Genomic DNA, 115,343 nt, shown 5'->3' with positions numbered 1-115,343 from the left:
CTGGCTGGAGTGCTGTTGTTATCACCTATCGGATGGTGGGGAACGTCTGTAGCGAAGGCAGCTTCGTCTATGGAACATTCTCCGTCGGTTTCGGACAAGGTGCTATCGGCAGGGAAGATCATTGGAGCGTATGGATTTGAGCAAGGAAACAGTGACGGCTGGAAGCCCCGGGGAGCTTATACCCAAATTGCATCCGTCACGGAAGCGGCCTATGGCGGTACGCACAGTCTGAAGGCAACCGCTCGTACGGCGGCTTGGAACGGAGCAGAGCTGGATGTGAAGCCGCTGCTGCTGCCGGATGTGGAGTATGAAATTAGCGGGTATGTGAAACTGGACGGCAATGCGGCAATTCCAAGCGTGATTAAGCTTACGATGGAGCAGCAGCCGACAGGGGGGACTACAGCATGGAAGACTGTAGCACAGACGGAAACAGCAGATACTTCGTGGATTAAACTTCATGGGAGATATACGTTTACCGGGGAGATGAATGCATTGAAGCTGTATGTGGAGAACTCGAATCCCGCTCAGGCCTACTATGTGGATGAGGTGGAAATTAGGCAGGTATCAGTAACACCAACGAATCCTACAAGTGGGATTGTATCTGGGTTTGAAGATGGCACAGCCCAAGGCTGGGTATCCCGCTTAGGAGCCGAGACCGTGCAGGTCTCGAATGCCGATGCACGGACCGGCTCATACAGTCTGCTGACAACAGGCAGACAAAAGGCATATGCCGGTCCCAAGCTGGACGTGACTGTCACGATGCAAAAGGGCAACCGTTATACGGTCAGCGCCTGGGTGAAGCTGGTGCCAGGTGAGCAGCCTGCCAAGGTGAGGCTCAGCGTACAACGTGATTACCAAGGTCAAAGTGCATATGAAACGGTTGTAGGCGATACGGCGATTACGACAGGAGGATGGATGCATTTGTCTGGCACGTATACGCTCGCACATGATACAGACACCGTTTCTATGTACCTGGAATCGCCAGAAGGGACGTCCTCCTTTTATATGGATGATTTCGAATTGTCCCTGGTGCCGCCGCTGGCGATTGAGAAGGACATACCTTCTTTGCATGGATTATATCAGGGACAGTTCAGCATCGGCACAGCGATTGAGGCTTTCCAGACCGAAGGGGCTTACGGAGAACTGGTACAGAAGCATTTTAACAGCGTCGTTGCAGGGAATGCGATGAAGCCTGTCTCCTTGCAACCATCCGAGGGGCAGTTCCATTGGGAGGAAGCAGACCAAATTGTTCAATTTGCAAAACAGCACGGATTGGAAATTCGTTTCCATACCTTAGTGTGGCATAACCAAACCGGGGACTGGATGTTTAAGGACAAAAATGGACAGCCGATGACACCGACTGCTGAGAATAAAAAGCTTTTGCTGGATCGCCTGGAGACGCATATTCGTGCTGTTGCCGCTCGTTATAAAAATGTTATTACCGATTGGGATGTGGTGAATGAGGTCATTGATCCTGATCAGCCAGACGGCATGCGCCGTAGCAAGTGGTATCAGATTACAGGAACCGATTATATTGAAAAAGCGTTCCGTGTCACGAGGGAAGTGGCGGGGCCAAACGCGCGGTTGTTCATTAACGATTACAATACCCATGAACCGAAGAAACGGGATTTTCTGTACAATCTGGTGCGTGATTTGCTTGCCAAAGGTGTACCGATTGATGGCGTAGGTCACCAATCGCATATCCGCCTGGAGTTCCCTACTATTGCCGAAATCGAGCAATCCATCGAAAAGTTTGCTTCACTCGGGCTGGATAATCAGATCACAGAGCTGGATATGGGCCTCTACTCGAATGATACGGATCGCTACGAAACGATTCCTGAAGCTCTACTGATCCGGCAGGCTCATCGTTATCAGGCGCTGTTCGATATGTTTACAAGACAGCAGAAACATCTCAGCAATGTGACCATTTGGGGAACAGATGATGGCAATACGTGGCTCAGTACATTCCCGATTGCCCGGGTGGATAAGCCGCTGCTGTTCGATGAACGGTTAAAGGCCAAATATGCATATTGGGCGCTGGTTGATCCATCCAAAGTGCCGCCGCTGCCAGTAGGGAGTATGAATAAATGATTTGAGACAGAGGAGTAGAAGACTAAGATTTTACTTCATTTAAACACAATAGGCAGGCTGTTCTTACATGCTCGGACATGTAGGGACAGCCTGCTTTGTTATCGTAAAGGAAAAAGCAGTTTTATTCTAAATTGGCGTGTTGACCATACATGGATTCGGAAGTCAGCTTGCGCAGCTTCATCGTTCTGAGTACCAACGCATCGCCATACAGCAGCAGGGTTTGTTCAAACAGTGAGCCCATGGGCTGAATGGTTTGGTAATTCTTGTTGGATGGGTCCTTGGGTGCGCCGGGCAGCTTAACGATGATATCGGCCAGTTTGCCGATGGTGGACTCGGGGGAGGTGGTAAGGAGCGCCAGTGAGGCCCCGAGTTTTTTCGCTTTGTCTGCCATGGAGGCTAGGCTTTTGGTTTCACCAGAGCCTGAACCGATAATCAGCAGATCACCCTCGCTTAAACCAGGGGTTACGGTTTCCCCAACGACGTAAGCTTGAATTCCCATATGCATCAGCCGCATGGCCAGCGAGCGAATCATGAACCCTGAGCGCCCCGCTCCTGCTACGAATACCTTATTCGCAGCAGCGATGGAGTGGATCAGCTGTTCCGATTCGGTATCGCTGATTAGCTGTGGAACGAATTGCAGCTCCTTGATTACCTCGGATAAATATTGAGAGGTCTCCATTGGGATTAACCTTGTTTAATGAGCTGCTGCATTTGCGAGGCTACAGCCTTTTTGTCGTCTTCGCCAGTGATACCGCCGCCTACGATAACCAGATCCGGTTGAGCTTTTACCACTTCAGCCAATGTACTCAGCTTGATGCCGCCAGCTACGGCTGTTTTGGAGTTTTTTACGACTTTTTTGACGGCTTGCAATGCTTCGAACGGACTTTGTCCTTCCGCTTGCAGATCGTAGCCTGTATGCACACAGATGTAGTCAACGCCTAAAGCATCAATTTCTTTCGCACGTTGCTCCAGGTTTTTAACACCGATCATGTCCACCAGGATTTTTTTGCCGCCTTGTTTCTTAGCTTCTTCTACAGCACCTTTGATCGTTGCATCTTCAGCTACAGCCAAAATCGTCACAATATCGGCACCAGCCTCGGAAGCTTTCAGCACTTCATATCCCCCTGCGTCCATAACTTTCAGGTCAGCCAGCACTTTTAGATTGGGAAATGCTTCTTTCATTGCTTTTACAGCGTGAAGTCCTTCATTGATGACAATCGGCGTACCGATTTCTACGATATCAATATACGATTCGACTTCTTTTACCAATGCAATACCTTGTGGGATATCTACCAAGTCTAAAGCCAATTGAAGTTCCATGTTATTAACTTCACTCCTTAAGTGAATTTGTATTTTGGTGAATAGGTACATGCTTTGTTGAGTCGTACTCTATACTTTGCTTTCGTGCACAGGTTTGATTGTAAGGCCCCGGTATTCGGTTGAAAAGTACGCACTAATTCGTAACGTAGTTACCCTGACGATACTATAGATCATAAAAACCACTCATAAGAGAGCCAATCTTTTGTCTTCTTTAGCATTAATTCAATAATGAAAATCCTCTATTCGTGACTCGTAAATATACATATCCATGTCAGATTGCAAAAATATGAATGTACCGATGATTAAATTGACTTCAAGTTAGGCTTTGACTATATTTGTAATATACTGGCATGTAAAAATGGGGCTAATAGCATAACTACCCTGAAGAATAGCCACAAGGCTAGGGGTGACCGTAATTTTCAGGATAGGGAGGCGGGGTTTAGTGGAAGAGGTCCTGAATCAAAGGGGAGCTATTTATTTGTTGTCGGACAGCCACGCGCTTGATAAAGCTTGCGAGTTATTTAGAATCAGCTACACGCATAATGATTGGGATGAAGCGAACAAGGTTGCGGATTATTTGCATTCGTTGGCTGAAAGCCTGTATCACACCCAACTGAGAAATGCTGCGGACGGCAAGTATGAGACATTGGACACCAAACACCCGCTGGTGTTTTATTATGCTTACAGTTATCTAGCGAAATCGATTTATTATCAGAATATAGGCCAGTATGAGGAAGCCAGAGATTATATTATGAAGTATAGCGAAATGGGCTGGTTTATGGGGCTGGATCAAAGCGGTCACGAAGAAGTAGAGAGATTCCGTTTTCTCGCCAAGGCCAATTTATATATGATTGATTTACTTTCGGGGAAGAAGGAACTTTTACCGGAATATGTTCAGTTTCTTCACAACAATGACGAGGAGCTACTACCAGGATTGGTTAGTATTACTGAAGCAGCTAACTTGAACAATTGGGATATTGATGAACTGCTGAACGAGTTTGCCGATGATATTGAGATATTTGAAGGTTATGAAGATAGAGCCAACCGCGTATATTATTTAAAACTGGTCAACCAATTAGCTATTTACTATTTGAAAAAGAAGCAGTATATCGTTGCCTTGAATTATATCCTTGTTTCTCTGCAATTCTCTATTGGTGTAGAAGCCGATGCCGATTTTAGAACACTGATTGCACTATTCGAGACTTACCGAGATTTGGCAACACCGTCCCAGCAAGAGCAATACCAAACCATTTTATTAAGGGGGCTTCATAATGAAAAAGGCATTAAGCTCGATAACTATGGTCTTAGCGTTTCTTAGTGTTGCTCTTCCGATAGGAAATACATTGGGAGATTTAGACTCCGTGCATCCTTCGAATCATGGTGTTTTTTCTTTTACTGCTTGATTTCAGACTTCGATCGTCATACCCAGTAGGGATTGTGTAAATAAGGGGAGCGCACTTTTTCGCCATTTGCGGATCAGTGCGCTCCCCTTTCTCATGCAAAGTAACGATGTTATTTATTTTACAATATAGGAAGTCAGGTTATCGGCCAGATGTTGCATCGTTTCGCTCGCCTTTTGCATACGCTCCATGACTTCGGTGAAAGAGCCTACCAGAGTCGCCTGCTCTTGAGAAGAAGAAACAATTTGCTCTATTTCCTGCTCCATCTGACGAATGGAGTTCTGTACATCCTTAAGGGCTCCCTCGATATCGACCGTCGCTTTTTTGGACTCTACGGACAGCTTGCGTACTTCTTGAGCAACGATACCGAAGCCTGCTCCTGCTTCTCCGACACGTGCGGCTTCGATCGCAGCATTCAATCCAAGCAGGTTGGTTTGATCGGAAATTTCCTTGATAAATACAGCAACCTGATTAATTTTACCCGAGTTTTGTACGGCAATTTGGGTGTTCTTCAAAATGTGTTCACTGGTAGCCTGTAACTCCTCCGAATGCGCTGTTACATGTTGCACCATCTCAATGAGCTGCTCGGTAATGGAGAGGTTTTCGGATACGATTTGATCCAGTTGATTTTTGTTGGTCAAATTATAGGAGGCGGCAAACGCTGCGATGACGTCCCCTTTATCGTCAAACACAGGAATACTGATCATATCAAGAGGATATCCCAGGACTTCAGCCGGAATGTGGGTCAAGCTGGCCTCATGTCCATTTTTAAGCATGGCAAAATTTTTGTAGTCCTCCAGCAGCTCCGAGCCTGTTTCAAAGCCGAGGTCCATACCCTCTGATTGGGTGTAAGCAAGAACGTGAGTGCGGTCGAAGAGAGCAAGGGTTACTTTCTCACGCATAACCTGTTGTATGTAGGGAATGGCTACAATTAATGCATCTATTGTATTCAAGTGGACTGCCTACCTTTCTTTACTAAATATATTTTTTATAGTCTTATATAATTGTCGGTCTGAAGACGGATAAAAGTTATAAAGGTATCGAAAATTTAAAGGGGATATGAGAGCTTCAATAAAAAAGGCATATCGTTTCCATTACGAAACGATATGCCTTCATATTTAATCTAAACGTGTCAGTGTGTGTAAAAGTGGTTCACTTGCCGCGTTGCTCGAACAATTGTGCGATTTCCACAATAACCTTGGTGGCAAGCACCATGTTGTCCACTGACACATACTCATACTTACCGTGATAGTTCTCCCCACCTGTGAAAATATTCGGTGTAGGCAGTCCCATGTAAGACAGCTGTGAACCGTCTGTGCCTCCACGAATCGGCTTGATAATGGGCTCAATATTCAGCTTTGTCATTGCTTCATGTGCGATATCGACGATATGTTTGACAGGCTCGATTTTCTCTTTCATGTTGTAATACTGATCTCTCAGCTCCAGCGTGATGCGGTTATCTCCATAGGCAGCCTGGAGCTCTTTTACGATATTTGTCAAATAAGCTTTCCGGTTTTCGAAGCTCTCGCGATCAAAATCGCGGATAATATAGTACAGTTTGGCTTGTTCTGCTGTGCCTGTAGACTCCAACAGATGATAGAAGCCATCATACCCGTCTGTATATTCCGGGGCTTCATTCGCAGGTAATCTACTGTGCAGTTCCATAGCGATTTTGGCAGCGTGGATCATTTTGTTTTTAGCCGTACCAGGATGTACATTCACACCATGAATGGTAATATGAGCAGCTGCGGCATTGAAGCTCTCATACTCCAGTTCTCCGAGCGGTCCACCGTCTACTGTATAAGCATATTCAGCACCAAAAGCGGCTACATCAAAGCGTTCAGGTCCTCTTCCAATCTCTTCGTCCGGTGTAAAAGCAACGCGAATTTTGCCATGTTGAATTTCTGGATGATCAATCAGATAGTGGATTGCTGTCATGATTTCTGCGATGCCAGCTTTGTTGTCTGCACCGAGCAGGGTGGTACCATCTGTTGTGATTAGGGTATGGCCTTTATATTGAGTCAATTCGGGAAACTCACGTGGAGAAAGTACTACACCCAGCGAGGCATTCAGCGTGATATCGCCTCCATCGTAATTCTCCGTCAACTGTGGCTTCACTCCTGCGCCGGTTAGCTCAGTAGCCGTATCAAGGTGTGCCAGAAAACCAATGACGGGCACTTCTTTATCCGTATTGGAGGGAAGGGTTGCCATTACATAACCATGACCATCAATGGTTACGTCTGTCATACCGATGGATTTCAGTTCGTCTACCAGGAGGTTGCCCAATGTGAGCTGTCCGGGTGTGGTGGGGCAAGTGTGGCTGCTTTCGTCGGATTGGGTATCCACCTGAACATATGTAGTCAGGCGGTCAATCAGTTCCTGTTTCATGTGGTTATCCTCCTTGGGTCTTTTTCATTATGGTACGTATTTTATCATGATTAGGCTTATAATATGAAAAAAATGGTTTAACCTTTCAAAATGACAGGTTGTCCGCAGATTAGGCAAAGGATCTGAGAGGGCAACTCCTTTTAATATATAGAGAGTACGTTAATCTAGAAGTCTTTTAAATTGTGTCTTATTACTGAGACACTTAACGTTACGTTGATAGATTGGGAGCATAGAATACATTATCAAACGCAAGGGAGGTGAAGACTATGGCGATTCTTTTACCTTCGCAATTCTACAATCTTGCTGCTGGTGTGGGTAAGTCCTTCTTTGAAAACCTGAGAGGCGGTAATAATGCTACGATTACTGTGAATAATACAGGTGCCAATCCGGTTGATCTTGTGGTTACCCGTGTCAATGCTCCTGTGATCACTTATGTAATCCCAGCGGGCAACAGCCTTACGTTAGAAGTTGCTTTGCTGCTGGTAGCTGCTCTTCAGGCGACTCCAGTTGGAGCAGTAACAGGTACTATCCAAATTGCTACCGCTGATTTTTAATCTGTAACGACTTGACCCTCTAACTCTAGCTTTGCCGAAAGGCAAGGTTAGAGTTTTTTTATTGTTTGAAATTTTCTGAAACTTTTTTCAGGTTGTGCCGATATATACATATGACATCGTAAATAACACATCGAAAAGGAGTACCCTGTATGAGCTTTAGCAATCCGGTTTTACGTGATGACATCTTTTTACGTGAAGATGAAAGAGAAGCTAGCGAACAACGTATGACCATCGGAGGAACGGTGAACAAAACGTTACTTCTGCTGGTCCTACTTATCGTTTCTAGCAGTATTACCTGGTATATGACCTACCAAGGAACCGTAGAGGTGCTATCGTTGCTGACGGCAGGCTTTATTGGGATGGCAGGCGTAGCACTTGCGATATCCTTTTTTCCAAAAACGGCTCCATTGCTTTCTCCTGTATATGCGATTCTGAGTGGCTTTGCTTTGGGTGGCGTTTCCGCTTTTATGGAGTATGAGTACCCTGGAATTGTAGTTAATGCCATTTTGCTGACTATGGGTATCTTGTTCTTGATGCTCTTTATGTATACACAACGAATCATCAAGGTGACACGTGGCTTTATCTCATTTGTTGTCCTATGTACGATGGCGATTTTTCTGGTGACATTGGTTGATTTTATTTTGAATTTTTTCGGTATGAATGTTCCGTATATCCATGAAACGGGCTGGGTGGGTATTGGCATTAGTTTATTTATCGTCATCATTGCCGCTTTGAATCTGCTCGTAGATTTTAATTTCATTGAGGAACAAGCTGATCAAGGTGCACCCAAATATATGGAATGGTATGGCGCTTTTGCATTGCTGGTAACGTTAGTGTGGCTATATGTACGAATATTGGATCTGTTAGCTAAGCTTAGCAATAGGGACTAAGGTCTGCGACTATTGCATATGGTTCAAGTAGGATGAGAAGAGAAGGGCGGCTGAATGTCGTCCTTTTTTGTATGAAAGAGGCGGTTTAAAAAATGCATTTTACGTTAAATACATAGAAGTTGGGTAAAACATAGAGGATAGATAGGTGAGGAGTGAGGTATATGTATCAAGTGGTGCTGGTGAGGCATGGAGAAAGCGTGTATAACCGACAAAACTTGTTCACAGGCTGGACGGATGTCGATCTGACTGAACAGGGAACTCATGAGGCCATCGAGGCAGGACGTATCCTCAAGGAGGCTGGGTATACGTTTGATTTGGCATTTGCTTCTGTGCTAAAACGTTCTATCCGCACGTTGTATCATATCTTGGATGAGCTGGATCATCTGTGGATACCCGTGCAGAAGTCATGGAAGCTGAATGAACGCCACTATGGTGCTCTTCAGGGGCTCAGCAAGCTGGATTCCGCCGTGCAATACGGCGAGGAGCAGGTTCATATTTGGCGACGTAGTTTGACGGTGCGACCACCCATGTTGGATGAGCAGGATGAACGGAGTCCACATCGGGAAGAGCGTTATCGCCATATTAAGCCGGAGGAGCTGCCGCTCGGGGAAAGCCTAGAAGACACTGTGCATCGGGTTGGTGAGTTTTGGAAGCAACGGATCGTGCCGTTGATTCTCAAAAAGGACCGGGTTATCATTTCCGCACACGGTAATACTTTACGAGCCTTGATCAAGTACATGGAGAATTTGGACGAAACTGCACTGCTGGATTTGAACATCCCGACAGGTATCCCACTGGTGTATGAGCTGGATGAGCATATCGATCCTATACGGCGCTTCTATCTTGGTGATCCGAGTCATGTAGAGGCAAAAAAACAGGCTGTGGCCAACCAAAGCAAGGTGACGGAGTGATTTTCCATATACAAAGAGGACAGGGCGCTTCCTTGCATCCTGTCCTCTTTGAGTTGATATACATCAAGCGTTCGCGGTATCCTCTGTTTCCAGGCTGTCTTCCTCGGTAGGAAGTGCCCATACAGATACACTGCCAGCACGAACGGGAAATACGCCGTAGCCATCCTGTTCGATCTTCACGGCATGATCGTGATGCCCAGTCAAATCGGTCCATTTTTCTCCTGCATGTTGTTTACCCACGAACATGCGCTTTTCCCCGTCATTTGCGTTGGTGATCACCACAGCACATCCAGAGCCGTGCAGCTCAGGAATGCCCTGACGAACCCATCCAATCGTATGGGGATCATCAAAATAATCTTTTTGCTCACCATAAGCTTTGTGGTACCGAGCATATAGGAGCGGGTCTAGCTCAGCTTGCTTGCCTTTCACAGGCGTTTGTCCCTGGATACCGTAGTAATCCCCGTAGAATACGCAGGGATAACCATCTTTGCGCAGTAGGATGAGTGCATAGGCACTGGGCTTAAACCAGTCCTCCACCCAGGATTCGAGCGCTTCATGCGGCTGGGAATCATGATTATCGACAAAAGTAACCGAGTTCAGGGGATGGGTATGAACCAGCGTATCCTCGAAAATGGTGCTTAAATCGAAATCCTTACCACCCAAGGAAGCGCTATGTAGTTTGTAGTGGAGGGATACGTCAAACAGGTCGATTTTATAATCGATGGTATCCAGAAACTTTTGACACGATTCCAGATCCGGTTTCCAAAACTCGCCTACCATATAAAAATCCTGCCCACGCTTTTTAATCATTTCTGTAGCAAACTCTCGTACAAATTCATGATTAATATGCTTGATTGCATCCAGACGGAATCCGTTGCATTGTAGAGTATCCACCAGCCACTTGCCCCAGCGGATCATTTCCTTACGCACATCCTGATGATTATAGTCAATATTGGCGAACATTAAATAATCATAATTGCCGAATTCATCATCTACATTATCGCTCCAGTTTTTATTTTTACCTAAAATACGATAGATTCCTGTCCGGTCCTGACTTGCATCGTAATCCGTTCCGTTAAAATGTTCGAAGTTCCATTGAAATGTGGAATACTTCCCTTGCCGGCCGGGGAATGTAAATTTAGTCCAGCCTTCGATATCAAAGGGCTCGGAAATGACCTCATTACGATTATCCGGGTTGACCTCGACGACCTTGAATACTTCGGTTTCATCTGCACCTGCCTTATGGTTCATGACCAGATCGACATAGACGGCTACGCCGTGGCGAACGCAGGATGCGACAGCTTCCAGCAGATCTTCCCTGGTTCCGTATTTGGTGCGTACTGCACCTTTTTGGTCAAATTCGCCCAGATCGTAAAGGTCATAGACGCCGTAACCCGTATCCTCAGGAGATTGGCCTTTGGTGACAGGTGGAATCCATATCGCGTCAATTCCTTTGGCTTTTAGTTCCGGTGCCAGGCGGGCAAGCTTTTTCCAGTGAGAACCGTCAGCTGCGACATTCCACTCGAAAAATTGCATCATCGTATGGTTCCTTTTCATGTGCGTCCCTCCTTCATATATAACAAGTTACCCACCAAGTGAGGGGGGCTAAACGTCTGATGGTCAATATGATGTTGATGAAGAACATGGATCGCTATATAACGTATGCTAAATCATTAAAATTTGTTATACCTTGAGTGATGACAACGACTCAATGGCTAGAAAAGGAAACGTGAAAACGGTAAAATGAATCTAACTTAGCTATAGTTCGGATTTCGGGCAAACCATAAGCTCGAACAAGAAAGGGAAGGAGGGATGAACGTGACAGATCCGCAGCAGAATAAGGATGAAGCGAGAGAACCGCTGATGAAAAAATGTACGTATTGTCAGGAGATCAAACCATTAACAGACTTTCAGCGCAGAACCGGTCGCCGGGCGGGGCCTTTTTCCCGGCGTGGTCCTTGTCGTTCCTGTCGGGGGTTAGCCCCGCAAGAACGGGCGGTTGCGTCCGCTCCTTCCCATGAGGAAATGAAGCCCTTGGCTGCTCCTGTGGAGCGGCATAGCTCCGAAGCAGATACGACTGCGTACGGTCTGGAAGCGTCCGCGCAGCCTCCTAATGATTCTCAACGCCCCCGTAGGAAGCCCGTCACGGACAAAGCGCGTGAGCGCCATCGGCAACGGGTTCGTCATTTGCTTAGCAGGCTGAAGCCTGCGGATACCCGTGCGTTGCGGCTTAATCGCAATGGCATGATTCGACTAAGAGGCAAAACCGACCAAGGGAGACGCTGGCATCAGGAGATTGAGCTTGATTTGGCGATGACTCTGGTCAGAGAACGCATGGCGGTGATTGTAAATCCGTACACGGTCCGCAGACTTTATAGCAACAAGGAATTCCGCCAATATGTGCTTAAACGTGACCGTTATACGTGCTTTTTTTGCGGTGGCTATGGCGACACGATTGATCATTTACTTCCACGGGCTAAAGGTGGACACACCACGCCAGTAAATTGCGTATGCGCCTGCAACGAGTGCAATCAAGTTAAAGCAGCCCGTGATGTAGAGGAATTTATCGAGTCTGGCGTGCCACTGCCGATTCCGGATGATTTTGAACCTTCTGGTGCTTCCGATGCTTCTGAGGACACCTTACGCACCTAGGACGATTTGCTGGGGAAGCGGCTACATTCCCTTAATACAGTTCTACTTCAAAGCCAGATTCCTTCCAGGCTGTTGTTCCGCCTTCAATAAAGGCCACATTGGTAAAGCCCATCTGTTGCAGTATATAAGCTGCCAATGCAGCTTGTCCGCCTGCCCCACAGGTGGTGATAATTGGGCGGTTGCGGTCACGTAAGCGTTCATCACGCAAATCTTGTGGAACGTCCAGGTCAGCGCGGATGGGTAGCATGCCCAGTGAAATATTGGCGCTACCGCGAATTAGGCCGCAAGCACCTGCATCATGAGAATCCTGTACGTCGATAACGAATGTATCTGGATTGGATTCAATTCGCTGACGTGCCTCCTGTGAAGTAATGCCCTGAACGTGCTGCCTCGCTTCTTGAACCATGTCTGCAAATGTTTTAGCCATCGTTTAACCCTCCGTAGGAATATGTTTTGTATTGGTTTTCATATTAATAAACAGAAACTCACCCTCTCTATTACCCATCTCTAGTATAAAATGCCCCTTTTTTTAAGGTAAACTTAGACAAAAATCGTGCTTATTCTAATTTTTATCTAAAATAACAATAAAAAATTTGCAGAAATTTGTGCAAATTTAAAATTTCTTCGACGATTGGGTTGTGAAAGGTGTAATATAGAGGTATAGGGTTCCGTTTCGGCCTGTTGTAGTCACGAGGGAGCGCTTCGTGAGATATTCCGCAGCAGTAACAACAACAGAATAACGTCCAAGCAATATACAATTGGCATCTGCGATCATCAGTCTTGCCCTTTAGGGTATAGGCCGGTTTAAGCTGTGCTTCTTGCATGTTTAAGGGCGAATTCATTGAACGTTTTATTGCTAGAGTTTATGATGCAGGTTACGAGAAAGGAATGGACTTCTATTTTCACAGTAAAGGAGGACGTTCACGCATGTCTGAAAACCAACAAGAGGTGGCCGTAACACAAGAAGCTACCAAAGAGTCTCGGGATGTATTGGACCAATTGATGAAACCGGAGGTTCAGCAATCGCTGACCGTACTGGTAGAGAATCTGCCAAAGTTGACTGAGATGGTTACTTTGATGACCGATGCTTATGATGTAGCCCGCAGTCTGGCAACTGACCCTGTCTTTATCGGAGATATGAAAAACTCCATGGGAGAGTTTGTGAAGCCTGTTACAGATTCGGCTAAAGGATTGGCTTCTGCTGCAATTGAAGCAAATGATCGTGTACAAACTACGGACGGCAGTGTAGGTCTGTTTGGCCTGCTCAAAATGCTTAAAGATCCTAATGTACAAAAAACGCTGCGTTTCAGCCAGGCTTTCCTGGATATTCTGAATGAGCGCCAACGCGAAAGCAAATAATTACCTGATCGAGAACGGAGGATGGACATGTCGAAGCAAATTTTGATCTTGGGCGGCGGATACGGCGGATTGCTGGCCGCTCTTACAGCACGCCAGCATATGGACGCTAGCCAAGCAACCATTACAGTGGTAAACCGCTTTGCGTCGCACCAAATTATTACGGAACTGCACCGTTTGGCCGCAGGTACGATTGCCGAAAAAGCTGTGGCGCTTCCTTTGGAAAAACTGCTGCGTAACAAAGATATTATCCTGAAAGTGGATACTGTTTCCGAAATCAAACCGGACGATAAGAAAGTAACTCTGGCCAGTGGTGCTACGTTGAGCTATGACGCTCTCGTTATTTCCCTGGGCAGTGAAACGGCATACTTCGGTATTCCGGGGCTGCAAGAGCATAGCTTCACACTGAAATCAGTGGCAGAAGCTAATCGCATCCGTGCACATGTGGAAGCTCGTCTGGATGCTTACAAGCAATCCGGTAACAAAGCGGACGCTACCATTGTTATCGGTGGCGGCGGTCTGACTGGCGTTGAGCTGGTGGGCGAATATGCTGACAAACTGCCTGCAGTTTGCCGTGAAAAAGGCATCAACTACGAAGATATCAACTTGTATTGCGTAGAAGCTGGACCATCTATTTTGGCAGGCTTCCCTCAACCATTGGTTGATCGTGCAGTAACAAGCCTTGAAAAACGTGGCGTTCAAATCGTAGCGGGTGTTCCGATTACAGAAATGAAAGCTGACGAAGTTCTCTTGAAAGACGGACGTTCGATCAAAACGAACACACTGATCTGGACAGGCGGCGTACAAGGTAATGCACTGGTTGGCGCATCTGGTATTGAAGTAAACCGCGGTCGCGCAACTGTGAATGGCGCACTGCAATCGACTTCCCACGAAGACATCTTCCTCGCTGGCGACAGCGCAGTAGTGTTCCCAGGTGAAGGCGAGCGTCCATACCCTCCAACTGCACAGTTGGCTTGGCAAATGGGTGAATTAGTTGGTTACAACATCTTCGCTTATTTCAACGGAGCGAAAATGGAACGCTTTACGCCAGTGTTCTCCGGTACACTGGGCAGCTTGGGAAGAACAGACGCGATCGGTACTGTAGGCGCGAATGGCACCCAACTGAAAGGCGCTGTAGCTACTTTGATGAAAGAAGGCAGTAACATCCGTTACCTGTCCCATATCAAAGGACTTTTTGCACTGGCCTACTAATATTTATAAGGTTTATTAAAAGAGAGCGCTGTTCAGCGCTCTCTTTTTTTCATTCTTCGACACTAGCTATGCTTACGCATTTCACAAATAGTCTTAATTCACTTCATCTGGGCTAACTCTTCCACCTGTGCAGGAGGGAGCGCGCCTTCAAATATATTCAGCTCGTCTATAGATCCTTTGAACGCAGGGTCCCACCAATTGACCCCTAGGCTGAATGTTCCAGATTTAGAGGTAAAGACATCCGGGAACTTTGAGCCGGTAAATTGAATTTTGCCATTCACATACACCTCTAATACCCCACGATCTACAGTGAAGGCCAGATGTGTCCATTCATTGGCTTTGATCTTCAGGCCCGTACTGCCAGTATACCAAGTTGAGCTGCCGGACCAGACCATAGTGTTATCCTTCTCGGGTCCTCTGGGCAGAAGGCTAACCCAGTGGTTGCTATCCATAGCTCCAAAAAAAGTTGGTGTATGGACAGTCAATTCGCTGGGCTTCACCCACAGTGACACAGAATAGGCTGAGCTGGATATGAGTCCTTCAGGCAGAGCAATACCTGACTGTCCATCAAGGACTACAGCTTGGCCCCTTACGCCTTCAGCGTAGGATACACTTCCTCCCTGACGATCGATCCGGTCACCAATAACCTTACCATTGGCAAAAGCATCATTCTGATCCTTTAGGTTATTTTCAAATGGGTATGAAGCGGTCAATGTTGCCTTCTCATAAGGAGCTACCGTAATGTTAAAAGTTTTATCCCGACTGCTGTCTCCTTTGGTGATGGAAGCCGTCAAAGTAGCGGATACAGCCTTTTCACCGATCCCGGGGCGCTTGACTTCACCAGTATCAGAAATGACGTTTGGGTTTGAAGTTTTCCAGGTAATCGCGGATTGGCGACTGCCTTCCTTCGGAAGCGTCAGATTAGCCGTCACCCGGCTCGTATCGCCAAGATCTAATTCACGATACACACTGTCAACGACTGTCGTATCCGGCATATCAGGGAACTTACTGCCCCAGGCCATTTCGCCTTTATTCGATAGAACTGTAAACGCCAAAATATATTGATTCGTTACCTGGTCCCATTGTCTCAGGAGTACTCCATCAAACACAGTGCCATCCAGTGTTAGTTGGATATTCGCATCCCCCGACTTGTGCCATGTTCCTTGCACATCGCCTTTAATAGTGTGATCTGCTTTCAGCTGAATGAACTGCGTATTTTTGATCGTCGCCGAAGAATCACTGCCATGGTTAATATATTGATAATCGCCAATGAATTGTTTCTCATCCAGCTTTGTAAGCGTCTCGCCACCGTAACGGTAAGGAGCTACCACAGGCCAGTCATCCTGATTCATGAACATTTGATGTACACGCAGCTCGTGAGTCTCCCCCTGCTGAGGGAATCGGGTATGAAAGACAACAAACATTTGTCCGGTAGCAGGATCGGTGTACACCGAGTTATGCCCAGGAGATACATAGCCGTAGCCCACACCTGTACCTGGATCGCCTATTTGGCTATCGAACAAGAAGTTACCCATTAATTTGTTGCCATAGGCTGTATTTTTGGTGTTTGCTGGCAGAACAGCATTCTGCCCTTTGGCATCCTTATAAGGTCCTGTCGGACTCTTGGAACGGAATAATCTCATGTTATATCCACCGTCAGCTGCAAGTCCGCCATAGGTTACATACAGATAGTAGTAACCCGTTTTTGAGTTGTATTCAATATACGGACCTTCCCCGGACTCACCGTATCCACCTGCAATCTTGGTGCCAAAATAACGATCAATCAACCGGCCATCCTCCGTCGTTCCATCTTGGCCTGGATAGATTGGTTTGCCAGTTGCTTTATCCAGCTCCAGCAAAAAAATGCCTCCAGACCATGACCCATACGTCATCCATAAGCGCCCGTCTGTATCATAAAAGACTGCTGCATCGATTGCATTCGGGAACACCCGATTCGCATAAGAACCGTCGGCGTTAAACCATCCTGATCTGGGACCCTTCAGCTTGCCTTCATTAATGAGTTGTGGAATCGGTGTATTTGTCCACTTTTTATCCACTTTGCTATTTTTATCGAATGCAGTCTCCTTTGTAAAACCAGTATTCACAATGGTATCCACATATTGATAGGGTCCCTCAATGTTGGGGGCAACGGCAATGCCGATCGCGGAGCGTATATAGGTGGAGGAGGCACTATAATAAATCATGTAGGCCCCTTTTGTGCCATCCTTATTGACATAATGCTCATTCCAAAATACATCGGGTGCCCATACTGAGAATCCTCCTTTGCTGTCCGCATCATTCTCACCCGCCCAAGCGAAAGATCCGGCCAGATTCTTCGATAAATCCCCGTAAAGGGTATTCCCAGGCGTAGTGTAACCGTTTGCAAAAGAAGTCCAATTTGTGAGATCTTTTGACTTCGCTGCGGCGATATGCGACCCAAACACATAATAAGTGTCACCGTCTTTGACAATCGAAGGATCGTGAACCGATACATTAGAGAAGGTCGGCACATCCTGCTTCTTGTTTTGGTTCGGCTCCGCTGCTGCGGCGTCCAGTGTACCTAATGGTACGGCTGCAATTGCCAATAATAAAGTCATTGTTAATGCAATGCTCGACCTGGCTCTACGTTTAAGCAATCTTCTCATCGTATATATTTACCCCTTTCTAAAGTGGAATACAGTGATATATTCTGCTTTCATCGCTAAAATACCTTTATATTTATAAATATAATTAATGTATTTATGAATTACATAGCTGTAGGGAAGACGATATAATCTATAATTAGGTATATATTATAAATTATGGTTGACGGTTTGCATTTGTGGAGGTACGTTATATATGAATAAAACAGTTATGTTTGTTGTGAGCTGTTTATGAAAAAGGAGGGTATTATGAAAATCAGGTTGCTCGTATGCCTTGTGTTTTTATTTAGCGTTGCTACTGTACACTCGAATTCGACATCAGCCCAAGCTCAGACCCCTATACACCTGAAGGTAAATGATCATTACATTTTATACACCTATCCTGCCTCACCTTTTGTGGATGCGAAGGGCAGACTGCTTATACCGCTCCAAGCGGCTGAAGATATACTGGGAGGCAAAGTAACTTATAATGCAGCGAACAAAACGGCTTCTGTTGATTTGCTAGGCCGTAATGTAACGACTACGATCGGTTCACCCGAAATATCGGTTAACGGTGAGCCGTTGACAATGGACACAGTCCCCATCATGAAAAGCAACGCGATGTTTTTACCAGTTTCCATTTTGTTGAAAGATACAGATGCGCAGATGGAGTGGGATTCGAAGCGCGGTTTATTGAAGCTAAGACATGATAGCTTTACGGAAAGTCCAATTCTTATGAGGTTCAAGGGACAAGACTTGGCCCAAGTCATTGATGCAAATGCATTTGATCTTACTTCCTTTGACTGGGATCAAAAGCAGGGCGTATTGAATATTCATGCTACGTATAAGAGTGACTTATCGCCCGTTTTCAAGAAAATTGACTTCAATCCTATGATTGTGTATAGCAAAGGGACCTATAGTGTAGATCCTTATTCTAAACCCGGTTCATTTCACAAAGTCAAAATAACCAGCGCAGGTCATTTGGTTTATACAAAAAATATCGGTACAACTAATGCGGATAGTGATTATATAAAATACATTACTTCTGTAGGCAGGCTGATTCAATAATTGGATATAGGATGTTTGTACATCATCAAAAAAGCGACAAAGGCTATAAAGCCTTTATCGCTTTTTTTGAAGCATGAGTCTTAGAAGGAAATAATTTGGCTGCTGTTGCCCTTATTGCGAATGTACCCCTCGACTCTGTCAATGTTCTCTCTATTTTTTAGCTGATCGATTACGCCGTCAGTTAGGTTGCTTCTTTGATTACTGGTGAGTTTGTTGTTCCAATCATCAGAATTTACATACACATCAACGGTTGCTTTACTGCTGTCGCCTCTTACAGTGAAATCAAAACCAACACCGGCGTAGTTACCGTATCTGTCACTCAAAGAACGTTGGATACTGCTAGTATCCAGAGAAGAAGCTACCTTTTTAATCGTTACATCGCCTCTGCTATTGGTTGAAAAGGTTGCCAATTTATCCCTATTACTGGAGTTCTTCACTGTGCCGTCAATATCGGCATCTTTGTACTCTTTCAATATGTCCTTAACGATGTCCTCCAGGTAGCTTTCCTTTCTGCTGTCGGACAGGTCATCCCATCTAGACTTGGTCATTTCGATGGTCACGTCAATATCGCTTTTGTTACCATCCAGCGTGATATCCGAGTTCGTGTTGTAGGAATCACTGTAATCCTTGTTCAATTGCTTTTGAAGATCTTTCAAGGTGCTTGAGCTATTTTTGCTCGCATCATCTTTCAGCGTCTGATTGTCTTTTTGCAACTGAGCAATGGTAGCGTCTTTCGTCGTGTTCGCTGCTTTGGCTGTGTTCAGTTCTTGAGTCAGCGTCGTAATCTGGTTGTTCAGTGCTGTAACCGTAGACTGATCAATAGGAACGCCGTTATCAGCAATGACTACGCGTTTGTTTGTGCCATCCCATGTTACTTTTTTATCCAAAGCTGTACCTGCCAGCTTCAGCGGGATATACGTCACGCCATCCAGCAGAAATGGTTCTGTTTTAGCATCTGAGGCAACCTCGGTTCCGTTATAGATAATTTTAATATTGTTATATACTGCTTGGATCGGCTTAGTTACTTGTGCAGCATATGTAGATTGGCTGAACAGAGCCCCGGAGATGGCCAAGGCCGACACGGCAGTGATGATGACAGGTTTCTTCATGGACTTTAATGATTTCATTCGTTGGTCTACCCCTTTATTTAAGAATTATAGCTTGATACATAGACTAGAGTAACATTAATACATACAAAATCCAACAGGTTGGAAGGGTTGTTATTGGTTGTGCTTATATTAGTTAGACGCAAAAGCGACTGTAAAAGTTGCCCTGTTTGCGTAAATATTTTTCCAAAAGTAACCGAACAAAATAAAACAAGTCCGCTGTACAAGACAGCAAGACTTGTTTGGAGTACAGTACGTTAGGGTATCAAAAGTTGGACTATTTGTGATCCTTCAGTTTGCCTGCTGTTTCCTGAAGGTGACCTTTGGCTTTATCCAATTTACCCTCAGCTTGAAGGGACTTATTATCCGTGGCGTTCCCGATTTGGTCCTTGATTTCACCTTTAGCTTTATTTACATTACCTTTGATTTTATCGCTAATTCCGTTATCCTTCATGGTATAGCCCTCCTCATATAATCAAACTTTCATTCAGCATGCTGTAGTTAGTCATTACCCGAGCGAGGGTAATACGAAACGTGAGGCTGTAGTTCACAGACAGGGGCATAATGTTGGGGACGGGGTCAACTAGATCGTGAAATAAGGGGTGAGCGTATGCTCAAAATTTTATTGTTTATTCTCGTTATTCAACTTATTTATGTATCGGCCTACACACTGCGCATGATTTTGACGCTGAAAGGACAGAAGTACATTGCTGCACTCATCAGCACCGTGGAAGTTACAGTTTATGTGTTGGGCTTGAATGTCGTGCTTAAGTATCTGGATCAAGTGGCAAGTCTTGCGGTATACGCTATAGGCTACGCAGTGGGGATTCTTATTGGAGCGTGGATTGAGGAAAAAATAGCGCTCGGTTATGTCACCGTGAAGGTGATCAGCAATGAGATCAATGGAGGAATTGCCAATGCGCTGCGAGACAAGGGGTATGGCGTTACAGCCTGGCTGGGCAGTGGACGTGATGGAGAACGCCTCGTAATGGAGATTTTGGCCAAGCGTAAAAACCAGAATAAGCTGTATCAGTCTATCCTGGAGCTGGATCCCAAGGCTTTTGTCATTACGGTGGAGCCAAAGCAATTTCATGGTGGTTTCTGGACCAAGGCTATCCGCAAATAAGAATTTTGGTAAAATACGCATATTTTCCGTAGATTGGAGCATATTAATACCCGCACAGGACGGAATTAACAGTATGCCGACAGGGGGATGTTCCCCTATAACAACCAAGGGGGGATATAGATGTACAGACGCCAGGCCCCGGAAATCATTCCAGAGGAAAATACGGCTATTTGGTCGTGTACCAACGAGGGTTGCAACGGATGGATGAGAACGGATTTTACCTTTTTGAGCGAGCCGGCTTGTCCACTTTGCCAAGCCACGATGGGACAGGAAATGCGAATGCTGCCGATTCTCAATCGGACGGGCAATTCCTTTGTCGCCCAGCGCTCTTAATTGAGGGGTAAGCCCATGATTACGCTACAAAGTTTATAAACGTCAAAGGCCGCTCCAGCGACATGCTGAGCGGCTTTTGGTTGTGGAATATTCACGGATCATGACCTCTCAAGGGGCTGCACGGAATCACGATATACAATGTGACCCTGTACGAGGACTCGACCAAAACGACTGTCGGGATGGCTTATTTTTTTCATTATTGAATCCACCGCCGTACGTGCCATTTGCTCAATGTCTACTCCGACCGTGGTCAGTTGCGGAACAATAAGCGTGGCGTATACATCGTTATCAAAGCCGACCACAGAGCAGTCCTCGGGTACGCGGTATCCCAGACCAATCAGCTGGTGCACCAGATTGTGAGCGACCTGATCGCAGTTGCATACAAAGGCGGTCGGTAGTGGCTGAGGCAGATCCATTTCAACATAGGACCCTTCGTCGTCCCGGTCGCTGAGTACCCACTCGTTACGGAGGGGCAACCTGTGCTCCAGCAAGGATTTATAGTAGCCGAGGAAACGGTCCTGAATACTGCTGGTGGAATAGATATTTCCCACATAAGCAATATCCCGGTGTCCCTGGGCGATCAAATAATTGGTTAGCTCGTAGGCTCCGTAAAAATTATCCGTCACCACAGAGTCGATATCGGCATGCTCATCATAAAAGTCGAGAAACATTTTAGGTTGGTCCATGGTTTGTACCAGCTCAATATATGGCTTGCTCACTTGGCCCAGAAGAATGAAGCCGTCCACCTTACGGTCGTAATAGATACGTGGCAGATTAAGCTGCTCCTCGTCCTCGCGATGAAGGATGTGAAGGATACCGTAGTAGCCGTATGGCTCCAGTGCCCGTGAAATTTGCTGGTAAATATGCAAATAAAACGATTGGCCAGGACCGGTAAAACGTTCAGGGATGACAACACCAATGTTATAGGTGAGTCCCTCCTTCATGGACTTGGCAACGGTATTGAAACGATAACCCATTTCGACCGCGAGCGTTTTAATACGTTCTTTTAGCTCCTCGCTAACCCCATCCTTGTCATTGAGCGCCTTCGACACGGTCACGCTGCTTATTCCCAGCTTATCTGCAATATCCCGCATCGTTACGTTGCTCTTCATTCCTGTTCCGCCTTCCAGTTTTAAAAAGATAAGCATTTTGCCTACATCCAGATAACGGTTGCAAAATGCTGGGGTGAATATGAATAGCTTATCCGCTTGTAGAAATTCAATTAGCTTAGCGGTGCAGCTGCTCTGTACAGCTACAAGGATTGGCAGCATAGCTGCCCATAGAACAACGATTAGCCTGCGGGTAACAGTTGTTCTATGGATAGTATACATGGTTCCGCAAGCATGATAAAGCTTACGGCTTAGATCCGCTGGGAAGGACGGTTGCTTGCTTGCAATATCGCTTCATTGCGATGGATCAGTTCACGGCGGACAGCGGCGCTGCCGAGAGAACGCAATGGATCGGACGGTGTATTGAAAGTATAGTCCTCCAGACGGGCAATCGTGGTCGTCGCCACGTGGATACGGGTATCACTGGACGCATAGTATATGAAGACTTCATCCCGTTCATTAACGACTGCTCCATTGCAGAAAATAACATTCGAAACATCACCCACGCGTTCCTCATCATAAGGAGCCAGAAAATGCCCACCGGGCTTGGCGATGACGCGCGTAGGGTCTTCCAGACTGGTGGCAAAGGTATACAGCACATATCGCAGCCCGGCGGCTGTATTGCGTACCCCGTGAGCGATATGAATCCAGCCTCGACTCGTTTTGATCGGAGCAGGACCTTGGCCGTTCTTAACTTCGTATACCGTATGATAGTAGCGCTCGTCAATGACTGTCTCATGTTCAATCACGGGCTGTGTAATATCTTTGCAGAGACCGAACGCGATGCCTCCGCCTGATCCGGTCGAAATAAACCCATCTTGGGGACGAGTATAGAAGGCATATTGGCCGTCCACAAATTCGGGGTGCAGGACAACGTTACGTTGCTGCGGGGACTGGGTAGTGATGTTGGGGAGCCGGGTCCATGTGCGGAGATCACGAGTGCGGACCAGTCCAGCCTGAGCGACAGCGCTGGAGGTATCGTGGGATGGCGCGTCAGGGTCCTTTTTCTCCGAGCAATAAATACCGTAAATCCAGCCGTCCTCATGCTTCACCAGCCGCATATCATACATATTGGTTTCTTCTGGGTCGATATCATCCCATACTAAGGGAGCGTCAACGAATCGAAACTGATCAATGCCGTTATCGCTCTCTGCTAAGGCAAAAAACGACTTTCGGTCCAATCCCTCGGTGCGCGAAACAAGAATGTATTTTCCTTCATGATAGATCGCTCCAGGATTCAGTGCTGCATTGACGCCCAGTCGTTCCATGAAAAAGGGATTGGTTTGTGCATCCAGATCAAACCGCCAGTGAATGGGAACATGATGGCGTGTGAGCACCGGATAGAGGTAGCGTTCATAGATACCATTGTAAAAGGAGGTTTTAACCTCATTGGGGCGCGTAATCAGTTCTTCTTGCTGCGCTAGCAGCTCATCGTATTTGTTATGAATCATTGTTTATCCATCCTTTCCAGCATTTCAATGCAAAATCGGCTGTTATGATATGGGCACTTCCAAGGGCCTGCAATCTCTCTCGCGTCAGGCTTACCGTCCGCTTGAACCGACCAGAACCATTCGCCTCCGGTGCGCGGATCGATGATATACTGCCGGGTATAGGTCCATAGATTTCGCACAATTTTCAAAAATCGTTCATCCTGTGTCCGCTGAAACGCATTGTAAAAACCAACCATTGCCTCGGCCTGTACCCACCAGATACGTGAAGTGTCTACCCGCTCTCCCTCCCGCTCGTTGATGAGCGATCCGTCTGGCTGAACAGCCCGCTCAGCTACCGCGCTGGCAATATCCACCACCATATTCACATACTCGGATGGATGATAACCCAGCACATTCATGGCGTCCTCCATCAACCAGCTGGCTTCGATATCGTGACCATATGAGGTCAAATCAAGCAGAGAGTGCCATTCGCGGTCGAAGAATACTCCCAACCGCCGGGCGGAAGCATCGTAAACACGCTGGTATAAAATGTCCAGCACGTTCTTCAGTGCGTCCCGAACCTCTTCGTTTGGGTAGGCGCGCAGCAATTGGGTATACGCTTCCAAAACATGAATATGCGTATTCATGGTAATATGCGCGGTAACTCCATTTTCGCTGAGTAGCTCATTAGGCTGCTCGTTCCACGATCGATCATATTGTTCTCCGTATGCTTGGAGAGCAGGATCATACCCTTTTTGCTCCACGAGGTGAAACAGTTTCATTGCCAGTGGCAATGCATTTGGGTCACCCGTAGCTCGTGCATATTCTGCCAACGCATAGATGGCAAATGCCTGCGCATATACGTGCTTGCACGTATCCACAGGTTGCCCGGTGTAGTCCACCATCCAGTACATTCCTCCATGTAATGGGTCAAGCAGGTGATCTCGCAGGAATATGAAAGCATGTCGTGCCGCATCTGCATAGGCACGTTCCCCTGTTACACGGGCTGCTGCTGAGAAAGACCAGAGTAACCGCGCAGTGGCGATGCCACCTTTGTCCGCTTGTTTATGGATGTGCAGATCCGCGTCTACCTCGCCATAAAATCCGCCATGCGCTTCATCTTTCAAGCCTAGCCAGAATGGGAGTATATGTTCCTTCCATTCCTGTCTAATTTCGTGTACTAGTGTTTCCAAGAGACAAAGCCTCCTTCGGAAAATGAATTATTAGCTTATCGTTAACCTTACAAAAGGTATCTTATCTATGTATTTATAAACTGTCAACTATACTTAATTTGTGTTTCTGCATAACATTCGGGTGTTGTTATTACAAAAAAATATTGTAATTGACACGGTAAGCGCTAACATAATAAAATGATTTTGTTAGTTTAACGATAACCTTATTAAAAACAACAGGAGGGGTCGTCTCATGAAGTTGTCCAAGGTTTTAATGTCATTACTATCCGTGCTTTTGTTAGCGGGACTGTTTACTGGCTGTACCTCAAAGAAGGATGCGCCAGCTACCAGCTCTGATCCGAAGGGACCGGAAGGGGAAATTACGGTGATCACACAGCGGACAGATATTGTGGATACCGTATTTCAGGATTACGCCAAGGAATTTAACAAAATTTATCCGAACGTGAAGGTCAATTTTCAGGCATTGGCCGATTATGATGGTCAAATTAAAATTCGGATGGGGACTCGGGATTACGGAGATGTTTTGCTAATTCCTGGAAGCATTCCAATTGAAGAGCTACCCAATTTTTTCGAGCCTCTAGGTACTTATGAAGAGATGAAAAACAAGTATACCGGCATTGAAGAACGTACAGTGGATGGTAACAGCTATGGTATTCCGATTGCGATGGTTTACTCGGGTGTGATTTATAACAAAAAGGTGTTCAAGGAAGCAGGAATCACACAAATTCCTAAAACACCGGATCAATTCCTGAAAGCGTTACAGAAAATTAAGGACAAAACCAAGGCAGTGCCGCTGTTTACGAACTATGCCTCTGGTTGGGCACTGACTCAGTGGGAGTCTAGCCTGGCAACAGTAGCGGGTACGAAGGAATACGTGAATGTCACACAACCGAATTCAGATGACAATTTCACGAAGGGTCAGCCTCACTATGAGCTGTACAAAGTCCTGTACGATGCGGCTAAAAATGGCCTGATTGAAAAAGATCCAACGACTACCGATTGGGAGACTTCCAAGGCGGATCTTGCGCAAGGCAAAATCGGTACGATGGTGCTTGGCTCTTGGGCGATTGATCAGATCAAAAGCGTAGCTTCTAACAAGGATGATATCGGTTTTATGCCTTTCCCGACGAATGCCTCCAAGGTACTTGTACCGCTAGCAGGTGACTTTAACCTCGCTATTAACGTAAACAGTGAAAATAAAGAGGCGGCCCGTGCCTGGGTGGACTGGTTTACCGAAAAATCCAACTATGCCGTAGAGCAGGCAGGCAGCATTAGTCCGCTGAAGGGTGCCGAAATGCCTGCCATTTTGAAGCAGTATGAGAATGAGGGAGTTGTTTTTGAAGCGCTCACTCCGTCACCGAAGGGGCAGGAAGGAATTGTCGATAAAATCGACAAAATGGGAGAAATCGGCTTGTGGCAACCTGATTTCAAGAAACGAATTATTGAGGCAGCGGTGGGTAACCGCCCGGAATCGTATGACACCATTATGAAGGATCTGAACGATGCATGGGTGAAGGCGCGTGCTGAAGTGGCAGCCAAGGAAGCAAAATAGCCATCTGAACTGACCATAAGTAGAGATTGAAGTGGCAGTTGATGGACGGATAGCCAGGAGGTGCAGCATGTTTAAATTTTCGAATCTCAGCTACTCCAAACAAAGATTAGCGATTATTGTTGCCTTTTCATTTATTCCGCTGGCGCTGCTGGTCACTTTTGCGTACTTGCCGGTGATCAATATGTTTAAATACAGCTTTTCGGACTGGAATGGTTATAGTAAGCGTCTGGAATATGTGGGCTTTGAAAACTATATCAAAATCTTTACCGACCCCGAGTATTTCTCGGTGTTTAAGGTCAGTTTGTATTACTTTGTAGCTACGTTTGTACAGATGGGTTTGGCCCTTTATTTTGCAACCATTCTCAGCTTTCAGACCTGGTTTAAAAATTTCTTTAAAGGCATTTTGTTCTTTCCCTCCCTGATGAACGGGGTGGCGATTGGTTTTATTTTTCTATTCTTTTTTAAGCCAGACGGTACCCTTGATACACTGCTTCAGGCAATGGGATTGGGTTCGTATGTCAAGCTGTGGCTGGGCAACCCGGAGATTATTAATATTTCGCTGGCTGGTACGTCGATCTGGAGATACATGGGCTTTAACTTTATTGTGTTTCTAGGTGCGATTTCTTCCATATCCAGTGATCTGTACGAAGCAGCCGATATCGACGGAGCCAACCGCTGGCATCAGTTCCGCTCTATCATTTTGCCGACTATTAAGCGAATTTTGCAGCTGAATCTGATCTTGGCAATTAGTGGCGCGATCAGTGCATTCGATATTCCTTACATTATGACTGGTGGCTCCAACGGCAGTAAGACGTTCGTCATTCAGACGATTGATGTGGCATTTAAATACAGCAAGGTTGGTTTAGCCTCAGCGATGGCGGTTGTTCTGCTACTGATCGTAGTTGCTGTTACACTGCTTCAGCGGTTGCTGATTCGGGGGGAGGAGGACTAATCATGTATAAGCTAAAAAGATTACTGGCAAACACCATCAAGTATGGTGCGCTATTGCTAGGTGCGTTCATTGCTCTACTGCCAATTGTTGTGATTTTGTTTGCATCTTTGAAGACGAAGGCTGAATATGCGGCAACCAGTCCTCTGACTCCCCCGGTGAACTGGCTGAACTGGGCGAACTACGCCAAGGCCTTTGTGGATGGAAATATGCTAACCGGATTTTTGAACACAGCCTTTATTTTGCTGATCTCTATCATCGGGGCCACGTTGACTGGTTCCATGATCGCGTATATTTTGAATCGCTTTAAATTTAAAGGTAAAAGTCTCATGCTGGGTGCGTTCTTGCTCGCCACGCTCATTCCGGGGGTGACGACACAGGTATCGACATTCCAGATCATTAACAAGCTGGAACTGTTTAACACACCTTGGGCAGCCATTTTACTGTATTTGGGAACCGATATTATCGCGGTGTATATTTTCCTTCAGTTTCTGGATTCCATCGCGGTGGCGCTGGATGAGTCTGCCATGCTGGATGGGGCCTCCTATCTAACCATCTACTGGCGCATTATTTTGCCGCTGCTGAAGCCTGCCATTGTGACGGTAATCATCATCAAGGGTGTTAATATTTACAACGATTTTTACACTCCGTTCCTGTATATGCCCAAAACAAGCCTTCAGGTGATATCGACGGCACTGTTTAAGTTTAAAGGGCCATACGGTTCGCAATGGGAAGTCATTAGCGCAGGCATCATCATTGCGATTATTCCGACGCTGGTTGCATTTTTATCATTACAAAAATATATCTATAACGGATTTGCACAGGGTTCAGTGAAATAGAAAAAAATAAAATGAAGTGTCTAGGTGAGAGGAGAGTTAAGTATGAGTAAATTGAATGTGGATTTGGATGTAGGTAACGTACGAATTGTAGGAGACAGCTTGTCGAAAATGCCTTGGCAGGATAAGCCGGAAGGCAGTGAGGCTCCAGTATGGAGGCATACTGAGAATCCGGTCATTGGACGAAATCCGGTGCCTGGCATTGCCCGTATTTTCAACAGTGCTGTAGCTCCGTATGAAGGACGGTTTGTAGGGATATTCCGTGCTGAAACGATTAATGGACGCCCGCATTTGCATCTCGGCTGGAGTGACGACGGGTTGGCTTGGGACATTGAGACAGAGCGTCTGCATATGGTCGATGAGGAAGGAAATGAATATCAGCCTAATTATGCTTACGATCCGCGTCTGGTTCGAGTGGAAGACACGTATTATATCATCTGGTGTACAGATTTCTATGGTGCAGCGCTGGGAATTGCACAAACGAAGGATTTCAAAAGCTTTGTGCGCTTGGAAAATCCGTTCTTGCCGTTTAATCGCAATGGAGTGCTGTTGCCTCGTAAGCTAAATGGAAACTTTATGTTGCTATCCCGTCCGAGCGACAGTGGTCATACTCCGTTTGGTGATATTTTCCTGAGCGAAAGTCCTGACTTGGTGTATTGGGGCAAGCATCGTCATGTAATGAGCAAGGGTGGTCAGGGCTGGTGGCAATCGGTGAAGATTGGTGGCGGACCAGCACCGATTGAGACGACAGAGGGCTGGCTGATGTTCTATCACGGGGTGACAGGCACATGCAATGGACTGGTATACAGCATGGGTGTAGCTGTTCTTGATCTGGATGATCCTTCCAAAGTCAAATATCGTTCCTCCAACTTCGTGTTGACCCCAGAGGAATGGTACGAAGAGCGGGGATTTGTGCCAAATGTGGTGTTCCCGTGTGCTACACTGCATGATGCGGACACCGGAAGAATTGCGATTTATTATGGAGCCGCTGATACGTATGTAGGTATCGCATACACGACAGTATCTGACATTATAAAGTATGTCATCGCGACGGATGAAGTAGTCGCAGATGATCGTGAGTCAGGCCGGATGTAGGAGGAATTTTACATGCCGGAGGATATGTCTTTACAGCAGCTACAGTCATACATGGGAAGTAATCCAAAGCCGCAGGATTTTGATATGTACTGGGAACGGGCGCTACAGGAGCTGGAACGACAGCCACTGGAATATACACTTGAGCCTGCCGAATTTGTCTCTCCGCTGGTGGAGTGTTACCATCTGTATTTTACTGGAGTGGGCGGAGCGAGGGTTCATGGGAAGCTGGCTCGTCCCAAGCATCTTACGGAACAAGGTCCAGCCTTGGCTATGTTTCATGGGTATTCCTGCGACAGTGGCGACTGGTTCGACAAGGTGAGCTATGCGGCACACGGATTCACTGTGCTGGCCATGGACTGCCGAGGGCAAGGCGGGCTGTCTGAGGACAATTTGCAGGTTCAGGGAACGACGGTTCGAGGTCATATTATCCGCGGAATTGACGACCCGGACCCGGATCGGTTGTACTACCGCAACGTATTTTTGGATACGGTGCAGACGGTGCGCATTCTAATGTCTATGGAGCAGGTTGACCCTGAACGGATCGGTGCATTTGGCTGCTCCCAAGGCGGGGCACTAACGGTTGCTTGCGCTGCATTGGAGCCGCGTGTCCGTGTGGCGGTACCGGTATATCCGTTCCTGTCGGACTATAAAAGAGCTTGGGCGCTGGATGCAACGACATCGGCCTATGAGGAACTGGTTTATTATTTTCGCTGGTTTGATCCCAATCATGTACGTGAGAGCGAAGTGTTTCACCGCTTAGGCTACATCGACATTCAACATTTAGCAGACCGTATTCGAGGACGGGTGCTATTCGTGACAGGGCTATCGGATGTGATTTGCCCACCTTCCACACAGTTTGCGGTGTACAATAAAATCGTATCGGACAAGGAATTGCTTGTGTATCACGAATACGGTCATGAGTATTTACCCTATCTGTCAGATCGTGCCATGAGCGAATTTTTGCGGCTGTAGGGGTTGAACTTAACCAGAGGCTCCTTTATAGTAATAGCTATAACCTTCGTGAAGCGTAATAAATGAATGCCCCATTTGTATAACCTCAATAATATGGTTTGAGGGTCTCTACCAGGAACCGATAAATCCTGATTACAAAAAGTGTACGTCTTGTACATTTCTTGTGGTCAGGATTTTTTTGCGTGATGCGAGGGATTTACATGACAGCAAAGGAGCTAATGTAATGAACTTCAAAGTAGTTATTTTAACCATTGCGACCTTTACGGTAGGTCTGGTGGAGTTGATTATCGGTGGCGTGCTGCCCCAGATTGCACAGGATTTGAACGTCTCTGTAAGCACGGCAGGACAGCTTATCATGATCTATGCGCTCGTGTACGCTATTGCCGGGCCGACTTTGTTGGCGTTGACCGCCAAAATCGAACGAAAGCGACTGTATTTGTGGTCGATGTTTATCTTTATTCTGGGAAGTCTGCTGGCTTTCTGGAGTCCGAACTATGCTGTGTTGTTTATATCTCGTATCATTACTGCTGCCAGTGGATCATTGATCGTGACATTGTCACTAACCATTGCAGTCAAAGTAGTGTCCAAAGCTTATCAAGCCCGCGTTCTCGGCGTTATCTCCATGGGGGTAAGTTCTTCCATCGTGCTAGGCATTCCAGCTGGGGTGCTGATTGGAAATGCGTTTGGCTGGCGGGTGCTATTCCTGATCATTGCCTTGTTGACCGTAGTTTCTATGATCATTATGCACTTGTTTATGGAGCGGATTCCAACAGAGCATGTTGTGCCTATGCGTGAGCAGTTGAAGTCCTTGAAAAATGTTAAAGTAATCAGCGCCCATCTGGTAACAACGCTGACACTGGCGGGACACTACACGTTGTATGCTTATTTCACACCGTTTTTGGAAAACCTGATGGGCTTGAACGCCTCGTGGGTGAGTGTAGCCTATTTTGTCTTTGGGCTGGCGGCAGTGAGTGGAGGTTTTATTGGCGGCTCTTTGGCAGACCGATTCGGCACAGCGAAAAGCATTCTCATCGTCGTGGGTGTGTTTATTGCCGTGATGTTCCTGCTGCCGTTCTCGATTCACTCGGTGTATATGTTTGCGCCGCTTCTGATCATCTGGGGGATCCTGAGCTGGGCCTTGTCGCCCCCGATGCAAAGTTATCTTATTGAAAATGCACCCGAATCGGGTAGTATTCAGCAAAGCTTTAATTTCTCCGCACTCCAGGTCGGAATCGCTCTCGGTTCTGCCTTGGGAGGGGTAGTGATTGAGAATAGCGAATCTGTTGCCACGAATGCTTGGGTAGGCGGGGCATTTGTGATTGTTGCCTTTATCTGCGGCGTATTTTCCATTACAAGAGCGGGGACATCGCAGACAGTCAGAGGACACCACTCTGTTTCTTAGGTGGGAGGTCATTGTCCTCTTTTATAAAACGAGAAAACATGTTATACTACTTCCAATTATGAAGAAGGAGGTGAGGTAGGTGAATCACGAGATGCTGAACAACCGTATTAGCCAGCTGCCGATTGCTATGGCTGGCATTGTTCATGCTTTTCCATACAACGGGAGAAGTCTGTCCAATTTTAATCATACGGTTGTAAACATCGCGAGAAGACGCCTACCTTAACTCCAACGGATTGCTATATCTTCCGAAGAGTCGCGGGGTTGCTCCTGCGGCTCTTTTTGTGTTACCTGGGTAAGGGTCTTCCTAAATAAAGGAGAGCCTGAACATGTATATTGTAAACGGTCAACAATTGAAAAAATACCACGCTGCCAATCTGATTTTAGATGGAGCAACGTTTGATATCCATAAGGGAGAAAAGGTGGGGCTTATCGGTCGCAACGGAAGCGGCAAAACCACCCTATTACGCCTAATTGCACGTTTGTCCCGCCCAGATGAAGGGCAGCTCGTCATCGCCAAAGATACGAGAATCGGCTACTTGCCGCAAATCCCGGCAGAGTTTGAAAGCTTCACCGTATACGAAACGCTGGCTTACGCCTATCGTGAACTGAAGGATTGCCGCAATCAGATGGCCACACTGGAACGGGAAATGTCAGATCCGGTTGTGGCAGCGAATCCCGAGCTGTTAGAGAAGCTGTTGCAAACGTATGCTTCTCTACAGGAGCGGTTTGAGCGTAACGGCGGCTATGAAATGGATGCCAGTATGGATCAGATAGCGGATGGGCTAGGTATTCCCAAAGCTATGTATACGCGCAACTTCGGGTCACTTTCAGGAGGAGAAAAAACCAAAATAGCGCTGGCATCACAGCTCATTGGACGACCAGATCTGCTGTTGCTGGATGAGCCGACCAACCATTTGGATTTGAAAGGATTGGAATGGCTGGAGCAATTTTTGCAGGGCTACGCAGGTGCGTGTGTGGTTGTATCCCATGATCGCTATTTTCTGGATCGAGTTGCCGGCAAGATGATCGAACTGGAGGATGGCGAGGCCTTTACGTACTATACGAATTACAGCGGCTACGTTAAGGAGAAGGAAGAACGTCTGCTGCTGCAATTTGAGGATTATAAGGAGCAGCAAAAGCGGATCAAAAAGATGAGAGAGACCATTCGCCGTTTGGAAGAGTGGGGACGCAATGGCGATAATGAAAAGTTTTTCAAAAAAGCAGCCTCAATCCGCAAGGCGCTGGAACGAATGGAGCTGGTGAAGCGACCTGTACTGGACCCTCAAGGTGCGGAGTTTCACCTAAAGTTGGAGGATCGTTCCGGTCGCAGGGTGCTTCAATTCGAGGACATCACCAAAGCCTATGGAGAACGTCAAATATTAAACGGGGCAACAGGCAGCCTGGAATTTGGTGAAAAGGTAGCCTTGCTAGGCGATAACGGTGCAGGCAAAACGACGCTGCTCAAGCTGTTGCTTGGTCAGGAAAGCGTAGATGCAGGCACGGTCCAATGGGGCGCACGCGTCGAGTACGGATATTTGGCGCAGCAAGAGAGAGAACGGGATAGCCGGGCGACGGTGCTTGCTTACTTCAAGGAGGAAGCAGGGCTGGAAGAAGGCGAAGCACGCGGGCAGCTGGCGAAGTATTTATTTTATGGTGCGGATGTGTTTAAACCTGTGAGTATGCTGTCCGGTGGGGAGTGGTCTCGCCTGCGGCTGGCGTTGCTGGTTATGAAAAAGCCGAATTTACTGGTGCTGGATGAGCCGACCAACCATCTGGACATCGATTCCCGTGAGGCCTTGGAAGAAGCGCTGGGCACCTACACGGGAACGGTGCTAGCCATTTCCCATGACCGCTACTTTGTGAACAAGCTGGCTGGGCGCGTGTGGGAGCTGGAGAACGGGAAGTTGTCCTTTTATCTGGGCGGCTTCGATGAATACCGCGCGAAGAAGCGGGAGCTGGAAAACGCCCACTCGCAACACGGAGCGGATGCAGGAGTACGCTCGGCATCTGCAGGTAGAGCCGCATCTGGTGGCGGCTCAGGCTCGGGTCTAGCTACGCCTGCCGGTGCAGCGAGCAATGATGCGGGAACGGCTGCGCGGACACGAGCGACCACCGGAGCCGATGCGAGCTGTGCTTGCTCTGGGGCGGCAGGTCACTTGGGGGCGTCCGATGTCCGGAGTGGGGCACGCGGAGCAAAGTCCGCGAAGCCGTCCCGCCCACCCGCTGTGTCCCGCGAGCGGTTGGAGCGGGCGATTGCCGCCAAGGAAGCAGCATTGGCGGCGACAGATGCCGAGCTGGAACTGCTCGGCACAAGCAGCGACACAGCGCGCATGGCGGAGCTGTGGGACGTGCGTGAGCGACTGCAAGCGGAGCTGGACACGTTGCTCGGCGAGTGGGTTGAACTGGAGTAGGCAACAGGCTGGTTGCTGAAGATAGGCAACGTATATTTGCATAAAGAATAGCCCTGAGGTAGCGCGTCTGCCGAAGGGCTATTTTTGTATGGTAAAGACATTATCGCCAAATTAATAACCATCTATTATATTAAATGACATTTATAAATTATTTATATTTTATTTTACATATAAAGCGAACCTTTTACATTTCGCAACATGTGGTATTTTTTAAACTGTATGGTTAATGTGGATCATTGTTAACTGAAGTTTGTGTCGTCAATAGAAATCTTATATATCCAATGCCCGCGTTGAAACTATTTTACGATTCGTTATGAATGGGGGAAATAGTATGTCGGACTCCTTGCTGGAGGTCAGCCAGGTGACGAAAAAAATGGGAAAAAGGTATTTGTTAGATCGTGTCTCCTTTAAGCTTCAAAAAGGAAAGATATATGGATTTATTGGGCCTAATGGGGCCGGTAAAACTACAATGATGCGAATCATGACCGGATTAATGCAGCCAACCAGCGGTTCTGTAAAGATAGCTTCATATGATGTGCACACTGATCGGGAAAAGGCGTTATGCAAGGTAGGGGCCATTGTTGAATCTCCAGTCTTTTTTGATTACATGACAGGTAGGCAGGTTTTGCGCAACTTGTCACGGCTACATTCTGAAATTGCGCCCTCAGATCGGGAGATACATATCGAAGAGTTGCTTACAAAGGTGAGGCTGGAAAAGCGGGGGGATGACAAGGTGAAAACCTACTCGCTGGGAATGAAGCAAAGACTAGGTATTGCGCAGTCCATGCTGGGCGCTCCTGAGCTTCTGCTGCTGGATGAACCGTCCAACGGTCTTGATCCCATGGGGATGAGAGAGCTGAGAGATATTGTGCTTCAGCTGCGTGATTCTGCGAATTATGCCTTTTTTATCTCCAGTCATCTACTGGATGAATTGCAACAGATGTGCGATGAACTCATTGTAATTAAAGAGGGTAGGCTAGTTTGGCAGGGGCCCGCTGATCAGCTGATAAAGGAAGGCCAACGTCTGGAGGATGCCTTTATGGGATTAATGGGACTATGAAGTTATTAGTATACAGCGAGTTCGAGAGATTATGGAGACGAAAGTGGTTCTGGCTCATGGTATTATGTACACCAATGCTAGCCTGTTCGACAGGAGTATATTTCTTGCGCACGATGAAGATTCCTGTAGAGGTATTATCCCTAAACTTTGTCGTTACGGGTCTGCGTGAGAATTTGTTTTTAGCATGTAATATAGCTGTGGCTGTTTTAGCGGCTGCTGTATACACAGAGGAATTTCGAAGCGGGCAACTGCGCTTGTTGTTTATGCGCCGATTTACCCGCGGTCAGATTTTCTGGGGTAAGTTGTTGGTTTTGAATACTTCTATCTTGCTTCTTCTCATGGCATTTGCAGTATCCTCGCAGGTGATCGTTGAAGTATGGACTCTTTCATATGATATAAGTGATGCGGGACTGTCTGGATCTCAGGGACTACAGATGCTTGAATACTATGGTTGGGCACTTGCCTCATTATTGGCAATAAGCTCCTTTTACTGCTTTGTCGCGATGTACAGTAAGAGTGTAACGTATGCAATCGGTTTTTGTATGGTATACAATCTGGGCTCACTGTTGTTTGATTCATTGTATTTAAAATTGGCCGCTTTGGTTTCTCATATCCCCTACTTATACAATGTGATTGCATTTATGATTGTTCCATATATGCAGCATACAGGACTAGATAGGTCCTTAATGGGGAATTTGTCTGTGAATGGAGCGATTATCACCGTTGTTAGTCTATATCTTATCTTTTTTACTTGGGGGGCTTACCGCCGGTTTGTGACCGATGATTATCTGTATTAGGGGGATTTCCTCGTGCTAGGAATATGGCGAAGTGAAATGTTACGAATTTGGAATCGCAAATCCAGTCTTTTATTATATATAGCCTATATATTAATCGTGATCGCAATTATATGGAGCCATAAAGTAACGGGTACGAAGGTCTTACGTTTTGGTGAAGGAACTGTGGTCGTAAATAATCTCAATCTGCCGTGGCTGATGATGAGTGAGGTTGCTTTATTTCTCATTACAGCAATCCTGCCCATTCTGTATGTGGACCAATTAAGCGGGGATCTCTATTCTGGAGCCTATAGGCTATATGTGTTACGACCGTATCGACGTTTTCAGTTTTGGCTTGCCAAGTTGCTAGCACTATCAGCCATAACGGTCATTTTTATGGGGACAAGCTTGCTTATAGGTGTAATCGCTGGATGGTTGTTTTTTCCGCACAGCTCTACTTTTTTTAAATATGGGTCATCCGTTGCCTCTTTCCGGTCGGACGCTATACCCTACATACTTGGGTTTTATTTGGTATTAACGCTGGTTTGTCTGGTAAAGCTCATGTTGAGTAGCGTTGTGTGTTTGTTTGTGTCACGGCCGTTATTTGCTTATATAGTGATTCTTATCTTATCCGTATTTCTCTTCGAGTTGTTTAGGCCACTCATTATGTTAATGGACCCATTTCGAGAAATATTGCTTGCTCTAAGGATTGACAACTCATTTGAATTTTGGATGTGTGCAGGAGGAATGATTATAGCCTGCATGATTATTAGTTTTACACGATGGCAAAAGAAGATTGTTTAGAAATAAGTTTGTAACCCGAACATTATAAAAGCGAAAGGGATCCACGCGACCGTTTGAAGGTTAGCTGGATCTTTTTTTAATACGAACGGTGTTGGACTTCGGGAAGGCGTTTGCCTCTACGGTATCGTTTCTTTTTCGTCAGGGACGGGTATTAATTGTCTAGTATCGCATAGATTGACATAGGGGAAAAGGAGGTATGAGCATGTGGAATGGGGCCAAAAAGCTGTCTGCACTAGCGGCGATCCTGCTGCTAACGATCGTTGTAAGCGCATGCAATAAGGGCGACGCTTCAGGCAAGGTGCAAATTGAGTTTTTCCAAAATAAGCCGGAGGCTAAGGGTTCATTCGATAAGCTGATCGCTCAATTCAATCAGGAGCATCCCGGTATTGAAGTGACACAGGTCAACCCGCCAGAGGCAGAAACGGTGCTATTGACACGGGTTGTCAAAAACGATGTACCTGACATTGTGGGGCTTGGGGCCACAGATACCTACTCCATTTTGGCGCAAAGCGGTATTTTTACGGATCTGGCAAATACAGAATTACCACGTACGGTGGACCCGATTTACCTAAAAATGCTTAAGGATGTGACCGGGGTCGATCCTGTGTATGGAATTCCTTATGCTGCGAATGCGAATGGTGTGATGTATAACAAGACGCTTTTTAAGGAAATGGGATTACAGGTGCCCAAAACATGGGATGACCTGATTGCAACGGCGCAAAAAATCAAGGCCGCTGGCAAGATCCCATTCTATTTTACATATAAAGATGATTGGCAGACGAACCTCCCTTTTAATGCACTGGGTCCGAATTTGGTGGGCATTGATTTTTTCCTGCAACGGCGTGAGAATCAGGTCACCTTTCAGGACAAGTACCGCGAGGTTGCGGAAAAGCAGCTGGAGCTGCTGAAATACGGACATAATGATAATTTTGGCAAAAACTATGCTGACGGGAACCGTGCTTTCGCTAACGGGCAGGGACTGATGTACATTCAGGGCTCGTGGGCCATATCTGAAATCCGCAAAGCTAACCCGAAAGTGGAACTCGGATTTTTCCCGTTTCCCACAGGGAATGACGCAAAAGCGGTCAAGCTAGTGTCTGGGATAGATACGCTATTAGCTGTTTCGGAAAGCACCCCGCATAAAAAGGAAGCTGAAGAGTTCATTGCCTTCCTGTTGAAGCCAGAGAACAGCAAGCAATACATTACGGAACAAACGTTGTTTTCAGCGGTGAAGGGAGTCACACAGGATGACCCGAGTGTGGCAGAGCTGCTGCCGTATTTTAAATCAGGCCGTGTCATTGATTTTGCCGATCATTATATTCCCAAAGCAGTCCAATTGAATTCTATTGTGCAGGCTTTCCTGCAAAATGGAGATATCGACGCCTATCTAGCCAAGCTCGACCGTGAGTGGAATAAGGTAGCTAACCGCCGATAGGGGAGGAGGATGAGACATGAATAAGCGACTGACGACTTTTTACTGGATGACGGTGCCGGCGGTGCTATTGTTTTTTGTATTTTTGACCTTACCTGCCTTGCAGGGTTTTTATTATTCGCTTACCAATTGGAACGGATTCGGGCATCAGTATCACTTTGTCGGATTTAAGAACTATATTAATTTGTTTCAGGACGACAATGTGGGCAATGCTTACTGGTTTACTTTCAAATTTGCGATTGTGGTTACCATTGCGATTAATATTCTCAGCTTGTTGATTGCCATGGGGCTGAACGCTAAAATACGTTTTCGTAATTTCTTTCGAGGAATTTATTTTTTGCCTAATATTTTGAGTGTATTAATTGTAGGTTACATATTTAATTACCTGTTCTCGAACGTGTTTACGATTTGGGGACAAAATCTGGGCATCAGTTCACTATCGACCAACATCCTGGGTAGCGAGCAGTTGGCTTGGGTGGGAGTGGTCATTGTAGCCGTATGGCAGGGCATTGCCTTTAATACAATTCTCTATCTGGCAGGGCTGCAAACAATTCCGACCAGTCTGTATGAGGCATCCAACCTGGACGGTGCAGGTAAATGGCGTGAATTCTGGAGCATTACCTTTCCGTTGATTGCTCCATTTTTTACGATCAATATGGTATTGGCGATGAAAAATTCCCTAATGGTATTCGATCAGATCGTGGCCTTGACGAACGGCGGACCGGGACGGGCCACGCAGTCGATTTCTCATCTGATATACACCGGAGGCTTTAGAGGAGGAGAATTTGCCTATCAGTCAGCTAACTCTGTGATTTACTTTATTGTGATCGCGATCATTTCCATCTTACAGCTGCGATTCCTCCAGAGAAGGGAGATGGATAACTGATGAAAACAAGCAGACGTACCAACTGGCCTGTGCTGATTCTGGTAGCGTTGGGGACAATATTTATCCTGTTTCCCCTCTATATGACGGTGACGATTGCACTCAAAAATCCCGAGCAGATGGCGCATTCCGCCTTTGCCTTTCCGACGGAGCTGCATTGGGAAAATTTTAGTCGTGCAGTGGAAATGACCCATTTTTTCAGTGCTTTTCAGAATAGTGTGATGGTGACAACATCGACGGTCATACTCACTTTGTTCACCAACTCGATGGTTGCTTATGCCATTGCTCGCAATATGCAGCGGCGTTTTTTCAAAGGATTATATTTTTACTTTGTCAGCGCCATGTTTATTCCGTTCCCGATCATCATGCTGCCGATTGTAAAGCTGGCCTCGGGGCTGCATATGACCAATCTGTTGGGCCTCATTGTGCTGCATACGGTGTATGGCTTGGCGTTTAATGTCTTCGTGTATGTCGGTTATATTCGTTCGATTCCAGTGGCATTGGAAGAGGCAGCCACGGTAGATGGTGCGACGACATGGGGGACATTTTGGCGTATTATATTTCCGCTGATGGCGCCGATAAGTGCTACAGTGGGGATTCTCACTTGTTTGTCCACATATAATGACTTTTTGCTGCCGCTCATTATTATCAGCGATGCGGAGCAATATACATTGCCGCTCGTCCAGTATGTGTTCCAGGGACAGTTCAATACTGACTTTAATCTGGCCTTTGCCTCGTACTTGATGGCCTTGCTGCCGATGATTATTGTCTATCTGATTGCACAAAAATGGATTATTAATGGTGTTACGCAAGGTTCTGTAAAATAAGATGAGAATACAACAGCTTCAAGCAGCAGGCTGTGCCTTACTAGGCGAATAAAAAGGGGGTTCCTATACTGTGAATCACACAGGTATAGAGAACCCTCCTTTTATAGCATGGTTATTTAGATGCTTGGCTGTTGCTAGTCAGTGGCTGCAAGGGTACGCTCGTCTCTGCTTCAGGTTCGTCCGTTGTATAGTAGAACATATAAATAGAAGCTTCCTTTCCCTTGAAGTTCTTGTAGACATCGACTGCCTTATTATTGCCGTCTCCGGCGAAGTTGGCTGTGATCGGCTTGCCAATCATCCGTTCTTTCCCCAGACCCATATGCGTCTGATTGATCCCTCCAAAGTGAGTATCCTCACTTTCGGTTTCTACGAATAAATCTGCTCCTTGTTTGTAGTAGGTCCACTTCACAGGATAGCCGCCGATTTGCGTCGTTATCGTCTGCTTTTGCTCAGAAATATCAGTCAAATGCTGCGGCGTTTTGTCATCCGAATGAGTCGTAACCTTGTATTTGCCTGTAAAAGTAATGGGAGTATCTCGGGTAATCGCAAGATGGGCCGGCCGTTCAAAACGGATCGTATTCAGATCGTGGTCCTGATCTGGTGAAGACCAACGATTACCCTCTAACGTTGTGCCGTTCACAGAAAGAAAATATTTTTGATAAGGCAACATGGCGAATTTCTTTTCGCTTCTGATCGTGACACGGATTTGTGTCGGTGTGACAATCATTTGTTCCAGCATGAAATTCGGATTACCGTTCTCCAAGGGGGTATTCAGCACACTTTTAATCGTCCCGCTCTCCATTTTCTTCTTGCTTAGCTGCAGGTCAAAGTTTAGGGGTTCATGTATACTTTTCTCCGTTTGTGCATATTGCAGTTTAAAAGTAGTCTGCCCTTCTGGTATATCCCCTTTAGTAAAATACTGCTGGGCTGTGTATTCTCCGTTCTCACCGGGTGTACCAAATGTCCCTCCAGATTGGGGGTTCACAGGCTTCCCATCTTTGTAGGCAATAATTTGCGGATTGTCCCATTCTTTTGGTATGGAGGAATCGAAGGTAATTGCTGATGACAGCATCAGCTTGTCCTTACCTTGTTCGAATACCTGTACCTTCATATCTTGTAGACCGTTACGATCTAGCCTGAAAGTCTGTTTCTGAGGCGATGTGATATCGAGCGGCAAATCCAATTCCTGAACGCTGGTAAGCTCAATATGATCCACGGTCAGCCGCACGTTTTCTGTTTCTTGCTGCGGTGTCCAATCGCTTTCAAAGTAGCCGTTATAGCGTTGGTTTTTCTCATCCCATTGTTGGAAGCTATACTCCCCTTCACTACTTTTTCCCGCAGCATTTTTAAGCGATACCCCTTTGACATTCCAAAACTCGTTGTCTGCGCGTTTTCCAACCTCCAGGCTGTACAGAATTACAGTCCGGTTCTCATCGACAATAGCGGTATGCAACGTCAGCTTTATTCCGTCTTTGGTGACAGACTGTTCTAATGGCTGTCCCAGGTCTTGAGCTAATGCTGTCTCAATTCCACTTCTTCCGTGCAGCAGATTGCCCCAATTATAATGAATGGCGGCATAGACGGGAACGGCAACGAGAAGTGCGCTCAGGGAGGCAGCGATGGCTATTTTGCGCCAATTTCTATGTTGGTGTGGAGTGAATGAATCGGAAGCATCGGTTAGCGTAGGGGCAGTATATCCTGCCTGTTCCATCCGGTTCCACATCTCATCGAAGTCAGGATAGGCTATTTCCGAATCTTCATTTAGCTTACGCTTCAATACCTTTTCTACGTTGTTCATAGTTCTCTCCTTCCAGCTTGGGAATCTGTGCACCAGCCTCCCGCAGTATTTGCTCCATTAACTTTAGTCCTTTATGTGTCCTGGATTTGACGGTTCCCAGCGGGATTTCCAGCAGTTTCGATATTTCCGCTAGCGTGAAATCATGCATATAGCGAAGTGTCAGCACAGCACGGATTTTGGCCGGAAGGCGGTTCATGTAAATGGCCCATTCCTCAGCCGACTCGCGTTCCTCCACCTGCCTGTCCACAGGCTTGCCTTCTGTTCCAGTAAAGAGATGGGGATTAGCCGCTACCTTCAAATGCAGGCTTTTTTGGCGTTTAAGATGGTTCAGACAATGATTGACCGTAACTTTCATGATCCAGGCTTTTAGTTGCTCGATGTGCTCGCGATTACTGCGAAACAGAGTAATAAACACTTCCTGCGTTAAATCCTCTGCATCCGAGGCATTATGGACCATGTAATAGCAGGTTCGGTATACATCCCGTTGATATAGATCAAACAACTCTCGATTACTTTGCAATGATGGCTCTCCTTTCTCGTGCAGTTTACCTATATAACAACTGGAGTCCTCAAAAGGTTCATTTGGTTGTGAAAAATAGATCGTCCGCTTCGAATGTGTCCACTTTTTCTCCAATGTACCACACAAAAAAAGAAGCCTGTAAATCTCAAAACTGCAGATTTACAGGCTTCTTATATGTTTCATTGCTAGCCCCTACGGGATGAGCACTCCTTCGGGGCAAAAACACGCTAACGGATAGCTTGCCGGCATAATCCCGCTTAATCAGCTAGCCGTACAATCGTTCTACCCTGTGAGCGGGCTGCCAGGATGTCTTCGAGCGCGCTTGGCAGGTCAGCCAAGCCAATTTCGCGCTCAACGAGCTGCTCCAGCTGCTCCGGCTTCCAGTCACTGCCGAGCTGCTTCCAGATCGCTACGCGGGTGTCATAGGGGCAAAAGACAGAGTCTATGCCCAGCAGATTTACACCGCGCAAAATAAACGGCAGCACCGTCGTAGGCAGCTTGGTGCCTGCTGTCAGGCCGCTCACGGCAACAGAGCCGTTGTAGGCGATCTGGCTAAGCAGCGAAGCGAGCGGCTTTCCGCCTACAGGGTCTACAGCCGCTTGCCAAATCTGCTTGCCTAGCGGCCGGATGCTCTCGGCACCGTCGTAGACCTCCTCACGCGAAATAACCTCGGCTGCTCCGAGCGCCTTGAGGTAATCATGCGATTCGGCTTTGCCACTGCTGGCTACGACATGGTAGCCCCTCTTGTGCAGCAAGGCAATGGCTGCACCTCCTACGCCACCCGTTGCTCCGGTGACGAGTACCTTGCCCTTCTCCGGTGCAACGCCGTTTTGCTCTAGCCGATATAACGACAGGGCTGCGGTAAATCCGGCTGTCCCGAAAATCATCGCCTCTCTCAGCGTGAGTCCGTCTGGAAGCGGAACTACCCAGTCCGCAGGCACACGCGCGTATTGGCTAAATCCTCCGAATTGAGACACACCCAGCCCGTAGCCTGTAACGAGTACCGCTTGTCCCTCGCTAAAGCGGCTATCCTCCGAGGAGACGACAGTTCCCGAGCAATCTATGCCGGGTACGAATGGATAGGCTTTGACAATATTGCCATCCTTGCGGGCGGCAAGCCCGTCTTTATAATTGATGCTGGAATAAGCGACACGAATCAATACTTCTCCAGCAGGTAAACTGTCAGTTTCCAAAGAACGTACCTCTGCTTGAACTTCACCGTCCTGCGTCTGATCGACGACAAGGGCTTGAAATAATTGAGTCATCTGTAAAAGCCTCCTTTATTACCGTTTAAGCCTATGAATGGCCTATATTATTCCTTCATTAATTTACAAATTATGCTCAGGAAGCATACAACAATCTGCACAGCCTGTCAGCGGCAATGCTCACAAGCTCTTAATCTATTATACCCTTTAGCTTAGAATTACGTCGAAAATACCGGATTATGGATATATTCTTGCAACAATCTATTTCAATAAAGTTCGATAATCAATTATAAAGAGAGTGATAAATGAATTCTTACGCATTTTTCAAATCATTTTACGTAAACGGGATGTATTTTCAGAATGACTGTGCTAACATACCCTTTGATCGTTAAATATTCTATGAAGAAAGGTGAATGAATGACAACCAGAGCACTAAAAAATGGTTCGGTATTGTCCGAAGCCAAGGAACTGAATTTGTTCCGTTTGACATGGCCTATTTTCCTTGAATTGTTCCTGTTTATGCTAATGGGAAGCGTCGATACATTCATGCTCAGCTCTGTATCTGATAATGCAGTGTCGGGTGTGGGCGCATCCAATCAAATTATTTCAATCGCTATCCTTGTACTGGAGGTTATCGGCAACGGCGCTGCTATCGTCGTAGCTCAATATATCGGTTCTAAGAAACTAGTCGAAGCGGCCCAGGTGACGGGTACGGCCATTACTCTGAATTTAATGGTAGGTCTTTTGCTAAGCGTCATTTTTCTTGTGTTTGGTACTCATATGTTGCAATGGCTGAATGTCCAGGGTGATATTCTGACTTACGCGGAATCCTATATGAGTATCGTCGGGGGGGCCATTTTCCTTCAGGCATTGATTAACTCGCTGGCGGCGACCATTCGTACGCACGGTTTTACCAAAGAAACGATGTATGTATCGGTTTTTATGAACGTGATCCACGTGGTCGGCAACTATGTTTTGATTTTGGGACATTGGGGAATGCCTGCACTCGGTGTAGAGGGTGCTGCTATTTCTACAGTAGGTAGCCGCTTTATTTGTCTCTTGATCTTCTTCTGGCTGATGTACCGGGTAACTGAGGTCCGTGTCGAGTGGAAATATTACGTCCATTTATCCAAAAAATTTATCTCAAAAATATTGCGTATTGGTGTACCATCCGCGCTGGAGTCCATCATGTATCAGTCGTGTCAGCTCATATTCACACTGTACGTGACCTATCTGGGCGCAGAAGCAATGGCGACACGTCAATATGCCAATAATATTTCGAGCTATATTTATTTGTTCAGTATGGCAGTTGGTATGGGAACAGCTATCGTAGTGGGAAGACTCGTGGGAGCCAGAGAGAAGGATACGGCTTATAAACGTGTATTGAGCAGTGTGAAATGGGCGCTGCTCGTGACTGTGATCATTGATGCGATAGTTATCTTTTTCCGTGTACCCCTGCTCGGTTTGTTTACGGAAAACCCTGAGATTATTCGTTTGGGTGCACAGGTTATTTTACTTAGCATTCTGCTGGAAACTGGCCGGACGACGAATATCGTCATTATTAACTCGTTGCGTGCTGCTGGAGATGCCAAGTTCCCGGTCTTTATGGGTCTGATCTCCATGGTCTGCATGAGCTTGCCGCTGGGTTATCTGCTGGTATTCAAGCTGGATATGGGACTGGCTGGTGTGTGGCTGGCGATTGCTGCTGATGAATGGACTCGTGCTGTCATCATGTATGCCCGCTGGAGAAGCCGGTTATGGGAGAAGCATTCGCTGGTCGAGCACGATACACCAGATCAGCCTGCAACGCCTGTTCCGGCGCACTAATCCAAGTAATAATTCGGGTTAGCTAGAATCTAGCTTTTCGATAGAGTTGTATACGTGGAGGTAGTTCAAGAGAACATCTTGAGCTGCCTCTTTTTGCTGCATAGAGAGGAAATAGCAGAGAACCAGGAACTGTTATGAAAAAAACGCGCAGTGGCGCCACAGGTAAGTTTTAAGCTCAGAATATATCATAATGGCATTCATAAATAGAAGTATGGTAAATTTACTAAAAGAAAGATATACTTTTGTTGCACTAACGCAGTACATGAAAGACAAGGAGTGTACCGATGAAGAAGCCGACGATTGAAGATGTTGCCCAGAAGGCGGGAGTGTCTAAAAGCACTGTCTCGCAATTTCTGAACAAACGATATAAATATATGAGCGACCAAACCAAAGACCGGATCGCCGAGGTTATTCAAGAGCTGAACTATCAGCCTAACGGACTAGCCCGCAGCCTGAAGCAAAACCGGACGTTTATGGTGGGAGTCATTGTAGCCAACATTGATTATACGCTGTCGATTCAGTCTATCCGTGCGATTGAGGAGGAATTGCAGCGCTTTGGCATTCAGGTGATCATTTGCAACGCCGATGAAAACCCTGACAAGGAAAGTCAGTATATTGAGATGCTCAAGGCCCGTCAAGTGGACGGCCTAATCATCTTCCCAACAGGAAAGCATGCAGACATTTACAACCAGCTCATTCGTGAAAAATATCCATTGGTGTTTTTGGACCGCTTGGTGGACGGTGTCAATACACGTAGCCTGCTGTTGGATAACGAAATGGCGATTAAGCTGGCGATTCAGGAACTTGTGGCTCACAAGCATGAACGAATTGCGTTGATTACCTTGCCTCTTGGCTTGAATCGGATTACTCCACGAGTGGAGCGGCTCAGCGGATATAAGAAGGCGCTGGAGGAGCATGGCTTGCCATTTCGTGAAGAATATATGCACAGCGTGCCGAGAGAAGAAATCCAGCAGACGCTGAAGGAGCTGTTCCAACTGCCGGAGCCGCCGACTGCACTGTTGGCCGGGAATGATATCGTGTTGGCTGAGGTGTTGAAGTATGTGAATGCTCGCCGTATACGCATTCCGGCAGAGCTGTCCATTATCGGGATTGACGATGCGGAGTTTGCTCATATTTACAATCCGCCAATTACGACCATTACACAACCGATTGCGGATATGGGGAAACAGGCGGCAAAAACGTTGTTGTCCAGCATTGAGGAAGGCGGCGAGTCGGTTCCGATTATTTACCGATTTGTGCCGGATATCAATCGAGGAGAATCTGTCAAAACGCTGTAGATGAGCACCATGCCACATATTATAAAAATAGCCCGTATTCCTTTGTGTGACCTGAGTATGCGCATGCTGCTCAGGTCACACAAATGTGAATACGGGCTATTGGAAGTTAAGGCTGACTTGGATGCGTCCTTGTTGAGCTTGCGCTCGTAGCGGTGAAGGTTATGCGGGGAATGAGCCCAGACTAATTCGTGCTGGCGCTGAGCAAAAAAGATTCCAATTCGGCTCGTGTCGGATAGCCGTCCATGTCTCCAGCCGACATGACAGCCAGCGCACCAAGTGCATTACCACGCTTGACCGCTTCAGCCAGGGGTAATCCTTCCAGCAGCGCGCTGATCACACCTGCGGCAAAGCCGTCACCTGCGCCGACAGTATCCACGACATGATCTACGCGGAAACGCTTGACATATCCCTCTGCATCTGCGGATTTGTAATAGGCGCCTTCGGTTCCCAGCTTGATGATCACCAGCGAGGTGCCGCGATCGAGGTAGAACGAAGCGATGTCTTCAGGCGAAGTATAGCCTGTTAGTATTTTACCCTCATGGATGCCTGGCAACAGCCAATCGCAACCCTCGGATGCTTCGTTAATCGCCTCCACCATCGTTTGTGTGTCAGGCCATAACTTGGGTCTGAGGTTAGGATCGAAGGATACGGTTTTGCCTGCCTTTTTCATAAACTGCTTCGCATGTCGAGCGAAGTCGCGGCATTCAGGGGAAAGTGCGACAGAAATACCTGTAAAGTGTAGGTGGCGAGCCCCGGCAAAATAAGCTTCGTTAAAATCAGCAATGCTTAGTGTGGAAGCGGCGGAATGCCTGCGAAAATATTCGACCTCAGGGTCGCCGCTGGTAACTTTGGATTTAATCAGCATCCCGGTAGAGTGGTCTTTGGTAAACATGACATTTTGGGTGTCAATCTTCTCCTGACGCAGTGCATCGGCAATGAACTTGCCGAACGTATCCTCGCCAAGCTTGGTCACGAGTCCAGCTCGTAGCCCCAAACGCGACAAACCGGCCGAAACATTCGTCTCCGCCCCGGCCAGCGCTTTGGTAAATGAACGCACCTCATCCAGAGAGCCTGCTTCATTGGCGTAAAACATAGCCATGGGTTCTCCAAAGGTAACAGCATCCAATGTTGCGGTCATTTGAATTCCTCCTTATGTTTAGTAAACTAAATCTGTAAGCGTATGCACCGCTTGAATAAAATGAAATTATCACATAAATCGGTTTTTCACAATGAGTAAGTTGATATATTTGCTAAAAACTTTTTGGGCAATGTAGATAAAAAAATATGATTTTGTTTATCAAAAGGTAAAAATCGTGTAAAAATCCGCGAATATTAAGGCTTTTTCTAGGAATGATGAAGTTTTGGGTTGACACACTCTTAGATAATTATTACAATTCTAGCTAAGAAGTAGAGTTAGAAACCGCTTTTATAACAATTCCGTTGATAAAAAAGTTTATCTAAACAGGAGGAATGTTTTTATGGAAATGCGTTATTCAACTCATCCCGAACATGCCAAGCATTTTACGACTGAAGAGTTGCGTCAGCACTATCTGATCCAGGAGCTTTTTGTACCTGAGGAAGTAAAGCTGGTCTATACGCATGAAGATCGTGTCATTATCGGGGGCATTCATCCCGTGAATAAATCTGTTGCACTGGAAGGTAGCGATCAAATCAAAGCGGAAACTTTCCTGGAACGCCGTGAACTGGGTGTTTTTAATGTCGGCGGCAGCGGTACGGTCAAGGTGGATGGTGAAACTTACGAGCTGGCCACAAAAGACTGTCTCTACGTAGGTAAAGGTGCTAAGAAGTTGATCTTTGAAAGCGATTCCAGCGAAAAGCCTGCGAAATTTTATATCGTTTCAGCCTTGGCTCATACCACGTATCCAACGACGAAGCAGTCTTTTGCCGATGTGCCGTCTGAAAGTCTGGGTTCGCAAGAAACAGCCAATAACCGTACGTTACGTCGCTTTATCCATGACGAAGGCATTCAAAGCTGCCAGCTGGTTATGGGGATGACCACGTTGGAGAACGGCAGTGTGTGGAACTCCATGCCAACACATGTTCATGACCGTCGCATGGAAGTGTATTTCTATTTTGAACTGGACGAAAACGCCAGAATGTTCCACCTGATGGGTGAGCCGAACGAAACACGCCATCTGGTCATGAAAAATGATGAAGCCGTTATTTCTCCGCCTTGGTCTATTCATTGCGGTGCAGCTACAGGCAGCTATACCTTCATTTGGGGCATGGCCGGTGAAAATAAAACATACAAAGACATGGATCAGGTAGCCATGAGCGAGCTGCGTTAATCCGGTCATTGCATTGGAGCGTAGGCCTGCAAGCGGCTGAGGAACCATGGTCATCCCATTCGTGGAAAGGATCAGGAACATGACGAAAAAGAAAGTTTTGGAGCATATCACTTCGGTTGGTGTTGTCGCAGTCATTCGGGGAAATACAGCGGAGGAAGCGTATCAAATGTCCAAAGCCTGTATTGAAGGCGGCTTGGATAATATTGAGCTTACGTTTACCACACCGGATGCAGATCAGGTCATTCGAAGATTGAGAGACGAATTTAAGGATCGGGCCGTTATTGGTGCAGGAACTGTACTGGAGTCACTGACGGCGAGAATTGCCATTCTGGCCGGAGCAGAATTTGTCGTGAGTCCTTCTTTTGAAGAAGAAACAGCGAAGCTCTGCAATTTATATGCGATTCCTTATATGCCTGGCTGCATGACGCTGAATGAGATCAAGGAAGCCATGAAATTGGGTAGTGATGTCGTGAAGTTGTTCCCGGGCAATACGATGGGGGCGGACTTTGTTAAAGCCGTGAGAGGGCCAATGCCTCACGTGCAGATTATGCCAACTGGTGGCGTTGACCTGGATAATATGGAAACTTGGCTGCGTAACGGCTGTGTGGCCGTGGGCATTGGAGGCAATTTGACGGCTCCAGCCAAGGAAGGTCGCTACGACTTGATCACAGAAAATGCAGCGCGTTATGTAGCTAAATATAAAGAAGTACGTGCAGCGTTGTAGGCTTCAGGAAATATAGGTTTTTATACTAATTTGTGATGGAGGCGTAGGCATGGGTCTGGACAATTTTTCATTGGATTTTTTCAGTCTAAAAGGTAAAACGGCGATTGTAACAGGGGGCAACAGTGGATTAGGTCAAGGATATTCCGTAGCTTTGGCCAAAGCAGGCGCAAACCTGTTCATTGTAGCTAACAATGATGATTATGAAGAAACAAGACGTCTACTGGAGCCAACGGGTGTGAAGTTTGCCTTTTACCAGGCTGACCTGACTGAAAAAGCATCCATTAAAAAACTTGTAGAAGAGTGCATCAAGGAATTTGGCAAAATTGATATCCTTGTCAATAACGCGGGTACGATCCGCCGCGCTCCTTTGCTGGAGTATAAAGATGAAGATTGGGACGCTGTTATGGAAATCAACCTGAATGCTGTATACCATTTGAGCCAGGAAGTGGCGAAGATAATGGTAGAGCAAAAAAGCGGGAAGATTATTAATGTCGCTTCTATGCTTGCTTTCCAGGGCGGCAAGTTCGTTCCGCCATATACAGCAAGCAAGCACGCAGTAGCTGGCATAACCAAGGCATTTGCGAACGAACTGGCGGTTCATAACGTTCAGATTAATGCGATTGCCCCTGGTTATATTGCTACGGCGAACACGGCTCCAATTCGTGCGGATGAGAATCGCAATCAAGAGATTTTGTCACGTATTCCTGCGGGTCGTTGGGGTGATCCGTCTGACCTGATGGGGGTTGTTGTTTTCCTCGCCAGTCAGGGTTCGGACTACATGAATGGTCATATCTTGGCGGTGGATGGCGGCTGGCTGGTACGTTAATCAGCGCCAATCACATCGAAGCTATGAACTTAAAGCTGCCTCAAAAGGAACTTGTCCTTTCAGGCAGCTTTTATTTGTTTGATGAACCTGTAAGCTGAATATGAAGATTTGGGGCGTTGTGTCGATCCGTCCTATGCATATGGCACGAATGCCTTTATAATTTAATGAGATAAAAATTGCCTAGGCTCCAGCCGTTACACTTGGTTGGAGCCTTTGAGCATAATACAGAATGGATTGGAGAATGGAGAGATGAGTTCACAGCAACACCAACGAGCTTTGGTATACAAATCGTTGTGGCATGCAGGTCCTTGGGTGCTTGCCGCAGGGATCATCCTGGTAGGTGCCAATCTGCGTGCCTCAATTACTTCGGTAGGACCTCTTATCGGTTTGATTAAGGATTCTTTGCATATTTCGAATACACTAAGTGGTCTGTTAACGACATTCCCGCTACTTGCTTTTGCACTGTTGTCGCCTTTTGTAGCCAAACTGTCACGGCGCTTCGGGTCTTCCCTTATTATTTTTGCGGCCTTGCTGCTGTTGACTGCAGGTATTGTGGTGCGCTCAACGCTAGGGGTGACTTCATTATTTGTCGGGACTGCGATGCTGGGACTGGCTATTGCTGTGTGCAATGTTTTGCTGCCCAGTTTGATCAAAGAGGAATTTCCCCGCAACAGCGGACTAATGACCGGCGTATATTCCGTATCCATGAATGTGGTTGCTGCAACAGCATCCGGTCTGAGTATACCGCTGGCTCTGAACGGAGGAATGGGCTGGCGCGGTGCTCTGGGAATTTGGGCGATTGTTGGTGTCCTAGGTATTTTACTCTGGGTGCCCCAGCTTCTTAAGGCGCGCCGAACGGCTAATCAAGCGGCAGTGTCTGCCCGAACGGTGAATGTGTATAAATCGTCTTTGGCTTGGAAGGTAACGCTGTTTATGGGGCTGCAATCTGCCCTGTTCTATGTTCCTGCTGCCTGGTTTCCCGAAATGATGAGCGGACAGGGAATGGATTCAGAGACTGCAGGATGGATGCTGTCTGTGATGCAATTTTCGCAAATGCCATTTACTTTTATTGTGCCTATTTGGGCAGCGCGAGTGAAGGATCAGCGGATATTGGTTCTGATTATGGCTGCGCTCTATTTTATGGGTCTGGGTGGATTTCTGCTCGGGGCTACCCAGTGGAGTGTGATTTGGGTCATTTGTATGGGTATAGCGGGAGGTTTTGCTTTTCCACTAGTCATGATGTTCTTTAATTTGCGGACGCGAACACCGCAGCAGGCAGCAGAGCTGTCAGGTATGGCACAATCCTTTGGTTATTTGCTGGCAGCGACTGGGCCGACGCTGTTCGGCTATTTGCATGATGCGACACAAGGCTGGACAATTCCGCTGCTTTTACTCTTGTGCCTGAGTGTTCTGCTTATGTTTACAGGGCTGGGTGCAGCCAAGAAACGATATGTCGGAGGCGAGGTGGATGATCAGGCTGCAATTTGATGCAGATGGCTATAGTGTGGTCTATAATGCAGATCGTGTTATGTTGTTGGCTAAAGAGTTTGCGTTGTTGCGCTTTCTATACGATAACCCGAATCAGGTGTTCACCCGGGAACAACTGCTGGATCGTGTGTGGCCGCTGGAGTATCCGGTGGAGCGTACAGTGGATGACCATATCTATAGATTGCGCAAAAAACTCAAGTCATGGGATGTGCTCTGTATTCATACGGTTAGAGGATATGGCTACAGCTTGACCCTGACTGGCATACAACCACGAAATCATCCTTCTTTGCACGATCAGGAAGTACAGGACGCCGTTCATGGACTTTTTCGAAAGTATCACCTGCTGGGGCAAGGCGATTCCATCGTAGCGCTGGCTGAACAGCAGGAGCAGATGGGTTTTCAAATGTCTGCCTATTATCAAATGTATACCCGTTTTGTACAGGCGGATGTAGCTTGGTTTTTGAAGCAAGAGGATTTTGCACCCGCAGACCGTTTGTATTGGATGTTGCTGCTTTATACGTGCACCGCAGGGGTAACGGATCAAGGGCTTGCCCTATGTGAGCGTGCGCTTGCCAGCGGATTGCTGTCCAGTGATCAGGAGCGGGAATTACGTATCCTCAATATTCTGGAGGCTTATGTGGAGAATGGACAACCTGAACGCGCACAGGAAGGTCTACCACTGACCTTCAAGGTTATGGAGCGGGATGATCTTGATAAATTTGTGATGCCGGTTGCGCTTATGGAAATGTACATGCATCTGGTCGCCAATCATATGGAAAAGGCTGCCGAAATGTCTGATCGTCTGGAAGGCATGCTGTCAGAGGCTCCGTATTTGCGCGAACTGGGCCGTTATCGCTTGCTGCGCGGACTTATGCTGTTGCGTACTGGAGATGTGGACCAGGCCGAGCGGCTCATGGATGAGGGGCTGGTCACCCTTGATATGGCGAAACAGGAGCTATTAAAAATCAAAGCAATAAGTCAAATTCGTAGTTTTTTAAAGCTTTGCAGCCCGTATCCAAGGCTGGAAGAGAAGTATGCGACTCAGTATGATCAGCTTGACCGGGACAACAGTTTAACACTGTATCGTTCAGTGCTAAGGCACTGGCTGGAGCAGATCCTTTCTTAGGCCTGACTTTCTTAGCTGTCTGATTTTCCTCTGATATAGGCCCGCTAGAATGTTCTTATTGCTAAAGAAGCAGATAATGAGGGCAGGGTGAGTAGAAATGAAGGAAATGAAAGAATTGCAGTCCACGCCTAGCATTTGGCGTAATGGCCATTTTCGGCGGATGTTTGCGGCACATACGGCTGCTTCCTTTGGTGATTGGTTTGATGCTATCGCCATTCAGGTGCTTGTTGCTTACCGCTGGGAAGCTGACCCGATGCTGATTGCGCTGATTCCGGTAGTTATGGCGCTACCGGGTCTGCTGCTCGGTTCCATTGCAGGCACGTTAGCCGACCGGGTACATAAGGCCCGACTGATGATCGGCTGCGATGTAGCTGTCGCCTTATTGACGCTGACGATTCTCGCCGTCCCTGGTCCGGTGTGGCTGTTGCCTTTGCTCGGTTTGCGCGCGGCAGCTGGCGTATTCCAGATGCCTTCACAGCAAGGCTTGACCCGTACAGTAGTCGCCAGTGGCGACCTATTCCGTGCAACCTCACTGAATGGGCTGGTCAACCAGGCTTCCAAAGTAGCGGGACCGTTGCTGGGCGCCTTGACCTTGACTGTGTTGTCCCCGCAAGCATGCATTATCCTGAATGCACTGCTGCGCCTCTGCTCCGGCCTCTTGCTATGGCCGCTGCGCGGAATCGGTCCGGCGCTGGCCAGCACAGACCAGCAAGCGATTGCTGACGAGCAGCTAGAAAAATCGACATCGGTTACAGCGCATGGGGCTGATGATGCCAAGATGCAGGGAGAGCCTGCTCACGCATCCCGTTTTTTCAATCAGTGGCGGGAGGGTTGGGCGTTCCTCTGGCGCAGTCGAATGCTTTTGCATACGCTCATATTCGGGCTGTTCGGCTTGATCGCCATTCTTATGATCGACTACCAGTTCCCTACGTTGCTGAGAGTGCTCGCTCCGGGCAACGAATCGCTGCTTGGCTGGCTGGTTTCCGCCATAGGTGCTGGCGCTGTTGGTTGTATGCTTGTGCTTAATCGCTTGAATCGTATAAGCGCAGGCTGGGGACTCGGTGGAGGCTATGTGCTGATTGGCGGAGCGATTGCCGCTTTAGGCTGGGCGCAGCCCGGGACAGGACTACCCGTACTGCTTACGATCGGGGCCATGCTAGGTGTGGGGAATGGTCTGTACATTATCACCCAGAATTACATATTACAAGCCAAAACCCCTGCTGATATGGTGGGGCGTGTCTTCGGTATTCAAAGTACCGTGATTGGAGCGATCATGGTCATTTCGCCGCTTACCGGGGGAGTATTGATCCGAATAGCAGGGGCAGGAACGGCTTTTGTCTGGATCGGGATGTCTGTTGGAATCCTGGGTTTGGCAGGACTTCTGCTTCAATCTGTAATTTGGCGCGAGTCTCTTGCTGATCCTCCCCCTTCGACTGAACAAAATGTCGATCTAGCGTAATCGTTTGCTTCCATTTAAGAAATTTATATTATTGTAGCATCAATATTTTTAGCATAGGAGAGATCATGTTGACTGAAAATTATTCGTCCGCAACGCCAGTGGCACGACTGCTTGAAGGATCACGAGTGTACTTGCGTCCCATTAACGTGGAGGACACCGAGCTGTATTATAATACGTTGTTTCATCAGGAAGTGCGGAGGCTGACGGGCACACAGCGAAGCTTTACCAAAGAGCAAATTGCTCGTTATATAGAAGCTAAAGGACAGGATTCCTCAAGCCTGCTGCTGCTCATTGCACTTCAGGAAGATGATCGTGTCATCGGGGATATTGCGCTACAGGATATGGACAGCCTGAATCGCAGCGCCAACATCCGTATTGCGATCAATGAGCAGGGGAATCAAGGTAAAGGCTACGGCACCGAAGCGCTTGTGCTCATGCTAGGCTATGGATTCGGTATTTGTAACCTGCATCGGATTGAGCTGAATGTATTTGATTTTAATGAACAGGCCATCCGTTGCTATGAAAAAGTAGGCTTTCAACGTGAAGGTGTGCAGCGGGATGCTCTATATTACAATCATCAATACCACGATTCGATTTTGATGAGTATGCTGCAGCATGAATACTGTGCCCGGTATGTGGAAAAAACAAAAAGTTGACTCAATGACGTTTACAGGGGTTTAAAGAAGAGATATAATTAAATGATAAAGTTACTTGTTTGCGCAAGGATGACCGACAACATCAAATGAATATATGAATTATCGGAGGAGCCTGTCACCAAGGCTCCTTTATGTCTTTTTAGGGGAACCTGTGCAGTATGTAGGGTTTCCCTTTTTATTTTGCGAGTTGTGGTCTGTTTAAGGTCAGACACATATTTTGGACGATTGTTCTGCATTTTATGATTATCCGTTTTCTTCAATTGTAGATGATGCGCAAATGAGTTCAAGGATTAAATAAAAGGAGGTTATTAACCTATGCAATTTATATTGTATCTTCTTTTGATTCTATTGTTTACAAAAGTAGCCGGTCATTTATCGGTTAAGCTCGGTCAACCTGCGGTATTGGGGAAGCTGATCGCTGGTATCGTGCTGGGCCCGGCAGTTTTGGGATGGGTACAAAATGATTCGCTGATTCATAATATGTCTGAAATCGGCGTGTTGCTGTTGATGTTCATTGCCGGGCTGGAGACGGATCTGGATCAGCTTCGGCGCAACTGGAAGCCTGCGGTAGCAGTGGCTGTCGGGGGTATTATTTTGCCGTTACTCTGTGGTTTTGGAGTTGGGGAAGCCTTTGGATTTTCCGTGCATGAAGGATGGTTTTTGGGGATTGTCTTGAGCGCTACTTCCGTAAGCATTACGGTGCAGGTGCTCAAGGATATGAACAAGCTAAATACCCGAGAAGGCTCGACCATTTTGGGTGCGGCAGTGCTGGACGATGTGCTCGTCGTGGTGCTGCTTGCGGTCATGATGAGTATATTCGGTATGGGCGGAGAAACTTCGCTGGGACTTCTTGTTGGCAAAAAGCTAGTTTTCTTCGTAGTAGCTATTTTGGGTGGCTGGTTCGTTGTTCCATGGATTATGAAAATACTTGCCCCCCTCAAAGTGACCGAAGCTGTGATTACTGCTGCGTTGGTCATTTGCTTCGGTTTTGCGTATTTTGCAGATTTGATGGGTATGGCGGGCATTATCGGAGCTTTTGCTGCCGGGATTGCCATTTCGCAAACAAGCTTTAAGGCTGTCGTAGAAGAAAAGGTGGAGCCCATCGCTTATTCCATCTTTGTGCCAGTATTTTTTGTCAGCATTGGCTTAAATGTATCTTTTGAGGGAGTGGGGCAGCAGCTTGGGTTTGTTGTTGTTTTGACCCTGATAGCACTGGTGACGAAGTTGGTCGGAGGAGGCATCGGCGCGCGGCTGACAGGTTTTAATACCCGTTCCTCGCTTGCGATTGGTTCTGGCATGATATCTCGCGGAGAAGTTGCGCTTATTATCGCAGCCACCGGGCTGCAAACAGGCCTGCTGGCACAACAGTATTTTACATCAGTCATCATTGCCGTTATTTTGACGACTTTGGCTGCACCTCCAATTCTTAAGCTAAGTTTTAGTGACAGGAAGACTGTAAGCCAAGTTAAACAGTAGAAGATTGGACGAACCAGACATACAGTAAGACCCTTCTGATTCATTTTCCAAGCAGGATGGAAAGTGATCGAAGGGTCTTTTTATGTTGGAATTTTCGGTTCGGTCGTAGAATTAGGACTCGGATACGACGGTGAAACGTTGATTCAAATGTTGTGGTTTTTCAATTTCGTCTACTACGGCAACTGCATAATCTTCATAGCTGACATAGCTTGCACCTTTGGAATTAACCAGTAGTGTGTCTTTGCCCACTTGGTAAGAGCCTGTACGTTGGCCGAGAGCAAATTCCGCGGAAGGACTAATAAACGTCCAGTTCAGGTTGCTGGTACCGCGTAGAATGTCCAGGTTCTTTCCTTGGTTATGAGCTGTTGGATATACAAAATCAGGGAAGTCGGGAGTATCCTTGACCAAGAGTGTCTGAGATTCATCCGTAAACAAGCTGCCTGCACCACCTACGACAATCAGGCGAGTACCGGATACATTGCGGAGAGCCTCAATTAGCACGTTACCTGCATCTACATGCAGATGCTCTTGTCCGAACGGAGCGGCAAAAGCATTAACAACGGCGTCAAAACCTTTCAGATCATCTATTTTCAGGTCAAAAACGTCTTTTTGTACTACAGCTGCACGATTATCCGTTACTTTAGCTGGGTCACGGACGATGGCGGTTACTTCATGCCCTCTGTCTAATGCTTCTTTTACGATATTACTTCCTGCTTTACCGCCTGCACCAATAACTGCAATTTTCATAATAGAATAGCCTCCTAAAAAATAATTTGGATGATTTATTGGCTTAATTCATGCGTTGTATGATGTTCATACTTGAACTTTAATATGTAACCATTATAGTTACAACATAAAATAAAAGTCAAGCTCTTCTTTGGGCAAAATAGAGTCCTCCGATTGGAAAGAGAGGAACTCGTTTAAATATAAGGTGATACTGAATGAATAAATGTAAACCATATTGAATACATGTAGACCGCAAATAAGAAAGGAAGAGTGAAACGATATGAGTAAAAAAGTACAGTTGGAGCCCGCAGCGCAAAAATTCGCAGACGATAATGCCAAGCCTCCGTTTCTGTATGATTTGGGTCCTGAAAAAGGACGTGAAACGGTCAATGAGGTTCAATCCGGTCCAGCAGATAAACCTGCCGCAGATCTGGAGGATCTGTCGATTCCAGGTGGCCCTGGCGGTGAGGTGAAGGTCAGAATTGTTCGTCCACAACAGGTGTCAGGTGATCTCCCGGTCATTGTATATATCCACGGAGCAGGCTGGGTATTCGGTAATGCTCATACGCATGACCGTCTGATTCGTGAATTGGCAGTAGGCTCACAGGCAGCTGTTGTATTCCCTGAATACAGCTTGTCACCTGAAGCTAAATATCCGACGGCGATTGAGGAAATTTACGCGGTCGTTCAATGGGTGGCACAGCATGGGCGCGAGCATGGGCTGAAGCCCGATACGCTGACGATCGCCGGAGATAGTGTCGGTGGTAACATGACTGCAGCTGTAACTCTGCTGGCCAAAGAACGCAGTGGCCCTGCCATTCGGCAACAGTTGCTGTTCTATCCGGTGACGGACGCTTCTTTTGATACGGAATCGTACCATGAGTTCGCCACAGGGTATTTCCTGAGCCGTGAAGGGATGCAATGGTTCTGGGATCAATATACGACAGATCCTAACGAACGAGCGCAGATCACGGCGTCCCCGTTACGTGCCACCACGGACCAGCTCAAAGGGCTACCGCGTGCGCTGGTTATTACAGGCGAGGCCGATGTGTTGCGTGATGAAGGGGAGGCTTATGCGAACAAGCTGCGTGAAGCTGGGGTAGATGTAACCGCTGTACGCTTTCAGGGCATCATACACGATTTTGTGATGCTGAACCCATTGTCGGAAACCGCGGCCAAGCGCGGCGCGATCACGCTTGCTACCTCGTGGCTGCGCCAAGGGTTTGGGGGCTAATTGTATAGACGAGTGAAGGAATACACAGTTAGTATGTAAGGAAGCACCTCCCAGCTCATGGAGGGAGGTGCTTCTTTTGGTTCTGTTTATATAATTCTATTTGCGTTTACCATATAACGGTTTTCTATTCTTGCCTAACTTACCTAATTTTCCAGGTGATTTTATAAAGCTGAACTTCCCTAATTTAAAATTGGTTTTTCTTTTTTTCGCCACTAGAGTACGTCTTGACTTAGATGCACTTTGGGTACTATCTACAAGGTTTAGAGTGTAGTTTTCAAAATTCCCAACATTGATCTCCTCGAACCCCACGCTTCTACAGCCCTGGCCCTGGCAACTTGCTATCCAGCATCTTGTGAAAGCCTCTCTAGGAACATCTGTGTAGAAATCACCGCCCCACGAATTACCAAAACTGTCATGTCCGTAGACATAAAACGTTTGGTTTGCGGCTGATCCAGCTACAAGAAATGCGCGTCTACCGGGTTCTATACGGTACCACCCTCTCTTAGCATAGGTGATAGGGCTACAACCAGAATCATAGTATCCAACGGCAACTGAAATAGGGTTAGACGTACTGTTACGAACATAAAAACCCATTCTATTCACTCCATTCTTTGAAAGATTAATATCAATCTATGCGAATTCTCTGAAAAAGTAATAGACATACGGACAACCAAAAAGTACAAAAAAAGAACATGAGATGATCCATGGATTTTGTTTATAAATAAAGGAATATATGGAGTGTAAAGGGGTATTCTTATGGAACCGCTTCACGTTCGTCGACCAGAGTGATAATATAAAATTTGAACGATTTTGACCGCCATTCGGCCTAAGGAGGATATCCATGCCATTTCAGGGACAACGCATTTTACCTGCAGCTAAGCACATGAAGCAGTTGGAGGATATTTTGGACAGCTCTTATGAGTATGCTGTTTTTCTGGATACGCATGTAGCGCAGTTGCGCAACTTGTACCAGATGGCAAGGAGCCGCAACAAGCAGATGCTTTTGCATGCCGACCTGGTGCAGGGTTTGAAGAATGACGAGTATGCCGCTGAGTATTTGTGTCAGGAGATTAAGCCATTTGGGATTATCTCGACCCGTTCCGGGGTGATTGCAACCGCCAAAAAAAAGGGAATTCTTGCTGTACAGCGAGTGTTCCTGCTGGATACGATTGCGCTGGAAAAAAGCTACGCACTGGTGGAAAAAACGCGCCCCGATTATATTGAGGTGCTGCCTGGTGTTGTGCCACCGATGATTGCGGAGGTCAGTGAACGTACAGGGATTCCCATTTTGGCTGGCGGACTTATTCGTACCCCGGAGGATGTGGAGGCGGCGTTGGCAGCGGGAGCTACAGCAGTTACCACCTCCAATAAACAACTGTTTGAGCACTATAAGCGATAGCTTCTATTTGAATCAAGTAGGCAACATACATAAAGCAAGGAGACTGAAAAATGATGGAACAGTACATTCTTGCCTTGGATCAGGGCACAACTAGTTCGCGGGCCATCTTGTTTGATCGGCAGGGGAAAGTGGTGTACAAGGCACAACGGGAGTTTCCGCAGTATTTTCCCCAGCCGGGATGGGTAGAGCACAACGCGAATGAAATATGGAGCTCTATTTTGGCCGTCATCGCCTCTTGTCTGTCGGAATCAGGTGTGAAAGCCAGTCAAATTGCTGGAATTGGCATTACCAATCAACGGGAAACTGTGGTGGTGTGGGATAAACATACAGGCCTGCCGGTATATCATGCGCTGGTATGGCAGTCACGGCAAACGGCCGGGATTTGCGAGGACTTGAAAGGCCGTGGACTTGATCAAACTTTTCATAGCAAAACAGGGCTGCTCATTGATCCCTACTTTTCGGGTACCAAAGTCAAATGGATACTCGACAACGTTGAAGGAGCGCGAGCCCAGGCGGAACGCGGAGAGCTGTTGTTCGGTACAATCGATACCTGGCTGATCTGGAGACTGTCTGGCGGTAAAGCGCATGTAACGGACTATTCCAACGCTGCTCGTACGCTAATGTACAACATTTATGAGCTGAAATGGGATGAGGAGCTGCTGGATATTCTCGGCGTTCCTGCGTCTATGCTGCCGGAGGTGAGGTCATCCTCCGAAATATATGCGAATACGGTGGATTATCATTTTTTTGGACAGGAAATTCCCATTGCCGGAGCGGCGGGCGATCAGCAAGCAGCTTTGTTCGGTCAGGGATGCTTTGACAAAGGCATGATTAAAAATACATACGGTACGGGCTGCTTTATGCTGATGAATACCGGAGATGAACCCTGTGAATCGAAGCATGGACTGATTACTACCATTGCATGGGGGTTGAACGGTCAGGTGAAGTATGCGTTGGAGGGCAGCATTTTTGTAGCCGGGTCTGCTATTCAGTGGCTGCGTGACGGGCTGCGTATGTTCCGCGAGGCCAAAGACAGTGAAGCGTATGCGGCGCGGGTGACCTCAACGGAGGGTGTATATTTTGTCCCAGCCTTTGTGGGTCTTGGCAGCCCGTATTGGGACAGTGATGTGCGCGGCGCGACCTTTGGCTTAACACGGGGAACATCCAAGGAGCATTTTATACGAGCGGTACTGGAATCGCTGGCCTACCAGACCAAAGATGTTCTAACCGCCATGGCGAGCGACTCGGGTGTACCTGTGCGCTCATTGCGTGTAGATGGGGGCGCAGTGATGAACGAGTTCCTGATGCAGTTCCAGAGCGATATTCTCGATCTGCCTGTGGAACGACCTGCTGTGAACGAGACAACGGCACTGGGGGCGGCGTATTTGGCAGGGCTGGCAGTCGGCTTCTGGGACAGTTTGGATGAAGTCCGGGGATATGCTCAGAGTGACCGAACCTTCACTCCGACCATGAGTGAAGAAGTGCGGGCTGAACGATATGGCGGCTGGAAAAAGGCAGTCCATGCCGCGATGGCATTCAAGTAAAGGTGGTTTTACGACAGTAGGCAGTCAGCTGACAACAGGCAGATTCCCCTTTTCATCGTGTACTGTGTATGCTACGATATAGATAAGTTAATACTCGTCAGGAGACTTGGAGAGACCATGAACCGCTCGGCATCCGCCGCAGCGATGTTCGTGGTCTTTTTTTGTATCTTTTGGTGATTCGGTGTCAGATGGCAAAGCAGACATGTACGAAATTGGAGGGATAGATGATGGGAGAACAGGGATTTGCTGCACAGGAGAGAACGGCTGTTTTGGAACGTATGGGGCGTGAGCATTTTGATATTTTAATTATTGGTGGCGGCATTACAGGGGCGGGAATTGCGCTGGACGCTGCGGATCGTGGTTTGAAGACGGCTCTGGTGGAAATGCAGGATTTTGCAGCAGGCACATCCAGTCGTTCTACCAAGCTGGTGCATGGCGGTCTTCGTTATTTGAAGCAATTTGAGGTTAAGATGGTAGCCGAGGTCGGGAAGGAACGAGCTATCGTATTTGAAAATGGCCCTCATGTGACCATTCCGGAGCGTATGCTGCTTCCTTTTCACCAGGGTGGCACATTTAATGCGTTCACCACCTCGATTGGTCTGCTGGTGTATGACTTCCTCGCTGGCGTGAAGCGTAGTGAGCGCCGCCGCATGCTGGACATCCAGGCTACGCTGGAGCGCGAGCCTTTGCTGAAGAGAGAAGGACTGAAGGGAAGCGGGAGTTATGTGGAGTACCGCACAGACGATGCTCGCCTGACGATTGAGGTGATGAAGGAAGCCGTTACACGAGGGGCGCTGGCCGTGAACTATGCCAAGGCTGACAAGCTGCTGTATGACAGCGGACGAATAAGCGGCGCCAGTGTAACCGATCGGGTAACGGGAAAGCCATACGAGATCAGGGCTTCGCTGGTCATTAACGCTGCCGGGCCATGGGTAGATACATTGCGGGAAATGGATCGCTCCAAAGAGGGCAAGGTGCTTCGCCTGACGAAGGGTATCCACCTGGTATTCGATGCTGAGCGCTTCCCGCTTCAACAAGCAGTGTACTTCGATACACCGGATGGACGCATGGTGTTCGCGATCCCGCGTGATGGCAAAACCTATGCAGGTACGACCGACACGGTGTATGAAGGGGATACGGCGCACCCTCGGATGACCGCCGAAGACCGGGCGTATGTGCTTCAAGCGATCAACGGGATGTTCCCGGATGTGAAGCTGACGGTTGCAGATGTGGAATCCAGTTGGGCAGGAGTACGCCCGCTCATTTATGAAGACGGTAAAAGCCCTTCGGAAATTTCACGTAAGGACGAAATTTGGGAATCCCGTTCAGGTCTGATCACGATTGCAGGCGGCAAGCTGACAGGCTACCGGAAAATGTCCGAACTCGTCGTGGATCGCGCGGTGCGGGGGCTGGGCCGCTTGCATGGGCAAAGCTTTCGGGCATGCCGCACGAGGCATATCCCGATTTCGGGCGGCAATGTAGGCGGCTCGGCGGGCTGGGACGCTTTCGTGAGCAAGCAGGCCATAGCGGGCGCTGCGCTCGGTCTATCGCCGGAAACCGCTAGAGCATGGGCTGTTCGCTATGGCTCAAATGTGGAGCGACTGTTCGCCATAGCGACACGGAGCATAAAGAACGCCACCGAGACGGAAGCGGCGTTGCCTATAGAAGTGCGTGTTCCGCTATTGTACGCGATGGAACAGGAAATGACGGTGACACCGTCTGACTTTTTCATACGTCGCACTGGAGCACTGTTCTTTCAGATTGACGAGGTGAAGCGCTGGAAGCAGGCTGTCATTGCATGGATGTCCGAGTACGCAGGCTGGAGCGCCGAGCAAGAACGCCAATATACGACTGAACTGGATGCTTATCTGTATGAAGCTGTGACACCTGTAGAGGTAGAGGCGGAAGCCAGCGCTGTTAAAGCCATCTGATACAACGTGAGGGATGCGTATCCTTTACCGCTCCGCTTCTCTACAATCGTTTCGTTTCTCACCACTGCTTTAAGCGAAAAAGGGTCTTACAAAACAAAAGCAGCGATTCTCTATTCATAAGAGAATCGCTGCTTCATTGTATACAGATGGCTTACAGCATCAGGTGGAACAGGAATGGGGCAGCCGCCAAGGTAAAGAGAGCGGCGAGCACCATCGAGATGCTGGAAATCGTACCTGTCAACGAACTGAACTCGAACGCTTTGGAAGTACCCGTACCATGAGCACCGGTACCAAGCAATACCCCGCGTGAAACTTCATTTTCAATCCGAAATAGTTTGACAATCATCGGGCCGATAATAAGACCACTCAATCCGGTCAGAATAACGAATACAGCCGTGACCGTCGGATTACCGCCAATCGTTTGCGATACATTCATCGCAATAGGTGTCGTAATGGAGCGAGGAATCAGGCTGCTTAGCAGCGAGGAGTCCAGGTGCATCCACTTGGCGAGCGCCATAGAGGACAGCACGGCTACGACAGATCCAGATAACACGCTAAGCACGATTTGGGCCGCGTGTTTTTTTAACACAGGGAAATATCGGTACAAAGGGACAGCAAATGCAATCGTAGCTGGCTGTAGCAGCATGGATAGAAAATGAGCGCCTGAATTATAAGAACGGTAGTTCACACCCGTCAGCGTCAAAATCAAAATGATAACCACAGGTGTAATGAGCAATGGGGACAAATACACCTTGGGCAATGTGCGGTACATGCGTTTGGCCATCCAGTAAATAGCAAGTGTTAATATAATACATAGAAGACCGGTCATGATGATTTATGCTCCTTTCGTTTACCAAGCAGACTGGCGATCATACCTGTGCAGGCCATCACCAGGAAGGTGCCGAGCAGCACGACCAGCATAATGCTCATGCCGTCGTGTTCCAGCATCGGCCAATAATTCATAACGCCAACAGCGGAGGGAATAAAGAATAATAGCAGCTCGGCCAGCAACCAGTTAGCGCCAACCTCGATCCAGCTTAGTCGAACCACGCCCGTTTGCAGCAGAATAAAGAGAATCAGCATACCGATGATACTACCGGGTACAGGCAGGTGGAGCCAGGAGACCACCGCGTTCAGGATGAGCGAAAAGGCCATCAGGACGGCGATCTGAAGGACACCGCGTATGAAGCTTTTCATATATAAAGTCTCCTATCTTCGAGATCCGTTATTTTCAAACTGTAATGAAATTTTACATCACAAGCTTTCATGAGTAAAATGCATATAAAGAATGAAGTCTATTCCGTTTGTCTATGGAAGAAGGTGTAGCTTTGGATATCCGACATTTGCAATATTTTCTGGAAGTCGCGCGGTTGCGCAGCTTTACGAAGGCAGCCCAGAGCATGTTTATTACCCAGCCGACGATCAGTAAGACGATTAAAAGCCTGGAAGAAGAATTGGGAGTTACTCTGTTCGATCGGATTGGCAAAAAAATCGAACTGACGGATGCGGGCAAGGTCATTGAGCTTCAGGCCCAAGCGATTGTGAAGTCCTTTCAGAGCCTGTCCTCGGAACTGAGTGATTTGATGAACCTGAAAAAAGGACATATCCGCATTGGTCTGCCTCCTATGGTCGGATCGAGCTTTTTTCCGCGTGTCATTGGAGAATTTCACAAGGCCTTTCCCGATGTGACGATTCAATTGTTCGAGGATGGAGCGAAGAAAGTGGAGCAGGACGTAGAAGCTGGCGCGCTGGATATCGGGGTGATTGTGCTGCCACCGGTTGGCGATATGTTCGAGACATTTCTATTTGTGGAGGAAAAGCTGAATCTGCTCGTTCATCCTACGCATGCATTGGCTGAGTGCAAGGAGGTGCCGCTATCTGCGTTAGCAGAGGAGGCGTTTGTGCTGTTCCGTGAGGATTTTACGCTGCATGACCGTATCATTGCCGAATGTGTTCGTGCCGGCTTTCAGCCGCGTGTAGTCTACGAAAGCTCTCAATGGGATTTGATTAGCGAAATGGTTGCTGCCAACCTGGGAGTAGCGTTATTGCCGGAGGCGATATGCCGGGATTTGGATTCCGAACGTTTGCGTGTTCTTCCGCTGGTGGACCCTGTCATTCCTTGGCATTTGGGGATGATTTGGCGGAACGATCGGTATCTGTCCTTTGCGGCCAGAGAGTGGATATCCTTCACACAGCGATTGTTGCGGACAGAATATGGCGGAAGTCGTCGGTGAGAAGGACGGAAGTGGCTTACATCATAAAAAAGCTGCCCTGAGGGGCAGCGAAGTAGCTTGCTTTTATGAGTGTGTTTGGTTGATTGCGCGCTTGGTGTGAAGGTACTTGTCCATAATACGGTCAAGCCTGGAGGATTTGTCCAATACACGTTCATCTCTTAATCCGTGTAAGTCAGCCATGCGATTCAGTTCACGGCGTTCTTTTTCCATGAGTTTTTCCAATTGTTCGAGGTTCACAAAGCCCACCCCCCATGTCGATTGTAAGGCATGTCTCCACTAGCGGCAGAAGTTTTTTTGATAACGATGTTATTTCCATTTTACCACTTTTTATTAACATTAATCCAGCTTTCCTGACATTTAGCGACTAATAATTATGGTTTTGCCAACTTTACCCGATTGCGTCCTGACCGTTTAGCTTCATATAATGCTTCGTCTGCTTTTTCGAGTATGTGCCTTGATGCAATGACAGGAGAACTGCCTGCTCCGATGGATACGGTTAAAGAGATTATGGTTCCGTCATTCAAGAGAAAACATTCATTTTCCACAGCTTTCCGGATCTTCTCAGCAAAGCTTGCCGCCTTTTCGGTATCACAATCTCCGAGTAAAATTGCAAATTCCTCTCCGCCCTTACGGGAGGGATATGCCCTTGTTGTAGATTCCCGGTTTAACAGAATTCCCAGTTGGCTTAAGACGGTGTCTCCGTTCAAATGACCATACGTATCATTAATTTTTTTAAAGTGGTCAATATCTAGCATCACGAGTCCAAAGGGTTTTTTTGTAGTCTTGGAAGCATGAAGTACCTCTTCGAACAGCGCATCAAAAGCACGCGGACTGTATAACCCGGTTAAATGATCCCGGTTTGCAGCTTCTTCCAGCAGATGAATAGCCCGTTCTGTTTTTCTGATATGGGACATCATAAAATAAGTGAACAAGCCGCCCAGCATCTTAACGGTTGTGATTATTATAATAGTTTCCGAATTCGGAGGATTAGCCACAAAGAAAGTAGATAACAGCGACACAACAACAGCTCCAAGCACGGCTGACATCCATTTGCTGAGTGTTAGCCTTTTTTCTCGAATAAAGATAAGTGAAACGACTAATGTCATGAAGCAATTGACAGTAGCAGTCAAAGAAATATCCGTCCAACCTCCAGTGATGTAAATACGGTACAGGCTTATGATCAGGGTGGTCAGCAGACCGGATACCGATCCCCCCATATAAACAGATATGATAATCGCCAGTTGGCGCAGATCAACCACAAAGTGCCCACGGATCCATAAACCGGTCATCATTAACAGAATGCCAAACAGACCCAGCATTAAACCGTTCATTACCCGATGAATGAGTGCGTGGTTTTTCAGGTAACGTTCATATTTCCGGGAAAATAAATTTCCAAAGAATAAGAAGCTCGTTAATAACGCAAAATTGTTAATTAATTCTTTTAACATATCCCTGTCCTTTATGCTGTAATGTGAGTTGTAGTATCGTTGGGAATAAAGAAAAAGGCCTCGTTTCTATATTTCGGTAAAAAGTAGATATGAATGAATACCAATCGACCACAAACGATTCTTATGTCCCTTACGTTTCGTTGATCTACGTGGTACAGTGTAAGGACTATGACCGGAACGGGTGATCGTATGAAGGAACCAATTCACATTTCGGTGCGTCCACTTGTGGAATATGTGCATCGAAGTGGCAGCATTCAGAGCGGCTTTCGTTCGAATAGCAGTATGCAGGAAGGAACTCGCGTGCATCAGGTTATCCAGAAAGGTTACAAGGAGCATGACCGCAAAGAGGTGCATTTACGTACAGAAATTTTGTATGAGGGTGAATTGTTTATCATTGAAGGCCGCTGTGACGGACTGATTGAGCTGGATGGCGTATGGACGGTTGATGAAATTAAATCAATCTCTCAGCCCCTCGAAGATATTCAGGGGGACGGCCAGCCGGTGCACTGGGCACAAGCATTTCTGTATGCCTATATGATTGCTCGTGAGGAACAGCATCATTCCATGCAAGTTCAACTTACTTATGTACAAGCACACAGTGAAAATATTCGCCGCTTCAGACGGATGCTAGCTTTTGCAGAGCTGGAGGCTTTCGCTCAGGAAATGATTGCTGGTTATGCACCGTATGCATTCCTGCTGAGAGCACATGCGGAGAAGAGGGATACCAGTATTGCTATGTTGGAGTTTCCTTTTGACACGTATCGCTCAGGTCAACGAACTCTAGCGGGTTCGGTGTATAAGACGATTGCCGAAGGGGTTAACCTGTTTGCCAAAGCACCCACAGGTATTGGTAAAACGGTATCCACTTTGTATCCTGCGATTAAGGCGATTGGCGAAGGACTGGCTAGGCGAGTATATTATGTAACGGCTCGTACCACCACTCGGGCAGCAGCTGAAGAGGCATATGCCCGAATGCAGGCCCAGGGGTTGCATATGCATGTGGTAACGTTGACGGCGAAGGATAAAATTTGCTTCAAGGATGAAAATGATTGCGATGCAGGAGCATGCAGCATGTGCGAGGGCTATTACGACCGGATTAACGGTGCGGTGTCCGATATTTTGGCGAATGAGACGTTAATGACGCGGGCGGTGATTGAGCATTATGCGCGCAAGCATAAGGTATGTCCCTTTGAATTTTCGCTAGATGTGGCGTATGCCTCGGATGGTATAATCAGTGATTATAATTATGTTTTTGATCCACGGATTTCTCTGAAAAGATTGCTGGAGGAGCACAAGCGAAAAGGTGTTGTGCTGGTGGATGAGGCGCATAATCTGGTGGAACGCGGTCGGGACATGTTTTCGGCGGAAATCCTGAAATCTTCTTTTTTGGAACTGAAGAGAGAATTTAAGTTGCTTAGCCCTGAGATTGCTGCGGCTGCGAGTGCAGTGAACGCACATATGATTACGCTGCGCAAGCTGCATGCAGATACAGAAAAAGCAGTGGAAACATCAGCACCGCAAGGGGTGCTAGAGCTGTTAGTGCCTTTTGTGGAAGCTGCTGAACGTGAACTGGTGACGGGGAGCAGTACAAGCCGCGCAAGCAGTGAGGGGACGGCCTACGCATTGCTTCTGGATACGTATTTTACCGCTCAAAATATGCTGCGAATCGCTGCTCTATACGATGAACGTTACATTACTTATATTGAAGCGGGGCGCAGTGAGGTGAGGATCAAGCTGTTTTGTCTCGATCCTTCGCATTTGCTGGGACAGGCTGTAAAGAACTACCGCTCAACTATATATTTTTCGGCGACATTGACACCGCTTGCTTATTACCGGGACATGCTCGGAGCAAGCGAGGAAGACTATACGTTACAGGTCCCTTCCCCTTTCCATCAGGAGCAATGGGATGTACGCCTGCTGCCGCTCTCCATCCGTTATCGGGATCGTGAGCGTTCCAAAGGGGCGATTGCCGATATGCTGGCTGGATTGGTTGCTGAGCGGAAAGGGAACGTCCTTGTGTTTTTCCCGTCTTATCCGTATCTGCGTGAGGTATATGAGGAGTTCATGCTTCGGGACGTGTCTGCAGATACGTTGGTACAAAGTCCAGGTATGACCGAACCGGAGCGTGATCGGTTCCTGGACACCTTCCAGCCTGGGCAAGAGCGTACCCTGCTTGGGTTTGCCGTACTGGGGGGTGTGTTTGCTGAAGGCGTCGATTTACCGGGTGATCGCTTAAACGGGGTAGTGGTCGTCGGCGTCGGCTTGCCGCAAATTGGAGCGGAGCGGGATGTGCTGCGGGATTATTTTTCGGAACAGGGACGAAATGGTTTCAACTATGCGTATGTATATCCGGGGATGAACAAGGTCCTTCAGGCAGGAGGCAGACTTATTCGCACAGAGCATGACGAAGGGCTGCTGGTCCTGGTAGATGATCGTTTTGCCAAGGAGCCATATGCTTCTTTGCTGCCAGACGAATGGAAAAGCTACCGTTTGACGGAACAAGCGGATTTAAGGAAGGAATGGATGGACTATGAATTTTAATTTTCATAATGACTCCATACGCGGGGTGCTGCGTAGCTTTGGACATGAGGATGCCGAAGTAGATAATATAGAGACTTTTGTGACATTTGCGCGCTTGGCTAACGGTATTTTCAGGGAAATGGATACAGATTTGACCAAGTTGGGGGCTTCTCAGGGCCGGATTATTGTTCTTAGTCTGTTGCATTGTCATGCGCCGCATCGCATGACACCATCGGAGTTAGCGGAAAAAGCGGATGTCACGCGTGGAACCATGACGGGGTTGATCGACGGATTAGAGCGAGATGGCATGATTGAACGTGTGGCTCATGAGAGTGACGGACGGATGGTGACTGTCGGCTTAAAAGAGGCAGGACGAGAGCTATTAAGTAAGATAGTCCCTTATTATACGAAGCTGATTCGGTCATGCATGTCTGAGTTTACGCCACAGGATCATAAGATGATGAAGGGTTTGCTTGGAAAAATGAAAAACGGTTTTGAGCGGTCGTTGCCGAAAAGCTGAATCCCTGATGTCGGGGATAAGGAATAGGAGAGGGAAATATGTTCTTTTATACAGATGAGGTCTATGAAGGCCGTGATTTTGGCTCAATGGATGCCAGAGAAGGCGAGTGGAGAAATTGCGAGTTTACCCGTTGTCGCTTTCGGGGTGTAGAGATGAATGAGTCTCTTGTAGAAGGTTGTACCTTTGTGGACTGTGATTTTACCGGAGCCATCCTGAATGCATCTCACTACAAGGAGTCCGCTTTTACCAATTGTCTATTCACCAGCGCGAATCTGTTTGTAGTCCGTTTTGATAACTGTAAGCTGGTAGGTTCAGACTTTGCGGGAGCAAATATGGATGGGATCACGATTACGGGCGGAGACTGGTCCTATACGAACTTACGTCATGCAGATTTAAGAAAACAGGATTTGCGAAAAATACGCTTCAAGGAAGCTGATTTATCCGAATGCCATCTGGAAAAGGCAGATTTGCGGGAGGCGGATCTTACTCGGGTAAGGCTGCACAAAGCCCACCTTCAAGGAACAGACCTGCGCGGTGCGAAGATGGATGGCGTGAATTTTAAAGATCTGGACATAACTGGAGCCAAGCTGGATATCGAGCAGGCCGTAGCAGTGGCGCGCTCCTACGGAGCCAAGGTAGATGGTTAAAAGCACGGAGATACAGGGGCTGTCTCGACCTGTGTTACCCCGTGCTGGAGAATTGGAGAATACTAAGTCTGAAAAATTATTCTTTATGGGATGCCGGCAGTAGCGGAATCGCTGCTGCCGGATTTTGATTTGGCAACTGATCAACTCCCACGGGATCTAGAGGCTGTTGTGGTACTGTCCAGTTGCGTGCCGTATCTGCGGCAGTTTGCTGCTCCAGCAGGCGTTTGGCCACTTCGTAGCACTCATCAATATGCCGGTTGCCAATGGTCCGCATTGCAGTAAAGCCAATCGCTGCGGCTAGTCCTTGCCCCAGTAGAGGGACAAACTTGCTAACCTGCTTGGTGGCGATGCGAATGCCCATTTTCTGCAAAATCTTCACGATGGCTTCTCGGGTGATGAGTCGTCCGATTAGCTTGCTGCCAATTGAAGTGATAAAGCCATACACCATCGACTTTGTTTCTGCATCCAGACCCTCCAACTGCTGCTCAGATAATCCGAATTTTTCATTAATGGCAGGTAGTAGCTGCATCAAAATGCCGACATCAGCAAGAACGTCAGCCCCTGGAATGGGGACCAATACAGCTCCCCCTGAAGCTGCGGCCCTTTTCGTCACCATGGATTTACACTCTTTGCGGATCTGCTCCAACTCTTCTATTGTTCGGACTGTCATATGCATCTCTCCTTCCTACGCTTCCGATTAGGACCCATGCCTCTACCCTGTTATTACACACATTTCTACCTTTTTTAAGCATGGAGCAGATAAAAAAATCCCTGATGCACGTACTATCACACATTTACTCCTGTGTAGCGATCAGGCATAATGAAGGATGGTTGCCGATAAAAGAACAAGCCTGTTTTACGGGGATAAAGGAAGGAAGAGACAGATGAGTCAGACAAACGTTTATTTTAATCATGATGGTGGAGTGGATGATCTAGTATCCCTGTTTATGCTGCTTCAGATGGAACAGGTTCATTTGACCGGAGTATCGGTTATTCCAGCAGATGGTTACCTGGAGCCGGCGACGGATGCCAGCCGTAAAATTATTGATCGTTTTGGACAAAATAAAGGGCCTGTTGAAGTCGCCAAGTCTAATTCACGCGGTAAAAATCCGTTTCCTGCCGCTTGGCGTTTACATTCCTTCTATGTAGATGCATTACCTGTGCTGAATGAATCGGGGCGAATGGAAGCACCGCTTTCATCCCTGCCAGCTCATCAGCATCTAATTGAAAAGGTACGCGGAGCTGAAGGTAAAACGCTGTTGCTATTCACTGGACCGCTAACCGATCTGGCACGGGCGCTGGATGAAGCACCGGATATTGAAGCCAAGATTGAAAAGCTGGTATGGATGGGCGGCACCTTTGAAAAAGGGAATGTGGAGGAGCCGGAGCATGACGGTACCGCAGAGTGGAATGTGTTCTGGGACCCGGAAGCGGCCTATCGAGTATGGCAAAGCGGCATCACAATTGATCTGGTAGCGCTGGAAAGCACAAGCAAAGTGCCTTTAACTCCAGCCGTACGCAATCGTTGGGCTGCCGAGCGCCGATATGAAGGCGTTGATTTCCTGGGCAATTGTTACGCAGGATGTCCTCCGCTCGTGTATAGCGAGACCAACTCAACATATTACCTGTGGGATGTACTGACCACTGCATCTGTAGGACGCCCGGATATTGTCAAGAAAAAGACGGTGCATTGCAGCGTTATCGCAGAAGGCCCAAGTCAGGGCAGAACGGTGGAACAGGCGGATGGACGCCCTGTGAACCTGGTATATGATACAGACCCGGAAGCTTTCTTTACGTATATGGCGGATTTGGCCAAGCAGGCTGCTCCCAAACGTTACTAAGTCCAACTGTCCACAAACGTGTGGCATACAGTGATCATACTGCCTAGTGCGTATGCATAGCTAAAACCCGTGACGCTATCTGTCACGGGTTTTATTAATTGGCCCAATATGATCGCAAGCCTACCGTTTGTTCAGGCTGACTCCTGGTATATTTTCAGGGTAAACTGGAGCGTAATCTCCGTCCCTCTACCAGGTTCGCTAATCCCTGTCATTTTACCATTCAGTCGTTTCAACAGCTGTTTGGTAATCTGCCAACCCAAGCCGGGATTGTCATATGAGGGAGAGTACCCATGGTCATGCTCAAGCCACAATTTCAGCTTATTCGGAGATATACCAATTCCGGTATCCTTCACCCGTACTTCCAATTCAACCTCAGGCGCATCGGTCACAGATTGAGTGGTTGCAGATAAGATGACTGATCCTGTGCTTGTAAACTTCACTGCATTATCCACCAAATTAATCAGCATACGCCGAATTTTAGCCTCATCCCCGATAAAAATAGGCGAACTGGCAAGATTCCAATCCAGCTTCAATTCTAAATTCCGTTGCACAGCTACTTCTGTGTACAAGCTCAACACATTTTCCATCATCGTTCTCAGGTCAAATGGGTCCTCAAGATCATCAATCTGTCTGGATTCAATATTGCTATAATCCAAAATATTATTCAGCAGCATCAAAAGTGAGCGACTGCTCGACTCCATGATACTCATATATTGCTGTTGTTCTTCTGTTAACTCCGTGGTCAGCATGAGATCCGTGGCTCCCCAAATTTCAGTGAGCGAAAACCGAATTTTATTACTCAGGGAAGAAATCAAATCCAGCTTGTTCATAGAAGAGACTTCAGCATCGAACTTGTCTTTTTCCAGTTCTACCACATAACCCAGAAATACAGCCATAGCCTGAAGAGCCTTTATTTCCGTTTCTGTCAAATGGGCAGATGGCGCATCCAAAACACAAATGGTTCCGTAAGCCTGACCATCTTTCATGCGAATAGGAATTCCTGTAAATGAGTGGTTCCCAATGGTTTTAGTCACATCTAAACCACATGTATGCGGGTGAGTAGACGTTTCCGAAATGGTGAGATAATCGGCGGAATGGTTCAGCACTAGACTGCAATAGCTAAGCTCAAAAGGAAGCTCCTCACCATTGCGAACCAGTACCTCTTCCCGGTTAAATGAATCTAAAATCACATTGGTAACCCCATCATTAGCGGCAATAAAAATGGTATTTACATGTAAAATATCACTCAGCACATCAATGACGTGTGCGGTAGCTTCTTGAATACTATTATAAAAACCTGTAGGTGAAGTAGTCATGTGTCTCCAATCCTGATGCAAAGTGGTGGTTATCAAAACTCTAGTAGTTTGTGTACCCCATTTCTGGTTCTCTGAAAGTGTTGTTGGAGCGTATCCTTAATTATACATGATTATTTCGTTATAACCTGAGTCTTCTATTTCCAATTACCTATTCGTTTGCACAAAACTTCATGTCGCAGGCCGAATGCTAGCCTTTCTGGGAAGGTTTTTGTTTGTATTATTACACATTCACGAAGAAATATGATTATTTTCATTCTGTTTTCATAAGTTCATATGTAATCTCATGATATGAAAATTGTGTAATAAAATAGGAGAATTGAACCAGTAATATCATGTAAATATTCTATATAATAGGTTCAGAGGTGGGATTATGAATAGACGGGAAGCCCTAGAACACTTCCATAAGACCTATGGGGAAAATATGTTGAATGATAAATTGCGTCAGGTAGCGGTTTTATATGAGCATAGAAAAGAAGAGCTTATCTTTTCCTTTATCCAATCTTTTCAAACGATTTGCTTACAAGCCAATTCTGCAGAAGCGGACAAGACAGCAATTGGTTACATTACCTATTCTATGAGGCGCACGTATCTAAGGGAGCGTATTTATAACTATATCATCGAAGTCTATGGCCCAAACTGGTATTTTGATCCTCGTCCTTGTCATGGATTCTATGATGCAGTCTGGTCGTTCAGCTTGTTGGCAGAACTGGAGGACGAACTGAATCAGCTTCGAAAACCTTATATGAATAAGGTTATTCAGCCTGATGTCGAGCGATATGTCCTTCAGGTTGCGTGGGAATTTCATCAATACATTTTGAAATTAGCTAAAGACGCTATACAGCAGGCTGTACAACTCCCTGAATTCCAAGCATTGAAATGCGAGAACGATTTGGAAATAAGAATAGGAGAGTATAAAGGAATCAGTGAGGTGGTGTATCCAACAGCTTATGGAGTACTACATGATTCAACAGGATAATCGTATTACAGAGTATATGTTTCCAGTAGAGACAAATCGTAGACAAATGTTGGAATGGGCAGAACGCTCATTGTGTACTGATGAAGAGTCTATTTTGCAATGTTATGTATCAGGCGATGCGGACTATATTGATTTTATAGAGCAACCAGTAGCCATTGTTTCTGAGCAACTAAAGGAAATCTTTGATATATACCAAGCCGGATTACGCTGGAAGCTGATTGTTTTTGCTGATATGCAGCGTATGCAGCAAACGAGGTATTGGCTGGCTCATCCGCCTAGCCTGATGTGTTTATCACCACTTAGCGAATGTCATAGGGACGGTACACTGAAGAAAATCATTTTAGATGAATATGCAGTCGAGAATCATAAGATATTCAGGGTTCAGCATGCCAATCAGCATATCATTGTGGACCTAGATGTAGCTGAATGTATTTTGAAGTTTAATCTGGCTGGCTTGAAATTACAAAAGGTCGATACGGAGAGGCCGTCTATATAAAGGAGAGTCCGATCATGAGTGAGAGCTATGTAGTGGACGGGGCACAGATACAGTGTACCTATGGAAGTCATTCGGGCAGGTTTAGTGTTTCAGCTAACAGGGGGATTAGTATTGGTGATAAATTGCAGGGGAATATTCAGGATTTTCACCCGCAGACGCATATCCCATCTTTCGGCATGTGCCGTAGTATGCACAATCCTACAGTTTCTTCTGCTAACAAGGGCAATTCTGGGAGAATCATTCCGCAACCCTGCATACCGAGCGTGTCTATGCCTTGGTTGAATGGAAAGAAGGATGTATACGTAGATCAATCTCCGGCTCTGATGAGCTGCTCCACGAACCTATGCATGTGGTGCGGAAAAATTTCATTCACGTCAGATGGGCAGGAATAGCTGCTCATTGTAGAAACATCACATGTTAAGACAAATGGAGGGAGTAAGATGGGACTGGCAGGAACTGTGCTGACTTATGGAAATATTAGAGTGAATGCGCCGTATGAAATTGTCCGTCTACTGGATGTTCAATTGACACTGAAGGTAAATGAGCACGGCAAAGTGTACATCACTGCTCTCATACCGGATGAAGATCATGCGAAATATGATGTTTTAGCGCATGATGAGGATGTGCTAGAGGTATACGAGATGGATGAAGATCGAGGCACAGTAAGCATCTTTAAAGGAATCGTCACCCATATTAGAATTGGATTCAAAAATGGTGTATATCACATGTACATAGAGGCAGCCTCTTTTACATATATGCTGGATCGACAACGGAAAAATTGTTCGTTTCAAAACAGCAGCTTGACGTATTATCAATTGTTTCGGGAGCTTATAGATAGCTATCCACACGGCGATTTTATTGACCTGACAGACAGCAACCAAAAGCTCGGCGGCTTTACTATTCAGTATGGGGAGAGTGATTGGGAGTTTCTGAAAAGGATGGCCTCTCATCTGCACACTGGACTGATTGCCGAGATTACATCCGTATTTCCGCGACTATGGTTAGGTACCTCAAAAGAACAGGTGAAAGGTGAACTGAGCAGCATTAACTTTTCCCTCCAAAAAACAAAGTCAGGCCCCCAGTATACGTATGCTGAAGTGGAGGACACGAAACGTTTTGAACTTGGAGATGTGGTCTTGTTTCGACGAAAGCATTGGGTTATTGATCAGATTCATGCAGAGATGAAGCAGGGCATTATGACATATGACTACGTTCTCGTTCCAGAAGCGGGCATTCCGAGGGAGGTTATACATAATCAGTTTATCAAAGGTGCTTCTATTGAAGGGAAGGTTATTGAATTAAATAGCGAAAACGAATCCGTTAAACTTCACTTGTCCGTAGATTCCACGCAGTCCAAGGCTGAAGGGCGCTGGTTTACTTACCCTACTATGTATACCGGTGATGGGATCGGCTGGCATTGCATGCCCGAGCTTGGGGATCATGTCCATTTGTATTTCCCATCCAACAAAGAAAAGGAAGCTCGTGTAGTTCAATCCCTGCGTAAGAGAGACTACACAGGAGATGAAATCAGCCAGCCATCCAGAAAGCTGCTTCATACCAAATCACAAAAAGTGGCGAGATTCGATGATAAGGAATTGGCCCTCTCTACCCAGAAAGACAAGATACTTGTACGCTTAAATCCTGCATCTGGTATTCACGTGTACAGTCATCACGATCTTACCTTTCACGCCGATACAGACCTGGTGCTGCATGGCAAAAAGGTACAGATGACCGCTACTCGCGAAATATCTCTGACGTGCAAAACCAGCTATATCCGAACCGATGGAACACTTCATATCAAGGCTAGTAAGTTCATGAAAAATCAGATGCCTGATGCCGAATTGAAAGCTTATCAATCCCTGATTCAAGAATTGAAGGGGAAGGGATATCCACAATGGGTACAGGATTTGCTGCTTCAGTACAAAGCCGACTACTACAAGGCCGTGGCAGCAGGGGACAAAAAGGGGGCCAAGGAAGCAGCGGCCAAGGCCAAGCAATTGCGTCAGCAGGTGGCAGAAATAGATCGTATGCCTGCCTGGGCCAGAGCGCAAATGCATGGATACACGTCCCAATGGTGGGAAGCGCATGGCGCAAACGACAAGGTCAAGCAAAAGCAGATGCATCTTCTCGCCAACCAACTGCGTGACAACGTGCTAATCAACGAGCTGATTCGTGGTCATTCAGCCAAATCCTATCTGGATGCGAATCGGCTGGAGGAACTGTCCGGGCAATACGCAGATGCGGCCCATAAGCTGACCGTTGCCGACCAAAAGGCTATGGCTAAGGAAGCGGCCGCTCTGCGGAGTAAGTACGGGGTGAACAGTCAGCTTGCCAGAGAGAATTTGAACAAGCTTGCCAAGAAGTATCCAGACAGCTTCTCGTACAAGCTACCAACTACAGGCGATTGGGATAAAGAGCTTAACGCCGCACTGCATGATTTTGCGGAAAAATACGGCCTGGAGAATAAGGGCTATGGTCGGGATGTACTGGCCGTATACCTGCATCAAGTAGCCAATGGTATTCTTCCATGGCCTAAGGTTAATAAGGCTGCAACGCCAGCAGCTCCAACAACGAAAACGGAACCGGGCAAGAAGACGCCGACTACTCCTGATAAACCGTTGAAAGAGGAAACGAAGCCATTAGATCCTAAGGATTATAAAGATGGATTGGTAGCGGTGAAAAAGATTGAAAGCTATATAAGTAGTAAAGGCATAAAAGGTAATCAAGCCCGGGCTCTGTACAGAGTAAACGATTATACCAATAACAGTATCATTCAAAAGAAGCTGTCCTCGAATCGTAAAGCACCGCTTGTGTTTTTCTTTGAAGGGGATGGTTCTTATAGTTATAAACAAGAAGACCACCCGGAAGGTCGATATGGAGCAATGGCAATTGTGGTGATAGACGGCGAGATTAAGTATACAAGCAAAAATGCCAGCACACTTCCTGATTATGAGAGCAAGTATAAAACGGTTAAAGATGGAGTATATGAGTTTGTAGGCGGGTTGCATTTGAGTACTTATCCTGCTTTGCGTATTCGGAATGGTGCACCAGTTCCAGCAACCAAAGGAAGTCAAAAAAAGGAGTGCACAGCAGAAGGTGTAAATATACACCAGGGCTATAATGCTGATAAAAAGCCTAAACCAACTTCGACAGCTTGTATAACGGTTCATAAAGACGAGTATGTCAGATTTCTGAGTTCAGTAGGCGTGGTGAAGAACTCATTAAATGAAAAAGCTAATCCTGTAGAAGGATTAGCTATTCTTGATCGGAAGGATAGAACAAAGTGAAGATAATCAGAAGCATATTAGTCATTCTTTTTTTAATTATGTTGTCAGCATGTAATGCTTCTCCAAAAGACCCCACTTCTTTTTCTTCGAAAACAGTAGGTGTGACTTCAGAAGTGATGGCATCAACTAATAAAAATGATAAAACGGAGCTTGTTAAAGAAAAAAATAAGAAAGAGTGGGCTGTAACGATAGAAGAAGGCAGAGAAGATCCTGAAACCTATTTAGTTCAGCTGGAAGGGACAAAAGTCGAACGGTTCTTAAATGCCAAGAAACTGATTAGTCTCCTACAGCCGAAGGAGGATAAAGAGAAATATCGAGATTCCTATGTAGATGTAGGGAGAGTTCAAGAAGATGGGAGTCAAGTCGCATTCGTATTAGATTTATTTAATGAAGCGAAATTAATAGTACAGATTTATGATTTGGATTCGGGTAACAAAGTCAATGAATTTAAGCTACCTTATAACCGTCCGGTAATTTCTCCTGATTTAACCAAGTATTTATATGAGGATAAAGATAAAACGTATATATATGATACGGTAACAAAACAATCAACAGCTATTCATTTAGATGGAAGTTCTATAGATATAGATGACATTCATCTAGGACAATTTTCACCAGATAGTACCCAGTTTTGTTTTACCGACAGCCAGCAGAATCTTGTTATATTTGATGTATCGGATTATAGAATCCTTAAGAAAATCCATATAGATTCTGGTATGGCGATAGTCAACCAATGGACTCAGAAGAATCAATTAATCTACTCTATTGATTCCATGTCTGTAAATAAAACGTACTTGTTAAATTTAAATAATGAAGAGCGGCGCCTTTTAGGCAAGGGGATGGAACAGCCCTTAATGTCTCGAGATGGTTCGGAGGTATGGTTTGAAAAGTTAGACTCGCCATCTAACTATAAACTGAATATAAATACAGGTTTAGAAAGTAAAGTCGCATCTATCACTATAATTAATGAAAATATGGCGACACCTGTGCAGTGGTTTTACACCGCTAATGACTTTTCTAAGTATGAAAGTGAGATAAAAGTGCATCAAATTAAAGCTTCATCGACTCTGCCAAGTAAAGGCACGCAAACTTATGACGCCAAAAATTTGGTAGATAGAGATTCATCTACTGCATGGTGTGAAGGCGTGAACGGCAACGGGGAAGGAGAAACAATAGTATTAGACCTGGGCTCTTTACAAAAGGTAAATGGCATCCAAATTATTAATGGATATGCTAAGTCTGAAAAAAGTTATCGGGAGAATAATAGAGTTCAACAACTAAAACTGGAATTCTCGGATGGTTCCTCTTTAGAAATGAATGATTTTAACACACGTAAAAAATTTAAGGAGCCTATTCATACCTCATTTATCAAACTTACGATTTTATCAGTTGAACGTGGAACAAAATATCAGGATACATGCATTTCTGATATACGGCTTTTCTAGCATTCTTACAAAAGGGAGATAGCCTATGAAATGGAAAGAGCCAACGTTTGGTGCAACCCCTATGTTGAAAGCTTTAACAACCGCTAATGCACACAGAAAAGCACAGGCTTTTGATCTGGTGGCAGAACAGAAGAAACAGAAACTGAATTACCCCGACTGGGCCCAGTCCTGGCTGCGTAAATACAAAGAGGACTGGTACATCGCTCAAGCCAACGGTGATGAGGTAGGCATGCGTAAAGCACAAAAGCTAGCAGGGGGGCTGCGAAGCAAATTACGTGAAATGGCCACATTCCCCAAGTGGGCTCAAGAGGAAATGAAAAAAGAAACAATCCGCTGGATGACTGCAGAGGCAAGCGGGAATATCAGGGAAAAGTTAGCTGCTGAGAAGGCGGGACGAGCCATTCGAGAGAAGTTGGGGCTGATTGATACTAGTATTAAAGAGCCACCAAAAGAACCAGTTACCAATAAATCAAAGGATGGTTCTAAAACTGAACAAGCACCTCCTGATAAATCAGGAAATGATAGCTTTGAAGCTGAGCTTGCTAAATTTCCGGAATCATACAGGCCAGCTCTATTAAAATTACACAAGCAGCATCCTTCTTGGCGCTTTATAGCAGAAGAAACAAATGTAGATTTTAATAGTTTTCTCAAGGCAGAAATGAAAAATGGACTGGTATGTACGGAAGTAGACAAATATGGATATTCACCATCTTGGAGAGACCCTAAGTTCAAATATGATAGAGGATATAACGCTGCTTCTCCTAAGGCAGTTTCATATTTTTTAGACCCGCGTAATTTTTTGACTGAGTCTCGTGTATTTCAATTTTTGTCGGGAAAGTATGATAAGAACACCCAAAATAAAGAAGCTGTTAATAAAGTGCTAAGCAAGAGCTTGGCTAATAAAGGGGATGTATTCTTAAAGGCAGGTGGCAATGAAGCGAGTGCAGTATTTTTAGCAGCAAAAGCTATGGTTGAATCAGGAGGCGGAACTTCAACTTTAGGTAAGGGACAGGTTCCGGGATATATCGGATGGTACAATATGTATGGCATTGGCGCAAACGATGGGAGTGCGCTCAAAAATGGTGCAAAAAAAGCTAAGTCAGAGAATTGGAATTCTGTCGATAGTGCAATAATTGGCGGAGGTAAATGGATTTATAGGAATTATATTCAAACAGGGCAAGATACGCTTTATAGCTTAAAGTGGAATGTAAATTCCTTTAGGAGTAACGGAACTGTTAGTAAGCAGTATGCCACGAATATTATGGATGCTTATGTAAAATCGGATCGCTTTTCCAAGGGTCTTAAAACCGTAGATGCACCTCTTACTTTTAGAATACCCGTATATAAGAATATGCCTGCAACGGCTTGTCCTGAACCTACACAGGCTTCATCAAGGTAATCAAGCTAGTATAAAATAGGCATTTTGAAAGAAGGGAAAGTGTGATTAGTGATAATTTATTTGCACTCGTTTTAGTTGTTTTAATTCTTAGTGGTTGTGGTGTGAATAAAGAGGCCGAGGTAAAAAATATCGCTCCTAAACCATCTACATCAACTGTTGTTAGTCCTGAGATAACGGAAGGTACTAGTAAAGTTACTGTGGAGGATACTGGGAAAACTAATGTGCAAGATTCTAACACCTTAGATCAGTTTATAAAAAAAATTCAACCCCCAAATGAGCAGCTTCAAAAAGTATTAAAAGAAGATTTGGACCGTGATGGAAAGCTGGAATATGTGCTTGCTTTTGGATTAGAAAAAGGGGGGATTGACAACATATTTGTAGTCCGGGAGGATGCTGGCTATCACATCATTGGTAAATTAGAGGACCCAGTTATGGTTGCACATCTTAATACAGACATGAAAATTATGAAGCTGGATCAAACAGAACAAAAATTTATAGTTGTATATTCCACTAGCGAAGTGGATGAGGCCGAAGGATTCTCTATATTTACTGTAGACCATAACCGAATTAGCAACCTGAATTACAATTATCCAGAAGCAACAGGGCAAGGGAGCAGGAAGCTAGAGGACATTAATAAAGATGGTGTTTTTGAGGATGTGAGTTACTACCGTTTTCAGGATACTCAGAAACATACAATAATAACTTATCAAAAATTCGACAGTACCGGACCCGAAAAAACAAAAGTACTATATGAAAATAAGAATAAAAAATTTGTATATCCCACGGATCCCAAAGACATTATTCAAAATTATTTGGAGGATCATTATCTTAGGAATCGCTTCTTTATACACTTGCCTGAAATGGCGGAATTTACTGCTTTGTCAGCAAGTCCAAAAAATAATTTTGAAAGTATCATAGATTTTTCCGCTATGGACTATACAGGATTAGACTTGAATGTAAAAGAGATTGCTTATGAGGCTAATCAGCGGGTGTTTTTGGTAAAGAGTAGCTCAGAAGAAGAGGAATCAAACCAAGGACTTGTATTTACGTTAGAAAAGCAGTCAGGCATGTGGAAGATTATGAGTATAGAGATGAACGATAAATTGTAGAAAGCGTGATCTCCAGCATGAGTTACTTGAAGTATGTGCGAATTTGTTACGTGCTGTTATTACTCATTTCCTGTGTAGTGCTGAATGGATGCATGAAGGGACAGGATCCTCCAGCAACAGAAACAAATCATACACTTTCTCTCCAAAATGACGTTAAAACGATTTCTTATTCGAAAATGTTGGATGCGTTAGTTCAAAAACTTCGTATAGTCAACGATGAGAATAAGGATTCTGATATCAGACAAAACAAGCTTGAGGAGTTCACACAGGAACTTAATTTGTTGTTAAACGAGCCAGAAAGTGTAGAGATGAAGGATGGAGAATTAGTAGAAAAGTTCGATAACAATTTCACTATCTTAACAAAATCGTTTCATTTAAAAAGTGGGCAGCTAAACGTTAGGGTTATGAATTATAGAGCACCTAAAACGCTGACAGGTACGATCGGAGATAAATACACATTTATTCAGTGGTGGAGTTCGAAGCAACTTGTACTCGCCCAGATGATTGAGGATGGCGGGCCAGAATTGACTACAGCCTTTGTGGTTCGAGATTCAGACCAAGGAATACAGTTGTGTTTAGGGGGACATGTTTCCATATATCATCCAGACCCCGTATTTGTTGATTTGTGGGAGTTGTCTGGACAAAAGTGGATGCAGAAAAGTATAGATGTAGGTAAGATGAAGCTCCCAGATGCGTGGGAACTGAACAAGGATATGAATGGGCCTATTATTATTGAGAATCGACAACATGATAGCATGAGTATCGAGGTTTTAGACCACGGCGATGGTTTCTTAATAAACAGTGAGGATTCTGAACAAAACCTTATCATTGAGTTCTCCAAAAGTGGAGAAGTCCGTATTGATTCCGAATATAGCATCGCCTCGAATACCCATGGTGAACCGCAAAGCTATGAGCTCACTCGAGAGAAGTATTCAAAAAATGGGATCGTGATTAAATACCCTCAAATTACAAAACTCAAGGATATTGCAAAGCAAAAATCTTTAAACCAAATTCTTAAGACTGATGCTTTAGAAGGGTTACAAAACTATGCGGATTCCAATTCTGGAGTTCATGTCGAAATTGATTATGAGATCAAACGACAAAGTGAACGATTCTTGAGCGTTCAATATAAGGGTATTCGTTATGTGAAGGACGCAGCCTATCCTACTCATATGTTTTATACGACGAACCTGGATATGAAGCAGGCTTCAAGGATAGGATTGAGGGATTTGGTAAAAGTCGAGAAACCTTTTATTGAGCTTATAAAAAGCGGGAAGATTACAGCTGTTCAGCCGGAGCAACAAGGATTAATCGGTGATTTCACAAAAGATGATTTGATGCAATTGTTAGCAAACGCAGATGTAACCAAAGGTTCGCTTGCGGAAGTAGAAATGGAATCGTTTAGTTATCTCACAAATGATTCGTTGGGGATGAGTGTACCTATGGCTCATGTAGTAGGGGACCATGCGGAGTATGAAATTCATTTTGCACAAATTCCAGAGAATATCAGGCAGAATGAGGAACTATGGAGTGAGCTAAGTTCTGTTGAGGATCAGTCTGTTTCCACAGTTGGCGGTGAAAAATTGGATACCGACCAATATGAAATTGAAGAGTCGCAGTCTTTTCAAACTACTCTCGAAGGCTTTGGAAAAGTACGTTTTGTATCCACATATGGGTATCCAGAAGGTTTTCGTAAATTCTTTTTCTTCCTACTGGATGACCAAGGACATATTCTATATCCATTCCCCAATTTCTACGGGAACCGTGAGTGGGTTGCACGTTACGGAGGAGTAGAAGCAGTGGCCTTCAAGGATGTGAATAAGGATGGATTGAAGGATGTTATCATCATTGCCGATGTTGACAACGGGATTCATGGGCCTGGTAGAGTTGATGAATTCCCTATAGCGGATATTTATTTTCAGAAAAAAAATAAAACTTTTACCACGCTCCCTGCATTAGATGAGACTCTTAACGATCAGGGACATAATCAAACCATTCAAGATGTCGTTCAATATGTAAGCAAACAACGGATAAACGTAAATTAACCGACAAAAGGGAGCGGTAACATGGGATATCCAATCATCAAGTATAACGGGACGGTTTTATCTCTTAAAAACCCGAAAGTTAAAGTTGTACAGAAAATGAATGAGCATGTGAAAGTCTTTTTGACAGGTGTGTTAACGGGTGCCCAAATGGAAGAATATGCAGATCATATGGAAGCAGGGGCGAAGTTAGTTGTATCTTATGTGAATGATGATCAAAAACAGATTGTATTATTTCGAGGATTAGTCGCGCAGTTTAGAATCAAGTTGGTGTCCAATGTAGCCCATTTGGTCGTCGAAGCTCTATCCTATACAAGCCAGCTGGATGAAGTGCTTCATAGACAAACTTTTCAAAATGTAAAGATGAAGCTGCAAGTATTGCTCGAACATGTGCTCAAATCCTATCCCAAAGCCAATTGTACGAGCCGCTTAAAAGATCAGCTTTTACAGGAATTTACGATGCAATTCGACGAAACAGACTGGTCGTTTTTGAAGCGTATAGCGTCTCGACTCGGTTGGGGACTGATACCTGATCCGATTGGAGAAAAACCTCAGTTTTATTTTGGATTACCGAATGGTGCGAATCAAGGCGAGCTCAAACAGTATAACTACTCCATGACCAGAAAAACCAAACCAGGTTCCGGCAAGGACGACAACCTTTTGTATTATAAAGTGCAAACGACAGGAGCCAAAGATGTCCTACTGCAAATTGGGGCTGAGGTTAAATTTAAAGGGAAAACTTTATACGTCCTGCAGTCTGTGGCGTTTATACGTCATAGTGCTTTGTGGCATGAGTATGTGCTGACTACAGCGGATGGAATGAAGCAGGATTTGATTGTAAATGAGAGCATTCGTGGCATCTCGTTGAAGTCCAAGGTCATTGGAATCGAGCAGGATCATGTGAAGGTTTTCTTTTACGAAATAGACAAGGTCAAGCCGAACGTAAAGGAAACCTACGCATTTCCAACGGCTACATTTTATACATCGGAAGGAAATACAGGATGGTACTGTATGCCGGAGTTGTTTGACTTTGTAGACATTTACTTTCCGACCGCTAAAGAAAAGGACGCCATCGTAACTCATTCAATCCGCAAGAGATCCAAAGGGGGCGACTTTATTAAGGACCCGTCCACGAAGATCTTTATGACCAAGTACCGCAAAGCCATTATATTTGAGAAAAATGAAATTTTAATCACGGGGAACGACGATGAAGTAGTGATTCGACTGCTAGATGACCATGGCATCGAATTGCGCAGTAAAAAGGACATCCGTGTTAAGGCTGATGGAAACCTAGTACTCAATGCGGGTAACACCATACAAGTCACAGCCAAAGATGCCATCGGTTTAAAATGTAAAACGAGTTTGGTCGAAATGGACGGAAACATCAAAATGACTGGAGAAAAGATAAAGACGCAGTAAATAAAACCACCAAGGGAGGGGAAAAGCATGGCTAAAGTAACTACAGGAGCAATCGTGAATGAGAAAACGCCGACCCAGGAAGATATGGTTCAAGAATGGAAACGTAAAATAAGCAAAGGCGAATATCCTTTTATTTATATAAATCAGCCTCTCGCTCAAAGTGAAAAACGTTAAATAAGTCAGGCAACGTGTAAACAAGGCTCCTTAGGAGCCTTATTTCTATGTTCATCTGTGCAACTTTCACCTAACATACAGTTACAAAGACCTATTCCGCCCAAGCTATGTACTATGACCAGAAATACTGAATCCAATGACTTTATACTTATTTTTCCTCTCGGCTATATCACTCGTAAATAGGATGCACTATAATTATACTACTTCTTAATTTGGGAAAAATTAGACGTTAACATTTATAATAGCCCTTCTCAGGAAGAAGGGGTCTTGTATTTGGGAACTTCGCTGTCGATAAACCAATCTGGCCCAGAGACGTCGATTACTTCTTTGGTTTTATAACTGTAATAAATAGTAATTTTGCTGTCTTCGTGACCTTTAATGTACCCATACAGATATATTCTTGAGTGGATAGCCGGATCGTCCACAACATAATCTTTTAGTATGAAATCAGCATTATAGTGTTCTTTAATAAATTCCACGCCGATCGGAGTGGCGACGTCTACTAATTCTTTTTTCTCTTTGTCGGACAAGCTGGAACAACCTCCTAAATACATAATAATTAAAATAAGTGCCAGAATCAGTTGGATTTTTCTGTTCAAGTTACAATTCTCCTTTTCTGGTAATCACCTTTTTTCATAACTCTATAATATATTTACACAATAGACAAGGTGGGAATAACTTGACCTACATTAACGACAAAACATATTGGACCATTGCAGATAGAGTGTATGACCGGGATTTGACTGCTAAAGATGCTAAGAGCAGAATTCTTCCTGACTGGAAGATTGTTGAACCTGAAGGTGCTATGCTGCATGACACAAACGGTTCTGGATTCGATGCGACGGTATTCCATAACGAAAAAACCAATCAGGTGATCATCGGTTATAGGGGGACAGAACCTCCAGATCGGCCCAAGTGGAGCGTGGCGATGGACTGGGGGACGGACATCAGCGATGTCGTCGGAGGACGCGCAAAAACGTTGGAAGAAGTCCATCATTATTATGAAAATAATAAGGAAGAGGTGGCTAAACTCCCACCACAAGTGCAAACTGCATTTCTTCAATATGAGGAAAAGTATCAGAATAATCAATTTACACAAGCTCAAAATCTATATGATGTCGTAAAAAAGGAATACCCCTCTGCTGAAATATCTACCACAGGCCATTCTCTGGGAGGAGCGGAGGCAGAGTATGTGGCGGTACGGAACGGGCTGTCTTCAGTCAGTTATAATGCACCAAGCATTGTCCATCTTTTATCGGATGATCTTCAAAAGAAGGTGGAAAACGGCGATTTTCAAAAGACGAATGTTGCCTATGTCAATCCGAAGGATACCATCGGTTCAGGGGTTAAAGATGCACAGCCACATGTGGGTGCAACCTACTTTATAGACAATGATTATAAGACAGCTAATGCAGCCAAAATCACTGTTCCTGTTTCATTACCAGTCGAAAGAGAAAATAAATGGGCCAATTTTTTTTTGGGACCCAAATGGACTCCCATTGTTTATGTCCCAATTACGTTGCCCATGATGCAGCAAGATGCAATTACCAAGTTCTATAATTCGGTATTGGGTGAAGCAACGCATAGCATGGATCATTTCACATTTGATGAAAATGGCAATATTAGCAATCCGCTGTACACCATGGATGGACAATTGGTAGAAGGAAATCCGCGGGTCCAAGCGTACGAGCAAATGCTGGCTGCGCAGGCAGAGCTCAAGCAAGTTATGGGCGATTTGGTCGAACGCTACGGTGGACAACTGGGTGCCTTCGGTCAGTTTGCTGCTAATGCCCTAGGTGTGAATTTGATGGGAGCAGGCCAACAAAATGGCCGCGCTAATGGTGGAGCTTATTTTGTAGGCAACAAAAATGGGGGTACAATTCAATTAACACCTGAAGAGCTAAAGCATGCGGCTAATCAGATGCGCTCTAGCTTGCATGGATTTTCTAGTGATACCCGTACGTCCATTCAGTTATTTCAGGCTCATATCGGAACAAGTGAAAGTCAGTCTTTGACCCCGCTTGCGCATAGTGCTACGGCGACACTGGATCGAATTAATCGCTGGTATCAGGAATCGATTACAGAGATAGCAGAGTACATCGATCGCAAGGGTCAGGAATTTACGATGGTGGATCAATAAGAAAGAGCAGCTGGAAGAACACAACGGGAGGCGAAAGAGATGAGCAGAATATCTTTGAGCCTGGGGGATCTGCGGAGGGCTGTACAGCAGTGCGAGCAGCTAAAGCAAAGACTTCAGCATCAGGAGCAACAGATGAAAACTATATATAGTCGTCTGCAAGACTGGCGGGGTGAATCAGCTGCTGAATTAACACGCAAAATGGAGGCGTTCCTCCAAGGAACCACATTACGGATACACGAGTTGGATGAGCATAAAGAGCAGTTGAAACGTTATATTCGCAAAATGGAAGAAGCTGATCGGCGGGAAGAAAAGCGCAAACGAGCAGTACAATGGTGATTAGGCGTATATCATAGCTAACTTTATGTTGTTGTGCCAGCTACATAACTTAAAAGAACCGTACTATCGCTAGGGGACTTCTGCGGGGTACGGTTTAATGGTGTGTACATAAAAAATACATATATAGTAGAAGAAAAAATATCTCCCGAAATGCGAAAATAGCATCTTTGGAGTCTGTAGCTTGAAGTTGCTGTTATTTTGGAGCATTGTTGTACGGGCTACAGTTAATGTAAGTTTCATCTGATCAATGGAAATAGCTACTTATTTCCTTTCGTTGTTATCAGCCCTTTGGTAGGATGGATCTAAACCGAGATTTTTGAAGTCGGTAAGTGTAAAAAATGTTCTAAAGCTACAAAGTTCGACATATTGTTCGCTTTTTCGCGATGTATACTATTGAATCAGGGATTTTAGTTTGCTATTTATCGTATATTTATGTATAATCTATCGTGTTGAAAGATTGATTGTACGTAATATGCTGATGAGGGTGGGTTCATGACGCTGCTCGACAGTAACGAAAGCAAGAAGCGGATGTGCCAGATTTACAATGAAGTTTCAAAGGAACTGTTCGGCTTCGGGACCACGCTGTTGCGGGCCACCGTTGAGAACAACATTGTTACCTTTGTAGCGAAGCACCGGCGTTCTCCACGCTCGGCGGCATTGGAAGTGGAAGCCCCCGGCTTGAAGCTGGAAGTGGATTTCCGAATGTCCATGCTGTACAAGAAGAGACTTCGCGAGAAGCTGATTGAGGATATGGAGCTCGATATAGAAGCTTTACTGCGCGATTATGATTCAGCAACGCAGTGGGCCATTACGAACATCATACTGAAAGAATCCTAATAAAATTGGATATTCGGCTTTTCGCTTCGGATCTATCTGAGGGGAGAACCTGTTATAACGCGCAGCGGGATCAACTTATTCTTTGTTTACGAAGAAAAGTATTCTTGTTTTACAAGAGTACTTTTCTTTTTTGTGTCATAAGGTGTGCAGAATAAAAAACAGGGGGAGTTTCATATGAAAAAGTGGTTTAAAGGATTTATGGCTGTGACCTTGGCATCTGTGGTACTGGCAGGTTGCGGCAGCAATGCTACTGGTGGTCAGGCAGATGGAAAAGATGGCTCAGCTGATGGGAAAAAGAAACTAGTTATTTCCACATGGGGCTTCTCCGAGGACTTTTTTAATAAAGAAGTGTACGCACCTTTTGAAAAGGAGCATAACGTTGATATTGTTGTAGAAATCGGAAATAATGCGGAGCGATTGAACAAAATCAGTCAAGGCAGCACGGATGTCGATCTGATTTATCTGTCTGATTATTATGCCCAACAGGGGATTCAACAAGGGCTATTCGAGAAGTTGGATCGCAGTAAAGTGCCGAACTTGAATCAAATTTATGATATTGCCAAAGCACCGCTGGGTGAGGAATATGGACCTGCTTATACAGTTGGACGCCTCGGTATTGCCTATAATCCGGAGCTGGTGAAAAAAGATGTGAATTCCTGGGCTGATCTGTGGGGCACTGAATTCAAAGGAAACGTGACTCTGCCGAATATTACGGCAACGGCTGGGCCGATGATGGTGGATGCGGCCTCCAAGGTAGCGGGCAGCAAGGAATTTAATGAAGACCAAGCCTTTGGGAAACTGAAAGAGCTGAGTCCGAATATTGTTAAGTTTTATAGTAAAACGTCTGAGTTCGTAAATATGTTTAGCCAGCAGGAAATTGCGGGCGGTCCGATTATGGAAATGTACTTCAAAGATTTGCAGGCAGCTGTGCCAGGGGCGAAATTCGTGGCTCCAAACGAGGGTGCCTACGCAGTAATGAACACAGTTAATGTAGTAAAAGGGTCTGACCAGAAGGAACTGGCTGAGGAATTTATCAACTGGCAGCTGAGCAAGGAAGTTCAAGAAAAATCTGCCAAAGCAAAGGTTGATTCTCCGGTGAATACACAGGTGGTACTGTCTGGTGCGGATACAGAGGGAATTACGTACGGTGCAGATGTAGTGAATAAGCTGACTAAGCTGGATATGAAATTCGTTAACGATCATATCAAGGCATGGACAGATCGCTGGAACCGGGAAGTTGCACAATAATGAAAAAGATCATATTAGATGTAGATACAGGCATTGATGATGCGTTGGGTATTTTACTTGCGGCCAAAAGTGGTCAGCTGGATATCCAAGCGATTACTACAGTATGCGGTAATGTTTCACTTAAGCAAGCAACACTGAATACATGCAAAATCCTCAACCTGCTGGATAGACCGGATATTCCGGTCTATCGGGGGGCAGAGGCTCCATTAATACGCAAAGGCCTGCACGAGCACCGTGTTCATGGAGAAGACGGCATCGGAGGCGCATTGAGCGGAATAGTCCCAGCCATCTCTGCATCCGAAGGTTTCGCACCAGATATTATCATTGAGACTGTGATGGCTCACTCGGGGGAAGTAACGCTGGTTTGCACCGGACCGCTCACCAATCTGGCGTTGGCGCTGCTGAAGTGTCCCGATCTGACGGATCACGTCCATGAGGTCATTTTTATGGGCGGCGTTATTCACGGATGCGGCAATATCACACCTGTAGCGGAGTATAACATGTATGCGGATCCTGAAGCCGCACGGATCGTATTTCACGCAGGATTTGGACGATTGATACAAGTGGGGCTGGATGTAACACGGAAGGCACTGCTGACTGCCGATCATATTGCTCGTCTGACCCGTCCGGAGATTCGTAATTATGTAGCTGAAAGCACGGCTGTGTATACCAAGCGTTATGAAGAACGCAACGGCGTAAAAGCGTGTGCACTTCATGATCCGCTTGCTGTAGGTGTGGCATTGAATTCGAGGATAGTTGATACCTCGCTGTTATATGTCGACGTGGAAACCTCCAGTCGCATATGTGACGGACAAACGGTAGGCGATGTGCAGAACCGCCTCAATCATAGTCCCAATATGACTGTGTGCGAACAGGTGGACAGCGAAGCTTTTCTGGAACTGTTTATCCAGGTGCTGAACAAGGAATAACATTTTGATAACCGCAAGGAGCTACCCATGAAGAAAACATACTTGTATTGGCTGCTGCTGCCAGGTTTGCTCTTTCTGGCGGTGTTCATGGTCATTCCGATTGTGTTGACGATCGGTTCGACCTTCGTACAGAACAGCTCATTCACCCTAGAAGGCTATCTCCATTTCTTCAAGGACCCTTATTTTCTGAAAATATTGCTGACTACGCTGGAGGTCAGTGTCGTAACGACCCTCGTATGCGTATTGCTCGGTTTTCCGACGGCTTATTATATTTCACAAAAGGCCCCGCGTCGTAAAGGGATTTTGTTGGCGCTGGCTATCTTTCCCTTGTTGACGAGTCCGGTGGTGCGTTCATTCAGCTGGATGGTTATATTGGGCCGCAAGGGATTACTCAATAACGTGCTCATCAGTTTAGGACTCGTGGATGAACCGCTGAATATTTTGTACACTCCGGCAGCGATGATTATTGGTCTGGTCCATTTGTTTTTACCGCTGATGATTATTTCACTGATTGGTGTGCTTGAAAATATCGACGGTGACCTTGTCCATGCTGCGCAGAGTCTTGGAGCTTCCAGATTCAGTGCATTTCGTAAAATTGTATTCCCGCTGTCTGTTCCGGGTCTGATCATTGGAAGCATTCTTGTTTTCGTGGGCAGCCTGACCGCTTATACGACCCCAGCACTGCTGGGAGGAAAACAGCGGGTTATCGCTACATTTTTGTATCAAAATGCGATGACGCTTAACGACTGGTTTTTAGCTTCTGTTATCGCAACAATTATGATTGCTATTACATTTATCGTGGTCGGTCTCTTAAATAAGGCGGCCCATAAACTCAATCCGAAGGGGTAGGTGGATATGCGGGAGAAACATTACGGACTAGGCTTCTTTAGCCTGCTGGTCTTCATCTTTCTGCTCGGTCCGCTGTTGATCATATCGGTCACTTCTTTCGAGCCGGGCACGGTATTAAAATTTCCTCCGCAGGGCTTTTCCCTGCGCTGGTATGAAAATATTTTTGAAGTGGATTTGTTTATGTCCACATTCAAAACATCGATTGTCGTCTCTCTGCTGGGCAATATCTTGGCACTGCTCATCGGTATGCCAGCCGCGTATGCACTTAGTCGGTTTTCCTTTCGCGGGAAGGATGCGCTGAATGCCTTGTTCCTTTCCCCGTTGCTTATACCAGGTATTGTGCTTGGTTTTACACTGCTGCGTTATTTGATCATTGTGTACCATTTACCGGTATACGCTGGACTTTTGATCGGACATACGGTGATTATGCTGCCGTTCATTATTAGAGTCATTGCATCCAGTTTGTCTAACTTTGATTTTGCGATTGAGGAAGCAGCGCTAAGTTTGGGAGCTGGACGGCTGGAAACCTTTTTCAAGGTGGTTCTACCCAACATCCGCTCAGGTATTATTGCGGCTATCCTGATTGCCTTTCTGGAATCATTCAACAATGTCGACATTTCCGTCTTCATGACAGGACCGGGCTTCAGCACTCTGCCTATTCAAATGCTGACTTACGTCGAAAATTACTTTGACCCGACGATTGCAGCGATCTCGGTTATGCTGATGATTTTAACGGGTATCCTGATGTTCTTGATTGAACGACTGATGGGATTGTCTTACTTCACTAAAAGGTAATGGAGGCTTCAACCTTATGGCACTGCTTACTCTGGATCGCGTCTCGGTCGCTTATGACAACCAACTGATCTTGCAGGATTTCGATTTGCAGCTCGAACGGGGGCAATTGCTCTCGTTGCTCGGACCGAGTGGTTGTGGCAAAACGACTACACTTCGTCTTATTGCAGGATTTCTCGAAGCTAAACAAGGAACATTTTTGTTTGGTGATAAGGATTATACCCGGGTTCCAGTGAATAAACGGAACTTCGGTTTTGTATTTCAAAGTTATGCGCTTTTCCCGCATTTGTCAGTTTTTGATAATGTAGCCTTTGGTTTACGCTTGCGTAAAGTAAAAGAAGATGATGTAAAACGACGCGTTATGACTATGCTGGATACGGTGAGCCTGGGGGGATTTGAAAAACGTTTCCCCGGCGAATTATCAGGCGGGCAGCGTCAACGTGTGGCGATTGCACGAGCGCTTGTAATTGAACCCGATCTGCTGTTGTTTGATGAACCTCTGAGTAACTTAGATGCTAACCTGCGTGTGAATATGCGCGTAGAAATCCGCCGTATTCAACAGGAACTGGGCATCACTACCGTATATGTATCGCACGATCAGGAGGAATGTTTTTCGATTTCTGACCAGGTTGCGATTATGAATAAGGGGAACATCGAGCAATTAGATGCTCCATCGACCATTTTTAAATATCCGACGACCGAATTTGTCGCCCGCTTTATTGGGTTTAATAATTTTCTAAGCTTTGACGAGCGCACTGAAGAAGGGGAACGTATTCGACTGAATACAAGCGACCTTTCGTTTAGCGTAGTGCGTAATCAGGGTACAGTCCAACCGGGTGCTCGCCAAGGCGCTATTCGCCCGGATGATTTGGTCATTCGAACTGAAGGCAACGAGACAGGAGAAAATGAGCTTCCCGGTGTCATTAAGGTAAGTACGTACCTAGGACGCAGCTATCAGTATGTGGTAGAGACAGCGAAAGGAAACTTTACGGCTAATCAGGAAATGGATACGCCTTACTTGAGTGGTCAACGGGTTACCCTGCATTTTCCGGCAGACAAAATGGTGCTGGTCCAATAATCAGCGGGTTCGATGAAGGAGATACATCATGCGTGCAGACAAAATGATTTTACAAGTTAAGGTGTATAACAGTTACTACAAGACGTTCGAGGAAGGCAATGTGGCTATACTTGACGGCAAGTTTATGTATATCGGTCAGCGCGGTCTGGAGTCTTTTGAGGCTGCTGAAATTGTGGAGGGGCACGGGAAATATATGATTCCCGGCCTAATCGACATCCATCTGCATATCGAAAGCACAATGGTGACACCAGCAACCTTTTCCTATGGACTCATTCGCAATGGGGTCACGACGATTGTACCAGAACCGCACGAAATGGCGAATGTTTTCGGACTGGAAGGCATTCAGGAAATGATGGAGGCCAGCAAAGATTGCGTGGCTGATATGTTTTACGGGATTCCTAGCTCTGTTCCAGCGACGCCTTTGGAAACCTCAGGGGGTGAAATTGACATTCCTGAAATTGATGCTTTGTTGCAAACAGGTGAGATGATCTGTCTGGGTGAAATTATGAATTATGTGGATGTCATTCGTGATCCGGAGAGCAAGACGAACCGCATCTTACGCCACGTTCGTGAAAACTACCCAGAGCTGATCATTGAAGGCCATACGCCGCAGTTGCTTGATCTGGATCTGCATCAGTTGATCTATGCAGGAATAGGCTCAGACCATACCCACCAAAGCATTGAGGGTATGAAGGCCAGAATGGCCGCCGGGATGTTTATTGAGATCCAGGAAAAATCCATGACCCCTGAGGTGATGGACTATCTCATTCAGGAAGACGTGGCACAACATTTTTGCTTCGTAACGGATGATGTGATGCCGGACTCTTTCGTAGAGCGAGGGCATCTGAACCACATCGTAAGTAAAGCGATCGGGATGGGAATGAAGCCTGAGGATGCGATTTATGCAGCGACGTATACTCCTGCTGCCCGGATGCGTATGCATGACCGCGGGACCATTGCGCCAGGGAAAATAGCCGACTTCGTGCTGCTATCGGATCTGGAGCAATTTGATGTAGAGCAAGTCTATAAGGACGGACTCAAGGTATTCGATAAATTCGAGGAATACCATCAGGCACCGGTAAAAAGTTGCTTTCCCGCCCACTTTTATCGAAGCGTGAAGCTCAATCCGCTTACGGAGCAGGACTTTACTGTAAAGTTGGATGTAGGTGATGGCGCACATCCATGCCGTATTATGATGGTCAAGGATGGATCTACTTTTACAAGCGAACGGATTGCACCTGCACAAGTAGAGCAGGGTGAACTGGTATGGGAACATGGTGAACATGGACTCATTGCTACGTTTGAGCGGTATGGCAAGAACGGCAACCGTGCTTACGGTTTGATCGGGGGAGATACGATTAAACGCGGGGCAGTGGCAACCACCTATTCGCACGATAACCATAACTTGTTGGTCGTGGGGCATAACAAGCAAGATATGATATTGGCCGCGAATACGGTTTTATCCAGCCAAGGGGGCTTTTGCGTAGTTGAAAATGGCAAGGTGCTGTCCCATTTACCGTTAACGGTGGGCGGAATTTTAACAGAAGGACCACTAGAAATGGTTGCTGCCCATGTGAAGGAACTGCGTTCAGCCTTACTGTCGCTGGGCTATCGCCATTACAATCCAATCATGTCGCTCAGTACTCATTCTTTGCCAGTTAGCCCGGCTTTGAAAATTACCGATCACGGCTTGATTGATGTAAATGCAGGCAAAGTTGTATCCTTAATCGTGGAACCTTCTGAAATATAAGAATAAAAGTAGAGCTGATCCATTGCGGGTCGGCTCTTTTTATTATGTAGCAGACAAAATTAACATCTTGTAGAGGCTAATTGTTGTAACCTATTTATGATGCGTTGGGAGTACTTGATGAATATTAATCAATTGGCAACTTCACATAATCTTCATGATTAAACTCTAATAAAGTGCTTGAAAAACACTAACATAGTGTTATAATTAAAACAGGATTTAGATTAAGTCTAAATTAATCGCTAAATATTTTTTAGCTTTACGCATGGGATTTAGAAGAAAATCAGACACTACTGCTAGCGAGTATCAAGCATCACTCAACTATACTATGAATCATAACGAGAGGGGATTTTACACATGAGTACATTAAATCATACGAACGCACCTACACAAGAGGCAATTCAAGAACTGCACAAGGCATTGAACCGACACGTGGCTACTTGGTCTGTATTGTACACAAAACTGCATTATTTCCACTGGTATGTAAAAGGACCTAAATTCTTCACACTGCATGCTAAATTCGAGGAGCTTTACAATGAAGCAACAGCTAATCTAGATACGATTGCTGAACGTTTGTTGGCTATTGGCGGCCGTCCTGCTGCGACCTTGAAGGAGCATTTGCAACTGTCAGCTATTCAGGAGTCCGCAGGCGAGCAGACAGCTGAAGATATGGTGAAGTCCGTTGTAGCCGATTTTAAAACGATTACTGTTGAACTGGCTAATGGTATGGAAGCAGCAGAAGCGGCACAGGACAAAGCGACAGAGGATCTTCTGAATGGCTTGAGAGAAGAAATGGATAAACATATCTGGATGCTTAGCGCATATCTGGGATAAGTTCCTGGGAGTGTTTTCCACGGATATGGAGATCAGGTGAACAAGATATACATCCCGTTGGTTCCGGCCTGCTACTGGAGTATAATGACAAAGAAGCATGGAAGACCACAGGCTCATAAGGAAGTGAGCTGCCGGGATGGGGTGTAGGTTATGGAAGTGAAACAACAGCTTTTGCATGAAGCGGAGCAGTTTATATATACATGTTATGAGGAGCTGGGTCGAAGCCGCGATGATGCGGAAGCCCGGCTTCTTCATATTCGTCACGACATAGAGACTACTGGAACATACGATCATACTTACGAAGAGCTGGAACACGGGGCACTTATGGCTTGGCGGAATAGCAATCGTTGTATCGGTCGATTGTTTTGGGACAAGCTATTGGTTAGGGATGCACGTGGAGCGTCAGATGCGACGCAAGTAGTTCACGAGCTATTGGAGCATATCCGTATAGGAACAAACGGCGGTAAAATTAAGCCAACGCTTACTGTATTTCGCGCCTCCCAGCCGGGACAGCCGAATATTCGTATCTGGAACCATCAACTCATTCGTTACGCTGGATATGAAACGGCTCAAGGGGTCATCGGAGACCCAATCTCGGTGGATTTCACCAATGCTTGTAGGGATATGGGGTGGCAAGGAGCGATGACTGCTTTTGATGTATTGCCGCTGGTTGTGGAAGCGGGGGGTCAGCCTCCCAAGTTCTTTGATATTCCTGAACATTTGGTGATGGAGGTGCCTATTGAGCATCCAGAACTCTCTTGTATAGCCACTCTTGGATTGCGCTGGTATGCTGTGCCTATGATTTCGGATATGACACTGGAGATTGGCGGTATCATCTATACAGCAGCTCCGTTTAACGGCTGGTATATGGGGACAGAGATCGGTGCCCGTAATTTTGCGGATACCTTCCGTTATAATATGTTGCCACAGGTGGCCAAACTGATGGGGCTGGATACGACGAGTGAAACAACGCTATGGCGTGATCGGGCGCTGGTGGAGTTGAACATTGCTGTGCTGCATTCTTTTAAAAAAGCGGGGGTCAGCATTGTTGACCATCATACCGCAGCGGCCCAATTTAAGTTGTTTGAGGAACGGGAAGCCAAGGCTGGCCGCACACTGACAGGTAATTGGACGTGGTTGATTCCACCATTATCCCCAGCAACCACACATATTTTTCATAGTTCTTACGATAATCGGCTTGTGAAGCCGAATTTTGGAGTTCAGGAAAAGCCGTATATGACGAGACAGGCTAAACCAACAACAGATGTAGCGCTGCCGGAAAAGCCGCAAGGTTGTCCTTTTCATTCTGGCTAACCTAACGGGAGACTAATTGCTGGATCAGGAATCCGGTTTATCCCCGACAACGATCAATAGGGTCGCGATCGGCCCTATAATTAGTGAGAGCGCAAACCAGTTAAGTCTGCTCCGATTTTTGGACTGTGCCAAGCCGGCATTAATAAGGGCAAGTGTTCCCCAGCCTAAATAATAATCTTCTGGCATGGTATTCTCCTTTGTAAAAAGGTATAATATCGTACTATGTATTGTATGAGTACATTCATAATTTCATAAGTTATATCGTAAATATAACTTTATATATCTTGGTTTGAGGAGCGAAGCTAAGTTGGAGAGAAATCAGGCAGAGCGCATTGTCGCTGAGCTTTTGGAACGGGCTGCTATAGGCGTAACAGTGAAGCTGGAGAAACGTTTTCCTGGTGGACGGCTAATTGGGGGCAAATATGCTATGCATGCTCACGCCATTACCATGTATACGGATGTTATTGAAACACAATGTTTACAGATGTTCGGCAGCGCGGATCGAGTTGAGGAGTATTTTACGGTTGTGCTTGCGCATGAGATCGGGCACGCCGCCGATACTGAATTAGAGGGTCTCTCCGATGCGATGGAGCAAGAGAACATGATCGGGACCCGGCAACGGCTTGCGCTGCAAATTGAGGAAAACGCATGGAACTATGCGCTTAGACTGGTGCCTGAAATAGAAGCATCGTTTATTTCTGCCGTAATAGACGAGTCCCTGCTTGCCTATCGAGTCCCGATTATGGAGCAGTCTGACATTGCGTAATAATGAATGATTCCAGAGCCGACAGGCTCTTTTTTTATTATTTTTAACAAACGAGGTGAACGGATAGATTCAAAGGAGCAGCTTTTTAAGCTGTGAGACGCGACCTTGAGACAATTCCAGCATTTCGGCTAATTCTTTTTGAGAGACATTAGGGTATTCCTCCATGAGCTGCTTAAGTTTATTCAGGAGCTCATTCTGATTTCTGTAGCTCCTTCTTTTCTTCGGCTGGACAGGACGTGCTTCACTCAAATGACTGGAGGGATTATCGCTCTTCAGGTTCTCAATACAACTCTTGCATATCAGATGATCTCTGAAATAGCTTAAATGATCAACGGCACCACAAAAATAACAAGAAACCCCCGTATACTTGCGAATCATCAGTCCCTCTGGTGTAATAAAAAAATCGAGAGCATCTCCAATATTAATATTCATAGAAGTGCGCAGTTCTTTGGGTAGCACAATGCGTCCCAAATGGTCTAGTGGTCGTGTCATTCCTGTATTCTTCATCATTTTTCCCCTTTCTTGGAATGCGCTTATGGTTGCTGGAATTGTATGTTATGTATGCTGGAAGTACAAAGCGCTTATATTACAGTTTGTTTTGGTATAGCTATCCTAAAAAAAGCTCCGGCATGACGAACAATTACGTCTGCCGGAGCTTGGTGCAGCCAATGAATCTAAGATGTCATGTCGAATTACTGTGGGTTGGTTGTCCAAATGCCGGCTACTTTTAATTGAACCCGTGGCGGCAGCTTCAATGCAGCTAATGTCAGATCGGCCAAATCCTGCGGCTGAAGCATGCGGTCCTCGTCACCAATATTCAATCCCGCATTTACCGCCAATTCTGTATTGACCGTGCTTGGAGTCAGCGCGGTTACCCGAATATTGGATTTGCGAACTTCCTGCATCAGTGCTTCCGTGAAGCCCATCAAAGCAAATTTGGATGCGCAATATGCCGAGCCTGTTGCAAAACCTCGTTCCCCTGCTGTGGAGGAAATGTTAATAATATTTCCGCTCTGTTGCGCCAGCATGCTTGGAAGAGCGGCGTGTGTAACATAATAGGTTCCCATCAGGTTTACGCGAATAATACGTTCCCACTCTTCGGGGTCCATATCTGCGACTGTGCCGAAGGTGGCGATGCCTGCATTGTTGATCAAAATATCGACGGCACCCAGCTCATGCTCCAGTGAAGCTACAGCAGCAGCGGCCTGTGTACGATCAGATATATCTGCAACAGCACTCACCACTTTCACACCGTATGTACTCCCCAGTGAATCCTGCAGCTTTTGTAGGTCGGTCAATGTGCGTGAGATTAACCCCAGATTAACGCCTTCCTTGGCCAAGGTCTCGGCAATTGCCTTACCAATTCCTTTGCTGGCTCCTGTAATAATGGCTGTTTTGTTTTTAAGTTCCATCCAGTCTCCTCCTTATCACTATATAACGTGGTTGTGCATCTGAGCACATGGTTACATTATACTAGGTTAAACCCCTTGAACCAAACTTCGCCTGATGAGACATTATGTAGTAGCCTCCTATTTGGAAATATCAATATCCCCTGAAGTGGTTTCGACCTTGATCACGCTCGCGGCGCCGGGAACAGATTCGGGAGTGTTTATGCTTCCAGAGTCAGAGTGGACATTATAGACACCTTTAAAATCGAGAGCCTGCTTAATATTTACATCACCGGAATCAGAATTCACTTCCAAGTTGGATACGGTGCGTTGCGTAATATTAGATTCCCCTGAGGTTAGGGATAGAAGGCCGTTACCGCTATAATCGCGGATGGTGACATCTCCTGAAGTAAGCTTTAGCTCCATATCTGCTGTAAGCTGATTGGCTATAAAGTTACCGGATGTTAGATTTGCGATCAGGTGGGTACTTCGGAGGTTTGTAATCTCGGCAGTGCCTGAGGTAGCAGTAATAGAAGTATTCTCCACGGAGGCATCTTGAAGTTTTACATTTCCTGAATGTGTATCTACCTGCAGATCAGCTAGTGTTTCCCCAGCAGGCATCTCTACAGTAATCGTTTGATCCAAATCAGGGGTAAACGAAAAGAATGACAAGGAAGGGGCCGGCTTCGATTGAATGGTAAGCTTACCGTTCTCAATTCGGGCATTATGAATCTGGTCGGCTACTTTTGTCTGAACTTCTCCGCTGATGCGTATCGTACCTTGGTCGCCAGAGCCAGGAGTGAACAAAATAGAAACATCATCAGAACTGTCCACTTTCAGGTTTTGAAGCTGACCACGTGTGAATGTCCATTTTTTATTTATAGCTGTTGTTTCTTTCATTACTTGTTGATTCCATGGAGCACCGTAGACCACCATTCCGGCTACACCGATGACAATGCACAATCCAGCTGCAATAAACCACATTTTATTCATGTTGTTAGTAAGCTCCCCTCAGGGTAGTCTGATTCCATTTCCAGTATCGCACTGTGCCCTTTACCATAAGGAGTAGGAGATAACGTACCCCAGGCAGCAGCAATAGCCCCATACCTGTTAACGTGATGGAGAAGAAGAATTTGGTCGGGTAAAAGGTGCTGTTGAGCGCATAATCAGTGACGGCGAGTAGAGGGGCTGCAACGAAACTGACCGCCACTGCGGTTAATGAAGCCCATACCGCCCATAGGGTAGCTAGAATCGGGATGGAGATCAACAAGTTGAGAAACAGCAGCCCTAAGAAAGTAAAAAGATTGCGTGCGAAGCTTCCTTGGCGAAGTGGAGGGGAAGCGTTCCAGCCTACATTGGGAACATCCAATGCTTCTCGGGCAATATCCTCTGGGTTCCCCAACTCATGGGCAATTTCAGTTTCGCTTTTTCCATTGGCCAAGCCGTAGTCAAAATGCTGGCTCAAATCACTAAGCAACTCATGGCGTACCTCTGCAGGGAGAGGAGATAGGCGCTGCTCCACCTCTGTAAGAAACTGTTTTCTATTCATCAGGATCTCCTTCCTTCAGTAGGCTTGCGACATGATGGACAAAATCATTCCATTCCCGTGTAAGTAATCTTGTATAATGGCTGCCGGTATCGGTCAGCCGGTAATATTTACGGGGCGGGCCCTCGGTCGATTCCTGTAAATACGTCGTGCAGTATCCCTCGGATACCAGACGGCGAAGCAGTGGATATAGGGCTCCCTCTGCTACTTCGATATGACGGGAGACGGCTTGAGCCAATTCGTAGCCATAGCGGTCTCTACGTCCAATTAGAACTAGAACGCATAGTTCCAGTACCCCTTTTTTGAATTGGATGTTCACATTCACGAGCGATGCTCCCTTCCTGATGTAATCATAATTCATAGGTGTCGTTCGGAATAAGGGGAAGAAACGTGTGTTTGTGCATAATTTGTCACGGGTACTAATTATAAATCAGTAGTCAGGTATAATTTAACATCATGTACTGATTAATGCAAGGTACTAAATTTTTAATAATAAAATCTTCGGGTCAAAATGGGCCGGTTTTCTTTCTTGAAGGCTTACACGAATAGCAAATCTTGTAGAATAAAGTAGTTTTATTTGGAAATTCCTCGATTTCTGGCTGGAACACCCATAGAATGTTACTTTAATTTCATTCATTAAAATGATAGATTGTAAAGTGTTCAATAGAGCTAAAGATTACCTATTATGAAGAGGTGGATAAAGGATGGACTGGAAGCACTGGTATAGGGAATTGGAACAGGATGATGAGACTTGGGATGTGTCGGAGGAGGTTGTACTGCGTGGTGTGGTACATCTTGATTTTTGCGGGCATCCGTCGGAGGTAGAAGTCGAATTTATCGTGGGAGCCGACTCTGAAGAACAGGCACAGGCTATAGAAGAACCTACGGAACCTCAGAGAAAGACATGGGAGAAGTATATGGCATGTTCGTCAGCGATCCATCCTCAAGTATTGGAGTCCATATACCATCATTATGTAGACATCGTGGAAAAGTATCGGAAGGCATACAGCTCATGGGGAGAGGACCCTAATGAATATGCGCCTTATGTGGAGCGACCAGAGCAATTGCTGGATCGAATGCAGCTTATATCTATACTGATTTCCGACTCATCGGAAAAGGATGAACTATATTTGAATTTTAATTGTTCCTGGGATCGAGAGCATGGCTTAGGTATACATCTGAAGCAGCTAAAAATCGAGCATATTCAAGGTTTATATACATTATATGACTTGGAATAAATAACTCCCTTCCGGTCTCTAATAGAAAGACCGAAAAGGGAATAGGATATGATGGATATAATAACGTGATTGGATACGATAAAAATATTAGTTGGATACAGACAGCACGGCTCGGGCTGCTTGAGCGGCCTGTACCATTTGCCGCAACGCGGCAACAGATTCCTCCTTGGTGCGGGTTTTCAGCCCACAGTCTGGATTAACCCAGAACAAATCTGCTGGCAGTACGCGCAAGGCACGCTGAATCATGCTTAGCATTTCTGATTCATCAGGAATGCGCGGGCTGTGGATATCGTACACGCCCAGACCGATGCCTTTGTCGTACACCTGATCCTCAAAGCTAACAATCAGTTCACCATGACTACGAGAGGTTTCAATAGAAATCACGTCGGCATCCATGTCTGAAATGGACTGGATCATATCTTGGAATTCGGAATAGCACATGTGTGTATGGATTTGGGTCGCAGGTTCAACAGTGGCCGTGGTCACAAGGAAGGCTTGAACCGCCCAATCCAGATAGGCCTGCTGTTGTTCTTTTTTCAACGGGAGCCCTTCGCGAATTGCGGGTTCATCCACCTGAATCATGCTAATACCCGCTTGTTCGAGTGCCTCTACCTCTGCCCGTAATGCCAGAGCTAATTGCAAAGCAACTTGCCTGCGTGGAATATCATTACGTTCAAAGGACCAGTTCAAAATGGTCACAGGGCCTGTAAGCATTCCTTTAACTGGCTTGGAGGTTAACGATTGGGCAAATGCCGTCTCTTCTACAGTCATTGGTTGATCGAACGACACATCTCCGTAAATAATCGGCGGTTTAACACAGCGGGAGCCGTAGGATTGCACCCATCCGTTTTGTGTAAAAGCAAAGCCTTTTAGTTTTTCGCCAAAAAACTCAACCATGTCGGTCCGTTCAAATTCCCCATGTACAAGCACATCTATGCCAATGTCCTCTTGGATATCAATCCATTCCTTGATCTGCTGCTGGATGAATGTCCGATATTGCTCGGCAGACCATTCTCCTTTGCGATAGTGCAGACGGGCCTTGCGAACCTCAGCAGTTTGCGGGAAGCTGCCGATGGTCGTCGTAGGCAGTGGGGGTAACTTCAGCCTATTTTGCTGAATTATACGGCGCTCGGCGAAAGGAACGCTGCGTGATAGTGGCTCCTTTGCCAACAGGTCGGCCAAATCGGCAGCTGTCTGTACCCTTGCCGCTGAGCTGTTGAAGCGGGCTACCGCTTCCGCACTTTGCTCAAGCTTGGCAAGTGCGGATGGATCATGCTTACCAAGTGCAGCCGTCAAGACTGCGATTTCATCCAGCTTTTCATCGGCAAAGGCTAGTGCATGCACCAGCTCTCGGTCCAGCTTGTGCTCTGCTTCCAGACTGACCGGCACATGCAGCAGACTGCACGATGGCTGCACGATAAGCTGTTCTGCATTGATTTGTTCTGCTAACTGGCCCAACAGCGCAGCCACGGCATTCAGGTCGCTGCGCCATATATTGCGCCCATCAATGACACCAGCACCCAGCGTTTTCCCTTTGGGGAAGCCATGTCGCGATATATGCTGGAGATTTTCGCCATCATCATAGACAAAATCAAGACCCAGTCCCTGGACCGGAAGTTCAGTCAGACGCTCATAATGATCTAGGCTACCAAAGTAGGTTTGCAGCATGATGTTTAAGGAGGGAGCAGCTTGGGTCAAAGCTTCATAGACCTCCTGAATAATATCCAGATCCTCTACTGGGAATGAGGTGGTCAGGACAGGTTCATCGATTTGGACCCATTGTACGCCTTCTGCTGCTAGTTCGGACAGGACTCGGGCGTATAAAGGCAGGAAGGTTCGTATAATAGAGGCCAGATCCTTACGATCATAGCCTTTGGATAAAACAACAAATGAGTAGGGACCGATGAGAACCGGTTTACCGTAAATACCTAGCTCCTGCTTTGCTTCACGATAAGCGAGTAAGGGCTTATTTTCAGTGAGCACTGGAGCCGCATTTTCCAATTCGGGAACGATGTAGTGGTAATTGGTATTCATCCATTTGGTCATTTCGCTGGCGGTAGCTCCCTTCTGCCCACGTGCCATCCCGAAATACACAGACAGAGGAACCGGACCTGTAGGACGATAGTTGAACCGTTCGGGTACGAGACCGAACATCACAGATGTATCCAGCACATGATCGTAATAGGAAAAGTCTCCGACAGGAATGCGATCAATCCCTTTGTCACGTTGCTTGCTCAGATGCTCCAGACGCAATCTTTTCATCTCACTATGCAGTTCACTTTCGTTAATACTACCCTGCCAGAAGCGCTCCAGTGCTTTCTTCCATTCCCGGTTCCCGCCGATACGCGGATATCCCAGATTACTGCTAGTCAAACCGGACAATGTAGATCGTTCGTTAATGGACATGTAGGTTTCCTCCTAAGTGGTAGCCAGTTTATTTTTACGTACCAAAAAAGGCATTCTGTCCCCAAGGCTAAAAATAAGTAGGGGAAAGAATGCCTCCGCGATTAAAATTCAAAAATACGGCGACTGCTCTTAACACCTCCCTATCTTCCGTAGGTACTGCGATGTTGTTAAAATAGGCAGGTCTCCTGACTTACGGATCATGACGTTCAGCATCCCTTCCCGGTCTGTGGACCAGTGGGTGTATGAGCAGCTGAACATTCCCCGTTTACAGTGGCGGGACCGTCCCGGATTTGCACCGGCTTCCCTTTTAAGTCTGATCTGAATAGAAAAGACACCTATTTCCAAACTATAAGATTAAGGTATGACGAATAATTATGCACTCGTATACTTGTTCACCATCATAAGTGAAACTCACAGGATGTGCAATAGAAACAGTAATAGAAACTGGAGTGGAATCTGTTAGTTATATGCAAAAAAGACAAGCCCAACCCATCGTGGGAGACTTGTCTTTGGTATAGCATCTTGCTAAATAGAACATCGCCTTTAAGCTAATGAAACGGTGTAACCTGCTTGAGTACTGGCTTTCACATCTACCAGGCGCTGATTACGGCTGCCCCGAAAGGGGAGGGTCAGATCTTTTTGCTGTTCAACAAAACGGCCATCTACAATCACGTCACACAATAGCGCCAGCTCCTGTCGCTCCTGATCCATGAACAGATCTTCGTAGACAAAGCCTGTGTAGGCCCAGACGGTTCGGTCGGGACAAGCCGCGCGGAAGTCACGTACAAATTGCGAGCATTCTGCTGCTGAGAAAAAAGGGTCTCCCCCGCAGAGAGTCAATCCGTCCAACAGCGGATTATCCATGATATCACGGATGACCTCCTGTTGACGCTCGGGCGTGAATGGCTCCCCTGCGCGGAAGTTCCACGAAGCTGGATTAAAGCAGCCGGGACAGGCATGGCGGCAACCACTAATGAATACGACGGTGCGCAGGCCGTATCCTTCATTCAGAGATTCTGGAATATAGCCGCACAAATTCACTTATGCTTCACCCGGTCGCGAACTTCCGCTTGCTTGGCAGCATTAAAACGAACGGTATAATCACCTGTCAGATATCCGGTTACCCGACGTAAACGCTGAAAATGCGTGTGTTCCTCATCTGTGCCGCATTGAGGACAGCTTGTCCCGATAATCCCTTCATAGCCGCATTCCGTACAACGATCCACCGGATGGTTGATGGAGAAGTAGCCAATGTTCTGATGCAGCGCATATTGAACAATTTTAAGAAACGCCTCCGGGTTATTCCGCGCATTACCGTCCAGCTCAATGTATGAAATTGCACCCGCATTACATAGATTATGGAACGGAGCCTCCAAGCTGATTTTACGAGCAGCCGGGAGCTTGTAATACACCGGAATATGAAAGGAATTCGTGTAATATTCCCGGTCATTTACTTCAGGAATAACTCCGAAGTCACGTTGATCCAGCAATGTGAACTTGCCCGACAGCCCTTCGGCAGGTGTCGCGAACAGTGTAATATTTAGATTGTGATGTTCACTCATTCGATCACAATACACGCGCATGGAGGTGATGATTCGCTGTGCTTCACGGTATACAAAATCATCCTCTCCGTGGTGTTTTCCGTATAATGCTTTCATACACTCAGCCAGCCCGATAAATCCGATCGAAAGCGTACCGTGCTTTAGGACGCTTCCCACCTTCTCATCAGGTGCCAGTTCTTTTCCGCCTTCCCATACCCCTTCGCGCATCATAAAGTCCGAGGCTTTGGCTGGCTGGCTGGTCTGGATATGATAGCGGTGGATTAGACCGTCTACTGCAATTCGCATAACCTCTTCCAGTCTCGCGTCAAAGCGGTCACGGTCAGGTGTCAGACGCTTGCCTGTGCAAATACCATATTCAATCCCGAGCCGTACCAGATTAATAGTATTAAATGAGAGATTACCCTTGCCGCTCTGGCGGTTTCTGCCGAAACGGTCAGAAATGGTACGGGTACGGCAGCCCATCGTGGCAATGATGGTATCCGGGTCATCTGCGCGGTAATAGGGCAGATTGAAGGTAGCATCCACATTCACAAAGTTGGGATACATCCGCTTGCTGGAGCATTCTACCGCTTTTAAGAACAAATCGTAGTTGACATCGCCTTCTGCCTGGTTGACTCCTTTTTTACATTGGAAAATATGTTGTGGGAAAATAGGAGTTTCCCCGCTGCCCAGTCCGCGAATCGTGGCTTCCAGCAGCGATTGCGAAACAAGCCGACCTTCAGCAGACGTACACATCCCGTAATTCAGTGAAGTGAACGGAATTTGCCCCCCTGCCCGACTGCTCATCGTGTTCAGGTTATGAATGAGCGACTCGGCGGCCTGCCGGGTTTCTGTTTCCGTTTCCTCATAGGCAAATGAGTATGAACGAGGGCAGACCTCTTGCAAGTGAGTATTGGCTAAATGCAGCTCGTCGTCAGACCAACGGGAGTCTAGCTCTTCCTCGAACAGCCGGAGTCCTTTGCGCAGATGCTTGCGGAAGGAACGAGCAACGTATGGAGCTAGATCCCAATCTATTTTATTGGCAGAGACACCACCAAATTGGCTATTTTGTTGAGACTGGAATATGATGGCGACCAGTGCCATAGCAGACATAATTGTTTGCGGTGTGCGTACAGAGCCATTGCCTGTATTGAAACCGTCTTGTAGCAAACGACCAAATGGGATAAAGATACAATTTGTAGTTCCGAGCGCATATTGGTCCAAATCGTGAACATATACATACCCATGGTCAATCGCGTCTGTTAATTCAGGCGGAAGTACACGCAGGCGCGCATACCATTTGGCATATTCCGAGCCAAGCTTGCTCATTTTGCCGCTAAACGATTCTCCATTTAAATTTGCATTCTCCCGCAGCATGTCCAGATCTTGTGCCCCAATGACTCGCTCACCGATGTCGTATAATTGATGTTCCTCCAGCACCTTCATCGTAAAACCCTCCATATAGTAAAAAATATATATTTTTCACAAAAACAACATATTGATGATATCTAGTGATAACCAATTGTTTCGATCTATATATTGTATATACGTAGACATTGAGAGTATGTGACTATTGTCACATTGATAGAGGCGAGAAGCAGGAAAAGGCCAGGTATAGAATAAGGGACACATCCACAGATATGCACCTTACTCTACACCTGGCCATTGTAGTTACAGTGAAATAAGTAGGTTTTCGAGTACATCGTATATGATATTGGGAAAAAAATTTTTAGAAGGTTTAGAGCAGCTTTTTCAGTTGGGACACACGGCCTTGGGAAATATCGAGCATTTCTGCATACACTTTTTGTGGCAGGTTCGGATGCTCCTGAATCAGCTTGCGGAGCTTTTTTACCATTTCACCTTGTTGCACTCTGGAATGCTTGGGCTGCCAGGTAGTGTTGGCTTGGTTCGATTTGGTATGTTCTTGAGCTTGGATGGCATCATTGCTTGTGGCATGTACATGTTCATCGTTCTTTAATAACTGGATGCAATCAGCGCAAATAAAGCTGTCCCGAAAATAAGTTAAATGATCCACTGCGCCGCAAAATTTGCAGGAGACACCCGTGTATTTCCTTAATACAAATCCTTCTTCATCTACGAAGAATTCAAGCGAATCACCGATATTGATATCCATAGTGGTGCGCATTTCCTTAGGGAGTACAATTCGCCCCAGCTGATCCAGAGGCCGTGTCATTCCGGTATTTTTCATCAGCGCTTCCTCCTTCAATGATATATCCTGATTATACCAAAAAATATCATTTTTAGCTTTATATAAGAAAAAGAAATTGTAACTTTTTTTCTCGTATGCCGCGGTTTGTATTTCATCCAATTTAGGATGTTTTCGGTATTGTTGCTGGTGTACTCCTTTTTCGTTATGATATATTAAAGCGCTTTCGTGCATAACTTTTTATCATCTTAATGAAGCTAAGGAGATGACGGATTTGAGTCATGAAACAACGGGTATCGAATATTTATTTCAAGATCCGAAGATTCAACTAGATGAGCGTGTACGGGATCTCGTGTCGCGACTAACCTTAGAGGAAAAGATCGAATCTATGCTGCAATACCAGCCGGCCATTGACCGTTTGGGAGTTGCAGCTTACAAGCACGGTACGGAAGCAGCACACGGGATAGCCTGGTTGGGGGAGGCCACTTCATTTCCTCAGCCTGTGGGTTTGGCCTGTACTTGGGATACGGAGTTAATGCGTCAGATCGGCTCTGTTATTGCAGATGAGGCGCGTGTCTACTATCGTCGTGATCCAAAATTGAACGGTCTTACCCTGTGGGCGCCTACAGTGGATATGGAGCGTGACCCAAGATGGGGAAGGAATGAGGAGGCCTACGGCGAAGACCCGTATTTGACGGGAGAATTGTCGAAGGAGTTAGTCAAAGGGATACAGGGTGATCATCCGGTATATTTGAAAGCGGTTGCGACGTTAAAACATTTTCTAGGTAACAATAATGAAGTGGACCGGGGTATTGGCTCCTCCAGCATAGACCCACGAAACCTGCGAGAATATTATCTAAGAGCATTTGAGAAGCCTTTTACGGAGGGCGGAGCCCAGTCGATGATGACTTCTTACAACTTGATTAACGGGACGCCTGCTACGTTATACCATGGTGTTAACGATATTGTCAGAGGCGAATGGGGAATGGACGGCTTTGTCGTAAGTGATGCGGGTGATGTGATGGGGATTGTAAACGACCATCAATATTACGATTCCCATACGCCGGGCGTGGCTGAATCTATTCGCGCTGGAATTGACAGCATTACCGATGATGCAGAGCTCTCCAAGCAGGCGATTCGAGAAGCTTTGGAGCAGGGCTCGCTACAAGAAGAGGACTTGGATCGGGCATTGTTCCATACGTTCCGTGTTCGTTTTCGTTTGGGGGAATTTGATCCGGCGGCAGACAATCCCTATGCCTCCATCGGGGAGGAGGCTTTAATGACAGAGCAAGCCCGTGCATTGTCGTTGCGTGCGGCGAGGGAGCAGATCGTACTGCTCAAAAATGAGCAGGAACTTTTGCCATTGAACCCTGCCCAGTGTGGCAAAGTAGCGGTCATTGGTTTGCATGGCAATGAGGTGTTCCGCGACTGGTATTCCGGTACGCTGCCTTACCGGGTTACACCGCTGGAGGCGATTCGTGCCAAGTTGGAAAGCAGGGGCGCGGAGGAACGTGTCGTGTACTCCGATGCCAAAGATCGTGTGACCTTGACAGCATCGACTGATGGCGCGAAGCTCATAGTTAATTCTTCTGGCGATATGCGCTTGTCCCAGGATGGAGAGCCAACGGTATTGACCATGACAGATTGGGGCTATGGCAGCGTGACACTGCATGATGAACATCTGGGTACCTATGTGACGAGCGATGAGGAGACGCTTCGCGTGACGGCTGCTGAAGCGTATGGCTGGTATGTTAAAGAGGTCTTTGGACTGACTCCTGTGGAAACAGGGGAGCATCTGTGGACCACATGGAACGGTAAGCCAGTGATCGCAGGAACGGAAGGCTCCTTAAAGGTGATGGAATCCGCAACTCCTGCACTTAGCGCCACAGACTCCAACCATACGACTTTCCGTATAGAGTCGGTATCGGATGGCTTGGCGGAGGCGATAGCCGCTGCGCAAGCGGCAGATACAGCGATTGTATTCGTTGGAAATCACCCGCTCATTAACGGAAAGGAAGAGAATGATCGCCCAGGCTTGGAACTGGCTGCTTCCCAGCAGCGACTTATCGAGGAAGTATATCGCGTCAATCCGAATACGATTGTGGTTCTGACGGGCAGCTATCCTTTTGCGATTCCTTGGCTTCAAGAGCATATTCCAGCGATCGTATATACGTCTCATGCGGGACAAGAGCATGGTACAGCCATAGCGGATGTATTGTTTGGAGATTACGCACCCGCAGGGCGTCTGAACATGACCTGGGTTCAGAATGAGGATCAATTGGGTGATATCAGAGATTATGATATTATCCGTGGCGGCCGTACCTATCAATATTTTGAAGGGGAACCGTTATATTCATTTGGACATGGGCTAACGTATTCGCCATTTGAATATAGTGATCTGCATACAGACGCCCATAAGGATAACGTTAAATCTATGGTTGCACTTGACGCTGCGGAAACTCTCCAGGTGTGGGTAGATGTGACGAATCGGGGGGAAGCTGCTGGCGAAGAGGTTGTACAACTGTATGTACGCTCTGAAGCCTCGCGCGTAAAGCGCCCGTTGAAGACACTGTGTGGATTTCAACGCATTCGCTTGGAGCCAGGTGAGACGCGAACGGTCTCTTTTACGGTTCGGGTAAAGGATTGGGCGATTTGGGATGTCACACGGGATTGTTATTGCGTTGAATCGGGTGAATATACACTGCTGGCAGGTGCCTCCTCAGCAGATATTCGATTGGAGCATCCTGTGTACGTTCGAGGTGAAGTTATTCCACCACGGCAAGCTGGACCAAGGATACGAGCTGAAAACTTTGATGATTGCTTCGACATCCTGCTGGATGAAAGCAAGGAGCAAAGGGAGGCCTGTGTACGTCCCCGTTCAGCGCAACGTTCTGGTTGGATTGCTTTTCATGGCGTAGAAATGAATACGGTGAGTGTAGCCGAGTTTCAGTGCCGCGTGTCAGGCAACAGCAGTGATGCAGCCATTGAACTGCATTTGGATGGGCCAGACAGCCAAGCTGTGGCACGCATCAATGTGGGCAATACAGGAGGGGCACAAGCATGGGTGACACTCTCGGAAAAGGTACAGTCAACCTCCGGCATCCGGGATGTTTATCTGTCACTTAGTGGAGAAGTACGACTAGGTCATTTTACTTTGGGCGCTAGGGATCCAGAGGGTTCCGGCTTTCAGGCTTGAACTTACATCTGACATCACGTACAATGCATTCAACGAAGTTTCTACAGCTTAGGGGTGTCATCTCATTTGAATAATGAAAAAAGACTACGCACCGCAACGCCCAAATGGCTTGGAATTGCGGTAAAGGCGCTTGTCTATTTGGAAAAACACGGGGAGCTTTGTGCCAGCGGTTCTATTGCCCGCTCCATTGATTGCGAGGTCACTTTGGTGCGCAGGGTGCTGACACGGCTTGTGCAGGCTGATTTGATTGCAGCACGTGAAGGGCGCGAGGGAGGTTATGTGCTTACCCGTTCGGCGGATCATATTACACTTGCTGATATATACCACGCCATTGAAATATGTGATCCCATTTTCCCGGGGATGATGCATGAACCGGAGACGAACCCTTTTTGCGGGGAGTTGGCGATCGCCGTATCTGAGATTTTAGCTGAGAGTGAACGTCGTATGCTGGAAGTATGGGAATCTCATACGCTTGCTTCGCTCGCCAAGCGTACATCACTTGTGGTAGGGAATTGCAATCATACTGAAGATAAGGATGCCAAGTCACCTTCCCCAAGGGATTAACATCTTTTCATTTAAAAGGATAATAGCCGATACGATCCTCAAGAGAGGGTTGTATCGGCTATTTCTGTGTAAAGGTCATGCCTCAAATTATATTTCATAGGAGCAAACCCGATTACGTCCTGCTTTTTTAGCTTCATATAGTGCTTTGTCCGCCTGTTCCAGCAGGGCTGCTCCGGATATATCTTCTCCTGTACCAGGGAAGGTGGTCACGCCGATGGACACGGTAACTTTAAGAATAAGTCCGTCGGCTAAAACAAACTCGTACTGATTTACTCCGCTAAGAATCTGATTAGCTATGCGTAGTGCTTGCCGAAAAGCACAATTCGGCAAAAGTACGGTGAATTCTTCTCCCCCGCTACGGGTGACTACATCATTAGTACGGCACTTTTCCATTAAAATCTGTCCAAGCTGACGCAGCACTGCATCGCCTGCGGCATGTCCGTAGGTATCGTTGACTTCCTTGAAGTGATCAATATCCAACACCAGTACAGATAAGTGCTCATGACTTTGACGAGCTTGAGGGAGCTGTTCTTCCAATGAGAACTCAAGCTGTCTTCTATTGCTTAAATTAGTGAGATGGTCTGTGTAGGAGGTATGCTCCAGTCGAAGTAACAGCTCATTGGATGTGTTGATAGATTCAGCAATGAGGTACAGAAGACATCCGCCGACCATGGAAATGAAGAATTGGAGCGGATACACGTGCAGAACATCATCGAGATTTTTCAAATTTATCATAAGGGGACAGAATATAATGCCCAAAGCAAAAACATTCATCATAATCAGCTTGGGTAAACGCGACCAGGATAAATGTGACAGTACAGCACACCCCAGACCAGCGAGCAGCATAAAAATGGCGCCTACGATGGCTTGAGTGTTGATACCAAACAGCAATAGTCTGCCTAAACATATAAAAAGCGTTGCCATAAGCGCAGCTGGGGCGCCGATATAAGTTGCGGTAGCTACGATAGCCAGATGTCGAAGATCAGCGATGGTATTAAATCCTACTGGAATGGAGTAGTACATGATAACAATGCCATAGCACCCAAAAAGAGCGCCACCAATCCAATGTACCTTATGCGTTAAGGTGTGTAGACGGATTTTATACCTTTGTGAAACAAGACCGGTTATGTACAAAAAGGTGACAAGGATACAGGTATTTACAAAAAACGTACTAAACAAGATGTTAACCCTCCCGAGAGGCATATTCCTTCATTTTATCAAAAAGAACTGACATTAGGCTTAAAAAATTAAAAATTTATTCAAATTTATTACGCTGGGTTTGCTTAAAACGTTTCGATCGAGTGCTTGGTGCATAACTGGGAACAGATTGCGCATACTCCAAAGATACATTAATTAGGAAATAGGTAGTGTACTGTTGCCAATTGGAGAGGAGGTTTGCTCATGATTCGCTATCCCTATCGCAAACATAATAGAAAATCGGGTGTGGATAAGAAGAATGGAAATTCTCCGCGCTATTTAAAAATCGAGGCTTGTTTGGAAACCAACTTGCAGCAAGTTAAGGAGTTGACGTCAGATAGCCCAGACTTTCTGATTCGCCGCTTTAAAGTGGGCCTTAGGGCGGATGTCCCCGCCGCTATTGTGTTTCTAGATAGTATGGCCAAAACGGATACGGTGAATGAACTCATCATGAAATCCATGCTTAGCCGCCCATCTGCTGAGGTAGCTGTGGAGGTGGAGAGCGCAGAGGCGCTGTACACAAAAATACAGAGTCACGCGCTTGCACTTGGAGAAGTGAAGGACTGTGATGATTGGAATTCCATGATGAAGCAATTGTTAATGGGGGACACAATCATCTTATTGGAAGGCTGCGAGAAAGCCATTGCGTGCGGTACACGTGGGGGAGAGACACGCGCGGTCAGCGAGCCAACAACCCAGACAGTCGTCAGAGGACCAAAAGATGGATTTGTGGAATCTCTGTTCACGAATATTTCTCTGGTTCGGCGACGGATTAAAAGCTCTGATCTTACACTGGAAATGTTTCAAGTGGGAAGCACGTCTCTCACGAATGTGGCCATGCTATATATGAAGAATATTGCGAATCCACGTGTCGTAGAGGAGGTTCGTAAACGGATAGAAAACATCAACATTGACGCTATATTTGAGTCCGGCATGGTTGAGGAGATGATACAAGAAAATCATTTCACACCCTTCCCAACGATCTTTAACACGGAAAGACCTGATACCATCAGCAGCAATATTATGGAGGGCCGAGTGGCGCTCATTATAGACGG

Annotated in this window: 106 protein-coding genes and 2 riboswitches (2 of these 108 only partly in view); of the genes, 70 read left to right on the top strand and 36 right to left on the bottom strand. The window is 46.3% G+C overall.

What is annotated here, in order from left to right; translation table 11 throughout:
• Window positions 1-2,091 carry the 3' portion of an endo-1,4-beta-xylanase gene (locus HFD99_RS10045; RefSeq protein ID WP_090888975.1) on the top strand. 36 nt of this gene lie to the left of the window's left edge, so only the last 2,091 of its 2,127 coding nucleotides appear in the window; the start codon falls outside the window, past its left edge; the stop codon is at window positions 2,089-2,091.
• Window positions 2,092-2,212: 121 nt separating this feature from the next.
• Here the strand turns inward: HFD99_RS10045 and hxlB are convergent, their stop codons facing one another.
• Together hxlB and hxlA are read right to left on the bottom strand one after the other, a co-directional pair.
• Window positions 2,213-2,770 (bottom strand): 6-phospho-3-hexuloisomerase, encoded by a 558-nt coding sequence (gene hxlB, locus HFD99_RS10040; RefSeq protein WP_016822682.1) that lies wholly within the window; start codon window positions 2,768-2,770, stop codon window positions 2,213-2,215.
• 5 nt (window positions 2,771-2,775) lie between these two features.
• Window positions 2,776-3,411, bottom strand: a complete 636-nt coding sequence (gene hxlA, locus HFD99_RS10035) for a 3-hexulose-6-phosphate synthase (RefSeq protein ID WP_090888972.1) — start codon at window positions 3,409-3,411, stop codon at window positions 2,776-2,778.
• 442 nt (window positions 3,412-3,853) lie between these two features.
• On the opposite strand from hxlA, the gene HFD99_RS10030 reads away from it, so the two are divergent.
• The gene (locus tag HFD99_RS10030) at window positions 3,854-4,729 is read left to right on the top strand and encodes a DNA-binding protein (protein WP_090888969.1); all 876 of its coding nucleotides are present in this window, start codon (window positions 3,854-3,856) and stop codon (window positions 4,727-4,729) included.
• Window positions 4,730-4,927: 198 nt separating this feature from the next.
• On the opposite strand, the gene HFD99_RS25925 is transcribed toward HFD99_RS10030, so the two are convergent.
• Both HFD99_RS25925 and pepT read right to left on the bottom strand, forming a co-directional pair.
• Window positions 4,928-5,764 (bottom strand): methyl-accepting chemotaxis protein, encoded by an 837-nt coding sequence (locus tag HFD99_RS25925; RefSeq protein WP_016822685.1) that lies wholly within the window; start codon window positions 5,762-5,764, stop codon window positions 4,928-4,930.
• Window positions 5,765-5,963: 199 nt separating this feature from the next.
• Window positions 5,964-7,199 (bottom strand): peptidase T, encoded by a 1,236-nt coding sequence (gene pepT, locus HFD99_RS10020; protein ID WP_016822686.1) that lies wholly within the window; start codon window positions 7,197-7,199, stop codon window positions 5,964-5,966.
• 266 nt (window positions 7,200-7,465) lie between these two features.
• Between pepT and HFD99_RS10015 the strand changes: the two genes are divergently transcribed.
• The 3 genes from HFD99_RS10015 (at window position 7,466) to gpmA (ending at window position 9,554) form a co-directional block, all read left to right on the top strand.
• Window positions 7,466-7,753: a hypothetical protein gene (locus tag HFD99_RS10015; RefSeq protein WP_013312533.1), complete on the top strand. Its 288-nt coding sequence runs from the start codon at window positions 7,466-7,468 to the stop codon at window positions 7,751-7,753.
• A 149-nt stretch (window positions 7,754-7,902) separates the two neighbouring features.
• Window positions 7,903-8,643, top strand: coding sequence for a Bax inhibitor-1/YccA family protein (locus tag HFD99_RS10010; RefSeq protein ID WP_123797782.1), 741 nt, complete (start codon window positions 7,903-7,905; stop codon window positions 8,641-8,643).
• 161 nt (window positions 8,644-8,804) lie between these two features.
• On the top strand, window positions 8,805-9,554 hold the full coding sequence (gene gpmA / locus HFD99_RS10005) for a 2,3-diphosphoglycerate-dependent phosphoglycerate mutase (RefSeq protein WP_016822688.1): 750 nt from the start codon (window positions 8,805-8,807) through the stop codon (window positions 9,552-9,554).
• Between the two features lie 63 nt (window positions 9,555-9,617).
• On the opposite strand, the gene HFD99_RS10000 is transcribed toward gpmA, so the two are convergent.
• Window positions 9,618-11,111: an alpha-amylase gene (locus HFD99_RS10000; protein WP_017426143.1), complete on the bottom strand. Its 1,494-nt coding sequence runs from the start codon at window positions 11,109-11,111 to the stop codon at window positions 9,618-9,620.
• A 261-nt stretch (window positions 11,112-11,372) separates the two neighbouring features.
• Between HFD99_RS10000 and HFD99_RS09995 the strand changes: the two genes are divergently transcribed.
• Window positions 11,373-12,206, top strand: coding sequence for an HNH endonuclease (locus tag HFD99_RS09995; protein ID WP_123797781.1), 834 nt, complete (start codon window positions 11,373-11,375; stop codon window positions 12,204-12,206).
• A 31-nt stretch (window positions 12,207-12,237) separates the two neighbouring features.
• Here the strand turns inward: HFD99_RS09995 and HFD99_RS09990 are convergent, their stop codons facing one another.
• Window positions 12,238-12,633 (bottom strand): rhodanese-like domain-containing protein, encoded by a 396-nt coding sequence (locus tag HFD99_RS09990; RefSeq protein WP_017426145.1) that lies wholly within the window; start codon window positions 12,631-12,633, stop codon window positions 12,238-12,240.
• Between the two features lie 500 nt (window positions 12,634-13,133).
• Here HFD99_RS09990 and HFD99_RS09985 point away from each other — a divergent pair, with 500 nt between their 5' ends.
• Window positions 13,134-13,565, top strand: coding sequence for a DUF1641 domain-containing protein (locus HFD99_RS09985; protein ID WP_017426146.1), 432 nt, complete (start codon window positions 13,134-13,136; stop codon window positions 13,563-13,565).
• 27 nt (window positions 13,566-13,592) lie between these two features.
• Window positions 13,593-14,774, top strand: coding sequence for an NAD(P)/FAD-dependent oxidoreductase (locus HFD99_RS09980; RefSeq protein ID WP_013373647.1), 1,182 nt, complete (start codon window positions 13,593-13,595; stop codon window positions 14,772-14,774).
• A 98-nt stretch (window positions 14,775-14,872) separates the two neighbouring features.
• Here HFD99_RS09980 and HFD99_RS09975 read toward each other — a convergent pair whose 3' ends face one another.
• Entirely contained in the window at window positions 14,873-17,419 is a 2,547-nt protein-coding gene (locus tag HFD99_RS09975) for a LamG-like jellyroll fold domain-containing protein (RefSeq protein WP_123797780.1), read from the bottom strand.
• Between the two features lie 246 nt (window positions 17,420-17,665).
• Between HFD99_RS09975 and HFD99_RS09970 the strand changes: the two genes are divergently transcribed.
• Window positions 17,666-18,463 carry a copper amine oxidase N-terminal domain-containing protein gene (locus HFD99_RS09970; protein WP_025366125.1) on the top strand — a complete coding sequence of 266 codons (798 nt, stop codon included), beginning with the start codon at window positions 17,666-17,668 and terminating at the stop codon, window positions 18,461-18,463.
• An 80-nt stretch (window positions 18,464-18,543) separates the two neighbouring features.
• Here HFD99_RS09970 and HFD99_RS09965 read toward each other — a convergent pair whose 3' ends face one another.
• Window positions 18,544-19,590, bottom strand: a complete 1,047-nt coding sequence (locus tag HFD99_RS09965; RefSeq protein WP_123797779.1) for a stalk domain-containing protein — start codon at window positions 19,588-19,590, stop codon at window positions 18,544-18,546.
• Window positions 19,591-19,846: 256 nt separating this feature from the next.
• A complete protein-coding gene (locus tag HFD99_RS09960) occupies window positions 19,847-20,023 on the bottom strand; it encodes a CsbD family protein (protein ID WP_013373642.1) in 177 nt (58 codons plus the stop codon).
• A gap of 156 nt (window positions 20,024-20,179) precedes the next feature.
• On the opposite strand from HFD99_RS09960, the gene HFD99_RS09955 reads away from it, so the two are divergent.
• Together HFD99_RS09955 and HFD99_RS09950 are read left to right on the top strand one after the other, a co-directional pair.
• Window positions 20,180-20,695: a DUF2179 domain-containing protein gene (locus HFD99_RS09955; RefSeq protein ID WP_013373641.1), complete on the top strand. Its 516-nt coding sequence runs from the start codon at window positions 20,180-20,182 to the stop codon at window positions 20,693-20,695.
• Between the two features lie 120 nt (window positions 20,696-20,815).
• Window positions 20,816-21,028, top strand: a complete 213-nt coding sequence (locus tag HFD99_RS09950) for a cold-shock protein (protein WP_016822696.1) — start codon at window positions 20,816-20,818, stop codon at window positions 21,026-21,028.
• 98 nt (window positions 21,029-21,126) lie between these two features.
• Here HFD99_RS09950 and HFD99_RS09945 read toward each other — a convergent pair whose 3' ends face one another.
• From HFD99_RS09945 to HFD99_RS09935, 3 genes are all read right to left on the bottom strand, one after another.
• Complete coding sequence (locus tag HFD99_RS09945) at window positions 21,127-22,140, bottom strand: substrate-binding domain-containing protein (protein ID WP_167440904.1); 1,014 nt, start codon at window positions 22,138-22,140, stop codon at window positions 21,127-21,129.
• A 248-nt stretch (window positions 22,141-22,388) separates the two neighbouring features.
• A complete protein-coding gene (locus HFD99_RS09940; protein WP_123797778.1) occupies window positions 22,389-23,588 on the bottom strand; it encodes a glycoside hydrolase family 130 protein in 1,200 nt (399 codons plus the stop codon).
• Entirely contained in the window at window positions 23,585-24,760 is a 1,176-nt protein-coding gene (locus tag HFD99_RS09935) for an AGE family epimerase/isomerase (protein ID WP_017426154.1), read from the bottom strand. The genes HFD99_RS09940 and HFD99_RS09935 overlap by 4 nt, the downstream gene beginning before the upstream one ends.
• Before the next feature lie 232 nt (window positions 24,761-24,992).
• On the opposite strand from HFD99_RS09935, the gene HFD99_RS09930 reads away from it, so the two are divergent.
• The 14 genes from HFD99_RS09930 to HFD99_RS09865 all read left to right on the top strand — a co-directional run bounded on the left by HFD99_RS09930 (window position 24,993) and on the right by HFD99_RS09865 (window position 39,756).
• Complete coding sequence (locus HFD99_RS09930) at window positions 24,993-26,312, top strand: ABC transporter substrate-binding protein (RefSeq protein WP_123797777.1); 1,320 nt, start codon at window positions 24,993-24,995, stop codon at window positions 26,310-26,312.
• 67 nt (window positions 26,313-26,379) lie between these two features.
• Window positions 26,380-27,264, top strand: a complete 885-nt coding sequence (locus tag HFD99_RS09925) for a carbohydrate ABC transporter permease (protein ID WP_016822701.1) — start codon at window positions 26,380-26,382, stop codon at window positions 27,262-27,264.
• 2 nt (window positions 27,265-27,266) lie between these two features.
• On the top strand, window positions 27,267-28,100 hold the full coding sequence (locus tag HFD99_RS09920) for a carbohydrate ABC transporter permease (protein WP_016822702.1): 834 nt from the start codon (window positions 27,267-27,269) through the stop codon (window positions 28,098-28,100).
• Window positions 28,101-28,142: 42 nt separating this feature from the next.
• Window positions 28,143-29,192, top strand: a complete 1,050-nt coding sequence (locus HFD99_RS09915) for a glycoside hydrolase family 130 protein (RefSeq protein WP_045244715.1) — start codon at window positions 28,143-28,145, stop codon at window positions 29,190-29,192.
• 12 nt (window positions 29,193-29,204) lie between these two features.
• Window positions 29,205-30,164: an acetylxylan esterase gene (locus HFD99_RS09910; protein WP_017426155.1), complete on the top strand. Its 960-nt coding sequence runs from the start codon at window positions 29,205-29,207 to the stop codon at window positions 30,162-30,164.
• A gap of 55 nt (window positions 30,165-30,219) precedes the next feature.
• Window positions 30,220-30,319, top strand: a riboswitch (purine riboswitch).
• Between the two features lie 68 nt (window positions 30,320-30,387).
• Window positions 30,388-31,566, top strand: coding sequence for an MFS transporter (locus HFD99_RS09905; protein WP_123797775.1), 1,179 nt, complete (start codon window positions 30,388-30,390; stop codon window positions 31,564-31,566).
• Between the two features lie 79 nt (window positions 31,567-31,645).
• On the top strand, window positions 31,646-31,789 hold the full coding sequence (locus tag HFD99_RS09900) for an RAxF-45 family protein (protein WP_016822706.1): 144 nt from the start codon (window positions 31,646-31,648) through the stop codon (window positions 31,787-31,789).
• A 103-nt stretch (window positions 31,790-31,892) separates the two neighbouring features.
• A complete protein-coding gene (gene abc-f, locus HFD99_RS09895) occupies window positions 31,893-33,977 on the top strand; it encodes a ribosomal protection-like ABC-F family protein (protein ID WP_123797774.1) in 2,085 nt (694 codons plus the stop codon).
• Window positions 33,978-34,308: 331 nt separating this feature from the next.
• Window positions 34,309-35,037, top strand: a complete 729-nt coding sequence (locus tag HFD99_RS09890) for an ABC transporter ATP-binding protein (RefSeq protein WP_017426158.1) — start codon at window positions 34,309-34,311, stop codon at window positions 35,035-35,037.
• Entirely contained in the window at window positions 35,034-35,834 is an 801-nt protein-coding gene (locus tag HFD99_RS09885; protein ID WP_026065365.1) for an ABC transporter permease, read from the top strand. Before HFD99_RS09890 ends, HFD99_RS09885 begins: the two co-directional genes overlap by 4 nt.
• A gap of 12 nt (window positions 35,835-35,846) precedes the next feature.
• Complete coding sequence (locus tag HFD99_RS09880; protein WP_038978169.1) at window positions 35,847-36,614, top strand: ABC transporter permease; 768 nt, start codon at window positions 35,847-35,849, stop codon at window positions 36,612-36,614.
• A gap of 202 nt (window positions 36,615-36,816) precedes the next feature.
• Window positions 36,817-38,049: an ABC transporter substrate-binding protein gene (locus HFD99_RS09875; RefSeq protein ID WP_025366109.1), complete on the top strand. Its 1,233-nt coding sequence runs from the start codon at window positions 36,817-36,819 to the stop codon at window positions 38,047-38,049.
• A gap of 16 nt (window positions 38,050-38,065) precedes the next feature.
• The gene (locus tag HFD99_RS09870) at window positions 38,066-38,932 is read left to right on the top strand and encodes a carbohydrate ABC transporter permease (RefSeq protein WP_016822711.1); all 867 of its coding nucleotides are present in this window, start codon (window positions 38,066-38,068) and stop codon (window positions 38,930-38,932) included.
• Window positions 38,932-39,756 (top strand): carbohydrate ABC transporter permease, encoded by an 825-nt coding sequence (locus tag HFD99_RS09865; RefSeq protein ID WP_017426161.1) that lies wholly within the window; start codon window positions 38,932-38,934, stop codon window positions 39,754-39,756. Before HFD99_RS09870 ends, HFD99_RS09865 begins: the two co-directional genes overlap by 1 nt.
• A 112-nt stretch (window positions 39,757-39,868) precedes the next feature.
• Here the strand turns inward: HFD99_RS09865 and HFD99_RS09860 are convergent, their stop codons facing one another.
• The 3 genes from HFD99_RS09860 to HFD99_RS09850 all read right to left on the bottom strand — a co-directional run bounded on the left by HFD99_RS09860 (window position 39,869) and on the right by HFD99_RS09850 (window position 43,339).
• A complete protein-coding gene (locus HFD99_RS09860) occupies window positions 39,869-41,554 on the bottom strand; it encodes a DUF4179 domain-containing protein (RefSeq protein WP_167440887.1) in 1,686 nt (561 codons plus the stop codon).
• The gene (locus HFD99_RS09855) at window positions 41,523-42,074 is read right to left on the bottom strand and encodes an RNA polymerase sigma factor (RefSeq protein WP_090888929.1); all 552 of its coding nucleotides are present in this window, start codon (window positions 42,072-42,074) and stop codon (window positions 41,523-41,525) included. The genes HFD99_RS09860 and HFD99_RS09855 overlap by 32 nt, the downstream gene beginning before the upstream one ends.
• 257 nt (window positions 42,075-42,331) lie before the next feature.
• Window positions 42,332-43,339, bottom strand: coding sequence for an acrylyl-CoA reductase family protein (locus tag HFD99_RS09850; protein WP_167440886.1), 1,008 nt, complete (start codon window positions 43,337-43,339; stop codon window positions 42,332-42,334).
• Window positions 43,340-43,696: 357 nt separating this feature from the next.
• Between HFD99_RS09850 and HFD99_RS09845 the strand changes: the two genes are divergently transcribed.
• Together HFD99_RS09845 and HFD99_RS09840 are read left to right on the top strand one after the other, a co-directional pair.
• Window positions 43,697-45,106, top strand: coding sequence for an MATE family efflux transporter (locus HFD99_RS09845; protein WP_016822716.1), 1,410 nt, complete (start codon window positions 43,697-43,699; stop codon window positions 45,104-45,106).
• Window positions 45,107-45,390: 284 nt separating this feature from the next.
• Entirely contained in the window at window positions 45,391-46,404 is a 1,014-nt protein-coding gene (locus HFD99_RS09840) for a LacI family DNA-binding transcriptional regulator (RefSeq protein ID WP_016822717.1), read from the top strand.
• A 181-nt stretch (window positions 46,405-46,585) separates the two neighbouring features.
• Here HFD99_RS09840 and HFD99_RS09835 read toward each other — a convergent pair whose 3' ends face one another.
• On the bottom strand, window positions 46,586-47,542 hold the full coding sequence (locus HFD99_RS09835; protein WP_013373616.1) for a sugar kinase: 957 nt from the start codon (window positions 47,540-47,542) through the stop codon (window positions 46,586-46,588).
• 340 nt (window positions 47,543-47,882) lie between these two features.
• Between HFD99_RS09835 and kduI the strand changes: the two genes are divergently transcribed.
• The 8 genes from kduI (at window position 47,883) to HFD99_RS09795 (ending at window position 56,468) form a co-directional block, all read left to right on the top strand.
• Window positions 47,883-48,713, top strand: a complete 831-nt coding sequence (gene kduI / locus HFD99_RS09830) for a 5-dehydro-4-deoxy-D-glucuronate isomerase (protein WP_017428648.1) — start codon at window positions 47,883-47,885, stop codon at window positions 48,711-48,713.
• Window positions 48,714-48,792: 79 nt separating this feature from the next.
• Window positions 48,793-49,437, top strand: coding sequence for a bifunctional 2-keto-4-hydroxyglutarate aldolase/2-keto-3-deoxy-6-phosphogluconate aldolase (locus HFD99_RS09825; RefSeq protein ID WP_013373614.1), 645 nt, complete (start codon window positions 48,793-48,795; stop codon window positions 49,435-49,437).
• Window positions 49,438-49,486: 49 nt separating this feature from the next.
• The gene (gene kduD / locus HFD99_RS09820) at window positions 49,487-50,263 is read left to right on the top strand and encodes a 2-dehydro-3-deoxy-D-gluconate 5-dehydrogenase KduD (RefSeq protein ID WP_167440885.1); all 777 of its coding nucleotides are present in this window, start codon (window positions 49,487-49,489) and stop codon (window positions 50,261-50,263) included.
• Between the two features lie 249 nt (window positions 50,264-50,512).
• A complete protein-coding gene (locus tag HFD99_RS09815; RefSeq protein WP_167440884.1) occupies window positions 50,513-51,751 on the top strand; it encodes a CynX/NimT family MFS transporter in 1,239 nt (412 codons plus the stop codon).
• A complete protein-coding gene (locus HFD99_RS09810) occupies window positions 51,732-52,877 on the top strand; it encodes a winged helix-turn-helix domain-containing protein (RefSeq protein WP_167440883.1) in 1,146 nt (381 codons plus the stop codon). The genes HFD99_RS09815 and HFD99_RS09810 overlap by 20 nt, the downstream gene beginning before the upstream one ends.
• A 97-nt stretch (window positions 52,878-52,974) precedes the next feature.
• Complete coding sequence (locus HFD99_RS09805; RefSeq protein WP_167440882.1) at window positions 52,975-54,336, top strand: MFS transporter; 1,362 nt, start codon at window positions 52,975-52,977, stop codon at window positions 54,334-54,336.
• A gap of 65 nt (window positions 54,337-54,401) precedes the next feature.
• Window positions 54,402-54,992: a GNAT family N-acetyltransferase gene (locus HFD99_RS09800; protein WP_031462428.1), complete on the top strand. Its 591-nt coding sequence runs from the start codon at window positions 54,402-54,404 to the stop codon at window positions 54,990-54,992.
• A 315-nt stretch (window positions 54,993-55,307) separates the two neighbouring features.
• Window positions 55,308-56,468, top strand: a complete 1,161-nt coding sequence (locus HFD99_RS09795) for a cation:proton antiporter (RefSeq protein ID WP_016822725.1) — start codon at window positions 55,308-55,310, stop codon at window positions 56,466-56,468.
• 111 nt (window positions 56,469-56,579) lie between these two features.
• Here HFD99_RS09795 and HFD99_RS09790 read toward each other — a convergent pair whose 3' ends face one another.
• A complete protein-coding gene (locus HFD99_RS09790) occupies window positions 56,580-57,215 on the bottom strand; it encodes an NAD(P)-dependent oxidoreductase (protein WP_167440881.1) in 636 nt (211 codons plus the stop codon).
• Between the two features lie 259 nt (window positions 57,216-57,474).
• Between HFD99_RS09790 and HFD99_RS09785 the strand changes: the two genes are divergently transcribed.
• Entirely contained in the window at window positions 57,475-58,428 is a 954-nt protein-coding gene (locus tag HFD99_RS09785) for an alpha/beta hydrolase (RefSeq protein WP_167440880.1), read from the top strand.
• Window positions 58,429-58,524: 96 nt separating this feature from the next.
• Here HFD99_RS09785 and HFD99_RS09780 read toward each other — a convergent pair whose 3' ends face one another.
• Complete coding sequence (locus tag HFD99_RS09780; protein WP_016822728.1) at window positions 58,525-59,022, bottom strand: DUF1036 domain-containing protein; 498 nt, start codon at window positions 59,020-59,022, stop codon at window positions 58,525-58,527.
• A 247-nt stretch (window positions 59,023-59,269) separates the two neighbouring features.
• Here HFD99_RS09780 and HFD99_RS09775 point away from each other — a divergent pair, with 247 nt between their 5' ends.
• The 3 genes from HFD99_RS09775 (at window position 59,270) to HFD99_RS09765 (ending at window position 63,302) form a co-directional block, all read left to right on the top strand.
• Window positions 59,270-59,827: a glycerol-3-phosphate responsive antiterminator gene (locus HFD99_RS09775; RefSeq protein WP_031462425.1), complete on the top strand. Its 558-nt coding sequence runs from the start codon at window positions 59,270-59,272 to the stop codon at window positions 59,825-59,827.
• Between the two features lie 53 nt (window positions 59,828-59,880).
• The gene (gene glpK, locus HFD99_RS09770; RefSeq protein ID WP_167440903.1) at window positions 59,881-61,371 is read left to right on the top strand and encodes a glycerol kinase GlpK; all 1,491 of its coding nucleotides are present in this window, start codon (window positions 59,881-59,883) and stop codon (window positions 61,369-61,371) included.
• Between the two features lie 227 nt (window positions 61,372-61,598).
• The gene (locus HFD99_RS09765) at window positions 61,599-63,302 is read left to right on the top strand and encodes a glycerol-3-phosphate dehydrogenase/oxidase (RefSeq protein ID WP_167440902.1); all 1,704 of its coding nucleotides are present in this window, start codon (window positions 61,599-61,601) and stop codon (window positions 63,300-63,302) included.
• A gap of 151 nt (window positions 63,303-63,453) precedes the next feature.
• On the opposite strand, the gene HFD99_RS09760 is transcribed toward HFD99_RS09765, so the two are convergent.
• A complete protein-coding gene (locus HFD99_RS09760; RefSeq protein ID WP_016822732.1) occupies window positions 63,454-64,131 on the bottom strand; it encodes a CidB/LrgB family autolysis modulator in 678 nt (225 codons plus the stop codon).
• A complete protein-coding gene (locus HFD99_RS09755; protein ID WP_016822733.1) occupies window positions 64,128-64,499 on the bottom strand; it encodes a CidA/LrgA family protein in 372 nt (123 codons plus the stop codon). The genes HFD99_RS09760 and HFD99_RS09755 overlap by 4 nt, the downstream gene beginning before the upstream one ends.
• 131 nt (window positions 64,500-64,630) lie before the next feature.
• On the opposite strand from HFD99_RS09755, the gene cidR reads away from it, so the two are divergent.
• Window positions 64,631-65,536, top strand: a complete 906-nt coding sequence (cidR, locus tag HFD99_RS09750) for a cidABC operon transcriptional activator CidR (protein ID WP_025366094.1) — start codon at window positions 64,631-64,633, stop codon at window positions 65,534-65,536.
• A gap of 63 nt (window positions 65,537-65,599) precedes the next feature.
• Here the strand turns inward: cidR and HFD99_RS09745 are convergent, their stop codons facing one another.
• Together HFD99_RS09745 and HFD99_RS09740 are read right to left on the bottom strand one after the other, a co-directional pair.
• Complete coding sequence (locus tag HFD99_RS09745; protein WP_013373596.1) at window positions 65,600-65,773, bottom strand: aspartyl-phosphate phosphatase Spo0E family protein; 174 nt, start codon at window positions 65,771-65,773, stop codon at window positions 65,600-65,602.
• Window positions 65,774-65,907: 134 nt separating this feature from the next.
• On the bottom strand, window positions 65,908-66,984 hold the full coding sequence (locus HFD99_RS09740) for a diguanylate cyclase (protein WP_167440879.1): 1,077 nt from the start codon (window positions 66,982-66,984) through the stop codon (window positions 65,908-65,910).
• 168 nt (window positions 66,985-67,152) lie between these two features.
• Here HFD99_RS09740 and HFD99_RS09735 point away from each other — a divergent pair, with 168 nt between their 5' ends.
• Genes HFD99_RS09735 through HFD99_RS09725 form a run of 3 tightly spaced genes read left to right on the top strand, consistent with a single transcriptional unit; the run spans window position 67,153 to window position 70,671 of the window.
• A complete protein-coding gene (locus tag HFD99_RS09735) occupies window positions 67,153-69,525 on the top strand; it encodes an ATP-dependent DNA helicase (RefSeq protein WP_167440878.1) in 2,373 nt (790 codons plus the stop codon).
• Window positions 69,515-70,024, top strand: coding sequence for a MarR family winged helix-turn-helix transcriptional regulator (locus HFD99_RS09730; RefSeq protein WP_016822737.1), 510 nt, complete (start codon window positions 69,515-69,517; stop codon window positions 70,022-70,024). The genes HFD99_RS09735 and HFD99_RS09730 overlap by 11 nt, the downstream gene beginning before the upstream one ends.
• Before the next feature lie 38 nt (window positions 70,025-70,062).
• On the top strand, window positions 70,063-70,671 hold the full coding sequence (locus HFD99_RS09725) for a pentapeptide repeat-containing protein (protein ID WP_167440877.1): 609 nt from the start codon (window positions 70,063-70,065) through the stop codon (window positions 70,669-70,671).
• A gap of 76 nt (window positions 70,672-70,747) precedes the next feature.
• Here the strand turns inward: HFD99_RS09725 and HFD99_RS09720 are convergent, their stop codons facing one another.
• Window positions 70,748-71,341, bottom strand: coding sequence for a hypothetical protein (locus tag HFD99_RS09720; protein ID WP_017428635.1), 594 nt, complete (start codon window positions 71,339-71,341; stop codon window positions 70,748-70,750).
• A 214-nt stretch (window positions 71,342-71,555) separates the two neighbouring features.
• Between HFD99_RS09720 and HFD99_RS09715 the strand changes: the two genes are divergently transcribed.
• Entirely contained in the window at window positions 71,556-72,512 is a 957-nt protein-coding gene (locus tag HFD99_RS09715) for a nucleoside hydrolase (protein ID WP_013373589.1), read from the top strand.
• 131 nt (window positions 72,513-72,643) lie between these two features.
• Here HFD99_RS09715 and HFD99_RS09710 read toward each other — a convergent pair whose 3' ends face one another.
• Complete coding sequence (locus HFD99_RS09710; RefSeq protein WP_117288796.1) at window positions 72,644-73,828, bottom strand: GAF domain-containing sensor histidine kinase; 1,185 nt, start codon at window positions 73,826-73,828, stop codon at window positions 72,644-72,646.
• Between the two features lie 370 nt (window positions 73,829-74,198).
• Between HFD99_RS09710 and HFD99_RS09705 the strand changes: the two genes are divergently transcribed.
• Genes HFD99_RS09705 through HFD99_RS09660 form a run of 10 tightly spaced genes read left to right on the top strand, consistent with a single transcriptional unit; the run spans window position 74,199 to window position 86,175 of the window.
• Window positions 74,199-74,804: a hypothetical protein gene (locus tag HFD99_RS09705; RefSeq protein ID WP_123797766.1), complete on the top strand. Its 606-nt coding sequence runs from the start codon at window positions 74,199-74,201 to the stop codon at window positions 74,802-74,804.
• The gene (locus HFD99_RS09700; protein WP_016822743.1) at window positions 74,788-75,300 is read left to right on the top strand and encodes a hypothetical protein; all 513 of its coding nucleotides are present in this window, start codon (window positions 74,788-74,790) and stop codon (window positions 75,298-75,300) included. The genes HFD99_RS09705 and HFD99_RS09700 overlap by 17 nt, the downstream gene beginning before the upstream one ends.
• 14 nt (window positions 75,301-75,314) lie before the next feature.
• Window positions 75,315-75,692: a DUF4280 domain-containing protein gene (locus tag HFD99_RS09695; RefSeq protein ID WP_017428631.1), complete on the top strand. Its 378-nt coding sequence runs from the start codon at window positions 75,315-75,317 to the stop codon at window positions 75,690-75,692.
• Window positions 75,693-75,740: 48 nt separating this feature from the next.
• Entirely contained in the window at window positions 75,741-78,587 is a 2,847-nt protein-coding gene (locus tag HFD99_RS09690; protein ID WP_123797765.1) for a phage baseplate assembly protein V, read from the top strand.
• Window positions 78,584-80,032: a discoidin domain-containing protein gene (locus HFD99_RS09685; RefSeq protein ID WP_167440876.1), complete on the top strand. Its 1,449-nt coding sequence runs from the start codon at window positions 78,584-78,586 to the stop codon at window positions 80,030-80,032. The genes HFD99_RS09690 and HFD99_RS09685 overlap by 4 nt, the downstream gene beginning before the upstream one ends.
• Window positions 80,033-80,057: 25 nt before the next feature.
• Window positions 80,058-81,431, top strand: a complete 1,374-nt coding sequence (locus tag HFD99_RS09680) for an N-acetylglucosaminidase (RefSeq protein ID WP_123797763.1) — start codon at window positions 80,058-80,060, stop codon at window positions 81,429-81,431.
• Window positions 81,432-81,472: 41 nt separating this feature from the next.
• Window positions 81,473-82,540 carry a hypothetical protein gene (locus tag HFD99_RS09675; protein ID WP_123797762.1) on the top strand — a complete coding sequence of 356 codons (1,068 nt, stop codon included), beginning with the start codon at window positions 81,473-81,475 and terminating at the stop codon, window positions 82,538-82,540.
• A 17-nt stretch (window positions 82,541-82,557) separates the two neighbouring features.
• Window positions 82,558-84,585, top strand: coding sequence for a DUF4163 domain-containing protein (locus tag HFD99_RS09670; protein ID WP_123797761.1), 2,028 nt, complete (start codon window positions 82,558-82,560; stop codon window positions 84,583-84,585).
• Between the two features lie 21 nt (window positions 84,586-84,606).
• A complete protein-coding gene (locus HFD99_RS09665; RefSeq protein WP_016822752.1) occupies window positions 84,607-86,001 on the top strand; it encodes a hypothetical protein in 1,395 nt (464 codons plus the stop codon).
• A gap of 27 nt (window positions 86,002-86,028) precedes the next feature.
• Window positions 86,029-86,175, top strand: coding sequence for a hypothetical protein (locus HFD99_RS09660; RefSeq protein ID WP_016822753.1), 147 nt, complete (start codon window positions 86,029-86,031; stop codon window positions 86,173-86,175).
• A 251-nt stretch (window positions 86,176-86,426) separates the two neighbouring features.
• On the opposite strand, the gene HFD99_RS09655 is transcribed toward HFD99_RS09660, so the two are convergent.
• Window positions 86,427-86,774, bottom strand: coding sequence for a hypothetical protein (locus tag HFD99_RS09655; RefSeq protein ID WP_016822754.1), 348 nt, complete (start codon window positions 86,772-86,774; stop codon window positions 86,427-86,429).
• An 80-nt stretch (window positions 86,775-86,854) separates the two neighbouring features.
• Here HFD99_RS09655 and HFD99_RS09650 point away from each other — a divergent pair, with 80 nt between their 5' ends.
• From HFD99_RS09650 to HFD99_RS09600, 11 genes are all read left to right on the top strand, one after another.
• Window positions 86,855-88,315, top strand: a complete 1,461-nt coding sequence (locus tag HFD99_RS09650; RefSeq protein WP_016822755.1) for a lipase family protein — start codon at window positions 86,855-86,857, stop codon at window positions 88,313-88,315.
• Between the two features lie 39 nt (window positions 88,316-88,354).
• Window positions 88,355-88,651, top strand: coding sequence for a WXG100 family type VII secretion target (locus HFD99_RS09645; RefSeq protein ID WP_016822756.1), 297 nt, complete (start codon window positions 88,355-88,357; stop codon window positions 88,649-88,651).
• A 492-nt stretch (window positions 88,652-89,143) separates the two neighbouring features.
• Window positions 89,144-89,488, top strand: a complete 345-nt coding sequence (locus tag HFD99_RS09640) for a hypothetical protein (protein ID WP_013373571.1) — start codon at window positions 89,144-89,146, stop codon at window positions 89,486-89,488.
• A gap of 174 nt (window positions 89,489-89,662) precedes the next feature.
• The gene (locus HFD99_RS09635; protein ID WP_016822757.1) at window positions 89,663-90,736 is read left to right on the top strand and encodes an ABC transporter substrate-binding protein; all 1,074 of its coding nucleotides are present in this window, start codon (window positions 89,663-89,665) and stop codon (window positions 90,734-90,736) included.
• Window positions 90,736-91,665, top strand: coding sequence for a nucleoside hydrolase (locus HFD99_RS09630; RefSeq protein WP_016822758.1), 930 nt, complete (start codon window positions 90,736-90,738; stop codon window positions 91,663-91,665). Before HFD99_RS09635 ends, HFD99_RS09630 begins: the two co-directional genes overlap by 1 nt.
• A 27-nt stretch (window positions 91,666-91,692) precedes the next feature.
• Window positions 91,693-92,514, top strand: coding sequence for an ABC transporter permease (locus tag HFD99_RS09625; protein WP_016822759.1), 822 nt, complete (start codon window positions 91,693-91,695; stop codon window positions 92,512-92,514).
• A 6-nt stretch (window positions 92,515-92,520) separates the two neighbouring features.
• The gene (locus HFD99_RS09620; RefSeq protein WP_013312456.1) at window positions 92,521-93,309 is read left to right on the top strand and encodes an ABC transporter permease; all 789 of its coding nucleotides are present in this window, start codon (window positions 92,521-92,523) and stop codon (window positions 93,307-93,309) included.
• Between the two features lie 16 nt (window positions 93,310-93,325).
• Window positions 93,326-94,384: an ABC transporter ATP-binding protein gene (locus HFD99_RS09615; protein WP_016822760.1), complete on the top strand. Its 1,059-nt coding sequence runs from the start codon at window positions 93,326-93,328 to the stop codon at window positions 94,382-94,384.
• A gap of 28 nt (window positions 94,385-94,412) precedes the next feature.
• Complete coding sequence (locus HFD99_RS09610) at window positions 94,413-96,134, top strand: adenine deaminase C-terminal domain-containing protein (RefSeq protein WP_016822761.1); 1,722 nt, start codon at window positions 94,413-94,415, stop codon at window positions 96,132-96,134.
• A gap of 354 nt (window positions 96,135-96,488) precedes the next feature.
• Window positions 96,489-96,965, top strand: a complete 477-nt coding sequence (locus HFD99_RS09605; RefSeq protein ID WP_017428614.1) for a Dps family protein — start codon at window positions 96,489-96,491, stop codon at window positions 96,963-96,965.
• A 150-nt stretch (window positions 96,966-97,115) separates the two neighbouring features.
• Window positions 97,116-98,279, top strand: coding sequence for a nitric oxide synthase oxygenase (locus tag HFD99_RS09600; RefSeq protein ID WP_123797760.1), 1,164 nt, complete (start codon window positions 97,116-97,118; stop codon window positions 98,277-98,279).
• 24 nt (window positions 98,280-98,303) lie between these two features.
• On the opposite strand, the gene HFD99_RS09595 is transcribed toward HFD99_RS09600, so the two are convergent.
• A complete protein-coding gene (locus HFD99_RS09595; protein ID WP_167440875.1) occupies window positions 98,304-98,465 on the bottom strand; it encodes a hypothetical protein in 162 nt (53 codons plus the stop codon).
• Between the two features lie 121 nt (window positions 98,466-98,586).
• Between HFD99_RS09595 and HFD99_RS09590 the strand changes: the two genes are divergently transcribed.
• Window positions 98,587-99,045 carry a hypothetical protein gene (locus HFD99_RS09590; RefSeq protein ID WP_019688890.1) on the top strand — a complete coding sequence of 153 codons (459 nt, stop codon included), beginning with the start codon at window positions 98,587-98,589 and terminating at the stop codon, window positions 99,043-99,045.
• A 69-nt stretch (window positions 99,046-99,114) separates the two neighbouring features.
• Here HFD99_RS09590 and HFD99_RS09585 read toward each other — a convergent pair whose 3' ends face one another.
• The 5 genes from HFD99_RS09585 to HFD99_RS09565 all read right to left on the bottom strand — a co-directional run bounded on the left by HFD99_RS09585 (window position 99,115) and on the right by HFD99_RS09565 (window position 102,304).
• Window positions 99,115-99,552, bottom strand: coding sequence for an AbrB/MazE/SpoVT family DNA-binding domain-containing protein (locus tag HFD99_RS09585; protein ID WP_013373561.1), 438 nt, complete (start codon window positions 99,550-99,552; stop codon window positions 99,115-99,117).
• Window positions 99,553-99,737: 185 nt separating this feature from the next.
• On the bottom strand, window positions 99,738-100,457 hold the full coding sequence (locus HFD99_RS09580; protein WP_016822765.1) for a 3-ketoacyl-ACP reductase: 720 nt from the start codon (window positions 100,455-100,457) through the stop codon (window positions 99,738-99,740).
• Between the two features lie 117 nt (window positions 100,458-100,574).
• Window positions 100,575-101,426 (bottom strand): DUF4097 family beta strand repeat-containing protein, encoded by an 852-nt coding sequence (locus HFD99_RS09575; protein WP_019688889.1) that lies wholly within the window; start codon window positions 101,424-101,426, stop codon window positions 100,575-100,577.
• 4 nt (window positions 101,427-101,430) lie between these two features.
• Window positions 101,431-101,982, bottom strand: a complete 552-nt coding sequence (locus HFD99_RS09570; protein ID WP_017428577.1) for a DUF1700 domain-containing protein — start codon at window positions 101,980-101,982, stop codon at window positions 101,431-101,433.
• Entirely contained in the window at window positions 101,975-102,304 is a 330-nt protein-coding gene (locus tag HFD99_RS09565) for a PadR family transcriptional regulator (protein ID WP_016822768.1), read from the bottom strand. Before HFD99_RS09565 ends, HFD99_RS09570 begins: the two co-directional genes overlap by 8 nt.
• A 379-nt stretch (window positions 102,305-102,683) precedes the next feature.
• Here HFD99_RS09565 and HFD99_RS09560 point away from each other — a divergent pair, with 379 nt between their 5' ends.
• Complete coding sequence (locus tag HFD99_RS09560) at window positions 102,684-103,217, top strand: DUF6985 domain-containing protein (protein ID WP_117288782.1); 534 nt, start codon at window positions 102,684-102,686, stop codon at window positions 103,215-103,217.
• A gap of 87 nt (window positions 103,218-103,304) precedes the next feature.
• Here the strand turns inward: HFD99_RS09560 and metE are convergent, their stop codons facing one another.
• The 4 genes from metE to HFD99_RS09540 form a co-directional block, all read right to left on the bottom strand.
• Window positions 103,305-105,623 (bottom strand): 5-methyltetrahydropteroyltriglutamate--homocysteine S-methyltransferase, encoded by a 2,319-nt coding sequence (gene metE, locus HFD99_RS09555; protein WP_167440874.1) that lies wholly within the window; start codon window positions 105,621-105,623, stop codon window positions 103,305-103,307.
• Between the two features lie 158 nt (window positions 105,624-105,781).
• A riboswitch (cobalamin riboswitch) is annotated at window positions 105,782-105,977 on the bottom strand.
• A 189-nt stretch (window positions 105,978-106,166) separates the two neighbouring features.
• Window positions 106,167-106,664, bottom strand: a complete 498-nt coding sequence (gene nrdG, locus HFD99_RS09550) for an anaerobic ribonucleoside-triphosphate reductase activating protein (protein ID WP_123797757.1) — start codon at window positions 106,662-106,664, stop codon at window positions 106,167-106,169.
• Window positions 106,661-108,610, bottom strand: coding sequence for an anaerobic ribonucleoside triphosphate reductase (locus HFD99_RS09545; RefSeq protein WP_123797756.1), 1,950 nt, complete (start codon window positions 108,608-108,610; stop codon window positions 106,661-106,663). The genes nrdG and HFD99_RS09545 overlap by 4 nt, the downstream gene beginning before the upstream one ends.
• A 292-nt stretch (window positions 108,611-108,902) precedes the next feature.
• Window positions 108,903-109,373: an AbrB/MazE/SpoVT family DNA-binding domain-containing protein gene (locus HFD99_RS09540; protein WP_017428580.1), complete on the bottom strand. Its 471-nt coding sequence runs from the start codon at window positions 109,371-109,373 to the stop codon at window positions 108,903-108,905.
• 232 nt (window positions 109,374-109,605) lie between these two features.
• Between HFD99_RS09540 and HFD99_RS09535 the strand changes: the two genes are divergently transcribed.
• Both HFD99_RS09535 and HFD99_RS09530 read left to right on the top strand, forming a co-directional pair.
• Window positions 109,606-112,527 (top strand): glycoside hydrolase family 3 C-terminal domain-containing protein, encoded by a 2,922-nt coding sequence (locus HFD99_RS09535; protein WP_025366073.1) that lies wholly within the window; start codon window positions 109,606-109,608, stop codon window positions 112,525-112,527.
• A 66-nt stretch (window positions 112,528-112,593) separates the two neighbouring features.
• Complete coding sequence (locus HFD99_RS09530) at window positions 112,594-113,091, top strand: Rrf2 family transcriptional regulator (protein WP_019688882.1); 498 nt, start codon at window positions 112,594-112,596, stop codon at window positions 113,089-113,091.
• A gap of 87 nt (window positions 113,092-113,178) precedes the next feature.
• Here HFD99_RS09530 and HFD99_RS09525 read toward each other — a convergent pair whose 3' ends face one another.
• Window positions 113,179-114,270: a diguanylate cyclase gene (locus HFD99_RS09525; RefSeq protein ID WP_025366072.1), complete on the bottom strand. Its 1,092-nt coding sequence runs from the start codon at window positions 114,268-114,270 to the stop codon at window positions 113,179-113,181.
• Between the two features lie 222 nt (window positions 114,271-114,492).
• On the opposite strand from HFD99_RS09525, the gene HFD99_RS09520 reads away from it, so the two are divergent.
• Window positions 114,493-115,343 carry the 5' portion of a spore germination protein gene (locus HFD99_RS09520; RefSeq protein WP_025366071.1) on the top strand. The gene runs 784 nt beyond the window's last position, so only the first 851 of its 1,635 coding nucleotides appear in the window; it begins with the start codon at window positions 114,493-114,495; the stop codon falls past the right edge of the window.

Source organism: Paenibacillus sp. EKM301P (assembly GCF_011800295.1).
In the GTDB taxonomy this organism is placed as follows: Bacteria; Bacillota; Bacilli; order Paenibacillales; family Paenibacillaceae; genus Paenibacillus; species Paenibacillus polymyxa.
This window is presented reverse-complemented; position numbering and strand designations above follow the sequence as displayed.

Excerpts from the sequence above, each read along its gene's own strand:
- hxlB (WP_016822682.1), bottom strand. The coding sequence starts at position 2,770 with ATGGAGACCTCTCAATATTTATCCGAGGTAATCAAGGAGCTGCAATTC.
- hxlA (WP_090888972.1), bottom strand. The coding sequence starts at position 3,411 with ATGGAACTTCAATTGGCTTTAGACTTGGTAGATATCCCACAAGGTATT.
- pepT (WP_016822686.1), bottom strand. The coding sequence starts at position 7,199 with ATGAAACAGGAACTGATTGACCGCCTGACTACATATGTTCAGGTGGAT.
- HFD99_RS10015 (WP_013312533.1), top strand. The coding sequence starts at position 7,466 with ATGGCGATTCTTTTACCTTCGCAATTCTACAATCTTGCTGCTGGTGTG.
- HFD99_RS10010 (WP_123797782.1), top strand. The coding sequence starts at position 7,903 with ATGAGCTTTAGCAATCCGGTTTTACGTGATGACATCTTTTTACGTGAA.
- gpmA (WP_016822688.1), top strand. The coding sequence starts at position 8,805 with ATGTATCAAGTGGTGCTGGTGAGGCATGGAGAAAGCGTGTATAACCGA.
- HFD99_RS10000 (WP_017426143.1), bottom strand. The coding sequence starts at position 11,111 with ATGAAAAGGAACCATACGATGATGCAATTTTTCGAGTGGAATGTCGCA.
- HFD99_RS09990 (WP_017426145.1), bottom strand. The coding sequence starts at position 12,633 with ATGGCTAAAACATTTGCAGACATGGTTCAAGAAGCGAGGCAGCACGTT.
- HFD99_RS09985 (WP_017426146.1), top strand. The coding sequence starts at position 13,134 with ATGTCTGAAAACCAACAAGAGGTGGCCGTAACACAAGAAGCTACCAAA.
- HFD99_RS09980 (WP_013373647.1), top strand. The coding sequence starts at position 13,593 with ATGTCGAAGCAAATTTTGATCTTGGGCGGCGGATACGGCGGATTGCTG.
- HFD99_RS09975 (WP_123797780.1), bottom strand. The coding sequence starts at position 17,419 with ATGAGAAGATTGCTTAAACGTAGAGCCAGGTCGAGCATTGCATTAACA.
- HFD99_RS09970 (WP_025366125.1), top strand. The coding sequence starts at position 17,666 with ATGAAAATCAGGTTGCTCGTATGCCTTGTGTTTTTATTTAGCGTTGCT.
- HFD99_RS09965 (WP_123797779.1), bottom strand. The coding sequence starts at position 19,590 with ATGAAATCATTAAAGTCCATGAAGAAACCTGTCATCATCACTGCCGTG.
- HFD99_RS09960 (WP_013373642.1), bottom strand. The coding sequence starts at position 20,023 with ATGAAGGATAACGGAATTAGCGATAAAATCAAAGGTAATGTAAATAAA.
- HFD99_RS09955 (WP_013373641.1), top strand. The coding sequence starts at position 20,180 with ATGCTCAAAATTTTATTGTTTATTCTCGTTATTCAACTTATTTATGTA.
- HFD99_RS09950 (WP_016822696.1), top strand. The coding sequence starts at position 20,816 with ATGTACAGACGCCAGGCCCCGGAAATCATTCCAGAGGAAAATACGGCT.
- HFD99_RS09945 (WP_167440904.1), bottom strand. The coding sequence starts at position 22,140 with ATGAAGAGCAACGTAACGATGCGGGATATTGCAGATAAGCTGGGAATA.
- HFD99_RS09940 (WP_123797778.1), bottom strand. The coding sequence starts at position 23,588 with ATGATTCATAACAAATACGATGAGCTGCTAGCGCAGCAAGAAGAACTG.
- HFD99_RS09930 (WP_123797777.1), top strand. The coding sequence starts at position 24,993 with ATGAAGTTGTCCAAGGTTTTAATGTCATTACTATCCGTGCTTTTGTTA.
- HFD99_RS09925 (WP_016822701.1), top strand. The coding sequence starts at position 26,380 with ATGTTTAAATTTTCGAATCTCAGCTACTCCAAACAAAGATTAGCGATT.
- HFD99_RS09920 (WP_016822702.1), top strand. The coding sequence starts at position 27,267 with ATGTATAAGCTAAAAAGATTACTGGCAAACACCATCAAGTATGGTGCG.
- HFD99_RS09915 (WP_045244715.1), top strand. The coding sequence starts at position 28,143 with ATGAGTAAATTGAATGTGGATTTGGATGTAGGTAACGTACGAATTGTA.
- HFD99_RS09910 (WP_017426155.1), top strand. The coding sequence starts at position 29,205 with ATGCCGGAGGATATGTCTTTACAGCAGCTACAGTCATACATGGGAAGT.
- HFD99_RS09905 (WP_123797775.1), top strand. The coding sequence starts at position 30,388 with ATGAACTTCAAAGTAGTTATTTTAACCATTGCGACCTTTACGGTAGGT.
- abc-f (WP_123797774.1), top strand. The coding sequence starts at position 31,893 with ATGTATATTGTAAACGGTCAACAATTGAAAAAATACCACGCTGCCAAT.
- HFD99_RS09890 (WP_017426158.1), top strand. The coding sequence starts at position 34,309 with ATGTCGGACTCCTTGCTGGAGGTCAGCCAGGTGACGAAAAAAATGGGA.
- HFD99_RS09885 (WP_026065365.1), top strand. The coding sequence starts at position 35,034 with ATGAAGTTATTAGTATACAGCGAGTTCGAGAGATTATGGAGACGAAAG.
- HFD99_RS09875 (WP_025366109.1), top strand. The coding sequence starts at position 36,817 with ATGTGGAATGGGGCCAAAAAGCTGTCTGCACTAGCGGCGATCCTGCTG.
- HFD99_RS09870 (WP_016822711.1), top strand. The coding sequence starts at position 38,066 with ATGAATAAGCGACTGACGACTTTTTACTGGATGACGGTGCCGGCGGTG.
- HFD99_RS09865 (WP_017426161.1), top strand. The coding sequence starts at position 38,932 with ATGAAAACAAGCAGACGTACCAACTGGCCTGTGCTGATTCTGGTAGCG.
- HFD99_RS09860 (WP_167440887.1), bottom strand. The coding sequence starts at position 41,554 with ATGAACAACGTAGAAAAGGTATTGAAGCGTAAGCTAAATGAAGATTCG.
- HFD99_RS09850 (WP_167440886.1), bottom strand. The coding sequence starts at position 43,339 with ATGACTCAATTATTTCAAGCCCTTGTCGTCGATCAGACGCAGGACGGT.
- HFD99_RS09845 (WP_016822716.1), top strand. The coding sequence starts at position 43,697 with ATGACAACCAGAGCACTAAAAAATGGTTCGGTATTGTCCGAAGCCAAG.
- HFD99_RS09840 (WP_016822717.1), top strand. The coding sequence starts at position 45,391 with ATGAAGAAGCCGACGATTGAAGATGTTGCCCAGAAGGCGGGAGTGTCT.
- HFD99_RS09835 (WP_013373616.1), bottom strand. The coding sequence starts at position 47,542 with ATGACCGCAACATTGGATGCTGTTACCTTTGGAGAACCCATGGCTATG.
- kduI (WP_017428648.1), top strand. The coding sequence starts at position 47,883 with ATGGAAATGCGTTATTCAACTCATCCCGAACATGCCAAGCATTTTACG.
- HFD99_RS09825 (WP_013373614.1), top strand. The coding sequence starts at position 48,793 with ATGACGAAAAAGAAAGTTTTGGAGCATATCACTTCGGTTGGTGTTGTC.
- kduD (WP_167440885.1), top strand. The coding sequence starts at position 49,487 with ATGGGTCTGGACAATTTTTCATTGGATTTTTTCAGTCTAAAAGGTAAA.
- HFD99_RS09815 (WP_167440884.1), top strand. The coding sequence starts at position 50,513 with ATGAGTTCACAGCAACACCAACGAGCTTTGGTATACAAATCGTTGTGG.
- HFD99_RS09810 (WP_167440883.1), top strand. The coding sequence starts at position 51,732 with ATGATCAGGCTGCAATTTGATGCAGATGGCTATAGTGTGGTCTATAAT.
- HFD99_RS09805 (WP_167440882.1), top strand. The coding sequence starts at position 52,975 with ATGAAGGAAATGAAAGAATTGCAGTCCACGCCTAGCATTTGGCGTAAT.
- HFD99_RS09800 (WP_031462428.1), top strand. The coding sequence starts at position 54,402 with ATGTTGACTGAAAATTATTCGTCCGCAACGCCAGTGGCACGACTGCTT.
- HFD99_RS09795 (WP_016822725.1), top strand. The coding sequence starts at position 55,308 with ATGCAATTTATATTGTATCTTCTTTTGATTCTATTGTTTACAAAAGTA.
- HFD99_RS09790 (WP_167440881.1), bottom strand. The coding sequence starts at position 57,215 with ATGAAAATTGCAGTTATTGGTGCAGGCGGTAAAGCAGGAAGTAATATC.
- HFD99_RS09785 (WP_167440880.1), top strand. The coding sequence starts at position 57,475 with ATGAGTAAAAAAGTACAGTTGGAGCCCGCAGCGCAAAAATTCGCAGAC.
- HFD99_RS09780 (WP_016822728.1), bottom strand. The coding sequence starts at position 59,022 with ATGGGTTTTTATGTTCGTAACAGTACGTCTAACCCTATTTCAGTTGCC.
- HFD99_RS09775 (WP_031462425.1), top strand. The coding sequence starts at position 59,270 with ATGCCATTTCAGGGACAACGCATTTTACCTGCAGCTAAGCACATGAAG.
- glpK (WP_167440903.1), top strand. The coding sequence starts at position 59,881 with ATGGAACAGTACATTCTTGCCTTGGATCAGGGCACAACTAGTTCGCGG.
- HFD99_RS09765 (WP_167440902.1), top strand. The coding sequence starts at position 61,599 with ATGGGAGAACAGGGATTTGCTGCACAGGAGAGAACGGCTGTTTTGGAA.
- HFD99_RS09760 (WP_016822732.1), bottom strand. The coding sequence starts at position 64,131 with ATGACCGGTCTTCTATGTATTATATTAACACTTGCTATTTACTGGATG.
- HFD99_RS09755 (WP_016822733.1), bottom strand. The coding sequence starts at position 64,499 with ATGAAAAGCTTCATACGCGGTGTCCTTCAGATCGCCGTCCTGATGGCC.
- HFD99_RS09740 (WP_167440879.1), bottom strand. The coding sequence starts at position 66,984 with ATGTTAAAAGAATTAATTAACAATTTTGCGTTATTAACGAGCTTCTTA.
- HFD99_RS09735 (WP_167440878.1), top strand. The coding sequence starts at position 67,153 with ATGACCGGAACGGGTGATCGTATGAAGGAACCAATTCACATTTCGGTG.
- HFD99_RS09730 (WP_016822737.1), top strand. The coding sequence starts at position 69,515 with ATGAATTTTAATTTTCATAATGACTCCATACGCGGGGTGCTGCGTAGC.
- HFD99_RS09725 (WP_167440877.1), top strand. The coding sequence starts at position 70,063 with ATGTTCTTTTATACAGATGAGGTCTATGAAGGCCGTGATTTTGGCTCA.
- HFD99_RS09720 (WP_017428635.1), bottom strand. The coding sequence starts at position 71,341 with ATGACAGTCCGAACAATAGAAGAGTTGGAGCAGATCCGCAAAGAGTGT.
- HFD99_RS09715 (WP_013373589.1), top strand. The coding sequence starts at position 71,556 with ATGAGTCAGACAAACGTTTATTTTAATCATGATGGTGGAGTGGATGAT.
- HFD99_RS09710 (WP_117288796.1), bottom strand. The coding sequence starts at position 73,828 with ATGACTACTTCACCTACAGGTTTTTATAATAGTATTCAAGAAGCTACC.
- HFD99_RS09705 (WP_123797766.1), top strand. The coding sequence starts at position 74,199 with ATGAATAGACGGGAAGCCCTAGAACACTTCCATAAGACCTATGGGGAA.
- HFD99_RS09700 (WP_016822743.1), top strand. The coding sequence starts at position 74,788 with ATGATTCAACAGGATAATCGTATTACAGAGTATATGTTTCCAGTAGAG.
- HFD99_RS09695 (WP_017428631.1), top strand. The coding sequence starts at position 75,315 with ATGAGTGAGAGCTATGTAGTGGACGGGGCACAGATACAGTGTACCTAT.
- HFD99_RS09690 (WP_123797765.1), top strand. The coding sequence starts at position 75,741 with ATGGGACTGGCAGGAACTGTGCTGACTTATGGAAATATTAGAGTGAAT.
- HFD99_RS09680 (WP_123797763.1), top strand. The coding sequence starts at position 80,058 with ATGAAATGGAAAGAGCCAACGTTTGGTGCAACCCCTATGTTGAAAGCT.
- HFD99_RS09670 (WP_123797761.1), top strand. The coding sequence starts at position 82,558 with ATGAGTTACTTGAAGTATGTGCGAATTTGTTACGTGCTGTTATTACTC.
- HFD99_RS09665 (WP_016822752.1), top strand. The coding sequence starts at position 84,607 with ATGGGATATCCAATCATCAAGTATAACGGGACGGTTTTATCTCTTAAA.
- HFD99_RS09660 (WP_016822753.1), top strand. The coding sequence starts at position 86,029 with ATGGCTAAAGTAACTACAGGAGCAATCGTGAATGAGAAAACGCCGACC.
- HFD99_RS09645 (WP_016822756.1), top strand. The coding sequence starts at position 88,355 with ATGAGCAGAATATCTTTGAGCCTGGGGGATCTGCGGAGGGCTGTACAG.
- HFD99_RS09640 (WP_013373571.1), top strand. The coding sequence starts at position 89,144 with ATGACGCTGCTCGACAGTAACGAAAGCAAGAAGCGGATGTGCCAGATT.
- HFD99_RS09635 (WP_016822757.1), top strand. The coding sequence starts at position 89,663 with ATGAAAAAGTGGTTTAAAGGATTTATGGCTGTGACCTTGGCATCTGTG.
- HFD99_RS09630 (WP_016822758.1), top strand. The coding sequence starts at position 90,736 with ATGAAAAAGATCATATTAGATGTAGATACAGGCATTGATGATGCGTTG.
- HFD99_RS09625 (WP_016822759.1), top strand. The coding sequence starts at position 91,693 with ATGAAGAAAACATACTTGTATTGGCTGCTGCTGCCAGGTTTGCTCTTT.
- HFD99_RS09620 (WP_013312456.1), top strand. The coding sequence starts at position 92,521 with ATGCGGGAGAAACATTACGGACTAGGCTTCTTTAGCCTGCTGGTCTTC.
- HFD99_RS09615 (WP_016822760.1), top strand. The coding sequence starts at position 93,326 with ATGGCACTGCTTACTCTGGATCGCGTCTCGGTCGCTTATGACAACCAA.
- HFD99_RS09610 (WP_016822761.1), top strand. The coding sequence starts at position 94,413 with ATGCGTGCAGACAAAATGATTTTACAAGTTAAGGTGTATAACAGTTAC.
- HFD99_RS09605 (WP_017428614.1), top strand. The coding sequence starts at position 96,489 with ATGAGTACATTAAATCATACGAACGCACCTACACAAGAGGCAATTCAA.
- HFD99_RS09600 (WP_123797760.1), top strand. The coding sequence starts at position 97,116 with ATGGAAGTGAAACAACAGCTTTTGCATGAAGCGGAGCAGTTTATATAT.
- HFD99_RS09595 (WP_167440875.1), bottom strand. The coding sequence starts at position 98,465 with ATGCCAGAAGATTATTATTTAGGCTGGGGAACACTTGCCCTTATTAAT.
- HFD99_RS09585 (WP_013373561.1), bottom strand. The coding sequence starts at position 99,552 with ATGAAGAATACAGGAATGACACGACCACTAGACCATTTGGGACGCATT.
- HFD99_RS09580 (WP_016822765.1), bottom strand. The coding sequence starts at position 100,457 with ATGGAACTTAAAAACAAAACAGCCATTATTACAGGAGCCAGCAAAGGA.
- HFD99_RS09575 (WP_019688889.1), bottom strand. The coding sequence starts at position 101,426 with ATGAATAAAATGTGGTTTATTGCAGCTGGATTGTGCATTGTCATCGGT.
- HFD99_RS09570 (WP_017428577.1), bottom strand. The coding sequence starts at position 101,982 with ATGAATAGAAAACAGTTTCTTACAGAGGTGGAGCAGCGCCTATCTCCT.
- HFD99_RS09560 (WP_117288782.1), top strand. The coding sequence starts at position 102,684 with ATGGACTGGAAGCACTGGTATAGGGAATTGGAACAGGATGATGAGACT.
- metE (WP_167440874.1), bottom strand. The coding sequence starts at position 105,623 with ATGTCCATTAACGAACGATCTACATTGTCCGGTTTGACTAGCAGTAAT.
- HFD99_RS09545 (WP_123797756.1), bottom strand. The coding sequence starts at position 108,610 with ATGAAGGTGCTGGAGGAACATCAATTATACGACATCGGTGAGCGAGTC.
- HFD99_RS09540 (WP_017428580.1), bottom strand. The coding sequence starts at position 109,373 with ATGAAAAATACCGGAATGACACGGCCTCTGGATCAGCTGGGGCGAATT.